The organism is Eubacterium sp. AB3007, assembly GCF_000688015.1.
Taxonomy (GTDB): Bacteria; Bacillota; Clostridia; order Peptostreptococcales; family Anaerovoracaceae; genus Aminicella.
Genome location: NZ_JIAD01000001.1, coordinates 2,129,759 through 2,245,101, shown reverse-complemented (window position 1 = coordinate 2,245,101; position 115,343 = coordinate 2,129,759). Strand labels below are relative to the sequence as shown.

Annotated in this window: 90 protein-coding genes (2 of these 90 running past the window's edge); 16 read left to right on the top strand and 74 right to left on the bottom strand. The window is 53.6% G+C overall.

The features are described from left to right. The 8 genes from P156_RS0110540 to P156_RS0110505 form a co-directional block, all read right to left on the bottom strand. Positions 1 to 1,102: the 5' end (the start) of a sulfatase-like hydrolase/transferase gene (locus P156_RS0110540; protein ID WP_027870077.1), read on the bottom strand. The gene continues 1,583 nt to the left of window position 1, outside the view; the window shows 1,102 of its 2,685 coding nt (coding positions 1-1,102); its start codon is at positions 1,100 to 1,102; its stop codon lies off the left edge, out of view. A gap of 14 nt (positions 1,103 to 1,116) precedes the next feature. After that, positions 1,117 to 3,813, bottom strand: a complete 2,697-nt coding sequence (locus P156_RS0110535; RefSeq protein WP_027870076.1) for an LTA synthase family protein — start codon at positions 3,811 to 3,813, stop codon at positions 1,117 to 1,119. A 27-nt stretch (positions 3,814 to 3,840) separates the two neighbouring features. Beyond that, complete coding sequence (cysK, locus tag P156_RS0110530) at positions 3,841 to 4,767, bottom strand: cysteine synthase A (protein WP_027870075.1); 927 nt, start codon at positions 4,765 to 4,767, stop codon at positions 3,841 to 3,843. A gap of 165 nt (positions 4,768 to 4,932) precedes the next feature. Beyond that, entirely contained in the window at positions 4,933 to 6,366 is a 1,434-nt protein-coding gene (locus tag P156_RS12995; RefSeq protein ID WP_051600909.1) for a hypothetical protein, read from the bottom strand. Between the two features lie 96 nt (positions 6,367 to 6,462). Beyond that, positions 6,463 to 7,386 carry a DMT family transporter gene (locus P156_RS0110520; protein WP_185752206.1) on the bottom strand — a complete coding sequence of 308 codons (924 nt, stop codon included), beginning with the start codon at positions 7,384 to 7,386 and terminating at the stop codon, positions 6,463 to 6,465. A 69-nt stretch (positions 7,387 to 7,455) separates the two neighbouring features. After that, positions 7,456 to 8,949 carry a hypothetical protein gene (locus tag P156_RS0110515; RefSeq protein ID WP_027870073.1) on the bottom strand — a complete coding sequence of 498 codons (1,494 nt, stop codon included), beginning with the start codon at positions 8,947 to 8,949 and terminating at the stop codon, positions 7,456 to 7,458. A 92-nt stretch (positions 8,950 to 9,041) separates the two neighbouring features. Beyond that, positions 9,042 to 10,184, bottom strand: a complete 1,143-nt coding sequence (locus tag P156_RS0110510; protein ID WP_027870072.1) for an aldo/keto reductase — start codon at positions 10,182 to 10,184, stop codon at positions 9,042 to 9,044. 85 nt (positions 10,185 to 10,269) lie between these two features. Beyond that, entirely contained in the window at positions 10,270 to 10,497 is a 228-nt protein-coding gene (locus P156_RS0110505; RefSeq protein ID WP_027870071.1) for a hypothetical protein, read from the bottom strand. A gap of 201 nt (positions 10,498 to 10,698) precedes the next feature. Between P156_RS0110505 and P156_RS0110500 the strand changes: the two genes are divergently transcribed. Continuing rightward, positions 10,699 to 10,929, top strand: coding sequence for a helix-turn-helix domain-containing protein (locus tag P156_RS0110500; RefSeq protein WP_027870070.1), 231 nt, complete (start codon positions 10,699 to 10,701; stop codon positions 10,927 to 10,929). Positions 10,930 to 10,991: 62 nt separating this feature from the next. On the opposite strand, the gene P156_RS0110495 is transcribed toward P156_RS0110500, so the two are convergent. The 4 genes from P156_RS0110495 to P156_RS0110480 form a co-directional block, all read right to left on the bottom strand. Next, positions 10,992 to 12,131, bottom strand: coding sequence for a hypothetical protein (locus tag P156_RS0110495; protein ID WP_027870069.1), 1,140 nt, complete (start codon positions 12,129 to 12,131; stop codon positions 10,992 to 10,994). Between the two features lie 204 nt (positions 12,132 to 12,335). Next, positions 12,336 to 13,880 (bottom strand): NAD(P)/FAD-dependent oxidoreductase, encoded by a 1,545-nt coding sequence (locus tag P156_RS0110490; protein ID WP_027870068.1) that lies wholly within the window; start codon positions 13,878 to 13,880, stop codon positions 12,336 to 12,338. Further along, positions 13,877 to 15,025: an aminoacetone oxidase family FAD-binding enzyme gene (locus P156_RS0110485; protein ID WP_027870067.1), complete on the bottom strand. Its 1,149-nt coding sequence runs from the start codon at positions 15,023 to 15,025 to the stop codon at positions 13,877 to 13,879. Before P156_RS0110485 ends, P156_RS0110490 begins: the two co-directional genes overlap by 4 nt. A 7-nt stretch (positions 15,026 to 15,032) precedes the next feature. Then, entirely contained in the window at positions 15,033 to 16,415 is a 1,383-nt protein-coding gene (locus P156_RS0110480) for an aldehyde dehydrogenase (RefSeq protein ID WP_369770545.1), read from the bottom strand. 106 nt (positions 16,416 to 16,521) lie between these two features. On the opposite strand from P156_RS0110480, the gene P156_RS0110475 reads away from it, so the two are divergent. After that, positions 16,522 to 17,034, top strand: coding sequence for an NUDIX domain-containing protein (locus P156_RS0110475; protein ID WP_027870065.1), 513 nt, complete (start codon positions 16,522 to 16,524; stop codon positions 17,032 to 17,034). 1,309 nt (positions 17,035 to 18,343) lie between these two features. Here P156_RS0110475 and P156_RS12990 read toward each other — a convergent pair. The 12 genes from P156_RS12990 to P156_RS0110410 all read right to left on the bottom strand — a co-directional run bounded on the left by P156_RS12990 (position 18,344) and on the right by P156_RS0110410 (position 34,749). After that, on the bottom strand, positions 18,344 to 18,943 hold the full coding sequence (locus P156_RS12990; protein ID WP_051600908.1) for a flavodoxin domain-containing protein: 600 nt from the start codon (positions 18,941 to 18,943) through the stop codon (positions 18,344 to 18,346). Further along, positions 18,940 to 19,902 carry a 6-phosphofructokinase gene (pfkA, locus tag P156_RS0110460; protein ID WP_027870063.1) on the bottom strand — a complete coding sequence of 321 codons (963 nt, stop codon included), beginning with the start codon at positions 19,900 to 19,902 and terminating at the stop codon, positions 18,940 to 18,942. Before pfkA ends, P156_RS12990 begins: the two co-directional genes overlap by 4 nt. Continuing rightward, positions 19,899 to 23,522, bottom strand: a complete 3,624-nt coding sequence (locus tag P156_RS0110455; RefSeq protein WP_027870062.1) for a DNA polymerase III subunit alpha — start codon at positions 23,520 to 23,522, stop codon at positions 19,899 to 19,901. Before P156_RS0110455 ends, pfkA begins: the two co-directional genes overlap by 4 nt. A 140-nt stretch (positions 23,523 to 23,662) precedes the next feature. Further along, positions 23,663 to 24,649, bottom strand: coding sequence for an ABC transporter permease (locus P156_RS0110450; RefSeq protein WP_027870061.1), 987 nt, complete (start codon positions 24,647 to 24,649; stop codon positions 23,663 to 23,665). Continuing rightward, positions 24,649 to 26,154 (bottom strand): sugar ABC transporter ATP-binding protein, encoded by a 1,506-nt coding sequence (locus P156_RS0110445; protein WP_027870060.1) that lies wholly within the window; start codon positions 26,152 to 26,154, stop codon positions 24,649 to 24,651. The genes P156_RS0110450 and P156_RS0110445 overlap by 1 nt, the downstream gene beginning before the upstream one ends. Continuing rightward, positions 26,154 to 27,110, bottom strand: coding sequence for an ABC transporter permease (locus tag P156_RS0110440; protein WP_027870059.1), 957 nt, complete (start codon positions 27,108 to 27,110; stop codon positions 26,154 to 26,156). The genes P156_RS0110445 and P156_RS0110440 overlap by 1 nt, the downstream gene beginning before the upstream one ends. Positions 27,111 to 27,188: 78 nt before the next feature. Next, positions 27,189 to 28,334, bottom strand: a complete 1,146-nt coding sequence (locus tag P156_RS0110435) for a substrate-binding domain-containing protein (protein WP_027870058.1) — start codon at positions 28,332 to 28,334, stop codon at positions 27,189 to 27,191. Between the two features lie 189 nt (positions 28,335 to 28,523). Beyond that, a complete protein-coding gene (locus P156_RS0110430; RefSeq protein WP_027870057.1) occupies positions 28,524 to 30,491 on the bottom strand; it encodes an FAD-dependent oxidoreductase in 1,968 nt (655 codons plus the stop codon). Between the two features lie 15 nt (positions 30,492 to 30,506). Further along, on the bottom strand, positions 30,507 to 31,559 hold the full coding sequence (locus tag P156_RS0110425; protein ID WP_369770543.1) for a 2-hydroxyacid dehydrogenase: 1,053 nt from the start codon (positions 31,557 to 31,559) through the stop codon (positions 30,507 to 30,509). A gap of 156 nt (positions 31,560 to 31,715) precedes the next feature. Next, positions 31,716 to 32,879: an MFS transporter gene (locus P156_RS0110420; protein ID WP_027870055.1), complete on the bottom strand. Its 1,164-nt coding sequence runs from the start codon at positions 32,877 to 32,879 to the stop codon at positions 31,716 to 31,718. 3 nt (positions 32,880 to 32,882) lie between these two features. Further along, positions 32,883 to 34,049, bottom strand: coding sequence for an iron-containing alcohol dehydrogenase family protein (locus P156_RS0110415; protein WP_369770542.1), 1,167 nt, complete (start codon positions 34,047 to 34,049; stop codon positions 32,883 to 32,885). A 52-nt stretch (positions 34,050 to 34,101) separates the two neighbouring features. Next, positions 34,102 to 34,749: a class II aldolase/adducin family protein gene (locus P156_RS0110410; RefSeq protein WP_027870053.1), complete on the bottom strand. Its 648-nt coding sequence runs from the start codon at positions 34,747 to 34,749 to the stop codon at positions 34,102 to 34,104. Between the two features lie 164 nt (positions 34,750 to 34,913). Here P156_RS0110410 and P156_RS0110405 point away from each other — a divergent pair, with 164 nt between their 5' ends. Further along, the gene (locus P156_RS0110405; protein WP_027870052.1) at positions 34,914 to 36,875 is read left to right on the top strand and encodes an HTH domain-containing protein; all 1,962 of its coding nucleotides are present in this window, start codon (positions 34,914 to 34,916) and stop codon (positions 36,873 to 36,875) included. Here the strand turns inward: P156_RS0110405 and P156_RS0110400 are convergent. Further along, positions 36,872 to 38,428 (bottom strand): FGGY-family carbohydrate kinase, encoded by a 1,557-nt coding sequence (locus P156_RS0110400; protein WP_027870051.1) that lies wholly within the window; start codon positions 38,426 to 38,428, stop codon positions 36,872 to 36,874. The genes P156_RS0110405 and P156_RS0110400 overlap by 4 nt on opposite strands. Before the next feature lie 302 nt (positions 38,429 to 38,730). Here P156_RS0110400 and P156_RS0110395 point away from each other — a divergent pair, with 302 nt between their 5' ends. Then, positions 38,731 to 39,780 (top strand): zinc-binding dehydrogenase, encoded by a 1,050-nt coding sequence (locus tag P156_RS0110395; RefSeq protein WP_242838715.1) that lies wholly within the window; start codon positions 38,731 to 38,733, stop codon positions 39,778 to 39,780. A gap of 133 nt (positions 39,781 to 39,913) precedes the next feature. Here P156_RS0110395 and P156_RS12475 read toward each other — a convergent pair whose 3' ends face one another. From P156_RS12475 to P156_RS0110340, 8 genes are all read right to left on the bottom strand, one after another. Further along, positions 39,914 to 40,456: a TlpA disulfide reductase family protein gene (locus P156_RS12475; protein WP_081818549.1), complete on the bottom strand. Its 543-nt coding sequence runs from the start codon at positions 40,454 to 40,456 to the stop codon at positions 39,914 to 39,916. Next, positions 40,453 to 41,337, bottom strand: coding sequence for a 4Fe-4S binding protein (locus tag P156_RS0110380; RefSeq protein ID WP_027870049.1), 885 nt, complete (start codon positions 41,335 to 41,337; stop codon positions 40,453 to 40,455). The genes P156_RS12475 and P156_RS0110380 overlap by 4 nt, the downstream gene beginning before the upstream one ends. After that, positions 41,330 to 41,476, bottom strand: coding sequence for a CD1871A family CXXC motif-containing protein (locus P156_RS0110375; RefSeq protein ID WP_027870048.1), 147 nt, complete (start codon positions 41,474 to 41,476; stop codon positions 41,330 to 41,332). The genes P156_RS0110380 and P156_RS0110375 overlap by 8 nt, the downstream gene beginning before the upstream one ends. Positions 41,477 to 41,700: 224 nt before the next feature. After that, positions 41,701 to 42,555, bottom strand: coding sequence for a class C sortase (locus P156_RS0110365; protein ID WP_051600906.1), 855 nt, complete (start codon positions 42,553 to 42,555; stop codon positions 41,701 to 41,703). Then, on the bottom strand, positions 42,534 to 43,367 hold the full coding sequence (locus P156_RS0110360; protein ID WP_027870046.1) for a class C sortase: 834 nt from the start codon (positions 43,365 to 43,367) through the stop codon (positions 42,534 to 42,536). The genes P156_RS0110365 and P156_RS0110360 overlap by 22 nt, the downstream gene beginning before the upstream one ends. A gap of 14 nt (positions 43,368 to 43,381) precedes the next feature. Then, on the bottom strand, positions 43,382 to 44,956 hold the full coding sequence (locus P156_RS0110355) for a SpaA isopeptide-forming pilin-related protein (protein ID WP_027870045.1): 1,575 nt from the start codon (positions 44,954 to 44,956) through the stop codon (positions 43,382 to 43,384). A gap of 59 nt (positions 44,957 to 45,015) precedes the next feature. Beyond that, positions 45,016 to 48,723, bottom strand: a complete 3,708-nt coding sequence (locus P156_RS12470) for a Cna B-type domain-containing protein (protein ID WP_185752205.1) — start codon at positions 48,721 to 48,723, stop codon at positions 45,016 to 45,018. 802 nt (positions 48,724 to 49,525) lie between these two features. Beyond that, positions 49,526 to 50,323 (bottom strand): response regulator, encoded by a 798-nt coding sequence (locus tag P156_RS0110340; protein WP_027870043.1) that lies wholly within the window; start codon positions 50,321 to 50,323, stop codon positions 49,526 to 49,528. A 214-nt stretch (positions 50,324 to 50,537) separates the two neighbouring features. On the opposite strand from P156_RS0110340, the gene bsh reads away from it, so the two are divergent. Next, a complete protein-coding gene (gene bsh, locus P156_RS0110335; protein ID WP_027870042.1) occupies positions 50,538 to 51,512 on the top strand; it encodes a choloylglycine hydrolase in 975 nt (324 codons plus the stop codon). A gap of 54 nt (positions 51,513 to 51,566) precedes the next feature. Here the strand turns inward: bsh and P156_RS0110330 are convergent, their stop codons facing one another. Further along, positions 51,567 to 52,763 carry a L,D-transpeptidase gene (locus tag P156_RS0110330; RefSeq protein WP_027870041.1) on the bottom strand — a complete coding sequence of 399 codons (1,197 nt, stop codon included), beginning with the start codon at positions 52,761 to 52,763 and terminating at the stop codon, positions 51,567 to 51,569. Between the two features lie 105 nt (positions 52,764 to 52,868). Next, positions 52,869 to 54,998: a Na+/H+ antiporter gene (locus P156_RS0110325; protein WP_027870040.1), complete on the bottom strand. Its 2,130-nt coding sequence runs from the start codon at positions 54,996 to 54,998 to the stop codon at positions 52,869 to 52,871. 451 nt (positions 54,999 to 55,449) lie between these two features. Here P156_RS0110325 and P156_RS0110320 point away from each other — a divergent pair, with 451 nt between their 5' ends. Continuing rightward, the gene (locus P156_RS0110320) at positions 55,450 to 56,739 is read left to right on the top strand and encodes an IS30 family transposase (RefSeq protein ID WP_027869448.1); all 1,290 of its coding nucleotides are present in this window, start codon (positions 55,450 to 55,452) and stop codon (positions 56,737 to 56,739) included. Between the two features lie 588 nt (positions 56,740 to 57,327). On the opposite strand, the gene P156_RS0110310 is transcribed toward P156_RS0110320, so the two are convergent. From P156_RS0110310 to P156_RS0110270, 9 genes are all read right to left on the bottom strand, one after another. Further along, positions 57,328 to 58,422 carry a BTAD domain-containing putative transcriptional regulator gene (locus tag P156_RS0110310; protein WP_081818548.1) on the bottom strand — a complete coding sequence of 365 codons (1,095 nt, stop codon included), beginning with the start codon at positions 58,420 to 58,422 and terminating at the stop codon, positions 57,328 to 57,330. Continuing rightward, complete coding sequence (locus P156_RS0110305; RefSeq protein WP_027870037.1) at positions 58,419 to 59,960, bottom strand: amidohydrolase; 1,542 nt, start codon at positions 59,958 to 59,960, stop codon at positions 58,419 to 58,421. The genes P156_RS0110310 and P156_RS0110305 overlap by 4 nt, the downstream gene beginning before the upstream one ends. 103 nt (positions 59,961 to 60,063) lie before the next feature. Continuing rightward, complete coding sequence (locus P156_RS0110300; protein ID WP_027870036.1) at positions 60,064 to 61,683, bottom strand: amidohydrolase; 1,620 nt, start codon at positions 61,681 to 61,683, stop codon at positions 60,064 to 60,066. After that, complete coding sequence (locus tag P156_RS0110295) at positions 61,676 to 63,070, bottom strand: APC family permease (protein WP_027870035.1); 1,395 nt, start codon at positions 63,068 to 63,070, stop codon at positions 61,676 to 61,678. The genes P156_RS0110300 and P156_RS0110295 overlap by 8 nt, the downstream gene beginning before the upstream one ends. Positions 63,071 to 63,208: 138 nt before the next feature. Further along, complete coding sequence (locus P156_RS0110290; protein ID WP_027870034.1) at positions 63,209 to 65,350, bottom strand: YhgE/Pip domain-containing protein; 2,142 nt, start codon at positions 65,348 to 65,350, stop codon at positions 63,209 to 63,211. Further along, entirely contained in the window at positions 65,347 to 65,814 is a 468-nt protein-coding gene (locus tag P156_RS0110285; protein ID WP_027870033.1) for a hypothetical protein, read from the bottom strand. Before P156_RS0110285 ends, P156_RS0110290 begins: the two co-directional genes overlap by 4 nt. 1 nt (position 65,815) lies before the next feature. Beyond that, complete coding sequence (locus P156_RS0110280; RefSeq protein WP_027870032.1) at positions 65,816 to 67,900, bottom strand: YhgE/Pip domain-containing protein; 2,085 nt, start codon at positions 67,898 to 67,900, stop codon at positions 65,816 to 65,818. Between the two features lie 561 nt (positions 67,901 to 68,461). Next, positions 68,462 to 69,436, bottom strand: a complete 975-nt coding sequence (guaA, locus tag P156_RS12465; RefSeq protein WP_081818547.1) for a glutamine-hydrolyzing GMP synthase — start codon at positions 69,434 to 69,436, stop codon at positions 68,462 to 68,464. 85 nt (positions 69,437 to 69,521) lie between these two features. Continuing rightward, positions 69,522 to 69,998, bottom strand: coding sequence for a SprT-like domain-containing protein (locus P156_RS0110270; RefSeq protein ID WP_027870031.1), 477 nt, complete (start codon positions 69,996 to 69,998; stop codon positions 69,522 to 69,524). Positions 69,999 to 70,148: 150 nt separating this feature from the next. On the opposite strand from P156_RS0110270, the gene P156_RS0110265 reads away from it, so the two are divergent. Continuing rightward, positions 70,149 to 71,936 carry an ABC-ATPase domain-containing protein gene (locus P156_RS0110265; RefSeq protein ID WP_027870030.1) on the top strand — a complete coding sequence of 596 codons (1,788 nt, stop codon included), beginning with the start codon at positions 70,149 to 70,151 and terminating at the stop codon, positions 71,934 to 71,936. Positions 71,937 to 71,945: 9 nt separating this feature from the next. Continuing rightward, the gene (locus P156_RS0110260) at positions 71,946 to 72,782 is read left to right on the top strand and encodes a patatin family protein (RefSeq protein ID WP_034802534.1); all 837 of its coding nucleotides are present in this window, start codon (positions 71,946 to 71,948) and stop codon (positions 72,780 to 72,782) included. Here the strand turns inward: P156_RS0110260 and P156_RS0110255 are convergent. From P156_RS0110255 to lepA, 5 genes are read right to left on the bottom strand one after another with little or no spacing between them, the layout of a single operon-like run. Then, on the bottom strand, positions 72,779 to 74,149 hold the full coding sequence (locus P156_RS0110255; protein ID WP_027870028.1) for an MATE family efflux transporter: 1,371 nt from the start codon (positions 74,147 to 74,149) through the stop codon (positions 72,779 to 72,781). The two genes, P156_RS0110260 and P156_RS0110255, sit on opposite strands and share 4 nt — an antisense overlap. Before the next feature lie 22 nt (positions 74,150 to 74,171). Next, entirely contained in the window at positions 74,172 to 75,683 is a 1,512-nt protein-coding gene (gene glpK, locus P156_RS0110250) for a glycerol kinase GlpK (protein WP_027870027.1), read from the bottom strand. A gap of 11 nt (positions 75,684 to 75,694) precedes the next feature. Beyond that, the gene (locus tag P156_RS12460) at positions 75,695 to 76,030 is read right to left on the bottom strand and encodes a Dabb family protein (protein ID WP_051600903.1); all 336 of its coding nucleotides are present in this window, start codon (positions 76,028 to 76,030) and stop codon (positions 75,695 to 75,697) included. A gap of 16 nt (positions 76,031 to 76,046) precedes the next feature. After that, positions 76,047 to 77,162, bottom strand: a complete 1,116-nt coding sequence (gene hemW, locus P156_RS0110240) for a radical SAM family heme chaperone HemW (RefSeq protein WP_027870026.1) — start codon at positions 77,160 to 77,162, stop codon at positions 76,047 to 76,049. 1 nt (position 77,163) lies between these two features. Next, complete coding sequence (gene lepA / locus P156_RS0110235; protein WP_027870025.1) at positions 77,164 to 78,978, bottom strand: translation elongation factor 4; 1,815 nt, start codon at positions 78,976 to 78,978, stop codon at positions 77,164 to 77,166. A 145-nt stretch (positions 78,979 to 79,123) separates the two neighbouring features. On the opposite strand from lepA, the gene P156_RS0110230 reads away from it, so the two are divergent. From P156_RS0110230 to P156_RS0110220, 3 genes are read left to right on the top strand one after another with little or no spacing between them, the layout of a single operon-like run. Beyond that, entirely contained in the window at positions 79,124 to 80,296 is a 1,173-nt protein-coding gene (locus tag P156_RS0110230; protein ID WP_027870024.1) for a HAMP domain-containing sensor histidine kinase, read from the top strand. Continuing rightward, the gene (locus P156_RS12455; protein WP_051600901.1) at positions 80,293 to 81,015 is read left to right on the top strand and encodes a response regulator transcription factor; all 723 of its coding nucleotides are present in this window, start codon (positions 80,293 to 80,295) and stop codon (positions 81,013 to 81,015) included. Before P156_RS0110230 ends, P156_RS12455 begins: the two co-directional genes overlap by 4 nt. A 26-nt stretch (positions 81,016 to 81,041) precedes the next feature. Beyond that, positions 81,042 to 81,812 (top strand): ThiF family adenylyltransferase, encoded by a 771-nt coding sequence (locus P156_RS0110220; RefSeq protein WP_027870023.1) that lies wholly within the window; start codon positions 81,042 to 81,044, stop codon positions 81,810 to 81,812. Positions 81,813 to 82,042: 230 nt separating this feature from the next. Here the strand turns inward: P156_RS0110220 and P156_RS0110215 are convergent, their stop codons facing one another. After that, the gene (locus P156_RS0110215; protein WP_051600425.1) at positions 82,043 to 82,900 is read right to left on the bottom strand and encodes an IS3 family transposase; all 858 of its coding nucleotides are present in this window, start codon (positions 82,898 to 82,900) and stop codon (positions 82,043 to 82,045) included. Between the two features lie 11 nt (positions 82,901 to 82,911). Next, entirely contained in the window at positions 82,912 to 83,217 is a 306-nt protein-coding gene (locus P156_RS12450; protein WP_034802323.1) for a transposase, read from the bottom strand. A 254-nt stretch (positions 83,218 to 83,471) separates the two neighbouring features. On the opposite strand from P156_RS12450, the gene P156_RS0110205 reads away from it, so the two are divergent. Further along, positions 83,472 to 84,299 carry a hypothetical protein gene (locus tag P156_RS0110205; protein WP_027870022.1) on the top strand — a complete coding sequence of 276 codons (828 nt, stop codon included), beginning with the start codon at positions 83,472 to 83,474 and terminating at the stop codon, positions 84,297 to 84,299. Between the two features lie 105 nt (positions 84,300 to 84,404). Then, positions 84,405 to 85,715, top strand: coding sequence for a DUF1015 domain-containing protein (locus P156_RS0110200; protein WP_027870021.1), 1,311 nt, complete (start codon positions 84,405 to 84,407; stop codon positions 85,713 to 85,715). A gap of 160 nt (positions 85,716 to 85,875) precedes the next feature. Here the strand turns inward: P156_RS0110200 and P156_RS0110195 are convergent, their stop codons facing one another. Beyond that, entirely contained in the window at positions 85,876 to 87,282 is a 1,407-nt protein-coding gene (locus P156_RS0110195; protein ID WP_027870020.1) for a sodium-dependent transporter, read from the bottom strand. Positions 87,283 to 87,742: 460 nt separating this feature from the next. Between P156_RS0110195 and P156_RS12445 the strand changes: the two genes are divergently transcribed. Beyond that, positions 87,743 to 87,961 (top strand): YlcI/YnfO family protein, encoded by a 219-nt coding sequence (locus tag P156_RS12445; RefSeq protein ID WP_034802531.1) that lies wholly within the window; start codon positions 87,743 to 87,745, stop codon positions 87,959 to 87,961. Between the two features lie 93 nt (positions 87,962 to 88,054). Here P156_RS12445 and P156_RS0110185 read toward each other — a convergent pair whose 3' ends face one another. The 9 genes from P156_RS0110185 to P156_RS0110145 all read right to left on the bottom strand — a co-directional run bounded on the left by P156_RS0110185 (position 88,055) and on the right by P156_RS0110145 (position 97,734). Continuing rightward, the gene (locus tag P156_RS0110185) at positions 88,055 to 89,362 is read right to left on the bottom strand and encodes a hypothetical protein (RefSeq protein WP_027870019.1); all 1,308 of its coding nucleotides are present in this window, start codon (positions 89,360 to 89,362) and stop codon (positions 88,055 to 88,057) included. A gap of 20 nt (positions 89,363 to 89,382) precedes the next feature. After that, positions 89,383 to 89,931: a flavodoxin family protein gene (locus P156_RS0110180; protein WP_027870018.1), complete on the bottom strand. Its 549-nt coding sequence runs from the start codon at positions 89,929 to 89,931 to the stop codon at positions 89,383 to 89,385. Positions 89,932 to 89,989: 58 nt separating this feature from the next. Further along, entirely contained in the window at positions 89,990 to 91,327 is a 1,338-nt protein-coding gene (locus P156_RS0110175) for a penicillin-binding transpeptidase domain-containing protein (RefSeq protein ID WP_027870017.1), read from the bottom strand. Next, positions 91,324 to 93,120, bottom strand: coding sequence for an FtsW/RodA/SpoVE family cell cycle protein (locus tag P156_RS0110170; protein ID WP_027870016.1), 1,797 nt, complete (start codon positions 93,118 to 93,120; stop codon positions 91,324 to 91,326). The genes P156_RS0110175 and P156_RS0110170 overlap by 4 nt, the downstream gene beginning before the upstream one ends. A 7-nt stretch (positions 93,121 to 93,127) precedes the next feature. Continuing rightward, positions 93,128 to 93,832, bottom strand: a complete 705-nt coding sequence (locus P156_RS0110165; protein WP_027870015.1) for an SDR family oxidoreductase — start codon at positions 93,830 to 93,832, stop codon at positions 93,128 to 93,130. Positions 93,833 to 93,839: 7 nt separating this feature from the next. Then, complete coding sequence (gap, locus tag P156_RS0110160; protein WP_027870014.1) at positions 93,840 to 94,853, bottom strand: type I glyceraldehyde-3-phosphate dehydrogenase; 1,014 nt, start codon at positions 94,851 to 94,853, stop codon at positions 93,840 to 93,842. Positions 94,854 to 94,948: 95 nt separating this feature from the next. Continuing rightward, a complete protein-coding gene (locus tag P156_RS0110155; RefSeq protein ID WP_027870013.1) occupies positions 94,949 to 95,425 on the bottom strand; it encodes a hypothetical protein in 477 nt (158 codons plus the stop codon). A gap of 11 nt (positions 95,426 to 95,436) precedes the next feature. Beyond that, positions 95,437 to 96,816 (bottom strand): glycoside hydrolase family 10 protein, encoded by a 1,380-nt coding sequence (locus P156_RS0110150; RefSeq protein WP_027870012.1) that lies wholly within the window; start codon positions 96,814 to 96,816, stop codon positions 95,437 to 95,439. Positions 96,817 to 96,864: 48 nt separating this feature from the next. Beyond that, on the bottom strand, positions 96,865 to 97,734 hold the full coding sequence (locus P156_RS0110145) for a phosphoribosylaminoimidazolesuccinocarboxamide synthase (RefSeq protein WP_027870011.1): 870 nt from the start codon (positions 97,732 to 97,734) through the stop codon (positions 96,865 to 96,867). Between the two features lie 137 nt (positions 97,735 to 97,871). Between P156_RS0110145 and P156_RS0110140 the strand changes: the two genes are divergently transcribed. Next, positions 97,872 to 99,059 (top strand): metallophosphoesterase, encoded by a 1,188-nt coding sequence (locus P156_RS0110140; protein WP_081818546.1) that lies wholly within the window; start codon positions 97,872 to 97,874, stop codon positions 99,057 to 99,059. A 422-nt stretch (positions 99,060 to 99,481) separates the two neighbouring features. Here the strand turns inward: P156_RS0110140 and P156_RS0110135 are convergent, their stop codons facing one another. The 13 genes from P156_RS0110135 to P156_RS0110075 all read right to left on the bottom strand — a co-directional run bounded on the left by P156_RS0110135 (position 99,482) and on the right by P156_RS0110075 (position 114,004). Then, the gene (locus P156_RS0110135) at positions 99,482 to 99,994 is read right to left on the bottom strand and encodes a flavodoxin family protein (protein WP_027870009.1); all 513 of its coding nucleotides are present in this window, start codon (positions 99,992 to 99,994) and stop codon (positions 99,482 to 99,484) included. Between the two features lie 24 nt (positions 99,995 to 100,018). Further along, complete coding sequence (locus P156_RS0110130) at positions 100,019 to 100,741, bottom strand: B3/4 domain-containing protein (protein ID WP_027870008.1); 723 nt, start codon at positions 100,739 to 100,741, stop codon at positions 100,019 to 100,021. A gap of 31 nt (positions 100,742 to 100,772) precedes the next feature. Continuing rightward, a complete protein-coding gene (locus P156_RS0110125; protein WP_027870007.1) occupies positions 100,773 to 101,090 on the bottom strand; it encodes a multidrug efflux SMR transporter in 318 nt (105 codons plus the stop codon). Between the two features lie 159 nt (positions 101,091 to 101,249). Next, a complete protein-coding gene (locus tag P156_RS0110120; protein WP_027870006.1) occupies positions 101,250 to 102,572 on the bottom strand; it encodes a replication-associated recombination protein A in 1,323 nt (440 codons plus the stop codon). Between the two features lie 53 nt (positions 102,573 to 102,625). Continuing rightward, positions 102,626 to 103,243, bottom strand: a complete 618-nt coding sequence (locus tag P156_RS0110115; RefSeq protein WP_027870005.1) for a manganese efflux pump — start codon at positions 103,241 to 103,243, stop codon at positions 102,626 to 102,628. Then, positions 103,240 to 105,471, bottom strand: a complete 2,232-nt coding sequence (locus P156_RS0110110; protein WP_027870004.1) for a DEAD/DEAH box helicase — start codon at positions 105,469 to 105,471, stop codon at positions 103,240 to 103,242. Before P156_RS0110110 ends, P156_RS0110115 begins: the two co-directional genes overlap by 4 nt. A gap of 18 nt (positions 105,472 to 105,489) precedes the next feature. Further along, complete coding sequence (locus P156_RS0110105; protein ID WP_027870003.1) at positions 105,490 to 106,821, bottom strand: ATP-binding protein; 1,332 nt, start codon at positions 106,819 to 106,821, stop codon at positions 105,490 to 105,492. Further along, on the bottom strand, positions 106,818 to 108,335 hold the full coding sequence (locus P156_RS12440) for a TerB N-terminal domain-containing protein (protein WP_051600900.1): 1,518 nt from the start codon (positions 108,333 to 108,335) through the stop codon (positions 106,818 to 106,820). The genes P156_RS0110105 and P156_RS12440 overlap by 4 nt, the downstream gene beginning before the upstream one ends. Before the next feature lie 218 nt (positions 108,336 to 108,553). Beyond that, positions 108,554 to 109,642: an ABC transporter ATP-binding protein gene (locus tag P156_RS0110095; RefSeq protein ID WP_027870002.1), complete on the bottom strand. Its 1,089-nt coding sequence runs from the start codon at positions 109,640 to 109,642 to the stop codon at positions 108,554 to 108,556. 20 nt (positions 109,643 to 109,662) lie between these two features. After that, complete coding sequence (locus tag P156_RS0110090; protein ID WP_027870001.1) at positions 109,663 to 110,505, bottom strand: carbohydrate ABC transporter permease; 843 nt, start codon at positions 110,503 to 110,505, stop codon at positions 109,663 to 109,665. Next, a complete protein-coding gene (locus P156_RS0110085) occupies positions 110,505 to 111,470 on the bottom strand; it encodes a carbohydrate ABC transporter permease (protein WP_027870000.1) in 966 nt (321 codons plus the stop codon). Before P156_RS0110085 ends, P156_RS0110090 begins: the two co-directional genes overlap by 1 nt. Positions 111,471 to 111,560: 90 nt before the next feature. Beyond that, the gene (locus P156_RS0110080) at positions 111,561 to 112,946 is read right to left on the bottom strand and encodes an ABC transporter substrate-binding protein (protein WP_027869999.1); all 1,386 of its coding nucleotides are present in this window, start codon (positions 112,944 to 112,946) and stop codon (positions 111,561 to 111,563) included. A 44-nt stretch (positions 112,947 to 112,990) separates the two neighbouring features. Beyond that, positions 112,991 to 114,004: a LacI family DNA-binding transcriptional regulator gene (locus P156_RS0110075; RefSeq protein ID WP_027869998.1), complete on the bottom strand. Its 1,014-nt coding sequence runs from the start codon at positions 114,002 to 114,004 to the stop codon at positions 112,991 to 112,993. 188 nt (positions 114,005 to 114,192) lie between these two features. Between P156_RS0110075 and P156_RS0110070 the strand changes: the two genes are divergently transcribed. Further along, positions 114,193 to 115,343, top strand: the start of a protein-coding gene (locus tag P156_RS0110070; RefSeq protein ID WP_027869997.1) for a GH36-type glycosyl hydrolase domain-containing protein. 1,285 nt of this gene lie beyond the right edge of the window; 1,151 of the gene's 2,436 nt are visible here — the first part of the coding sequence; the start codon lies at positions 114,193 to 114,195; the stop codon falls past the right edge of the window.

The window sequence follows — 115,343 nt, the reverse complement described above, 5'->3', positions numbered from 1 at the left end:
GGAACATCACCAACAGGTAGTTGGCGGTGGCGAATATGAATCCGATCACGGTCAGAATGATCACCGAGTACTTGGTGCGGTTGCAGATCAGATAGACCAACAGCCACAGGCCGATGAGTACGGCGATGTTCCAGAGCCCGTAGACAGATCGAAGCAGCTGCAGTATGGACACGAGTCTGGAACCCATGGCTTTTCCGTTCATCCAGTAGAGCATGAACGGCATCACCACATACATGCAGCGCAGGATCCACTTGTTCAGGTCGATCTCTCGCTTCCACCGCCGGCTTAGTACCTCGCTGATGTGTTTCAGCGGCAGCAACACGAGCAGCAAGCCCAGCAGATATCCCAACACAAAGATCGCAACGATCAGCTTGGGCAGATGGATGTAGGCGATGGTGGCAAACAGTCGGGTCTGGCCCTGATCTTCCCCGTTCACCGTGAGCTTGAAGTCGTCATTATATTTCTCCCCGGTCAGGCAGATCCCAAAGGTGCCAGGGCTCTTCACGTTCTTTGCGCTGACACGCAGAGTGTATTCCTCTCCCTTGTTGATGGGACGGCCCTTCAGCTTCTCCATGTGGAATTTCCCCTGGAGAAGCTTCGCCTTGTTCACCTTACTGTTGTCTTCCACAAAGTCGAACAGCGTGGGTGTGTTATGTTTCACTGACCCCGCCGGCATAACGGAGGAGCACAGTGTCTTCCCATTCTTGTCGATGATCTCCACCAGTACTTCTCCGCTGGTCTGGGCACCGGCGCTGCTGATAAACACCAGATTGGCACTCTTGACCTGCTTCTCCTGGGCCTGGAAGGTCTGCTCGCAGACGCTGTTTCCTCGCATATCTGCCAGGTTTGTCGTTCCGATATTCAGTTTGTACCGAAGCTCATCATCCTTCACCTTCTGCATCTTTTCATCGTTCCGCTTGTAGGGAAGATATTCTCTGTGGGTGATCTGGCTGATGTGCTCGTTGTTAAAGTAGTTGCTGCTGTATTTCAGACCATCGTTCTGCGTCAGCAGGAACCCCATACTGGCCAAAAGGATGAGAATGGCGATGACTTTCTTCAGGCCAAACTCTTCCTTTAGGGCGCCAAACGCTTTTTTTATCATAACAGAAACCCTTTCTATTTCTCTCCGCCCTTATTCAGGAAGAAGAACTTGTCCACACGGTTCTTGTAGTCGATGATGTTGTTGTACTGTACCAGCTTATACTCCTCCAACCTCTTGCTGTACTTGGACTCTGCATCCGGCTCATAGAGCACGCCGTCGTCGCCCTTGTAGCAGATAGCGGAGTTCACTGGAACGGTTTTGTGCAGATCCAACAGGAACTTGTCATAGCCGGTCAGCCGGCCGCCGATGCTCTGGAGCAGATACGGCGCCATGTAGTTCGCCGAAAGCTCCACACCATCCTGCTCTGGAATGTCGTAGTTGGCCCACATCACGAAGGGCACTCTGTACTTACGTTCTTCGATCTGGAAGGAACTCTCCTTTCCTTTCAGCCGTTTGGCAAGGGCCCGGTAAAAGGCGTTCCCCACTCTGGGCTGGTGGTCACCGAACATCACCACGACAGTTGGCTCATCCACAGTCTTGAAGTACTCGATCAGGTCTCCAAAAGCGTCGTCTGAAATCTTGATCAGGTTCAGGTACTGGACCGCCTGTTCCTCGTTCACCTCACTGTCGGTGATGGCCACCTCCTGAGGCACGATCCCGCTGCTGATCTTGAAATCACTGTGGTTCTGGATCGTCACGTTGAACATGAACCAGGGAGCCACGTTTCCGGTTTTCTTGTATTTCTTGTATTCCTTGATGATCGTCTTGAAGTCACAATCATCGGAGACATAAGCCCGAAGCTTCTTCGGATTCTTCATATCTTCCAGGGATATAAACTTCTCAAAGCCCAGATTGGGGTATACCACATCCCGGTTATAAGAGTTACTCATCCCCGGATGGAACGCTGTCAATTCCTGATAGCCAGAATCCCGCAACGTTGTTGTCAGAGACGGCATCCCTTCCTTAACGTAGTTGTTATATGGCACCGTGTGGAACGGCATATATGCCGTGGTATCTCCGGTGAGGAACTCGAACTCCGTGTTGGCCGTGCTTCCTCCAAAGATAGACGGATGCAGGACTCCGCGGATGGTATTCTCTTTCAGGCTGTTGAAATACGGCATATATTCGCCCTTGGTCTCAAAGTCCCCGTTAGCCTTCAATTCCGAGAAAGCCTCGTTCATGACGACGATGATGTTGGGGGTCTTGGTAGACACAACGGCCTTGTCGCTGGCGGGGTCTGACTGGTACCTGGCCATGATTTTTTCCGCTTCCTCCACTGAGTAACCGTGGGGCTTATGCACCCTGGCAGTGGTGGCAGTGATCATGAAGGCCAACGCGTAGCCGTGGTTCTCATAGTCCCACTTGGGCTTGAATCCGGACACATAGATCTCGTTGTCCTTCAGGAAGGTGCTGATGAAGAGCAGGTAATACATGCTCCCCGCCCAGACAGCGGTGATCAGCAGGATCGCCAGTCTGCCCTTCAGCGGAAGGCCCTTGTAGGAACGCATGCCGAAAGCCACCAGAAACCAAATCGCTGCTACGGTGATGATCCACAGGGATCCCTTGCTGAAGGTCACCGTGTAGTTGGCTGCCACGTCCATCGCTGTCCCGAAGGATGAGAAGTCTGTCGCCATCAGCGGCTGGTCCCGGAATAGGATCAACAGGTAATTGGTGAACGCAAACACAAAGCCTATTGCCGTACTCAGTAAGGTGGTCAGTTTGGTGCGGTTGCAGATCAGGTAGATCGCCACCACCATGAGTCCGATGAGCAGAAGGTTCAGATGTCCCTCCATTTTATTAGCATGGTGAAGGATCTTGGCGAGCTTCAGCCCCGCTACCTTGTAGTTCATCCACAGCAGCAGGAAAGGCGTCAACACACACATAATCCGCAGGATCCACTTGTTCAGGTCGATATCGCGTCCGAACTTCCGCCCCAGGCACTCACTCAAGTACTGCCAGGGAAGCAGGATGAACAGGATCGCCATCAGGAAGCCAAACATGAACACAAAAAAGATCAGCCAGGTGGTATGGATGTAGGTGATTCCCATGAAGAACCGGTAGTCCTTGTAAGTCTTCCCGGCGACCTTCGTCTCCTCTGCATCATCATAGGCTTCATTTCCCAGGCACAGACCGAACTCGCTGGGCGTCTTGACCTTCTTGGTCTTGATGACCACTGTGTACTTCTGCCCCTTCTGGACGGCCTTCCCGGCCAGCTCCGAAGTAGAGGCCTTGGCTTTGTTGCCCACGATTTCGTCGGCGTTGAGCGCGTCGCTGCTCATCATAAAATCGAATACCGACTTGGCATCGTTGACCACCAGATTGGCTGCCAATGACGAGGAGGCAATAGTCTTTCCGTTCTTGTCACGGATGGAGACCTCAACTCGCCCCTCCGTCAACGTGGTGGACGGGTTGTGGAAGGTGAGACGCACCTGCCGCAGCAAAGAATCCTGCGCGGTAAAGGTCTGCGTCGCTGTCTTGCTGCCTTTCATGGAAACGATCCGCTCTGTTGGTACATCAAAAAGATACCGCAGATAATCGTCCTCCACGGCCTTTCTCTTCTCATAGTTGGCACTGCCCCGATAGGGTTTGTATTCCTTGGGGGTCAGCTTATGTACTTCCTCTCCATTAAAATATGACTGGAGATACCGAAGCCCCTCTCGCTGAGTATAGATGAAACACATGCATGCCAAAAGCAGGATGATAGCCACTACCTTGCGCAGGCTGAGTTCCTTCCGCACGTTCGCAATAAGTCCCTTTCCCTTGTTATCCATACGTTCTACTATTTTGATCCTCCTGTTCTACTCGAATAACGGTGTACTGAAATATCTCTCGGCAGTGTCCGGAAGTACCGTCACCACCGTCTTCCCCTTGCCCAGCGCCTTGGCCATACGAAGCGCTGCCGCTACGTTGGTCCCACTGGATATACCGCACATCAGACCCTCTTCAGAGGCCAGACGCCTTGCCGTACGCAAGGCCTCCTCATCAGAGATGACACAGATCCCCTCATAGATCCCCTGGTTCAGCACCGTAGGAATGAGCCCATCCCCGATGCCCATCTGCACATGGGCGGACACGGTGCCTCCCGCCAGGATCGCTGCGTTCTCAGGCTCAACGGCCCAGATGATGATGTCCGGGTTCTGCGCCTTCAGGGTCTCCCCTATCCCTGTGATGGTGCCGCCTGTACCGATACCGGAGCAGAATCCATCGATGGGACCGGCTACCTGCTCCAGGATCTCCAGAGCCGTATGGTGGCGATGGACCATAGGGTTCGCCTCGTTCTCAAACTGTTGCGGTACAAAGACGCGATCGTCTGATTCCTTGAATTTCATGGCGAGTTTGACGCAGTTGTCGATGCACTCTCCGATGTTTCCATCGTCGTGTACCAGTCTGACTTCCGCTCCGTAGTGCTTCACCAGAAGCCTTCTCTCCTTACTGACCGAATCCGGCATGATAATGACGGTATGATACCCTTTCACCGCCCCAACAAGCGCCAGGCCGATCCCCTGGTTTCCGCTGGTGGGCTCCACGATGACGGAATCCGGTTTCAGGATCCCCTCCCGCTCTGCCTCACAGATCATGTTGTAGGCAGTTCTGGTCTTGATAGAACCTCCAACGTTCAATCCTTCAAACTTAACCAGCACCTGTGCCCAATCTGGCTTCACCATTTTCTTGAGGCGAATCATCGGGGTGTGGCCGATTGCGTCCAAAACGTTGTCATATACCATATCGTCATAGTCTCCCTGATTTTATCATTAACTATATAAGTATACCATAGAACCGATGATTATTTAAGCAAAAAATCAATCTTTTGGATCAAAATCGAGAAATAGAAAACACGGGTTGCTTCTATACGCCTCCCGTGTTTTGGATCCATAAATGATTACTATATATCAGAAGCCCTTGTTGACCAGCATCACCTCATCTGGTTTATTTGTTAGAAAATAGCCATTTCCTGTATTATCAAAGGTAATTCCCTCAAACTCCTTTGAGAACGACCAACGTGTAGCCCTGACATCCGATGGAGTTAATGATGGTTTTGCTGCATTTCTGATTTTTGTTGCCGGAATGGATACGATCGATCTGTCACTAACCAGATACAACCTGTCCGACTTTGGGTTGTAGCCAAGGGACTGGGGTGTCGTCCCCGGTGTCCAACGCAATCCCTGCATGACCAACTGGAATCTCGGGTTAGTAAGAGACAATGTCCCCTTGTATATTTTGGCCACACTCTTCGGAACTTTCTTTTTCTTCTTGGTTGTCCTGGCGTAACAGTACGCATTACCATACTTGTCGAAAGCCAGTGTGCTAGGACACTGGATGTTGGATTTAAACTTGAAATCTACTCCTCCCTCCGGTTTCATAGTGTTTGGATTCACCATGATCGCACGGCACTTTTTCTGTTTCATATTCGGCATGTACCACAGCTTCCTGGTTTTTGGATTATAGGCCATCGCCTGTCCGTGCCCTGTGACTAGTTCGTTGCTGCGGGTAATATATTTGCGATAGATGTAGTCACTGTCATTCTCCGGGTCTTCTTTCACATCAAAACCGTTAGCCTTCAGCCATTTCTCATCGTTACTATCATGGTTGTAGACCTTGGAATCGTCATTGAAATCCAAATAATTATGCCAGCTTCCATCAGGATCGAAATAACCGTCCACGTATGAATCAAAATCATAATCCTGTTTTTCCTCATCCGGCAACGACTTTTCAACAGCCTCCTTAGCGGTCTTCCGATCCTTCTCCATCTCCGCTTCCTGAACTTCCTCAAGCGATTTCCCGGTCATTTTGTCGAACCAATCATAGACCGGTGGATCTGGTGCTCTGTAGGAGCAGTTAACATCACCAATATCCACATAGATGGCTTTTTTCTTTTTCAGCTGCTTCTTGACATAGGCATCAGCCTTGATCCCCTTAATATTAATTTTGAAAATATACCCTTTTCGTCCATACTCCGGGGTCCCTTTCTTCTGTTTCTTATGAGTGGTCATAATAAACATGGTGTTTCCATCTGGCGTGATCGCAACAGCCTGCGGGTTGTCCAAGTCGATTCTCAACCAGCGTTGAAACTTTGCATAATGTCCTTTGCTACTGATGTAGTAGCGATTGGTTGTAAACTCACCATTATACCATTGCTTATAGCCGGCTTTTTTGACGAAATTCCAACTCGGGTTCTTGACGATCTTGTATTTCTTCAACTTATATTTCGCAAGACAATACCCCTTGACCTGATGGAAACTCAACGCCATGACATCTCCACAGGTAAAGGTAAATATCAAGGCAAGTGCTGTCAGAATGACCAGGATCTTTCTTCTCTTTCTCATAACACGCCTCTCTACACTGTCACAAACAACTTACGGAGAAATTATATCACATCACCCATTAAAAGACAATGAAAACACCGCCCTGAGGCAGAAGGACTACGCTCCCAGGTCATCCTTCATTCGCATACCGGACAGCCACACACCGGCCAGCGTCACTGCCAGCCCAACCACCGTGTACCAGCCCCAGACATCGCCAGTGACCAGCACGCCAGCCACCACACCGATCACAGTGGAAAGACTCCCCACTACATTGGTGGCCAGCGCCGCCTCTATGTAACTGAGCAGGCGGTTGTAACACACATAGGAGGCGAAGGCACATCCAACAGACAGGAACAGAAACCCTCCGAACAACTTCCAGCTGCTAAAAGGAAGTAGAAACGTCCCCAGCCCATACCCCTGCGCCAGGCAGATGATATCAAACAGGAACGCTCCTTCAAACGCCATCATGGCCGTCACCGCTGTTGCATCAAAATCCTCCGATGCTCTGGCACTGGAAAGACTATACATACTGGCCGCTACCACCGCCAGTGTCATGAGTACCATGCCCGTCCGTGTACCGGACATGGAGAAGGTAGGGGAAAACACAGTCGCTATCGCCACCCCAAGGAAGGCCAGCACCAGACCGGCCACCAACTTCTTATCCGCCCGATGGCGGAAAAACAGAATCCCCAGAATCAGCGTCATGCTGGGAACCGTTGCCACAAAAATGGCGCTGACAGAGGCCGACGTCATCTTGATGCCGTAGGCCTCCAGAATGGAATAGGCGCACGGCTCCGAAAGCCCCGCCAGAAACAGGAACAACACGTTCCTGCTTCGCAAGTTGATGCGAATCCTGCCGAGCAACACCAGAACCAGGAAGATCAACGCCGTGATGGTCCATCGTGCCGCCAGAACCTGCATTGGCGCCAGTTCTTCCATTAACAGCGCCAGCGCCAGAAAGGACAGGCCCCATCCCAGGGATACCATGGTGATCAGGAAAATCGTTTCCAGTACTCTGTTGTTGCCACCCTGTTTCATCATGTCTCTCGTTCGTCTGCCGCGGCGCCTGAACATCCAGCGCAGTCTCCTCCTTATCGTTGCCGTTTATAATTATGCTGTGCCGCTGGCACTGTTGGTAGCCGCCTCCTTATTTGCAGAAGCGGTTGCGGTCTTTAGCTTCTTCAGGTATTTCTTGATTTTCTTCTCCGATACCGTTCCCGCCTTCTTGTCCGGTGCGATTATTCCGAAGTAGGTAAACCTCTGTGGAGGCATCGCGCTGCCGATCTTCACCGGCTTGTAGGCGATCCCTCTCTCCAGATCAAACACCTGAGCACGCATGGTGATCTTGTATCCCTTGGTTCCCTTGTCGTAGGTTCCAACGCGCACATAGGTCGGGTATACATAGATAAAGGTGCTGTAGTCATTCTTCAGAGATGGTGTGGCGATCTTTCCATCCAGATCGGTGCTCCAATACAGTTTTCCGGCACTGGCGTATTTCTTTTTCTTGCTCCAGCTATTCGTCCCCGGCATCCCCTGGTAGATCAGGGCTTTGCCATATACCACAGGTTTCCCCTCCTTGACCTTCAGCTTCTTTCCTTTGTCATAGCAGGACTTTGTCTGATCCTTCAGGAAAGGATCCAGCACACTGCGCCTTGTCGCGTCGGTCAGATTGGGGAGCGACACATCCTTCACCGCTACCAGCGACTTCTCATCCGCACCTTCTTCTCTGGTGATCTCCGTCTCCTTCTCAGGTACATTTACCAGCAGATCCGGCTTGAGGTTCTGCAGCATAAAGAAATATCCACTTCCATTCTCCTTGAGATTGTAGGCTTTGTAGCCCGGCGCCACCAGTAGTTTTTTCAGGCTGGTCGACTTGGTCACAGGTTCGAACTGGCTTCTGTCCAGAAAACTGGCTTCGAAACTATAGGTCGAATCCCGTTGTTCACTCTGCTCCTTTGCCTCGCCCGATGTGCTTCCGGACTTATCCTCGTCCGTTGCCGCCGCCGGGTCGATGTCACTGATACTCCGATTTCTAAGCGTCTCTGACTGGATGCCCAGTTCCTCCAACGCCGGGTAGGACGACACATACCTCAGCACAGGACTGCCGACCCAGATCCGCTTCACATTCTCCAGATGCTTCCGATTATCCGGACTGTAATTGCTTGCATCCGGAAGCTCATCCATCATCGTCAACTGTGCCTTCTCCCCCAACGCACTCCAGCTCCCGGTGTTCACAGTCTGAAACGCGCTACCCAGCGCCAGCACCTTCATGGACTTGCACTCCAGCCTGGAGATGTTCGCCTCATACTCGATCATGAGATTCCTCTCCGGGTTCAAAGATTTAGTCAGGAAAAAGATACTGCCGATGTCCTGGTCCTTCACATTCTCAGCCAACTGCGTGAACACGGGCTCCAGATCCTTTTCGGAGTTGATGCTGATGTACAGGGTATCCGTATCTTCGTTATACCCGTATTCATATGTATTATCGGCTTTCCCCTTTTCCAGTTCCTTTGCGGTCTTCCCCAGAGGAGTTCCTCCTGCGCATGCACAAAACAATGTTGTCAGGCAGATCAGTACGCACAGTAATAACAACTTTCTTTTCATAATACAGACCTCCGTTCTAACAATTGATTGTCTGCATTATACCATATCCAGCCAAAAAGGTGAACTAATTGTCCACCTTTTTGGACAGTCAACTATTTCAGCACCTCTTCAAAGTCTGCCAGTACCTCTGAGATCTTGATCTGCTGCGGACATACCTGCTCGCAGCTCCGGCATCCGATACAGGCAGCAGGCCTCTTCTCCTCCGGCATACCGGACAGTGCCATAGGGGCGATAAATCCGAACAGCCCGCCCGACGTGGTCAGTATATGCTCGTTGTACAGTTCCAGAAGCCGCGGAATATCCAACTCCTGTGGACAGTAAGTAGTGCAGTACCGGCAGGCGGTACAGGGGACGGCCTTGCTGTTTTGGATCGAAGCGGCGACCTTCTCAATTGCCTCTCTCTCCTGCTCGTCCAGCAGCCGATCCTCCGCGAAAGTCTCGATGTTCTCTGCCTGCTGCTCCTCGTTGGACGCGCCAGACAGGATCACGGTGACCTCCGGAACAGACTGCAGGAACCGGAACGCCCAGGTTGCCATGCTATCATCCGGATGTACTTCCCGCAGCATATTCTTCTGTTCCTCGTTCAGGTTACAAAGCCTTCCGCCCCGCAGGGGCTCCATGACCCATACCGGAATTCCGTACTCCTTCAGCAGTTCTACCTTCTCTCTGCCTCTCTGGAACTCCCAGTCCAGATAGTTCAGCTGCAACTGGCAGAACTCCAAATCCTCTCCATACGCTTCCAGGAACCGCTTCAGCACCGGCAGATCGCCGTGGGCAGAGAATCCCAGATGACGGATCTTCCCTTCCTTCTTCTTCTCCATCAACAGGTCGTAGATCCCAAACTTCGGGTCCAGATACGCATCGATATTAGACTCGTTTACATTGTGGAACAGATAGAAGTCGAAATAGTCATGCCCCGTCTTCTCCAGTTGTCTGTCAAAGATCTCCGCTGCCTTGGGAAAGTTGCTCAGGTCATACCCCGGGAACTTAGTTGCCAGGTAGTAACTGTCTCTCGGATACTGCCGTAGGATCTTCCCCATTACCACTTCCGATGCACCCTCATGATATCCCCAGGCTGTGTCATAGTAGTTGACCCCATGCTCCATAGCATAGGCCACCATCCTGGCGGTCTGTTCCTCGTCGATCTTCCCGTCATTTCCATCAATGACCGGAAGCCGCATAGCCCCAAACCCGTACTGTGATAACTTCAGATTCTGAAACTCTCTGTAAACCATTCATGCCTCCATTCTTTTTCTTCTGGTTATTCTGTTGAACACACTATGTATATCACTGAACATGCCTGCTTCATGGGCCCTTTCTTCAGTTCTCACAATCCTCCAGGTACACGGCCAGCACAGCATATTCTTCTTCTGTGAGTGGCATCTTCTCCCGGATCGTGTCCAGTGCCTCCCGGGAGAACACATAATTTCCGTCAATACAAAGCCTTGTAAAATCATCACGCCTGATCCCCGACCGACTGAAAGTGGTCTGCCCGCTGAGGATCTTTCGGTCATATATCTTCATGAACGTCTGCCCGAATGTTGCCATGGGTCCTCTGCCTCCGTTTCCAGTGTTTCTCCTGCACATATCTACACGAATATAGAATACCACAAGAGGCTGGCGATTGCCAGTCTCTATTGTTGGTGCCCCATGCCTTTCCCAAAGACATTAGCAACGTGTTAGCCTGAAAGTGGTATTCTCGTTTGCAGGAAAGACTTTGTGGACCATCGTGCCGAGAAAGGAAAAATCATGTCAACAGGTGAAAGATTGAGACTGCTCCGAAATAGAAAAGGCTACTCACAGGTAAAAGTCCAGATGCTCACAGGCATCGACCAATCGGACTACTCCAAGATCGAGCGGGGAATGCGCTATCCCACCATCGAGCAGGCGAAGATCCTGTCTCGGCTCTTTGAGACGAGCATGGATTATCTGTACGGTCTTACCGATGAGACACAGCCTTACCCGCGCACTCCTGCGTAATATAACAAAACACAGAAAGGGAGCACGCTCTTCCTGCGTGCTCCCGGAAATACCCTCGCCAATCATCGGCACATCTTCAGGACCTCCTCAAGGAACGAGTCCTCTCGGTAAAGCTGTATGATCTCCTCTGCGCGGCCATGCGCTGTCAGATACTCTGTGGCGCGCCGGATATCGTCAGACAACCGTTCTACATTACTTAACTTGGTCTCCGTCTCGCCGAGCTTGGTCTCCGTCTCGCCGAGCTTGGTTTCCGCCTCGCCGAGCTTGGTCTCCGTCTCGCCGAGCTTGGTCTCCGCCTCGCCGAGCTTGGTCTCCGCCTCGCCGAGCTTGGTCTCCGTCTCGCCGAGCTTTGCCTCTGCAGCACTAATTTCTCTTTCCTTGTCGGCAATTTTGCGGTCCATCTCATCCAGCTGATCTAGCAGTCTGGTGAAATCATCCTCGATTACTCTTCCCAGCATTGTATTCCCCACCTCTCTTACTTGATCGTAGTTCTCTGCAACACCGTCCAGAACATGACGCATCAACGTCATAAGCAGACTTCCTTCATTGGCCGACATTTCTCCTCGATCACTGCGTTCAGCCAGATGCCTCAGTATCTCTCCATATGTGAGTTTCAGCTGTTCGACCTTCTCCTGATCCTGATCGATCGCGGCCAGATCCTTCTCATATGCAAAGATATGGAACGGAAGAAGGAACAGAAGGTCTTTCTGGAAAATCTCCTTCAGCGAATAGTTGCCAACCTTCAGTACCTTGACCGGGTACCTGGCTTCCTCCCCTGGTGTGATGATCCGGACCCAGAACTGATCTGGTGTCATCCTGGTGTGCCGCAGGAGCAGCACAGCCGCATCCGGCATCTTCAGCACGTACTCCCCGTTCTCGTAATACCCATCCTGAAGTGCCTTGTGGAATCCGTACTCCACCATGCGGATCACGATGGTACCATCCGGCCTGCTCTCACATTCGATATGGAACAGCTTGGTCTCTGTGCCCTTGATACTGAAAAGCGAATCACTGTACCTTCTCTTGATCTCCCCTGAATCATCCTCGGCAGGAAGGTCATTGCTCTGTACCACTACCTCATCCTCGGGTCGGAAGTTCTCATGAAAGATCTCATTGACAAGAGGGATCAGATACTTCGGCATTCTCTGTACCATCGTGTGGAATACGTTGTCATAAGGGGTGTAGCTAGTTGACTTGTTCATGTTCTCTCCTTTCATTTTACCATAAACCAGATCTTACCGGTTAACAAAAAAAGCGTGAGGACTCAGAAAAATGAATCCTCACGCAATCATGCCAGCGAGTTTGGCCCGGCCGGATAAGACCTCTCAATTGTTAATAATATTATAACATAGAAATCACTTGCGCTACACCCAAACAAGGTATATATACAATATATTCAGGGCGGCCTATTCCATTGGCGCGTACCGCCGGATGATCTCCTCTGCAATCCGTATCCCATCCACGGCAGAACTCATGATCCCTCCGGCGTATCCGGCGCCTTCCCCTCCAGGGAAGAGCCCACGAACCTCGCTTTCGCAATGCTCGTCCCGCAGGATCCTCACCGGGGAGGAACTTCTGGTTTCCACCGCCGTCATCACCGCATCGTCCGCATCGAACCCCTTCAGTTTGCGACCCAACTTTGGCATCGCCTCCCGGATAGCGGTCACTGCGTACTCCGGCAAGCAGCCAATCACAGGTTGGGCAGCCTCTGTGTTATCCCGGAAATCCGCCCATGTGGTGGAAGGGGCTTTGTAGTTGCCACCACCGTTCACAAAAGCAAGTTTCTCGTACCTCTCCTGAAACTCTACACCGGCCAGCACATCGTCGCTTCCAAAGTCGGCAGGTTTCACATCTACCAGCAGACCGCTGTTGGCTGTGCCACTGTTCCGCTGCCGGTAGCTCATTCCATTGGTCACCACATGACCAGTCTCGGAGGACGCTACAATCACCTCACCACCTGGGCACATGCAGAAGGTGTACACCCCTCTACCGTTCTCGCAGTGATGGGCCAGTTTGTAACTTGCGTGAGGCAGATAGGGGTTCCCTGCTTCATTGCCGTATTGCGACTCATCCACCATCTGCTGGGGATGCTCGATCCGCACGCCAATGGAGAAGGGCTTCTGCTCCATTGGCACTCCTGTCTCCTTCAGGCTCCGCAGTGTATCTCTGGAACTATGCCCTATGGCCAGGATGATGTTGTCCGTCTCAATATGCTTCAGCTGATAGCCCTGCTGTACCACCACACCGGTCACATGGCCGTCTTCAACATGAATGCGATTCACTCTGGCATCGAACCAGATCTCACCGCCGTATTTCTCCACCTCATAGCGCAGGTTTCTTACGATGTAGCGGAGCATGTCTGTACCGATGTGCGGCTTGGCTACATAGAGAATCTGTTCCTCTGCGCCTGCCTTTACAAGCTCCTCCAACACGATCCTGATGCGGGGATCTTTGATCCCGGTGGTCAGCTTTCCGTCGGAAAATGTCCCTGCTCCACCCTCGCCGAACTGGACGTTGCACTCCGGGTTCAGGATGCCTTTCTTCCAGAACCGCTGGACTTCTTTGATGCGGGAATCCATGTCGTAGCCCCGCTCCAACACGATGGGCCTGTATCCGCGATAAGCCAGAGTCAGCGCCGCAAACATGCCGCAGGGGCCGAATCCCACAACTATCGGGCGCTTCGCAAGTTTCTCCGTTCCGGAAGGAACCTCCTGATACTTCTCCTGCTTCGGCTCCGGCAGATCCAGTACCTTGTCTGTGGAGAAATCCACCGTAAACACCTGTTTGATGTTGCTCTTCCGCCTGGCATCGATTGACCTGCGTATGATCTCCACATCCGTCACGATCATGTCACCCTTTCCGAATTTCCTGGCGATGATCTTCGGGATATTGTTCGGTGATTCCTTCACATCCAACTTCAGCTGGCTCAATCTATATCTGTTGGTCCTCATCTGCTCATTCCCTTTCCTGCTCTGATTCCGGTCTCAAATGCGTGCTGCAGGTTGAACCCGCCGCACTGCCCGTCAAAATCCAACACTTCTCCGCCAAAGTACAGCCCAGGCACAAGCCTGGAGGCCATGGTCTCCGGTTCTATCTCGTCATAACAGACACCGCCCCTGGTTACCTGGGCATACTGCCATCCCCGCAGACTCTTCACGTGCAACGGAAACGCTTTCAGCAACGAACCGCAGCGTTCTACGCTGGCGCCTGCCATGCTCCAGATCTTCTCAGCGACAGGCCGGCGTACCATAGAGCGCATCAGCTTCGCTCCCTGAAATCCCGGCTTCCCTGTCCGTTCCCACAAAATGCTCCCGAGATCACCGATCTCCGGAAGAAAATCAATATGTATCTCGTACTCCCGAAATCCATCCTTTAGTGTACATCCCTCCGGTATGGTGATATACCGGCTCATGTTGAACACGCAGATCCCGGAGAGCCCATAGTCAGTAAACTGGATCTCTCCCTGCTCCCGGAAGATGACCTCACCCCGAAAGCAAAGGCTGACCTCCCCACGCGCCCGGATCCCGGAAAACTCCGCAATATCCTCGGTAGTCACCACGCCGGTGAGCGCCGGTGCCAGCCGGCTGACGGTATGTCCCAGCCTCCCTGCCAGAATGGCCCCGTCACCGGTCGTACCGAATTTTGGCGCTGCCTTACCTCCCGCCGCGAGCATCACCTGTTCCGCGCACAAAGCCTTCTCTGTCTTGCCTTCTCTATACACCACTCGAAACACGCCCTGCTCCCGCTCGAGTCTCAACACCTCCGCACCGCAGAGGATTTGGATGCCGAGATGCTCCGCCCGATCAAGTATCGCGTTTACCACGTCCCCGGCATCTTCCGTCACCGGATAGATCCTCCCCTCGCTGTCCGCCCGGGTGATCACCCCCAGTTCGCCGAAAAACCCCAGGACGCTTTCCTTGTTCTTACAGGCGAGATTGGTCATATTGCACCGGCCATTCCCAGTGGCCTTGAGCTTCCGAAGAGGACGATCCATCTTCTCCAACACAAGCACCCCCTTCTCTGGTGCTCCCGCCTTGGCAGCGATGGCGGCTGTCATGCCGCAGGCGCCGCCACCTATGATCACGATATCGTACATACTCCTCCTATTTCAGCAGGCTGCGGAGCATTCTATTCTTCAGACTGGTATATGGCCGGTACCGCACAGGCAGATCCAGCCAGTTTCCCTTCCGCACGATGCTCCGTTCATGCGTGAAGGTGTCGTAACTTTTCTTCCCGTGATAGCTCCCCATCCCGGAATTCCCTACCCCGCCAAAAGGCATATAGGGTGTCGCCAGATGGATGATGGTGTCATTGACGCATCCACCTCCGAAGGAGCACGTATCCATGATCCGTTTCTCCACACCTCTATCTGTTGTGAAAAGATACAGCGCCAGCGGTTTCGCGTGCTCCCTGATGTAGCGGATGGGCTCTTCCAGATCCTCGTACTCCAGCATGGGCAGGATCGGTCCAAAAATCTCCTCCTGCATCACTGGTGCCTCCGTAGACACATGGTCCAGCAAGGTAGGTTCGATGAACCTTCTCCCGTCATCGAAGCCTCCACCAATCACTGCTTCCCCGCTAGCCAGCAGTCTCTTCACTCTGGCATAATGCTTCTCGTTGATGATCACGTTCATGTCGTCCATGTTTCCGTCCGGGAAAAACTCTGCCAGAGCCTCTCTATACGCCTCGATGAACGCCGGTTTGATTGCTTTGTGCACAAAGCAATAGTCCGGTGCCACGCAGGTCTGGCCGGCATTCAGCACCTTTCCGAAAGCGATCCGCCTTGCGGCCACCGGAATATTGGAAGACTCGGTCACGATCACCGGGCTCTTGCCGCCCAGCTCCAGCGTCACCGGGGTCAGGTGCTCCGCTGCTGCTCGCATTACATCGTGCCCCACCGCAGGGCTTCCGGTAAAGAAGATGTAGTCGAAGGGTTCCTCCAGAAGGGCCTTGTTTTCCTCCCGACCACCCTGAATCACGGTAATGTACTCCGGAGGAAAGCTCTCCTCCATCATATCTGCCAGTACCTGGCTGGTGGCTGGCGCGTAAGCGGAAGGTTTCAGTACAGCGGTACAGCCCGCTGAGATCGCACCCACCAGCGGCTCCAGACAAAGCTGTATAGGATAGTTCCAAGGTGACATAATCAGCACTGTGCCGTATGGCTCTGGGCTCACGTAGGACACAGAGGGGAACTGTGCCAAAGGCGTTCGCACCCAACGTTCCCGCGCCCATCGGTCCAAATGGCTGAGGTGGTAGCGGATCTCATCCAACACGATTCCTGTCTCGGTCATATAGACTTCTGTGGCGCTCTTGTTCATATCCGCCTGCAAGGCAGCGTTGATGCGTGTCTCATATCTTCGGATGCAGGCAGCCAGATCCAGCAGAGCCTGCTTGCGCCATCTGATCGGCCTGGTCTTGCCTGAAAGGAAAAACGCCCTCTGGCGTGTGATGATCTCCTGTGTAAACATGCGCGCCTCCTCTTTCATTTCTGTTACTATTTTAACATAGTCTGCAGCCATAGGCAAACAGATTGAAAAAACCGGGAGATTGATTTACAATGGAAATAGATATTTTGCAGAAAGGAGAGGCAAGATGGAATATCTGGACCTTTACGATATCACCCGGCAGAAGACTGGCCACACACTGGAACGCGGCACCCCTACTCCGGAGGGAGAGTACCGGCTGGTGGTGCACGTCTGCATCTTTCATCCGGATGGGCGCATGCTGATCCAGCGCAGGCAGTCCGACTCGATCCCCTGGCCCTGCCGATGGGACGTGAGTGTAGGTGGAAACGCTATCACAGGAGACACCAGCCAGACTGCCATCCGGAGGGAACTCAGGGAAGAACTGGGCATTGACCACGACTTTACCGGCGTGCGCCCGGTCATGACTGCCAACTTCCCAGAGGGCTTCGATGACTTCTACACCCTTACCATGGCCCTGGATCCCTCCGAACTGACACTACAGGCAGAAGAGGTCAGCGCAGTTCGCTGGGCCACCAGGGACGAGATCATGGAGATGGTGGATAACGGCCTCTTCATCCCCTATGACAAAGGCCTTCTCCAGTACCTGTTTTTCCTGAAAGATCACCGGGGCTGCTGGTAACTTTCCGTCTTACGTACATTTTTCTCTTGGTATGGCGAAGGCGAGTGGGTGATACCCCTGTTTCCCGTGGGTGTCGCCTACCAAATCCAGTTTTATCCCACAATACGGGAATCATGGCAAGGCTCCGGAGCGTTGCCTGCCACCCCTATGATCGGGAGGCTGCCGCTGTAAGCAGATATGGGGCAGCCCTACTCCTCAAAGGGAATTATCAGTCTTTTACTTCCATTCCATTTTTTTCTAGAAACCTATTGACTTCCCCATACAAAGGCGCTACCCTATGACTACCCTCTGACAGCACTCGACAGTATTGTCCTCAGCTTCCCCAATGGCAATAGCGTGGAATCAGGTGGCGCCGCCCACGAGACCGAACAAAACGCCCACCCTTTCAGCAACAAGAAAGAATAAACAATGGGCGAAGGCTTTGTTTCTCGTAGGCGGCACCCATGGAAAACGCCGAAACTCCACCCCGTCACGATCTTATCGCGACTCTATCGCATATAACCATAAGCAACTCAGACTTCTCCAGGCAGATATACAATCGCCTCTTGAAGGCTACTTGGAAAGACGACAAGGGAAGAAAGGGTACCTGTACTACTTGACAACTACCCGGGACGGAAAGCGGCACCGGAAGGCTTTAGGTGGATCAAATGCAAAGCCCGTCAGACAGATTGTCAAACAAAAATTCAAAGAACAAAAAATCGAGGTACTTCAGAGCAACAACCAGGTGTTGGAGGAAACACTGGAAAGACTCCAGGATGATTCCGCATGGTCGATCAACGCGGGGTTGCCCAAGCCTATTCGCATGTTTACAATAGAGGATTATGTGGATGACAGGCTCGAGGAATTGAAACAATGGGCGCGGGAATACAAAAGAAACACAGCCGACTTTGATGACAGGGCCACATATGCCTGCGATGGTACCCGTGTTCGCTCCAAGGGTGAGGCTTTGTGGTACAACATGCTGTATTACGCAGGCATTCCATTTCGCTATGATAGCCCGTTGACCGTCATCGATGAATGGGGAAATGAGAAGACCGTCTACCCGGATTTTCTGATCCAATGCTACAATGGAAGCTTTATCATCATTGAGCACTTTGGCGGATTGCTCAAGCCAAGTTATAGCAGTAAACAGATTACCAAAATCCGCGATTATCTGCGCAGCGGATATTTTTTGGTAGACAACTTATTTGTGACCAGCGATGACGCAGAGGGGCATCAACACGGAAATGATCGCAAGGACGATCTGCCAGATCGAAGAACTGTTTTATCGATCGGCTTAGGTGGCCGGATGCCCCACCGCTTTTCTTCATTATTCCATTGCCGCTTGCACCACCGGCGCGATGGCTGCCCGATCCACCAGATCACAGCCCTGCTGCATGTACTTTGCGATGGCGCCGTCTACGCTATCGCCATGGGCTCCGCTGCCGATCATCTTGCGGGTCACTGCCATGATGGCTTTGTCCATCCCTCGGATCTGGCCGGGATCAAAGGCTCCCGGCAGGAAAAAGCACCGGATGGGCATCCTCTTCTCCTTCAGAAGTTCGCCCAGCGCGAACTGACCGCTGTCGCGCCCCGCATCTTCCGCAGCATCGGTCACAAACCGTTTCTCAAAATTCACTTCCAGGCACTGCTCCCGGCAGGCTTCGCTCTCCACCGTGATCCCCACCGCAAATACGATGACGCGTTTCTCGGAAAGCCCCTTGTACCAGTTCTTTGTGATCAGTTCAATGCCCTTGATGCCCCCGGCATAGATCCCGCCGCCATAGACAATGGTATCGAAGCGGGACAGGTCTTTCTTCTTGAATTTCCGGGCATCAAACAACTCAGCCCCCAGCTCGGAGGCGATCCACTCCGCGTACCGGCGAGTGGTCCCGTATTTAGAATAATAGATAACCGCTGTCTTACTCACTTGGCAAGCACCTCGATCAGATTATACATATCCATGTCCGGTTCTCTCTTCATCTTACCGGCATCAAAAAGATCGATCGGCACGATCTTCCCATCCTGGGTGCCGATGGCTTTGCTTTCCGAGTCCTCCGCCAGGAGGTCGATGGCTTTGGCCGCCGTCAATGTCGCCAGTAACCGATCCCGCATGGTAGGAGAACCGCCTCGCTGCAGATAGGACAAAACCACCACTCTGGTTTCCCGGTCTGTCTTCGCCTCGATGGTCTTCGCCAGCTCCTGAGAATCGACATTGGCACCCTCCGCCTTGATGATGATGCTGTGGAGCTTGCCGGCATTTCGTCCCATGACGATCTTGCGGGAGATGTCGTTGATGTCATACTCGATCTCCGGGATCAGGATGCTCTCAGCTCCACCGGTGAGACCCGCGTACAAAGCAATGTCGCCGCAGTGACGTCCCATGACCTCAATGATCGTTGTCCTCTGGTGGGAGGAAGAGGTGTCCCGGATCTTGCTGATGGCATCCAGCACCGTCTCTACCGCCGTATCAAAACCGATGGTCTCATCCGTATAAGCCACATCGTTATCGATAGTACCGGGAAGATGCATGACCCGCACCCCGCGCCTGGCCAGATCAATGGCCCCTCGCAGGGTACCGTCTCCGCCGATGGTCACCAGGTCGTTGATACCGAAGGTGTCCAGCACCGTCATGGCCCGCTCCTGTCCTTCTTCTGTAGTGAATTTCTCGCTTCTGGCAGTTTTCAAAATGGTGCCGCCCCGCTGTAGGATGTCCCCCACGGACCGACGTTCCATCTGCCGGATCTCCCCTTCCAAAAGACCCGCATACCCTCGTTCTATCCCATAGACCTCCATGCCGGCTTCGATGCCGCACCTTACTACCGCTCTGACGGCTGCGTTCATGCCTGGGGCGTCTCCCCCGCTAGTCAATACTCCGATTTTCTTCATGCTTCTACTCCTGTCACCTTCACGTTATCTTCTCCTGCAAGCTCGGTCAACCGGCCCAGTAGCGACTCCGACACCTTCACTTGCGTGTTGCTTCTCACGATCTTTCCATCCTGTAGGTAGACCAATACCGGTGTATCCCCCAGGTTGACCCGGAACATCCCTTCCAGGGTATAGAGCGCCTCGGTCTCATCGATGCCTGCAGGGATCCTGATCTTCACCATGGGTCCGGTGGGTGCGTGGGCTTTCTGCCGCGGCGCAGATGGTTCTGGAGAAACATAATCCTGCGCCGGCCTCTTAGCACCATCCCGCCTGCCCTCATTACGGGTCACATCCTCGGCTTCCTCCAGAGGCACGATGTTATCCGCCAGCAGTTTAGGAACCTCGCCCTCCTTGAAATTCAACTTGCCGCGCACGGCGATGACGCTGTCCTCGAACAGTACATCCCGGCAGCGGTCATACACGTTAGGGAATACGATCACCTCGGTGACCCCCTCCAGATCTTCCAGATCGATGAACGCCATCATCTTGTTATTCTTTGTGATGAGGTTCTTCTTACCTTCGATCATGCCACCCATGGTGACCACCTTGCCATCCCAAAGCCTCTTGCCCGTTCGGTCACCGCCTTCGAAACCGCCCTCCGCGATGCTCCCGTCCTCCTCTGTCTCAGGACGGACGGTCGCCGCCAGATCCCGGCTGGAGACCGTAGCATAGCGACGGATCTTATCCGCGTATTCGTCCAGAGGATGTCCGCTGATGTAGATGCCAAGCATCTCCTTTTCCAGCCCCAGCAGGATTCGGCTGTCAAAATTCTTCACATCCGGCAGCTTGCCGGTGGTATCTGCCTCATTCATCTCCGCACTGCTGATCTGGAAAAGGGAGATCTGTCCGGCTATGTTCTTACGTGCATCATTCTGGCGTGCCGTCATCAACTGCTCATAGACGGCCAGGTGGGCCGCCCGATTGGGGTTCAGAGAATCCAGAGCTCCTGCCTTGATCAGGCTCTCCATGGCCTTTTTGTTTACCAGACTCACATCCAGGTTATCAATAAACCGGAAAATATCTCCGGGAGCACCGTGTTCCTGCCGCGCGCGGATGATCTCCTCGATGGCCCCATCGCCCACGTTCTTCACCCCCCGCAGGCCGAACCGTATGTTGCCATCCACCACGGTGTACTTCCGGGTGCTGACGTTGATATCTGGCGGGAGAACATGGATTCCCATGGACTCGCAGTTGCGGATGTACCGGGAAGTCTGGGCGGTATCTCCCATGACGCTGGAAAGCAGTGCCGCCATAAACTCCGCCGGGTAGTATTTCTTCAGCCATCCGGTCTCAAAGGCTACCACTGCGTAAGCCGCCGCGTGGGACTTGTTGAAGGCGTACTGGGCGAACGTCTCCATGTCCGCAAAGATCGCCTCTGCCGCCTCCCGGCTGATACCGTTTCGAATGCAGCCCGGAATCTCCACGGTGCCGTCCTCCGCCACCTTGCCATTGATAAAGTACTCCTTCTCCCGCATCATTTCTTCGAATTTCTTCTTACTCATGGCACGGCGCACCAGATCGGAACGACCATAACTGTACCCCGCCAGATCACGTACGATCTGCATGACCTGCTCCTGGTAGACCAGGCAACCGTAGGTCACGTCCAGGATATCTGCAAGTTCTGGGGTCACATACTGGATCTTCTCCGGATGCTTTTTGTTTTCGATATACTTCGGAATGGAATCCATGGGGCCAGGCCGGTACAGGGAGATCCCTGCCACCACGTCCTCAAAACAGCTGGGCTTCAGATTCTGCATGAAACTGGTCATGCCTCCACTTTCCAGCTGGAAGATACCGTCGGTATTGCCGGCGCTGATCATCTCGTAGATTGCGGGGTCATCATATCCCATTTGCGAAAAATCCACTGTGACATTGTGATTCTCCCGGATCATGGCCAGGGCATCCCGAATCACCGTCAGGTTACGAAGACCGAGAAAGTCCATCTTCAGCAGCCCCAGTTCCTCCACAGTGGTCATGTTGAACTGGGTAGCCACCCCCTTATCACTCATGTAAAGCGGGACGTACTCATCCAAAGGCAACCGGGAGATCACCACGCCTGCCGCGTGAGTAGAGGCATGCCGGGGCATGCCCTCCAGTTTTCGAGACATGTCGATGACCTTGTGGACGTTTTCATCCTCCCGGTACATTGCCGCAAGATCCGGACTCATTTCCAGAGCTTTGTCGATGGTCATCTTCAGATCGAAGGGGATGGCCTTGGCGATCCTGTCCCCATCGGCGTAACTGAGATCCAGCGCCCGAGCCACGTCACGCACCACCGCCTTGGCTTTCATGGTGCCGAAGGTGATGATCTGTGAGACGTTATCCTCCCCGTACTTTCTCTTGACATAGTCAATAACCTCGCCTCGCCGTTCGATACAGAAGTCCACATCGATATCCGGCATGCTCACCCTCTCCGGGTTCAGAAAACGCTCAAAGATCAGGCCATACCGGATGGGATCGATATCGGTGATGTGAAGGCAGTAGGCCACCAGGCTTCCGGCTGCAGACCCTCTCCCCGGCCCCACCACGATGCCATGGCTCTTGGCGTAGTTGATGAAATCCCAGACGATGAGGAAATACTCTACATAACCCATGGATTCGATCACGGTAAGCTCGTAGTCCAGTCGTTCCCGAAGCTCATCGGTAACCTCCTGGTAGCGGCCCTCCAGCCCCTCTGCACAAAGCCTTCTCAGGTAACTCTGGGTGGTCTCCCCTTCCGGCGGAGCAAACTCCGGGATGTGATATTCCCCGAACTTGAACTCCACCTGGCACCGGTGGGCGATCTCGTAGGTGTTTTCCAGGATCCCCGGGATGTCCCCGAAGATCTCCCTCATCTCCTCCTCGCTCTTTAGATAAAACTGGTCAGTCGCGAACCGCATGCGCCGTTCGTCATGGATGTTGGTAGCGGTCTGGATACAAAGCAGGATCTCATGGGCTTCCGCATCCTCCTGGTTCACGTAGTGAACGTCATTGGTGCAGACCATGCGGATCCCTGTCTCCTCCGACAGACGGATCAGCTCCGGATTGATACGTTTCTCTTCCGGAAGGCCCTGATCCTGCAGTTCCAGGAAAAAGTTATCCTCACCGAAAATATCCTGCATCTCCAAGGCTTCCCGTTTGGCTCCCTCGTAGTCTCCATTCAGTAGACGATACTGCACCCTGCCCGCCAGGCAGGCAGAAAGGGCGATGATCCCCTTACTGTGTGACCGAAGTACGTCCTTGTCGATACGGGGCTTGTAGTAAAGCCCTTTGGTGTACCCCTGGGAAACGATCTTGATTAGATTCCGGTAGCCCTCGTTGGACTCTGCCAGAAGTACCAGATGCCCCTGATACTTATCCTTATCCGGATCCTTGTCCAGCATCCCCCGGGCAGCGGTATAGACCTCGCAGCCAATCACCGGATGGATGCCCTGCTTGCGGCATTCCTTGTAGAACTCGATGACACCGAACATGGCCCCGTGGTCGGTGATGGCCAGAGAATCCATCCCCAGCTCCTTCGCCCGGGCCACGATGTCCTTGATCCTTGCCGCCCCATCCAACAGGCTGTATTCCGTATGTACATGCAAATGTGTAAATGCCATGTATTCCCTCCAACATGTGTACGCTCTGGCGCGCCTCTATCCTATATTAACGCGATTCTCGTTGGAAAACAAGCCAAAAAGCAACGCAGCCACCTCACTGGTGACTGCGCCATAAATAAGTATTGTTGGCTTTGTGGCAGCTAGGCAGCTGCTTCTGCTTCTTCTTCGTCCTTCTTTTTGAACTTGAACAGGTTGCTGTGGCCCGCCAGCTGGATGGTCAGATACAGGATCACCATCAGGATGATTCCCTCGGCCAGTTCTGTCATAGCGGAGCTGGCACCGCTGAGGGTCAGTCCATTGACGATGACGGTGATGGACAGCGCACCAAAGATCAGCTTGTAGATCTTGGAACGCATACCGCCGCTGACCAGAACACCTCCCAGGAAGACGCCCATCTGAACCTTCATTTCCATGAAGTTCCCCAGTGTGGAGGAAGATCCACCTGTGGCAGCGATCAGGAGAAGACCCATGATAGCGGCCATGACGCCAGATATGATGAACGCGAAGTGGCGAACCTTAGCGGTGTTGACGCCGATGCTCTTCATGGTGTTCTCGTTCTCGCCCATACCCTTGCAGTAATACCCGAAACTCGTCTTTTCAAAGACGAACGCGATGATCGCGATCAGGATAATGGTAATGGCCAGTGCCGGACCGAACCCGTTGATGAACAGCAGGCTGTCTGGCAGATAGACCTGCTCCCAGGTCACGTTACAGACGTTCAGGAATCCACGCAGCCCCATCAGAAGAGCCAGAGATGCCATGAAAGAACTAACGTGACATCTGGATACGATGAATCCCAGGAAAGTTCCGGAAACCAGTCCGATCAGGAGGGCAATGACGATGGTCAGCCCTGCACCATACTGAGAGCCGTAGTAGGCACCTACGGTGGCTGCTACCGCTGCGACAGCACCGATTGACAGATCGCATCCGCCGGTGGCGATGACAAAAATGACACCCAGACCACCCAGGATGACCGGAATGGAATCGCGGATCACAGACTGGATATTGAAGGAGGAGAACAGCATGCCTCCTGAAGTGATACCGAACACGACCAGCAGTACAACAAGTGCAACGACTGGAAGCACGTCGATCAATTGGATTTTTCCACTGCTAAACATGTTTTTCATTATATCATCACCTGCACGATCGCTTCCTCGCTCAGCCCGTCGCTTCGCGATACTTCACCAGTAATTTTTCCGTTCTTCATGACCAGGATCCGGTCGGACATACCGATCGCCTCGGGCAGCTCGTCCGTGATCAGCAGGATCGCAAGTCCTGCCGCCTTCGCATCCTTCAGGCACTGGTACAGGTAGGCTTTGACGCCTACGTCTACGCCTCGGGTCGGACAGTCTACCACGAACAGCTGCAGGTCTTTCAGGAGCCAGCGGCCCATGTTGACCTTCTGCTTGTTTCCTCCGGACAGTGCGTCGATCTCCTGACGGATGCCTACAGACTTGACCATGAACTGTTCTCTGGCATCCGTGGATACCTGATCCAGTTTCTTGTTGCTGAGGAATCCCAGGCTGCCTCTCATCTCCGGAACAGAACTCATGGAGAAGTTCTCCCGGATGGATGCGTGCAGCATCAGCGCCTCGTTATCTCTATCTTTCGGTACGTACCCTACTCTGTGGGTCCATGCCTGGTTCGCCTGCTTGATCTCAAAGTTGTCCTGTACCAGAGTGACCTTACCGGATGTCAGATGATCCAGTCCGTATACAGCCTTTCCTACCTCGTGGATACCGGCATCGGACAGACCTGCCAGACCTACGATCTCACCGGCGTACACATCGAAGGACACATCCTGCAGTCCACTGGCCGTGGAGATCCCTTCCACAGACAGGATCTTCTTGTCGCCTCTAGTGGCTTCCTTGTCACTTCTGTAGTATTCACCCTCCAGGCTTCTTCCGACCATCTTGCTCTTCAGGCTGTCCTCATCCAGTGTCTTGCTTTCGACCGTTTCGATGAGCTCACCATCTCTCAGGATTGAGATGGTATCGCAGATCTCCATCATCTCCTCCAGATCGTGGGTAATCAGGATGACGGACCGTCCCATGGACTTGAAGTTCTCGATCAGTGCGTGGAGTTTCTTACGATTGTCCTGTGCCAGGGCCTGTGTGACCTCATCCAGGATCAGGATGTCAGGATCAGTGGAAAGAGCTCTCGCGATCTCCACGATCTTACGAACCTCCACGTTCATGTGCTTGGCATTTTTGCCCAGAGGTACCTGGGGCATGCCCCATTTCTCCAGGATCGCATTGGCTTCCTGGAAGATCTTCCTCATGTTGATGATACCGAACTTGGCAAAATTGCTCGTTCTGCCAAGGAAGACGTTGACACCTGCCGGAAGATCGCCGATGCAGCCCAGCTCCTGTACGACGATGGAAACGCCATGCTGCTGTGCATAAAGCGGGCTGATGGGTTCGTAGGTTTCTCCGTTCTTTTTCATGGTACCGGTGTCACTGCTGTAGATACCTGCGATCTGTGACAGCAGTGTGGATTTTCCGGAGCCGTTCTCGCCTGCCAGGCCTCTGACTTCTCCTGGTTTCAGAAAGAAATCAATGTCCTTGTTGGCGTGCGTCGGTCCGAAGTGCTTGTTCAGGCCTCTTGCCTCGAAAATATATTCGCTGCTCATTACTTCACGACCTCCTTTGTGTTCCGGTTAGCCAGGACACCGAAGATGATGACGGAAATACCCAGAACGGTCTCCTGCCAGGTTCCTGACGGAACGTTCATCAGCGTCAGGAAGTTGAAGATAGCCATAACGAACAGTGTACTTGCGATGACTGCGACGATGATGTTGATGTGCTTCGCAAGTGCCTGAGACAGGAGTGCGGCAGCCAGCGGCTGGAATGTCTGCGACAGACTTGCCAGACCGGTAACAGCGTTCACGGTACCCGCAAAACTCTCCTTCATGAAAGCGGCGGAGCCGACGAACACGCCTGCTACGACACCAGAGAGGATGACGGTCCTGCCCAGTTTGATACCCATATTCCGAGCGACCGCCTGATTGTCACCCATGGCGCGGATGTCCAGGCCGATGGTCGTACGGTTGTACAGGATGTATGCTACGATAAGTCCAATGATGACCACTACGAAGGCCAGCGGTGCGCGGCCCAGAGAGCGGTACGCAGACTCCAGTTCAACGACACGGAGTCCCATATTTAATCTTTGTTCGGAGTAGAATGAGGAAATTGCCTCGTATACCATCGTCAGTCCAAGACCTGCGATCCAGGAAGGGATCTTGGTGACCTGGAAGACGGTAAAGTTCAGTGTCATGAGGAGCACGCCTGCCACCATTCCACTGATCACGAGACCGGGATACCCAAGGGAATTTCCCACTGTGCCCGCCACGTTGGCAGCCAGTACGATGACAGCTCCGAGAGAAAGATCGATGAAGCCACTGGCAAAGATGAAGACAAAGGCCCATGCCGTGAAGGTCGGTACCGATGCGTTCACCGCGATGGTCTTCAGATTGGATGGCTGGAGGAATTTCCCATCTGTCAGCATGTTCATCGCGAACAGAACAGCGATGCACGCGACGATAACGATGAGCTTAACAGTCCAGCTGACCTTTTTTTCGCCTATCACAATTTACCTTCTTTCTTGTAGTGGGCTGGGATTCCCCAGCCCACTATGGTGTTTGCAAATAACGTTTCTGTCTGGATACTACTTGGAGGCTTTCTTGGCTTCCATTCTCTTCTCGAAGGTGTAGTCCTCGATCATCTTCTCGTAATCAGCCCAGGTAACTTTCGGGTTATATCTGTAGAGCAGGCTCTGCAGCTCTTCCTCGGAGAAGATCTCATTATTGATCCAGTTCTCTTCGAAGTCGTTTACGTTGTCCTTGGTGATCATGATGGTGTTCACGCCCTTGGTTGCAGGAGCCTTACCATTCTCGTCCTTGATCGGATGTCCATCCAGGTAGTTGATCAGGAGCAGGGAGGCGAAGGTTCCGCAGTAAGTTCCGGCACCACCGTTGGCAGCGGAGATTCTTCCGTCCTTGATCGCCTTGATGACGTTCGGGTCTACGTCAGTTCCGTAAACCGGCATCTTCAGTCCAGCGGACTCCATAGCGCTCAGAGCACCGTTGGAGTAGTCGCCGCCAGTACCGTATACGCAGTCAGCATCCTTGTGTGCAGCCAGCAGGTCACCGGACTTCTGAACAGCCTCGGAAGGATCGGCACATCTTACGGTACCCAGAACCTTACCACCCAGCTCCTCATAGTGCTTGGTGAATCCCTTGACTCTTGCATCGTGGTTGGTGTCACCAACAGCAGCAGCTACGATCAGCGCGGTCTTGTGTCCATCTTCCCATGCTCTGTCAGCGATGGCAGCACCAGTCTTGGTGTCGTCTGTGGAAACGGCACCTGCGAAGTACTCGTTCTCCTGGAACTTCTTGATAGTGTCCTCACTGGTAGGATACTTGTCGCCCAGAGCGAAAGGCTCCTTGGAGGAGGTCATCAGATCATTCAGGGAGTTGTACAGAGTGTCAGCAGCGCACCATACAACTACGCCATCAACGCCTGCAGAGATCAGGTTCTTAACGTCAGTGATCACGTTGTCAACTGTGAAGTTATCATTGGCAACCTTGACCTTGGAACCAGCGGTCTCAATGGCATAAGTGGTTTCCTTCTCGTTCAGGTCCAACGGATAAGCGCCAACACCGAAGTTGTTGTAACCGATGGTATAAGCCTTGTTTTCGTCTCCACCAGACTGCTCTTCTCCACCACCGGAGCTGCTGTTTCCGCCGCATCCGACCATGAAGACCATTGCAACTGCGATACACAGAGCAACACTCAGAAATTTCTTCATCATTTGTTAGCCTCCTAAAACAATACTTTCTCATTACCTTGTATAACTTGCCGGAAGCGATCCGCCCGGGCCGGCATCCGTTTGGATGCACCCCCGACTTGTTAACTTTATTATAGTTATCTGACAATTCCACCTCAACTCTCATTTTTCCGTTTTGTAGCGGCAAAAGGCCGAAAGAATGTGAAAGAATTATCAAATTTGCAGGGCGATGTAATATCCGCCGCTGATGGCCTGATAGATCTTCGCTACGTTGTTGCAGTCACCTGCGATGTAACTCTCGTCGACTGTCTCGCACAGGGCATCCACCGCATCATAGGGAGCGCGGAACCCAAGGGCGCAGACAACTGTGTCCGCCTGGATCAGGATCTCTTCGCCATCCCTCACACAAAGCACTCCTTCCGGGGTAATCTGTTTCACCATGGTACCTGTGTAGATCTCTGCGGAGCGCTCCACCTGAGGCATCAACCCTCCGCGGTAGAAGGAGTTGACCTCCTCGGCAACTTTCTCCTTCATCTCTATGATGGCCACCTCATGACCCTCGTCATGGAAGGCGATGGCCGCTTCGCTGCCCACCAGGCCGCCACCCATGATGGCGATCCTGTGTCCCAGCTTCTCCGGATGAAGTTCTGCCTCGATGGCCATGACCACGTTGCCCCCGTCCATACCGGGAATCGGCGGCCGCAGTTCATTGGAGCCGATGGCGACGATCAGCGCATCCGGGTCCATCTCTTTTACGTATGCCGGTGTAACCTCCTGATTCAGTATGACGTTGACATCGGAGGCTTCCACCCTGGCAGTCAACACGTTACACAGCCTCTGGATGTCCTGCTTGAACCAGGCTGCCCCTGCAGGATGCAGGTTCCCACCCAGACGATCCGCCTTCTCCACCAGCGTTACCTGATGACCACGGGCCGCACAGGTAAGGGCTGCCTCCATGCCGGCAGGCCCGCCGCCTGCCACCAGCACCTTCTTCTGTTCCCTGACCGGCTGGATCTCCTTCTGATAGAGTTCCTGTCCGGTGATAGGATTGACGGTACACTTCAACGTCTCGCTCTGCCCAGTCTCCGCAAAACACTCATAGCAGCGGATACAGGGGGTGATGTCCTCCGCGTGTCCACACAGGGCTTTGTGCGCGATATAGGGGTCCGCCAACTCGCCCCGGGCGATCTCTACGCAATCCGCCTGACCGCTGGCGATGATCTCTTCCATCTGTGCCGGATCGATCAGCGCGCCCACGCAGGAGACCGGACTCTTCACGTGTTTCTTCACCTCGGCGGCGAACTTCACGTTGACGCCTCTCTCGTAGAAGGAGGAAGGGTGTGTCCGGCAGAACAGCTGCGGATCCTCATGGTTGCCCACCGATACATTGATCAGGTCCACCTTGTCGTCTATGAGTTTCGCCACCTCGATGCACTGAGCGGTGTCCAGTCCTGCCGCGGACATATCATTCCCGGAAAGACGGATCTCAATGGGGAATCTTGGTCCAACCGCGTCCCGAACCGCCTGCAGGGCTTCCAGCATGAACCTTGCCCTGTTCTCCAAGGGACCTCCGTACTCATCGGTCCGGCGGTTCATCACAGGCGAAAGGAACTGGGAGAACAGCCATCCGTGGGCAGCATGAAACATGATCATATCGAACCCGCAGTCTTTCACCAGTTTGGCTCCCTTTCCATAGGCTTCTACGATCTCGGCGATGAGTGTCTTCGGCATCTCCTCCACATGCCCCTCCGGAAGATCCTCCTCGCTGGGCCCGTAGGCGGTCACATCCTTGCCGTAGTCACCACCTACGCTGGCCAGACCTCCATACTTGCCGCCGTGGGAAAGCTGGATGTTAGCGTAAGCCCCTGCATTGTGGATCGCACGGGTAGCCTCTGTCAGACTCTGCTTGACTCCAAAAGAATCCAACTGAAGCTGCTTGTTGTGAGATTTCCCGGTAGCCGAATGGACGATAGCTTCTCCATAGGTAACCACTGCCGCCCCGCCCTTGGCCTTCTCCGCCAGATAGGCGATCATCGCCGGGGTCATGTGCCCCTCAGCGTTGATCATGGCCGGGCTGGTGGGAGCCGCGATAATCCTGTTTTTTAATCGGATGTTCCCGATTCTAAGGGGGCTCATCAGATGTGGATAGAGTTCTTTTCCTGGATATTTACTGGCGCCCATTCCGTGCTCCTTTCGTTACTTTCTGACCTTCCACAGGTACTTTCTGTCTGTGCCATCTAGATAAGCGACCACTTCCTCGCCCATCATCTTGCCGGACCAGCTGTCCACATCGGTGGTGAGACCGGCCATGTGCGGTGTCAGGGTGACGTTTCTCATGGAGAGCAGCGGGTGGTTCGCCGGGATCGGCTCTACCCAGTACACATCCAGCGCAGCGCCGCCGATGGTGCCGTTCTGCAGAGCTTCCACAAAATCCTTCTGATCGATGACAGCGGCTCTTGCGGTGTTGACCACGATGGCGGTCGGCTTCATCTTGTTGAACCAGTCCTTGTTTACGATGCCTCTGGTGGAGGGCAGTACCGGCAGGTGGATGGAAACCACATCACTCTCTGCCAGCATGGTGTCCAGATCGACCGGCTTGGCGCCGTCTGCCTCGATGCGATCAGCGGGCATGTACGGATCGTAGGCCAGGATCTCCATGCCGAAAGCCTTGGCGCGGACCGCTACCTCGCGGCCGATGGCGCCGTATCCGGCGATACCCAGCTTCTTTCCATACAGCTCGAAACCGATACCGTAGTCAGTGAAGGGGTGCTTCTCGTCCAGCGGTCCCCAGGTGACGTTCTTCACATCCGGAACCTGGTAAACATCGTCCATGGGCTCGCCCAGATGCTCGCCCTTACGCAGTCCGGTAGCAGAGAGAGCCAGCTTGCGGGATTCTGCGATCATCAGACCCATGCAGAACTCTGCCACTGCGACTCTGTTTCTGCCCGGAGTATAGGACAGTTCCAGACCGGCTGCCTGGATCGCGTCGAAATCTACGGTGACCGGTGTTCCCTTGGCGACACCGATGAACTTCATGCCGGCCTCTACCCAGGCATTGATGGTGTCTGCACCTGCGACCTCGTCTCCCAGGACGATCATCTCGCACCCCATGCACTCTTCCTTCGTCTGCTCCTCTGTGACGTTGCCTTTGCCGTGCTTCAGTTCTCCACAGATAACGACTTCACAATCCTTCTCCAGTCTCTCGATCACATCGCCCGGAAGCGGTGTGCAAACAGCTACTTTTCTCATTCTCATTTTCCTTTCTTTATCACTAGCGAGGGCAAATATGAGCTTCGAAGGGGATTCCCCCAACGCCTTCTCTGTTCTGCCCCTACTTGTCAAACGTGTTTCTTGTAATAATAGGTATATAATCTCGATCCTGTCACCACTGTGCACAAAGCTTTGTCACTGTGCCTTCCGTTTCCAGAGGACCGCCAGCAGTCCTACGCAGAATATGCCGATGCTCCCGAGCAGATACGCCCCTGTGGTGGTCACCTCCCCGAAGAAGATGCGGCTCACTCCGCCGATCACCACCGGCGAAACGAACTGCGAGAGGCACAAAGCACATGTCATCAATGATGACGCCATTGGTGTCGAATCCTGATCCACCACCGTAGTCACCTCCGCCATGGCCTTGGCACAGTACACACTCTGGGAGTATCCACAGAATACTGCGCCCACCAGCAGGATGGGCAGATTGCCGGGGAAAAACACCAACAGCAGATAGCCGGCCGCCAGAGCGAACATGGCCACCGGAAGGGTGTACCGCCCGGTAATACGAGAGATTCGTCCCAGCAGCACCCCCATGAGGATCTGCGCCGCTGAGAACACACCGGTGATCATACCGGCCACCGCCGTGTCTCCCTTCAGTGCTCCTGCAAGATGCATGGACAGGTTGGTGGTGTACACAATGATGAAGAACCCTTCCGCAAACAGGAAAGCCGCCATCCGCCAGACCTCGGCATTCAATCGGATCCGCTTCTTCTCTCCCCCTTCTGCACGCTTCACCGGTACTTCCGGAAGAAGCAACAGGATGGCAAAGAAAGCCACAAACCCCAGGATACTCAAGTAATATGTGTTGTGGAAATCCGTCCTTCCGACGATTCCCGCCAACGTAGTGACCAGTACCATACCGGCCCCTACCGAGGCCCCTTGGACCCCCATCACCTGGACTCTCTCTTCCCCGTCGAAGAAGTCCGCTACCAAAGCTGTCACCAGGGACACCACGATCCCAAGCGCGACACCGTACAGAGCGCGAAAGAGAAACAGCGTCCAGAAACTGTCCGACAGCAACGGTACAAGCCCGGTCACCCCCGCGACCAGCGCCGCAAACAGAAAGATTTTTTTCTTGCTGATATACAGTGCCAGCCATCCGGTAAGCAATGCGACCACCACCGCCATCAGCGTCGGCACGGTGACCAACATCTGGATCAGGCTCACATCTACGCCCGGGTAATACGCATGTACACTGGAAAGAACAGGGGAAAGACTGTGCTGCAGTCCGTTGATCAGTGCGATAGCGAACACAGTCGCCACCACACGAGCCTTGATATTTCCAGTACGGCTCATCGTTTAATAGGCCTGCTTCATGATGTCGATGACATCTTCCTTGGTGATTCCCTGGCGCGGGTTGAATCCCAGAACAGGCTCCTTCAGTACGTCATCTGCCAGCATATCCAGATCTGCCTCAGAGATTCCCTGCTCCGAGATGGTCTTGATTCCCAGTTCCTTGGTCAGTGCCAGAAGTGCGTCACCCAGCAGATACTTATCCTTCTCGATGTCGCCGGAGGTTTCCAGACCGATGGCCTTGGCCAGATCCACCATCTTCTCCGGGCAGCTCTCTGCGTTGTATTTCATGACGTAGGGCAGCACGCAGGCGTTGGCCATACCGTGGGCCAGTCCAAAGTGCGCGCTCAGAGTGTGGGCGATGCCGTGCACCAGTCCCAGGTTGGCATTGGAGAAACTGAACCCTGTGATAATGCAGCCCAGCATCATCTGCTCTCTGGCATCCATGTCGTCCCCGTCCTTGCAGACCAGCGGTAGATTCTTGTACAGGATCTTCAGACCTTCCAGCGCGTTATACTCCGTCAGCGGGGTGGCCATGTTGGAGATGTAGCTCTCCACTGCGTGGGTAATGGCATCCATACCGGTGGCTGCGGTCACACTCTGCGGAACGGTTCTGGTCAGCTCCGGATCAGCGATCACATCGGAAGCCACGATATTGTTGTCGATGACCACGTACTTGACCACCTTCTCGGTATCGATCAGGGCGCTGACATTGGTAATCTCACTGGATGTCCCGGCTGTTGTGGGGATGGCGATGAGAGGCAGGCAAGCGTTCTTCACCATGTTCATACCACCATACTCCCCAATCTTGCCCGGGTTGGTCATCAGCACGTTGACTGCTTTCGCCAGATCGATGCTGGAGCCGCCGCCTACTGCCACAAAACCGTCCACCGACGCTTCCTTCGCCTTGGCAGCTGCTTCCTCAACAACCTCGTTGGTGGGATTGGGGATGACACCGTCAAAGATCACATACGGGATCTCCGCCTTCTCCACCTGTGCCACAACCTTGTCGGCGATTCCGGCAGCCTTCACGCCACCATCGTAGACGATCATCGCTGACTTCATGCCGTATCCCTTGATGATGTCCGCCAGATCCTCCAGCGCCCCTCTTCCAAAATCAATGTTGCTCTTAATAAAGAAATTGTAGCCCATTGCTCTATACCTCCGTCTCATTATACAAATCTCCCGGCGCAGGCCGGGAGATCTTCGGTTCTAGTAGATTCGATTAAACAGCCTGGTCAGCAGCGATCAGTGCCTGCATTGCTGCCACAGCCTCCTCCGGCATTGGCTCAAAGCATCCCAGCAGCTTTGCATAGAAGTTGGTTGTAGCCATCTCCTCGACGTATGTGGTAGCTGCCATAGCTGCCTTCATGTTCTTGCCGCAGCACATCATGCCGTGGTTCTTGATGACACAGGCCTTACCGTTCTCGCCCAGTGCCTCAACGACCTTCTCAGCAACCTCATCGGAGCCCGGCATGGTGAAAGGAACGATGCCAACAGGTACGAACTCAGCCTGCGGCGGAGTCACAGCCTGGATGCCACCGAACTTCTCCATCGCGGCGATGGTAGCAAACATGCCGTGAGTGTGCACGGTAGCGGTGACGTCCGGTCTGGCGTTCATCACGGCCAGATGCATCGGAACCTCAGAAGATGGTTTGAAGGGGCCGTCCAGCCACTCACCGGTCTTCAGATCAACGATAGCAATCTGATCAGCAGTCATATGGGTGTAAGGAACACCACTGGGAGTGATGGCCACAACAGGATCTGTGTCATCTTTCATGGCGATGTTGCCGGATGTCCCGTGGATCAGTCCCTGATCAACTGCCTCCAGAATAGCTTCCAGAACGATTTTTCTGATCTTTTCGTATTTCATTTGCTTCTTCCTCCTGATTTCACAAAACTTTGTCTCATTTGATGGTTCTATAGTAAACCATCTGTCTTTTTCCAGCAACCTGACTTTTTCCTCTATGAAGCGGAAAGAAAATCTGATATAATGATAAACAAACATATGGATAACAACAGAAAGGCGGCGATACCATGAAATCTCTGGATCTTTCTCTCAGACAGAAGAAACTGCTCCACACCTTGCAGCACAGCAGTGTCCCCAGGACCAGCTTTGAACTGGCCGATGAACTGGGGGTCTCTTCGCGGACCATCCGCAGTGACGTGGGGAAGATCAACAGCGAACTGGCTCCTTACGGCGCCTGTATCCAATCTCTGAAGAGCAAGGGCTATCTTTTCCAGGCCCAGGATCCCAAGCTGATCGAGTCGTTGAACCAGGTGAAGAATGCCTTCTTCTCCAAGGAGAACCGGGTGCGGTATCTGGCATTTCGGCTTTGTCAGGCGGAGGAACCGCTGAACCTCTACGACCTGGAGGATGAGATGTTCATCAGCCACACCACCCTGGAGCACGCCATCCGGGACTTCCTTGCTTTGTACTCGGAGGAAGCGCCCTACATCAGATTGATCAGGAAGAAGGATTTTGTTGAGTTGGAGAAGGACGAACTGAAGCGTCGTGCCATCCTGAACCAGTTGCTGCGGGAAAGCTGGAATTACCATGCCCGCCACAACGCCTATTATAAGGATGACTTCATCGACGATGATGTTCTGGATTTCATCATCGACACGCTTTCGTTCACGCTGGACAAGTACGACATCAAGATGGAAGACCCCTGTATCGTATCTCTGAACCTGATCCTGGCCATCATGTACTACCGCATCATCTCAGGTCACTTTCTGGCTTACGCACCACAGATCCCCAAGACGGATCCGGTCATTGCCGGTGCCACTAACGAGATTCTGGATGCAATGGAGAAACATCTGGAGGTGTTTATCGGTTCGGAAGAACGGGATGCCATCTACCTGCAGATCGCCAGCCACCGGGTGGTATCCACGGCGTATGTCGACCGGGACAACATCCCTGCTTACTTTGGCCCCGTCACCATCGAACTGACCGATACCTACATCACCAAAATCAAAGAAGAACTTCAGGTGGATCTCACTGACGACACAGATTTCCGTCTCACCCTTCTCCAGTTCTTCCAGACGCTCCTGCAGGGACACAACACCTTCTACGAGCAGTTTAGTGCGGACATGATCAAGCGCATCCACCGTATCGACATGGTGATCGCCTATCTGTTCCAGCCTCTGGCTGTGAAATATCTGGGCAAGGAACTGTCCGAGGTGAAACTGATCTATCTTTCCTTTATTATCGCTGGCGGGCTGGACCACTTCATCAAGCACCATCCGGAGAACAAGATCCGGACGGTCATCGCCTGTCACATGAACATGCCGGTGAGCTGGGCTCTGAAACGGAAAGCCCGCTATCACTTCGGTGATTATCTGGATATCGTGGATCTGCTCCCCGTATATAAGAAGAACTCCTATGACTTCACAGATATCGATCTGGTACTGACCACTGTACAGAAGAAGATCACAGACAACCCGGGCACCACCACCCTGTACATCAGCCAGTTCTTTGACAGCACCGACCATGAGGAAGTCTCCCACTACATCATGACCAAGACACTGACGCCCATGTACTCCAAGAAGGTCTCTTTGGATCTGCTGCTACAGAACGCCTGGTGGAACGAGGAAGAGGACTTCACCAGTGTGGACGTTCTTCTGCATCACGTCACCCAGCAGTTCATCGATGAGGGTGTCGCGGAGCCTTCCTTCCAGGAGGATATCCTGAAACATGAGAGGATCAGCACCTTTGCCGCCTTTCCGGGGATTGTCCTTCTGTATTCCCTGTTGCCCGCTCGCAGATCACAGATCTCCATTACCACACTGGATCACCGGATCACCTGGAACGCAAGCAAGATCCGGATCGTTGTGACCGCCGCGCTTACCGCAGAGGATATGCCCGCCATTCTGCGGCTGACCAACTTCCTCTACGAGGACGCCTATGATCAGGAGGGGATCAAGAACCTGAAAACAAAAGAGGAGATCCTGACATACGTCAGAAACTCCCCTCAACTTCTCTTGCAGCGAGACTAGAGTGTCGCCACTGTCTGCTTCAGTTCCTTCAGATCCTGATCCAGGTGCTGGTACATTTTCACGTAGTATGGGTAGAGCTTGTCGTAGACCTCTACCCATTCGTCTACCGGCTGGATGATTTCCTTGACACGGATCGCCCGGCTGGAAGCCTCCTCAAAGGACTTGAATACACCCACCTTCTTGCCGACGATCATGCAGTCTCCTACCGGCACATCCCCGGAATCATCCGCCAGGATGTAGACCGGCATCTTCAGCATGGAGGCCTTGATCATGTTCCATGTCCGACTCTTGGCACCGCCGCCACAGACCCGTATGGTCCTCGCGGTTCCCCCGGATTCCCGAATGGTCTCCATCACGTGACGCAGTGCGAAGGCTGTTCCTTCGAAGATGCTCCTGGTAAGCTCCGCCCGGCTGGTATCCATGCCCATCCCGATGAACATCCCCTTGGCATGGTCATTCCACAGGGGAGCACGCTCTCCCAAAAGATAGGGGAAGAAGTACAGCCCACGGCAGCCCGCCGGCGCCTCCAGCGCCAATTCATTCAGATAGGCAAAGATATTCTCTCCGTGCTCCTCGGCATAAGCCCTCTCCTCGGCGGCCATGGTCTCAATGAACCACTTGAGGGATGCTCCACTGGCCTGAATGGGAGCATCAAAGATCCATGGAACCCCATCGATGCCACAGGGTCTGGTGACTACCGGCACATCCGGCGCGCTGGCCTCGGTGCTCCCCACGAACACTAGCGAGGTGGTTCCGGAGGCCTCACCGGCCTCTCCCAGCCGGCTCATGCCGGTGGCGTACATGGAGGCCATAGCATCGGAGCATCCGGCGATCACCGGTATCCCTGCCAGAAGCCCCGTCTGCTCCGCGGCCTCATTGGTTACGAACCCGATGATATCATCCACTGGGCGCGGCGGTGGCAGAATGCTGTCCAGATCGATTCCCATGGCATCGCCGATCTCCCTGGACCACTTGTTGGTGGTTCTGTCCATGCACTGGGTGCGGGAAGCCTGATCGATGTCCGAGGTCTTCTCCCCGGTGAGCTTGTAGTTGATGTAGGAACTGCACTGCAGCAGGCAGTCCGTCCTGGCGAAGAGCTCTGGCTCGTGCTTCTTGTACCAGTAAAGCTTGGCAGGCAGGAACGCGATGGAGGGCTGACCTCCGATGATCTCTACGAATCGATCCCGCCCGATGGTATCCACCAGTTCCTCCAACTCAACGGAAGAACGTCCATCCTGATAGGTCATGGCGTTACGCAGCGGCTCACCCTGCTCATCCAATGGGAGCAGAGAGACGGTATGAGAGCTGACAGAGATTCCCCGGATTCTCTTCACGATTGCCTCCCCGGCCTTCTCCGTGATCTCGCGTATAATAGAGGAAGCGTTCTTCCACCACATATGTGCGTCCTGCTCCTGCATGCCGGGCCCCGGATTGATGAACTTGTTGGGACGGCTGGCCTCACAGACTACCACGCCATCCTCGCCCAGGATCACCGCCTTGATGTTCGTTGTGCCACAATCCATTCCCAGCAGGTAATTCTCGATCTTTTTCATTCTCTCTACCTCACTTATCTACTGCACCATTGGCAAAAGAGTTCCGACTGTCTGGAGAGTACGCCGGAACTCCTTACGTTGTTTTCACTGTCTCTACTATAGCACAGGCCCCTCATCGGCTCAACGCATGATTTTCCGCTTTCAAGCGGAAATCATCGACCTCCTCCCGCATTTCCTACGAGAACTTGCCGCAAACAAGCGGCAATACTCTGTTTGCACAAAGCCGGGCGTCGATCTATACTGAAAACACGATCACGTAACCGATACAACCATTTTGTATATACTATTAGGAGGTAATAACCATGAGCACCATGAAAGCTGCAATGATGTATGGACCTAACGATATTCGTGTAGAGGAGACCGCCAAGCCGGCATGCCCTCAGGACGGACTGATCCTGAAGATCATGGCTGTCGGGCTTTGTGGCTCGGACATCCGGAACCTGACCACCGACTCCAGAAAGGGCGATTATCCCTTTATTTACGGACATGAGATCGTCGGCGTTGTAGATGAGGTTGGTCCGGAGTGCACCAAGTACCAGGTAGGACAGAGACTGTTCCTGCACCCAGGCACTTACTGCATGGAGTGCGATTCCTGCGTCAGCGGCCACAGCGAGAACTGCGAGAACGAGCATGTAGCCAAACTGGCCGGAACCGGTGGATTCGCTCAGTACATCGCTGTCGGTGGCGAGAAGATCCACTACGGCAACATTTACGAGATTCCGGAAGGCGTTTCCTACGAGGCAGCCAGCCTGGCAGAGCCTCTGACCTCTGTCTACGCCAACCTGGACAACGTAGATGTGAAATTCCCGGACACCGTAGTCATCATTGGCGCTGGCCCCATCGGTGATTTCATGGCACAGCTGGCCAAGCTCCGCGGCGCTCAGAAGGTCATCATGATCGATCTGAACGACACACGTCTTGAGATGTCCAAGCAGTTTGGCGTTGACCACATCATCAATAACAGCAAGGTGGACGCGATCGAAGAAGTGATGAAGCTGACAAACGGCAAGGGTGCGGACAAGGTCATCTCCGCGACACCTGCTAACGCATCTCAGGCAGATGCCATCCATATGGTCAGAAAGGGCGGCATCGTCGTATTCCACGGCGGCGTTCCCAAGGGCTCTCTCACAGAGCTTGACACCAACCTGGTCCACTACAATAACATCTGGATCAAGGGACAGTTTGGCGCATCCTACGCTCAGTCCAAGGCAGCCTTCAACCTGGCGATCTCTCCGATCTTCCCGACGGAGAAGTTCATCACCCACATCCTGCCGCTGGACGAGATCACCCACGGAATCGAGCTGACCAGATCCGGAGAGGCCATTAAGGTCGTCCTCCATCCCTGGGACTAATTGCGATACACCCATATAAATCTAAAGAGGAGCCTGCTGAAGCAGACTCCTCTTTAGATTTCTTATCGGAATGATCATCTCTACTGACTCTCTACCGCTGTCGCGCTGTCGATCTGCTTCTGCAGTTCCTCCTTCAATGCCTCGTTATCGATGCCCCAAGGATGGGCTCTCCGACGATAGTGCCGTTTCTGTCCACCACATAGGTGGTTGGATAGCCGACGATCTCCTTTGTCAGCTTTGCGAGGTCGCTATCCTTGCTGACCCACAGATTCCTGTAGGACGCTTTCTTCTGATTCAGGATCCCTGCGGCTTCCTTGATCGCCTTTTCATCGCCACCAAAGGTATAAGTATTGACCCCGATCACCTCACCACCGTATTTTTTCAGTTCCTCATTCACCTCATTCAGTTCCCCCAGTTCGGCGAGGCAAGGCGGACAATCGCTGAACCAGAAGTTCACAACGGTGACGGAGTTTTGGGCAAACACACCACTGTTAATGTCACTGCCCTCAAGGGTCTTTCCTTCAAAAGAAGGAAACCTCTCCCGGGATGGCTCGCTGTCCGTTCCAGTCTCTTGATCATTGGAATTCTCTCCACTTTCGCACGCCGCCAGCGCAACTGCCATCACTGCGATCGCCATGGCGACCACGGCTATTTTCTTCATTGTTCTCATTTTCATCCCATCTCCTTTTCTCGTTCTCTAACGCCAAAACAATAACTGATCGCGTCTGTTGGACACTCCCTGATGCACTTGCCGCATCGTATGCACTCTCCATGATCCGGTGTTCTCGTGACATCTACATCCATCTGGCACACCTCACTGCACCGTCCGCAGGAGACACAGGCACTGCTGTCCACCCTTATTCTCAAAAGCGAGGCTTTGTTGCACAAAGCATAGCACGCCCCCAGTGGACAAAGCCACTTGCAGAAAGGCCGGAACACAAACACGCTCAGCAGGCAGATAGCCACCAGAAGCGCAAGCTTCCAGGAGAAAAGCAGACCCAATGTACTGCGAATCCCACTGTTTGCAGCCGCCAGTGGCAGTGCCCCCTCCAGGATCCCCTGGGGACAGAGGTATTTACAGAAAAAAGGAGATCCCACGCCGAATTCGTTCCTGATGATCGCCGGAACCACAAGCACCAAGACGACCAGGACGATATACTTGACGAATCTAAGTCCCTTGATCCTTTCTGTCCGCAGTTTTCGCCCAGGGATCCTATGCAGCAGTTCCTGAAACCAGCCAAAGGGACAGAGAAACCCGCAGACAAACCTCCCCATTAGCGCGCCTATGAGCAACAGTGTTCCCATGACGTAATAGGAAATGCTGAATCTCGAAGATCCGGCAACGGACTGCAAGGCGCCGATCGGACAGGCTCCGGTGGCCGCCGGGCAGGAGTAACAGTTGAGTCCAGGCACGCACAATGCCTTCGTCTGCCCCTGATAAATCTGACCTTTCAGAAGGTTCGGAAGATGGATATTGCAGAGGATGGTGGCGGCCGCCTGTATGAGAGACCGGTGCTTCACGATGCGATGTGCCTGTCTATTTTTCCTCTTATCCAATACCAACACACTCCAAACATATATTCACCGCCTTGTTCAGCACCGTCTCTGCTTCTCCCCGAAGGGCACCAATGGTGACAAAGGCTACGCCCACGAGCAGAAGCGTTATCTGCACAAATATACGATTCCTCTTCTTCATCCGATCAACCATGCCTTTCCTTAATCAATATCATACACGATGGAGATAAAAACGAAGTTAAAGAGAATGATTAACGCAGGCTTTTGGAATACTACTAGACGGGCGTGGTTCCTGCGCACATTCTCCTTATTGCGGAAAAAAATGGATTTGGTGGGCGACACCCACGGAAAACATGGGGAGTCCCCATCTTTTTCCTCCTTTTCAGCACAGACAGATCATGTCTCTCACACGTTCTTACGTTTTCGTCTCAAAAGGATCAGTGTTAATACAAATAAGATAATCGTGACAACAACAGCGATCAACATGTATCTGATCATATCCACATAGGGTTGCTCATCTTCTACGTAAGGAACTCTGTGGCCGCTGACAAGCAGACGGTGGGAGTTGACTCCGTAAGGCGTACAGGTGAGTAGTGTGACTCTGTCGTCCTTCACGTCATTCTGAACAGCATCGAGTTCATCTGGTTTCACTACCCGAATGCTATCCACCTGATAAGCCAAGATCTTTCCCACAACATTGATCAGAAACTGATCGCCCGCCTCCATCCTGTCCAGATCTGTGAAGAGCTTGGCTGTCGGAAGCCCTCGGTGCGCAGCAAGAACGCTATGAGTCCCTCTGCCACCTACTGGCAGACTCGTCCCATGCACATGACCGACCCCCTGCTGTAACACTCCCTCCGAGGTTCCATGATAGATCACTAGTCTGACGTTGATCTTAGGAATCTGTAGAAAACCCATTGCTCCATCTCCTATCGGGTTGAGAAGACTGTCATACACAATGTCTTTACGCACTTTGGCAGCCCCCTGGTTTTTCCCAAAGGAGTCTGTGATCACTGTGACCATGTGCTCCCGGTTATAAGCCCTTGCTTCCTTTAGCATGTGATCTCTGTCCTTTTCCGAAAGGGTTTCCATCATTGTCTCATATTGGTCAATCGACCTGTCGTTCTTGTATTGATTCCATGTGTTACAAAGGAAGGGATATAATAGAATACTGACGCCTCCCAACAGAAGAAGCCCGATGATCAGTTTGCTGATCAGCAGGCTTTTTCCTTTCCTTTTTACGGTGTTCTTCTTGCCCATCTTCGCTTCCCCACACGTATCAGAATGATCAAGAGGATAGCAGATAAGATACCTGCCAGTCCAAAGAGAATATGCTGGAGCGGGAATCTGTGATGACCCGGTGTGCTCTGTCCCGGATACTTAGTACGCTGGCCTCTTACGAGCAATCTCTCTGTGTTTTTACCATATGGCGTACAAGTAACCAGTGTAACCTGATCCTTCCCTTCTTCGATGCCCAGATCGGAACAATCCTCTGGATCCACAGTCTTAATCTGGTCAACCGCATAGGCGAGGTTTTTGCCCTCCACATACAGGTAGATGAGGTCTCCTTTCTTCACCAGATCCAGATCGGTGAACATCTTGGCACTGGGGAGACCTCGGTGAGCCGTAATGACAGCATGCGTACTGTCTCCTCCAACCGGAAGACTACTGCCGAAGAGGTGCCCTGCCCCCTTCTCCAACACCGTTTTATCAGTATAATGATAGATGGGCAACTTTATGCGGATGGAAGGTACTTCGATACAGCCCATCATGCCATCCTGCATCCGATTTAGAAGTCCATCGTATTCACTATCATGGAGAATGCCCTCTCTTGCAGAGAATGTTTCAGGAGGGACCTGGCCAACCAATCCCTTGTTATACAACTGCGCCTTTGCGATTTCTTCCTCGCTGTCTGTTGCCTTGGCATTCTTCGTTTCCTTCATATACTTTTCTATTGCCTTGTCAGCTTTGTACTGATAGAAGCGATTGCTGATAAAAGGATAGAAAAGAACAGACAGCCCTGCGATGAGCAGGGCTGCCACTGCCAGGTTTCGTTTCCAAGCTGTTTTCATGTTCTCATTTTCTATTAGTTATCTCTGGCTTCTCTTCTTCTGTTGTAGACATACACTACAATGGCAAGTCCGATCAGGATCAGACCGGCTGCGATGTAGAAGTAGATACCGCTGCCGCCTGTGCTAGGCAGAGCTCCCGCCTTGTAGTTGTTGAACAGGGAGGTGTCACCTGTCATGTCTACGGTAGTCTCCGGTCCGGAATTGTTCGCTGTATAGGTCGTTGTGTTCTGACCATTGATGGTGATGGAATAGGACTTCAGCGTTCCGTCTGTATTCAGTTCCGCCTTGATGCTGACTGGAACCTGAGTGGAATCCGTCTTGTATCCGGCAGGCGCCTGCAGCTCCTTCAGGTAATACTCACCAGCATCCAGTCTCGTGAAGGTCATGAGACCATTTTCATCAGTTTCCACTTCGGCAATCTTTTCGTCATCGCTACTCCTGAACAGGCCGAACTTTGCTCCCTGCAGAGGAGTGGTGGTTGTAGTGGAGGAAGACTCCGCTGTGATCAGCTCTCCTGTGGTGGCGTCTACACCTACCTTGACGATTTCTTTACCGGTCATGCTTCCAAATACATTTCCGTCGATATCAAAGGTGTAGTGATAGGTTGTCTTATCCTTGTCTTCTGTCGTTGTCGGAGTGTTGGAGTACTCGATCGTCGCCTTATTGGTGTTGGCATCAAATCCGCTGGTAGCCTGCGCATTCAACTTGGACTTATAAGTAACTGTGATCGACTTTGCGGAACCGCTGAGAAGGTAAGCCTTGCTGAAAGCGATCTTGAAGGTCTTTCCAGTCTGTTCCAGCGTGTACTCATTTCCTTCTGTCAAAGGACCGTTAGCATCACTCACAACGATATTCGTAGGATCATCCAAGCCAGCACTTACGGTATCGGAGATCTCAAACATAAGATGCTCATTGTCATAGGCAGCCGAGTAAGCAGGGATGGTAGTTGTGATCTCAAAGGAGACCTCGTCACCTTCCTTCAGGGTGTCCCCCTGTGTGGTGCTATCCCCAGTAACATTATCGTTTTCCACCTTTCCGGTGATCTTCTTGTCGACGGACGGCTTGGTTCTCTTGGCGTAAGCGGTTTCATCGCCAACCGTGAACTGGCTGTCCGCATTCACACTGCCGCCATCTAACTTTCCATCGTTATCGTAGTTCACACTGATGATCATCGGGTTGTAGACAAAATCGCTGTCCGCCTTTTCTACCAATACCAGGTACATACCTGCCTCCAGGCCAGCCTTGGTATAGTCAACGACAGCCACTCCATCACTGGTCGTCTCAACCGTTCCTTCCTCCATGTCGATGGCAGTCAAACCGGATGTGTTGCTTGCAAGCGCGGTGATCTCTGCCGCAGTCGGTTTTGTGGGATCTGCGATAGAATTTTCAACAACAGCTTCCCAGTCTCCATCGGCCTTCTGCTTGACGATCTGATAAGCCTTGACTGTCGCGCCCTTTTCGATGCCGCTGGCAGTGATCGTTCCATTGTTATCTGCGAACGCAGAAACAGGGAGCATGCAGACCATCACCAAGAGGGACAAAACCAGTACGAGCAGTTTGTTCATTTCTCTGTTTGTACGTGTTTCCATTTCCTTTTCCTTTCTTTGTTATTGTAATAACTGACACATTTTTATCTATTACATCATTTCTACGATCCCCTCCTCCGTCTATAAAATATGATCAGCAGACTCAAGGCTGCCGCCGATAGAATCAGCAGAACTCCATAAAAACGTAGATTGGAGGGGTCTCCGGTCTTTATATTGTTCGGCGTATCCTTTTTAGGAGTATCTGGCTTTTTCGGTTTTTCCGAATTCTTTACACCAGCTGCCTTGGGACTGACAGTTACTACATATCGCCACTCGGTCTGCCCTGTCGCTTCGTTTGTTACCGGCTGTGGCACAGACGCCAGGAAAGGATCCGAGGAATATCTCTTTCCGGATAGATTCTTCTCTGCTGTCTGCGCAATCAGATACATACCAGGGGACAGATCACTGAATACCAGCCTGCCACTGCTGTCTGTCTTTCCACTGATGGTCTGCGCAGTTCCGGAAAGCACCATACTATACAATCTTTTCGCCAGGCTACCTGACTCTCTAGCGCTCAAGTCGTTTGGAAACCCTCCTTCGGAGGAAAAGTCCCCAGTAAACGTGTATTTTGCGCTACGGTCCTTCACACTCAAATCAGCAATCTTGCATAGAAGGAACTCGGTGTCTCTGATCGGCGTGCCGCCATAGGTGTATTCCACAGTCAGAGAGTGAGGTATAGAGGCGTCGATATCCGGCACATCATTGACAGGGGATGCCGCAAAGACCCCTTGTGGCATCAAACTGACTGAAAGAGCCAACACAGCCAGAGTCTTCAGCGCCATACGCCCTCGTCCACGTCGGGACTTCCGTCCTTTGCCGATCAACGCAAGTGCCAGTACAATCATGAAACTCCCGAGGAAGACGAACAGATAAGTTCCACTCCCACCAGCATCAGGAAGCCTGTAAAGGATTTTCTTGTTGGTGATCGTGATCGTCCCTTCCGATATCCCATCGTTGTTGGTATATACCGGTGCTTCGTAGCCCTCCAGGCTATCAAGCTCTTTAACCCTGTATTCGTATACATGGTCTTTCTGTTCTCCCAACGCACTGTCATCACTGCGCCAACGCTTGGTCCACTGATTACCTTGGTTCAGGGTAAAGGCGATCTCCTTGCTCTGGTTCGTTGTCTTGTCGGACTGAATCAACGCTGCCTGTATGGAATCAGGCATTCCCTCTGTCATATCGGATCCAGCGGCATTCTTCCAGAGTTTCTTGACGATGATCTCACGTAACCGTACATTGGTGACGGTAACCGTGCCTCCTACTGTTCCATTCCCGGTATAGGAGGTGGAATAGCCTTCTACAGGTAATTCTTCGACGTAGTAATAATAGGTTTTGCCATCGGGACTTGTCACATCAAGGTTGTCCCATGTATATTGCCATTGATTCCCTTCGGTTAGTTCAATCTCGCCGTTTACTTTCTCAGCATCCTCTGGCCTGACACTGGGAATCTCGGGTTCTACTCCTGGTTCAGGCTGCTCCGGCGCGGTGACCACTGTTCCCACGGACAGTGTCGCGGCCACAGACGGTACAGAAGAATTCTGTGGGTAATTCAGATACCCGATTAATGTGATCCGAATATCCGTTTCACTCGTTATATTTTCAATATCATACGTGGTATGAAGCGGAGGATACTGCCCCCAGCGTCCTCCGATGAAGCACTCCTGAGTTGCCCGTCCAGACACTGAAGTAGGCGAGATCTCGTGTCCATTAACCATGACGGAATAGATTCCCGCTTGCCTGCTGTTGGTGATGTCCAGATCAAGATGCAGTTTTCCTCCAGACACAACGATCAGACTCTTGGAGAGATCCCCCTTTGTAAGGGCGGCTGTATCGGTATTACTTCCATTACCTCCTCCAAAATACTGCGTTGTAATGTTGACCGGGATACTGGCACCCGTAGTTCCGCCTCCTGATGGAACTGTCTCAATTTCACTTCGGTAAAGCTGCACTTTGATGACATCTGGCATGTTCTCGGTAAGGGGCGTGCCGTCCTCGTTGTACCATTTCTTTTCAACATGTACTGAGGTCTTCTCCGGCTTCTTGTTGCTAACCTTCAGGTCGATTCTTGTTGCTCCCTGTTGAGTTACCGACGCAAACGCATCATCAGTATCTACCAGGGTAGCATTTCCTGTCGAGTCTAGTTTTAGCGTGATTGTCTTGTCAGAAACAGATGGATACGCCGCCGGCGAACTCGTCTCTTTCAGATAATAGGTCTGGTTCGCCGTAAGTCCATAGCATTCGATGATTCCCTCACTGTTTGTCTTGAACACACTCTTTGGTGTGCCTTCACATTCCTTGTTATCATAAAGCATGGCAGGAACTGTGCATGCTTTGTCCCGGTAGATTGAGAACTCTGCATCCGGCAGAAGTGTGCTCGGCTGATCCGCATCGGATTTGACAAGTTTGAGCTCATATCTCGGAGCAAGATTAAAGTAGATCGAGCAGTTAGACCAAGAGGAACCACGCTCCAGATAATAGATTGTGAGTTTGTGGTTGCCTGATGCTATGCTCTTAAGGGTTGTGGTATCTGTTTTCAGCAGTGTTTCAGTTCCATTGTCCCGCACATTGTAGTACTTGATCTCACCTGTAGAGAAGTTGATGTCACCGGCACTTCTCTGATGAATACCCCCAAGATCGAGCACCAACTGATCATCTACAAAGACCCATACATCATCGTCACCGCTGAAGTAGAATCGCATATCTTTCTTCTCAGCGGACTTGTTACAGTCGCCTCCGTTGCTTCCAACGTCATCCGGAAGGAAGAAATCGATGGATGTCTTCATTCCGAACCAATAGTCGGTCTGGCCTGTTTTCTCCTTCACCTCACCCTGTTCGAAGGGCATGAATCCCGGCCTTTTGTTTCCGTTCATCCAAGTGTTGAACCCTCTGTTCTGCCCCTGAATGTTCTGTACATCGTTGTACACATAGAACCGACCGGCAGTCTGGTTGTAGTCGGCCCCATTGTAATCACTGTCGTAGTAGAAGTAGCCTTTTCCAAACCCCCGACTCTCGGTGCTTCCTGTTTCATCGTGGAGAAACAGATTGTCTCCTGTTCCCAGATACTTCTTGCCAAGCCCATCCTCTGTGTCGAAAAGATCCTTGATCAGTTTATCATTTTGAGAGGATATGATCCCACTCGTGACCATGTGCCCACTGCTATCGTTATAGGCATTCCGTCCTAAAGTCAGATTACTGGGAGCACCAAGGGAACCGTATCCTGCAAGATTCTGGTTGTACCAGTTCATGAAAAGGAAACTGTCCCCACCCTGATCTCTCCAGTTTTCGTTATGGGTATTGCCAATCTGAATACTATTCAGCGATGCCCCATGGGCGGTGTTGAACAACTCATTGTAGTCAAATACATCGGTATGGACAAAACTCGTCGTGTCCGCCTGCCCATTTGCCAGAGTACCATTTTGCTGCAGATCATAGCTTTTCAGGATCCAGTCTGCATAAAAGACCGTATCCTGGCTCACTGTCACACTGGTTCCCGGAGCATACCATTTTTTCGATCTGACGTCATACCAGCCGTTCAGCTTATACTTATTATTATTTCCTGCGTTGGTCGGCAAGGTAATGGTTCCATTGTTATTTGTATATGATCGTACGTTCGTGGCACCAGCGACCAGGGAATTTGTCGTCCCCAGCCCCAATGTCCCGTCAAACCAGACACTATACTGTTGTGCAGGCGCGCGCAAGGGTGCACGCAAAACATTCCCCTTGTCTTCCTCTGCAGGGGCTTCTGATTCTTGCTCAGTCTCTTCCACTTGTTCCTGTGGCTCGTTTTCTGACGTCCCTTCTGTATTCTGTGTATCCTGTTTATCCTGGTCTTGCACATCTTCCTCTGAACTATCTGTTGTAGCCTCCAGGGCGGGACTATCGGAAGGTTCCGTCTCCGCAAATGAAAAAACAGGGAGTGCCATGTTCCCTACCACAAGTGTTATTGTGACGAACAGTAGCACAACAAGTTTTATCACATATGAAATAAAGTGGGTATTCTTCATATCACCGCTCCTTAACGATTCAATACTCCCTCATATATAATCCTTATTTATGTTTTCTATAGGATACCCTCCCCACGCTAACGCCCTGCTAACGTTTTTAAGCCTTTTTACATATTTTTAAAAATTTTTTTCATTTGTCACAATTCCTTTGTGCAGAAGCACACCCTTGCTACGATCCGTTTCCCACAACTTATTTCGGGTCGGAATTGTTCCCAATAATTTTCCTGATGGTCGCCTGGAAACCAAAATCGTAATAATCACGGTTTTCTGTATCCCAAAAGGCCATTTGGATTATTTCTATTCCAAAAGACTCCAAGATTCTGAACCGGGATACCAAAACCCCGGATTTTGGAGAAATCTGTATCCCAATGGTCATGGATCGTGTTCTTGGGATATAGAAATAGCTCCATTTACCCCTCTGGCAACCGGACCATCTGACGACCGCATCCCCGGCAACCGCTCCCCTTTGTGAGCTGCCCCTTCGCACAACCGGTAGCCGACACACAAAAAACAGCAAGATCTCCATCTTGCTGCCTGGTGTTCCGATCCCTTTCCAAACAGGTATTCAATCCAACCCGTATTCCTTCCTCACGATACTCGCAAGATACTTTTCACCCCAACTGTACTCTGTCAGAAATTCTCCGTGAAACGCCTCGTGATTTCGAACATTGTCATCCAACCACCGGTAGTAATCGCAATCCACCATGTCCGCATTGATCATCTGTCCTCTGTCTGTGGTGATCAGAAGATCTGCGATGCCTTCCTTGGCCAGCGCCCTTCTCAGTCTTCTCAGCGCGTTATAGTAGACCCCCATCTGCTCATGTGTACAGGTTCTGGTTTCCCAGAGCGTGCGATAGATCTGCTCATTACTGATCTCTCTCCCTCGCCTTGTGATAAGCAACGCCAGGATCTCCTTGGCTCTTCCCACCAGCTTGACAGGCCTGTCATTTTTCTTGACCACGAACCTGCCAAAGGTCTGCACATATATCACTTTTCTCTGCCGAAATTCCAGTATCCTCAGATTCTCCATCATCAGATCGAGAAGTTCTCTCGTATATGGTTTCAGCAGATAATAATCTACTTTGATCCTGTTCGACTCAGCAATGTACTCCTCATGCGCCGTCACAAAAACGATCAGGATCCCGGCGTTGATCGCGCGCAACTCTTTTGCAAGATCTACTCCGTTAATTCCGGGCATCTCAATGTCCAGAAACGCAGCTTCCACCGGGTTATTTTTCACATAGGTAATCGCATCCTTTGCGTTGTCAAAACACGCTTTGATAGAAAGGTCCTCGATCCCATTGCTCAGACGTTCAAACTTTTGGATCATCAACAGCTCATCATCGACAACAATCGCTCGCATTCACTTCTCCTTGTAGTCAGATTATCTCCATCAGAAATTTCCAGATACTGGATATTTCTGTATTTCTAACGCATTATCAATCATTTAGCTATATGATACACTTCTCTTACTAACGTCCTACTAACGTTTTGCCTTTTTTAGCCAAAAAGATTGAAAAGAAACTGCGGCAGCGATATAATAATAGTAATATCTTTGTAATAAAGAGGCGATCAATATGTGTACAGCAGCAACCTATAAAACCCATGATTTCTATTTTGGAAGAACATTTGATTACGAATTCTCGTACGGAGAAGAGGTCGTAGTCACACCGAGGAACTACGTATTCCCCTTCAGAAGAAAGGGCGTGATGGAATCCCACCACGCAATGATCGGCACTGCCTTTGTTGCCGGGGACTATCCCCTTTACTACGAGGCAGTGAATGAGAAGGGCCTGGGAATGGCAGGGTTGAATTTTGAAGGGAACGCCTTTTATCCTGAGGAAGCAATGGGCAAAGACAACGTGACTCCGTTTGAGTTCATCCCCTGGATCCTCGGCCAATGCGAAAGCGTCCGAGATGCGCGCATTCTCCTGGACCGGATCAATCTGGTGAATATCCCCTTCAGCGAACAATTGCCTCTGTCGCCGCTGCATTGGATTATTGCAGACAAGGAGGAAGTGATCACAGTAGAGTCTGTCCGGGAAGGTCTGAAAGTCTATGACAATCCCGTAGGCGTGATGACCAACAACCCGCCCTTTGATAAGCAGCTTTTCAGCCTGAACAATTACAGGCACCTGCAGACGGCAACACCGGCAAACACCTTCGGCAGCATGCTCGATCTCGATGCCTACAGCCGGGGCATGGGCGGAATGGGATTGCCTGGCGATCTCTCTTCACAATCTCGATTTGCCAGAGTCGCCTTCACAAAGCTGAATTCCCTTTCACCGGAGGACGAAATGTCCAGTGTCAGCCAGTTCTTCCATATCCTCGAGTCCGTCGCACAGCAGCGCGGCCTCTGTGATCTTGGTGAGGACAAATACGAGATCACCATCTATACCTCCTGTTATAACACCCGGACAGGAGTGCAGTACTACAACTGCTACGACAATCATCAGATCTCCAAGGTCGATATGCACAAGGAAGATCTGGATGGAAGCACACTGGCCCGCTACCCGCTCATCACCAGGGAGCAGTTCAACGAGCAGAATTAATCAAAAGTAAAACGGTTGCACCCGGCGTCCCCGACGCCTGTGCAACCGTCTTGTTTATTTCCTGATCACGACGATGGTTCCCACACGGACCTTGCCGTATAATTTCTTGGCGGCCCAACGCGGCATGTTGACACATCCGTGGGAGCCATTGCCCTTGTAGATCGATCCTCCAAAGCTGCTACGCCAGGACGCGTCATGCATGCCATAGGAGTTGCCGATAAAAGGCATCCAGTACTCAACATAAGAGGAATATCCGGGCCCCTTCAGTGTGACTCCCCTGGCCTTTCTCCTGACGCGGAACTTCCCTCTGGGGGTACTGTGGCCCGCTGATACATTTCCGGTAACGACCCTGCATTTCAGTTTCTTCTTCCCGTGCTTGTAATACGATAATTTTTGACTGGAAATATCGATCAGCACGTAGCTATCGTAGGGATAGGGACTCTTCTTGTATTTCCCGATCGCGATCATGTATGCTGTTTTTGAGATTGCCCCAGTCTTCTTGTTCGGATGGACCTTTCTCTTCTTGTATTTGAATGTGTGTTTCAGAATCGCTCCATTCGATCCGGCGTAGTAGTATTTCTTATTCCATTTTACGAAGGTTCCTGTGGCTATCCCTCCGTTCTTCCTGTTGAAATACTTATATCCATTCGCATTCACAAAACCGGCGGTCTTCTTCAGCGTGAAATCTTTATAGAAAAAGTAGTATTTCCTGTTCCACCGAAGGAGCCCGGAACGCAGCGCTCCATTCCCGGAAGCGAGATATGTTTTCCCATTGACCGCAAACAGACGGTTGGTCACGATATAGCCACCTGACTGGACATAGTATCTCTTCCCTTTGGCACTGAGGAATCCGGCTGTTGTCCGGATCGTGCCTGCCGAATCGGAAATATAGTAGCTATCTCCTTCAAAGCGTATTAGTCCGGGAGATGTCACAATCGTTCCATTCTTCAGAATGTACTTGTGCTTGTTGACACCAAGGATCCGGTTCCCCTTCAGCACATTCCCGTTTTCGTCCGCGAAGTACAGCTCACCGTCCACCTGGAAAAAACCGGTCACCGGCTGTCCGGATACGTAATACTGCCCCTTGTCCTCGCTCCAACCATCCGGTATGACATCGGGTTCTTCCTCGTTCTCGTATGTTCCTTCCGCAGGGATGTTTGCGCCCTCCTCAGGCGAAGTCTCTGCCCAGACAGCTATCGTCATGGATGCAGCCATGATCATCACTGCCAGTAAGATCAATACTCTCTTCACTAAACCATTCTCCTCTTTCTCAATTAACTATCAATTTCGTACGGGTGACACCCGTTTAAATGATAATACAGCATCCTTTTGATGTCAATTCCCAGTTCGCGCGCCCTACTCCAACAGTGCGGTCTGCATCAGGTAGACCTCCTCCCGCAGTCTCCAAGACTGCTCCTCCGTGATGCTTCCATCTCTGCGGCATTCCCGGATCTTCTCCATCTCGATCTGCATAGCGTTGGCATCCGCCTCGTTGTTGAAGGCGAACGCCTTACGGAACTGTTCCATGGTCCGGTTCAGCATCCCCTCCGGAAGGCTTTGTCCCATCGTGTGGACAAACACATCCACCTCTTCCAGTTTCACTTCCTGGCCATAGTTGATGCGGCCCCACAGGGACTGAAGCGCGGCTTTGTGCTCCTCCAGAAGAACGCCTGCCAATCTCGCTCTCTCCGGATCCTCCTCCCGGCAGATCCCTTGCAGATAGCGGATCGCCGTATACTCCAGGTCGAGCGCAAACACCACCGTATCGAAGTAAACCCGCGCCTTCTTCTCATCATCATAGTCCATCACCCGCCGCTTCCAGCCCAGCAGTTTCAGCATGAGCCTTCCCTTGCTGGTCTCAAAACGCGCGCCCACGTTCTCCGCCCCGGCAAAATAGCCGATGGACCGGCGGATCGCAGGCAGGATGGAATAGTAGTCCAGACGCTGACTCTCGGGGATGTGCGTGGCCTCCCTCTGAATCTCGTCTGCTCTGGCCTGCTGTACATCCAGGACCTTCATGATCATGTCACCAAGCTGCCGGCCACAAGACTCCATGGACAGCCGCTCCCGCATCAATCTCACGCGATACCTCATGAGCGTCAGCCGGAAGGCCGGTGTGAAGTCCTCGTCCGCATAGGTGTCAAGCAAGTCTCGCATTTCCTTCACCGTCTTCTCCAACACCAGAATGCGCGCCTGCGAGAGGGCAACCTCATCCTCTTTTCTTTCTTCTTTTGGAGAGATCATCGGGAGCAGGAAATTCGCCAGTAGCAATGTGCAAAGGATCACACCGGAGGTAATAAAGATGATCTGGCTCCTCATGGGCAGCGGGGACCCGTCGTTCATGGTCACCGGCAGGGTCAGGATGATAGACAGTGTCACTGCGCCCTTTGGCCCGGCCAGTGTCGTGACCAACGCCTGCCTGAGCGTGCTCCCCACATGGGCGATCCCTCGTTCGCCGGTGATGCGATCTCTGGTCATCAGTTCCGTTGCGCCGACCCAAAGGAATCGGACAGCGATGATGACGCTCGTCACCGCAATCACTGTTCCGATCACAGTCTGCGCTGAGAGGTTCTCGATCAGTCTCGTCTCCATCACCTTCGGCAGTTGCATGCCCAGCATCACGAACAGGAAGCCGTTGATCAGGTAGATGATCACCTCCCAGAAGCTGTTGGATACCATCTGCTGCCGAGCTCTCTCCGGTGACTTGATATTCCCTTCTATCTCCTGCATCATCAGTCCCGTTGCCACCACCGCCAGAATACCACTGACGTGCAGTTCCTCCGCAAACAGGAAGAGCAGGAAAGGTGTGAGCACCTCATAGAGCACATGGGTGGTCGTGTTGACGAGACCGATGCCGCGCAGGCGATTCATTCCGTGCTTTAGCACATAGCCCACCGCCATGCCCAGGGCGATCCCACCGAAGAACAGCACCCCAAAAGAAGCCGTCGCCTCCTTCGCCGAAAACGCGCCCGTCAGTGCCGCTGCAATGGCGAACTGGAAGGACACCACGCCAGAGGCGTCGTTGATCAGCGCCTCTCCGGACAGTAGGATGGACTGGCGCTCACTCAGGTGGATAGTGGATCCCATGGCCGAAACTGCCGCCGCGTCCGTTGGCCCCAACGCTGCCGCACAGGCAAACGCCGCCGCCAATTGAATAGACGGGATGATCTGGTGCAGCACAAAGCCCGTCGCCACCACGGTGGCGATCACCAGGGGAATGGCTATAGAAAGGATGGACCACTTGTTGTTCCACAGCGTGACCCGGCTCACCTCTCTGGAGTCCCTGTAGAGGAGCGGCGCGATGAACAGCACCAGAAACAGTTCCGAGTCGATATTCACTCCTCCTAGCGACGGGTAGATCAACGCGACGATCAGCCCCGCCGCGATCTGGATCAGCGGAAGGGATAGATGCGGGATCAACTGATCAAGCACCGAGGTGAACATGACGCAAGCCAGTATGATCAATATAAGTGCAAACAATTCCATAGGGCTTCTCCTTCGTTTGTATCTTCTCCTATTCTACCTTGATTGGGGTGTAAAGTTAAGATTGCAGCCAGTGCAGTGTGGAAGATAACCAGCCGACTGGCAAGTTCAGCATCTGTCTCCCCCTAAAGTCCTCCGGATAATAAGGGGACAGGGAAGCCGCCGCCTATAGCGGGGGACATCTGGCGCTCGTAATAAATACTCACCTCTTGCATACTGTGTTTCCTCTTCAGATTGTTCAAGTGGATATTTCAAACTGTTCAGAGCCAAAATATCCACACGATATCCACTCGATCAATTCAGGTCAATTGATTTCTTTACTGCACGGGATTTCGTGCAGTTACAACTTCGACTCTATCTAAACCGCGAAGGTGCACTTACAACCTCTCGCGGTTTTTTCTATGTGCTATGATATATATGGTCCTGTCTTCTTCCCGAAAAGGAGGTTAATACAATGAAGAAGACATCCAAACACCTGACACTGGAAGACCGTATCGTCATAGAGCGACTCCTGGCTCACGGATTTAGATTCAGTGAGATAGCCACCCGACTCAGCAAAAGCCGAACGACCATTAGCCGTGAAGTCAAAAAGAATCGTACGTTCAAGGCACGAAACGGTAACCACTGCATCCACAGGAAGTCCTGCGATCTGCCCACAACCTGCTCTCAGGAATGCCACAAACGTACGCGTTCCTGCCGTGTTCGATGCGGAGACTGTAACATCCATTGCGAACGATTCCAGGAAGATATCTGCCCTGGCATTACGAAAGCCCCCTATGTTTGCAATGCCTGCGAATCCATGTCGCGCTGTTGGCTCCACGGATACATCTACAATGCCCGCAAAGCACAGGATGCGTATGAGACGACGCTGAAAGAATCAAGAACTGGCATCTCTTTGTCGGAAGAGCAGCTACAGGCCATGGATGAGCTCGTCACACCGCTGATCCAGCAGGGACAATCGGTCAATGTCGTGTTTCAAAACCATCGCGATGAACTCCCCATCACGGCACGGACAGCCTATGATTACATTGAAAACGGCCTTCTTGGTGCAAAGAATCTGGATCTCGCCCGTAAGGTACGTAGATCATACCGCCGGAAAAGCGGTCCGGTGCTCCGCGTGGACAAAGCCTGCCATCAGGGGCGCTCTTATGATGACTATCTTTCATTTATGGCGCAGCATCCGGATATGAATGTGGTTGAAGGCGATTCTGTCATCGGCAGAAAGGGCGGCAAGGTTCTTCTCACCCTCATGTTTACCAACTGCGATCTGCAGATGGCCTTCCTGCGGGAACAGAACAATGCGGCCACTGTTTCCTCTGTGTTTGCTTCACTCAGAGAGATTCTGGGAAAAGAACTCTTCAAGGAACTGTTTCAGGTTATTCTGGTCGATCGAGGCAGCGAATTCACCGATCCCACGAAAATCGAACTTGATCCTGAAACCGGAGAACAACTCTGCCATGTGTTTTATTGTGATCCGCAAAACAGCAATCAGAAGGCGCACTGTGAACGGAATCACCAGTTTATTCGGTATATCATCCCAAAGGGCAAGTCGATGGATGATTTATCGCAGGAAAAGGTCATCCTGATGATGAACCATATCAACTCATATCCGCGCAAAAAATGGAACGGGCGGTCACCGCTTGAGGTATTCACCTCAATCTATGGAAAGAGTGTTCCCAGCATTCTATCCATGAAGCAGATCGCCGCCGATTCCATAAACCTTAAGCCCGAACTCATTAAGTAGTCCGGAAAATGAAGACAGGACCACACCTTTTCGCAAGGTGCAATTTCAACTTCTGAAAACGGGCATTCTTCATACCCGGGTTTTAGTGTGCCTTCATACTTGAATTTTACATGATTTCCAGCGCGATTACAACTTCATACGTCAACTTACTTCTTCAATCTGCCACAATTCGTTGGAGAAGTGCATTCACAACTTCCTGATTTATACTAGTGAGAAATTAGTTGCGTTTACAATCGTCAAACGTGCACTTACTGTATCAAACAACCCTCGATCAATTCATAGTCAACTTATGGTTGCTCATCATTCACTCCATTATACATAATATTACAAGAATGTCTGAAAATCTCTGGTGTATACATCTATTCTTACTACACTTTCTCAGAGACATGCGCGCCAAACGCATGAGTAAAAACACATTTCTGTGTATGATCGAAAAAAGTGGATATTTCACCTCCAAATGATGCGAAATATCCACAAACATATCCACAAACCATATCCGATAGGACAGACCTTCGGAAAACACCTGTTCCCACGAGGTCCAGGCGGCCATCACCATGGGCAATCTGTTCCTGGAATAATCACTAAAACTTATCGTATCCGAATCCTGTCTCCGCAGCGTTCCTTCAACAGCATCAGAACCGCACGGCAACTTTCTGACATGTATTCTGGAACTTCGTTGATCAGGCTGACCGTAACACCAGTCTTGCTGAGATTGATGATCAGCGTGACAAAGATATCCACCACTCGTTCCATCGGCGGCATCTCCTTCGCTTCGCCTTCCATTCGGTACTGCATCACCGACAGGTCCCTCTGTTCCTCTTCCTTCAGGAAATGATCGATCGCCACCTCCCGGCTGATCATTGCTTGGAGGATACTGGTAACCCAGTAGAATTCCAGATGTGGGATACACCGAAAGGGCAGCTCCAGCGCCTTCTGCTGCTCTATCGGGGTCCGAAATCCCTTCAGGATCGCTCTCGTCTCCGGCAAAGGCTCTTCCCCTAAATCCGCCACCATGCGAGTATGAAACATCTGATACTGGTTCCATGCTTCCCTCTTCTCATCCAGACGCATCAAAACCCGAAGAAGCTGCGCAAGCTTCTCCTCGTCGTAAGGATCCAGTCTCATGTACGCTAACAGGGCATCCCGGCATTCGCAGTACCGTTTTTGTGCAAAACACAGATCCGTATACCTCTTATAAATATTGCGCTGACAGTGATCGAGGCTGTACCGACGCATGATCATATCTTCATTCAGCTCCACACATCCGTGGAAATACCGATCCGAAAGGTACTCCTGCTGAAACAGCGAAAGCAGATACTTCAGCCGCTCCAGATCAGAAGACGCCTCTACGTCCTCCTGCAAGATCTCACAGATATCGCAGGTGTACTCATATGCTGGATTGATGAAACAGGAATCCCTGTCTGTCCCGATCAGCGAAGCCCCCTCTTCCTCCCCCAATGCCTTCCGCAGCTGCCACAGATTGAATCGTAGATTGTTCTTTCCGGCAGAGTCGCTGCTCTCCGGCCACAGAATATCGATCAGAGCCCTTCGGGACATCCGTTGATCTTCTCGCAGGACTAGAATCGCAATCAACGCGATGGCCTTGTCGCTGACTTTTTCATCGATGACGGTCCCATCAAGCGTCAACACATTCTTACTTAGCAATGAGATCCGTAGCATCATAACCCCCTATCATACAGTATCGTTCCATCCTTCACAGTCATGACAGGCTTGCTCTGCGCCAGAGTCTCCATAGGGCAGGTCTCAATGTCCCGGTCCAATATCACCACATCCGCACGTTTCCCCGGCGTCAGACTTCCGCGGTCCTCTTCCAGAAACAAAGCATATGCGCCCTTGATCGTATATAACTCCAGCGCTTCCTCGAGTTTGATGCGGTTCGCCTCCACCGGGTGCAGGACAGCCGCCTGGACACCTGCCATCGGATTCAGCGACGTCGTTGGATGATCCGAACCTCCGCAGAGCAGGATCCCGCTGTCTAGCATTTTCCGAAGCTGCAGGGTCTGCCCATACCGATGCCCCAATCTGCGTTCCTTCATCCCGCCCGGATAACCCCAGTGAGCCTCGTAAGATGGCTGCACCGAGAAAACTACGCCTAGGTCCGCTGCCTTTCGCATTTGATCTGTCCTCAGAAGATCCCCGTGTTCGATGCGGTGTCGCATACTCCTGACATCAAACTTATCCGAGGCAGATTCTATGGCCGTCAGCGCAGCGTCGATCGCCACGTCCCCGATCGCATCAAAACCAATCTGAAGCCCTTGCTCACAGCAGTGCAGAACAAAATCATTCAGGAACTCCTGTGTATAGAATACCCTTCCCCGTTTCCCGGGACGATCAGCATAATCCTCCGTAAGCGCCGCGCTCCAGCTGCCGAGTGTGCCGTCCAGATAGAGAGCGCCCCCGATTCTCCTGAGCCCATGGCTCAGAACCAGATCAATATCGGTTGTTTGATAGAAAAGTTCCATCGATAGAGGATACTCAGCCTCACGGCGAACCAGAAACTCGCACTGAGACTCCCTGCCGTTTCCGTTCCCACAGTTTCGGCCTTCCATGGCTGCCGTTGTCGTGATACCACTAGCAAACACGTCAGGAAGAAACTTCTCGATTGCTTCTTGATAATCTCCATCTGTGAAATGCTCACAGATATAGTAATCCAATTGCCCGCCAGCCCGTTCGCGGAAGATGCCGGTCGGCATACCCTTGTGATCCAGTTCCACACCCGGAAGAGCAAACGGGACTTTGTAGTAAAGAATAGCGTATGTGTTCAGGATCAGCGTATGATAATCCAAAGAGTAGATCACCACTGGATGATCGTCACAGCACCTGTCCAGTTCCACCCGGGTTGGATATCGTCGCTCCTCCATCCTGTCTTCAGACAGCCCATACCCGATGATCGCCTCACGGTCACCGGCAGACTGCCGAATGGTCTCGCAGACTTCCTCAACACTTCTGCAAGACGACAGGTCCACTTCTTCCTTGGCCAAAGCCCCGGTCAACAAATGGAAATGGTTGTCGATAAACCCGGGCAATACGGTATTACCTCTGGCATCGAGGACTGTGTCTTCCGCACTCGCCAGGGCTTTATACGCATCTCCGTTTCCGATCGCCTCGATCCGGTCTCCCCGGATACTGATCCACTCTGCCCTACTTCCATGATCCATGGTCATACAATGTGCATTCTTGATAATCGTTCTTTCTGCCATTCTCCTCTTCTCCTTTGCCCTTAAGTATAACACCAAACCGCCCTCACCGGTTCCATATGGTCCAGCTCGAGCGGTTTTGGCGTCACTATTTTGAAAAGTAGAATCATGCTCTTCTGTAGACAATTCTTCCGCCGACCATGGTCAGAACCGGTAGGATGCTACTGATCTCCTCTGGGTCAACGGTAAAGATGTCTTTGTCGAGAACCACCAGATCCGCATAGAAACCGGCTCTGAGTCTTCCCTTCTCTTCTTCCATGAATTCGTTGTATGCGCTGCCTGTCGTATATGCGTCGATCGCCGTTTCCACATCCACGCACTCCTGGGGGTTGAATCCGCCCTCTGGGCTCCCGGCTTTGTTCTTCCGGGTCACCGCGCAATAGATGTTCGGGAATGGATTGCAGTCCTCGACCGGACAGTCTGTCCCGTAGGAGACATGCACGCCCGCCTCGCTGAGAGACTTCCACGCATAGGAGGTTGCCCCCAGCTCCTCGCCCAGCAGGTCGTTCAGGATCCTCATGTCATAGTCCAGGAAGATGGGCTGCACGGAGGTCAGAATGTCCAGATCCGCAATCCTCTTAATCAGCGCCGGATCTGTGATCTGCACGTGGTTTAGTACATGGCGAAGTTTGTTTTTCCCATCCACGAAGGCCTTCTCATAACTGTCGATGGTACGGCTCAGTGCTTCGTCTCCGATGGCGTGTGTCACGACCTGCAGACCGTGTTTTGCGGCAAGGGCGCAGTACCGGTCCATATCCTCGTTCGACATCCATTCCAACCCGTGATTGTCGCGGTCATCGACATACCCACCGGAAACCAGAGCCGTCCGCGCCCCCAGGCTTCCGTCCTTGAAGAGCTTCAGGGGCCCCAGCGTCAGCCAGGAACCTTCCGGGTAGAGCTCTTCTTTGTGCGCAAACTCACCGTTCTCGATATAGTCCTGAAAAGCCTCGAAATCGTTGAAGCATACCTGATGGCGGTATCTGACCTTGGCCTTCCCGCTGTCGTAGATACGGTGCAGCAGATCGAAAGCCGCCGGTCCGTCCATGAAGGTGGTGCCGATGTCGTTGCTCTGCACACTGGTCAGTCCGTGGGCCGCGGCATAATCCATGGCCTCAAGCATGATGCGGTAGCGTTCTTCCATGGAGAAATCCGGAACGATCTTCTTGGCCAAATTGGTACCGTTCCCCTTGAAGATCCCATTCGGCTCTCCATCTTCACCGACCATATAATCCTCTTCCTTGAATACGCTCATATCCAGCATGCTGATCAGCTTAGAGTTGGTGGATACAATATGACCGCAGACGCGCTCCAACACGATGGGGATATCCGTACTAATCTTGTCCAGGTCATGACGATCCGGTAGTCTGTCGGAATCCCTGAAGTTGTCCTGGTTCCAGCCGATGGCATGGATCCCGTCTTTCACGCTTTGCGGATGCTCATTCGCAAACCTCTTGCAGACCTCAATCATCTCATCGATGGAGGTCACGTCCTCGATCATGGCCTGGTTTCTGGTCTCTCCGAACTGCATGAAGTGCATATGGGAATCGTTGAGCCCCGGGATCACTGTACGGCCTTCACAGTCGATGAACTCTGTATCTGAACTGGCCAGCGCGCGGATCTCCTCGTTGCTGCCGACGGCCTGGATCCGGTCCCCCTCGATCAGGAGTGCCTCACGGAACTCCCCACGGTCTAAATATACCTTTCCATTGAACAAAATCTTACTCATTACTAGCTTCTTTCTTGTTTTTCTTATCAAAGATAAAGTATACGATGGCACCGACTATCGGTACTATGAATCCGACGAATCCATTGATCGGATCTTCGACGGCGCCCTGGACGAAAAGCCCAATGAAGATCGCCGCTACCAGGATGACGGATACAGGATAGAACCAGACCTTGTATGGCCTCTCAATATCCGGGTACTTCCGGCGCAGAATAGGCACGGCCATGATCACCAGCACGTTGAACAGCATGACGGAAAGGACCACCAGATTGGTCAGTTGATCCAGGTTCCGCAGGCAGACCAGAATGACGGACAGTACACACTGCACGATGATTGGAACCGTCGGGACTTTGTGCACCGGGTGCAGCTTGGCGAAAGACTTAAAGAAATGACCCTCTTCTGCCATCGCATAGTACATCCTCGGCTGCGCCAGGATCATGCCGTTCATGGAACCGAACATGGACAGAGCCATGCCAACGGATACCAGGATCGCGCCCGCAGGGCCGATGACTTTCTTCGCAACGGCAGTTCCCAGGTATAGATCTCCGCTCTCGATCATGTTTACGATCTCAGAATGATCCAATCCTCTGAAGATGGCGAAATTGAAGAGCACGTATACCAGTGTCAGTCCGCCGATTCCAATGATCAGCGCCAGTGGCAGGTTTCTCTTCGGGTTCTTGATCTCCTCGGCTACGGTATTCAGGTTGGACCAGCCTTCGTAGGCCCACAGGGAGGCGACGATGGCGATGGCGATCATGCCGACCACGCTCGTGTTGTTATCTACCGCATAGGCAGAGACACCGGCAAAAGACAACTCCGGCGTTGCTTTTCCGGCAAATACCGCCGCCAGGATGATCAGCACGATAGGGATGATTTTGGCGACAAAGAATACATCCTGGATCCTGGATGCCACCTTGACACCGATCAGGTTGTAGATGGTCGCCCCGACGATCAGTACGATCGCCGCAACCTTGATCCCGGTATCGCTGATATCAACAAAAGACTTGATCACGGTCATCAACGCGATCGATACAGCCGCGATCGATCCCGGACCACCTATCAGCCAATCGGTAAACCCGGCCATAAACCCGAATACCGGATGGTATGCCTCGTTCAGATAGACAACACGCCCACCAGCTCTGGGGATGGAAGCGCCAAGTTCCGCATAACATAGTCCTGCGAACAGCGAGATGAGACCTGCGATCAGCCAGCACAGGAGGGACAGACCCTCATTCATTCCGGTTCTTTCCATAACGTAGGATCCCAGATAGAAGATACCGGATCCGATCGTGATACCCACGATGATGCTGACTCCTCCGAATACACCGATCTCACGTTTGAAATCGGTTTTTTCAGTAGTTAGATTTTGTACTTTGTTTTTCTCACTCATAAACAAAACCTCCTTATAAACTATCTCTGTCTTTATCATACTGACCAGAGGTTGAAGGAGGTGTTGATTGAAGTGTTGAACGCAAGACTTTCCTGAAGATCCATCGATCTCGCGTTCAACACCGAATCTATATATCGATCACATGATCCCGCTTTCTTCCATGCTGGACTCCATCTTCTCCATGAGCTTATGGAGCGGCCGGTACAGCAGAAATGCCATCCCAAAGCATCCGGCCGCGAACAGAAGCAGTGTTCCCAGGCAACGGATATAATATGTGCCGTACATTCCAGCTATGCACTCCCTCATGGCATCCATGGCATAGTGAAACGGCATGAACGGATATAGAATCTGGAAGGGCCTGGGCACCACTTCTACCGGGAAGGTGCCTCCGCCCCCTGCCACCTGGACCACCATGATCACAACGCAGAGCGCCAGCCCCATCTTCCCCAGCACATAGTGTATAGAGTAGATGATGGCGCAGAACACTACGCTGATCACCGCTGCCGCCAGAACATACAGCCACGGATGGACACAGTCGATCCCCACGTATAATAACTCTCCCACGGTGACCAGCAGCGCCTGGCAGATCCCGATCATCATGAACAACCTGAATCTTCCAAAGAACCGTTGATACAACCTCGGTTCCTCCTCTTCCTCACGCCGATTGACCTTGGAGCTGATCAGCAGTGTCGCCAGCAGCGCTCCGATCCACAGGGCCACGGTCGTATAGAAAGATGCCATGACTGAGCCGAAATGCTCCACTGGATAGATGATCTTTGTTTCCATCCGGATGGGTCTGGCCAGGTTCTTCGCGATCGCCTCAGCGTCGTCCACCAGAAGATTGTTCATATCCTTCAACTTGCCGCTGTTTGCCAGCCGGTCGAACATTCTGCCCAGTGTCAGACATCCGTTTTGCAGAGAGGACAGTGTCTCTACGGTCTGCCCCAATCCGTCTTCCAGCGTCCTGAGCGATTTTTCCGATCCACTCAAAACCTCTTCCAGACTGCCCAGATCTCCATAGACTCCGGACAAAGACTTACGCACGCCGGCAATGGCGGCGCGGGCATCCGCCAGAGATCTATTCAGTTTCCCATCCAGATCCCGCCCCATATCACCGGAGATCTTGTTCACCCGGCCTCTGGTCTCTTCGAGATCTGCCAGAAGATCGTCGATCTTCTTCTGTGTGGCGGCCCAGGAGGCCTCATCGGCCTTTGTCAGGTTTCCCAAACTGTCTGAGGCAGACTCAAGTTTGTCCGCCACTCTGGCGAACCGATCCGCCAGCCCCGTAAGGTTCAGGTCTCTCAGCTGCCTCTCCATCTTGTCCACCGAGGAGCTCATGCTATCGACCAGCGTCTTCCTTCTGGCGAGATCCGTCTCCACAAACTGATTGTAACTGTTCAGATCGGTACGTGCCTTTTTCAGATCAGCAGACAGCCTGTCCATATCCTCTGTCAGAAGATCCGCCTCCTTCTGTATGGCGTCGGTCACTGGCTTTGTGTCTGCGGATTTCGGAACTTTCTTCTCTGATGACTTCAGTACCCCCTCGCTCTCTGCCAGCGTGTCCTCTGTACTGTCCAGCAATGTATCCGAGGCCTTCAGCAGTTCCTCTGCGGCATCCGACAGACCGGCCGCTCCCTTCACCAGAACGACCGTGGTCGCCAGATCCGCACTGAGCGTCTCCATCTCTTTCCCCATATCAGAGAACATCTTCTGTGGGTCAAACCCGGCCGCATCCGCCACTGCCAGTCCTTCCGCAGCAAATTTTCCAAGGGTCTCCACGAACGCCGCGTCGATCTCCTCCTGCATGGTGGCGCGGACGCTGTCTGTGATCCGCGGAGCGATGGCATTCATCTTCTCGTTGACAATATAGTGGATCCTGGGGTGATGCAGCGTTCCGGTGGAAAAACTCATGACATCCGCACTGAAGCCTTTCGGTACTACGATAGCCGCATAGTAATCCCCGGCGCGAACCCCCTTTCTGGCTTCCTTCTCGCCGGACACCTGCACCCACTTGATCTGATTATTTCCGGCGATGGCATCCAGGAATTTATCTCCCACGTTGATCTTAAGGCCCAACATGGTCACGCCTTCATCCTCACTGGCCACGGCAACCGGGACACGCCCCGTTGCGCTCTCTGCAAAGGGCGCCCAGTTGGAGAAGATGTTGAACCATGCAAACAGACAAGGCACGACGATAAGCCCCACCAGGATCACAATACCTACCACGCTTCCTGTAAGTCCGCGGAAGTCCTGCCTGACGATGTTCCATATGCTCCTCATTCGCAGCCCCCTTCCTCTGACAGGTTCTCTCCCTCGAGGTCCTGCGAGACAGCTGCTGCGTTCTGGGACTCCCCAACTGGAGCCCCCTTGGCCCGCGCCTCGATCCGCTCTCTCAACTTCTCCTTCATCTCAGCTTTCACCTCATCCGGGTCTGCCAGCAGGCTGTCGAATGACTCCTCCTCACCGGTCATTTCCCCCAGGATCTTCTGGAGCCAATCATCCAGATAGCCCACGCCGATCAGGTAACAACAGATGATGAACAGCAAGAGGATCCAGATCAACATGAACACGATCTTGTCGCTTTCCGTGACCCAGCGAACAAAACATAGGACAAACGGAAGCACGAGCAGGCTTATGATTCCCGCCTTGATCCGCTGTTTGTTTCTGTGATGAAGCTGCCACGCATTGCTCTCCAGCTCATGACGCAGCGCCTGGTAACGGTCGTTATGTACTCTGTTCTCCATCCTACATCACCCCCGTCTCTTTCTGCTTCTCTTCCAGGAACTCTCTCACACCAGCGAATGGCCTCTTCATATACATCCCAAACAGGAGGGCCACACCAAAGAACAGAAGCACCTCCACCAGATAGATCCAGAGATCGTTCTCATACATGCCCATGACCGTCTCCCTCACCGCATTGACCGCATAAGGGAAGGGCAGGAACCGGAAAAATTTGCTGAATATCTCCGGCAGCACCTCGATGGGATACGTGCCTCCGGAGCCGGCAATCTGAATAAACAATACGACAAAGACGATGGCCTTGCCGATGTCCCCCAGGGATGATGCCAGGGCATAGATCCCTGTCACAAAGGTCAAGCTGATCACCGCTGCTGCCAGCCACATCAGCCATGGATGAGCGGGATGGCAATGGAGCAGAAGGATATCCCCCGCTATGATGATTGCCGCCTGGACCTGTCCGATCAGAAGAAACACCAGTAACCTGCCAAAGAAACACTGTTTCTCTGTGGCATCCGGGAACTTACGCCGCCTGACCTCTGTCTTCAGTACAGAGATGAGCATGACACCCCCGACCCACAGGGCAATGACCGTGTAGAAGGGCGTCATGGCCGTGCCGTAGGTTTCGACCGCATAGATTTCCTCTGTCTCTGCCCCTACCAGATCAGCAAAAAACTCGCCGTAACGGTCTGGGTCTCCCCCCAGAAGGTCAATAAGTTTCTGTTTCCGTTCATCCTGGTCCGCTGCCTTCACTTCTCTAATTACATCATTAAGTTTACTTTCCAGCGCGGTGAGTACTGCCTGCAGCTGAATAAGTGAGCCATCCAGACTGCTCACGGTATCCCCTGCTGCATCGATCACAGGATAGATATCGTCCAGCATACCGCTTGCGGAAGTGAGAAGGGGCTGCAGGTTCTTCACCGCAGTCTGGATATCCGACACCATCTGCGCGAGCCCCGGCTTCAGGTGATCCTTGTACAAAGCCGTCAGCACCGCAATTTCCTCCGCTGCGTTCGTGAGGTTCTCTTCCTGAACAGGGCTTTGTGTGAGTTCTTTCTGGATCTTCTCTGAGGACGCGATCATCTGGTCCAGAGAATCCCCGGCCCGTTGAGCTCCGATGGTCTTCGCGTTTTCCGGGATGAGTTTCCGTAGATCCTGCAGTATCGTCAGGATCTTGCCGTTTTTCTCCGCCGCCTCTGCCGCTAGTTTCTGTCGCTCTGGTGCTGTGGCGCCCTCTATGGAATCCAGCGCCTTTTTCAGATCATCGATGGCCGCCTTCAGTCTGATGTTTTCTTTGTCGATCTCCTGATCGATCGTATGGAGCGCAGCCTTGGTCTCTTCGTAACGTTTCTTTGCCTTGGCCACATCGGACTTCCCCTGGCTGCGGGCGCTTCGCAGATCTGTCTTCGCATCCTCCAAGGATCGTCCGAGCGTCCCACTGGCGTCCGTAAACTGGCTGATTGCCAAAGAGAAGTCTCCCAGAGCGTCCCTGGTGTCCGACAGTTGGTTCAGCATCTTGTCCACAGCCTTGCTGTCCTCCAGTTTCCCCGCCAGATCTCCTGTATCCTGAAAGAGCATGCCAAATACGGTCCGCAGGTATTCCGTGTTGATCTGCTCCAGCACATTGTTTGCTGCCGAGGCTGTGATCTTGGAGGCTACACCGTTTTTCTTGGCATTGCTGTAGAAGGTGATGGGCGCTTCTTCTGCGGCCAGAGTCTCCTCCAGGTGATACATACTGGACGTGAAGTCCTCCTCAAACACGATCGCACCATAATACTCCCCTGCTTTGACTCCTTCTATGGCCTTCTCCGCATCGCCGGGGAACTGCCAACCGATCTTATGGTTATCTCGGAGGCTGTCCATTACGTTACTGGCCTTGTTGACATATTCGCCGTCCTGCTCATAGCCTTTGTCTCTGGACGCCACCGCGATCTTGATGCCGCTGGTGTTGACGTAGGGATCGCTGTTGGCATAGATGTTCACCCAGGCATAGAGGGACGGCAACAGCGCAATACCAAAAGCCACCACCAGCACGAACGGGCGTGTGGCGATGGACCGCAGATCGTCTCTTAAAATACCAAATACTGTTCTCAACTTGATCTCTCCTGCTATCTAATCAATATGTCTACATTCTAACACATATCTAATGCTTTTGAACAAAAAAATGACACCCTTCCAAAAGGGGTGCCATTTTTCTGAGAGCATGGCCGGGGGTAGTGGTGACTTCCTGATATGATAGCGGCGTCACCACTACCATTGACTGAACCCGCCACTATCTTTCCCCGAAAACCCGCTCCTTGGTAGTGGTGACTTTGCGTATTTAATGATGGCGTCACCACTACTTTTTGATGTATCCAGACATGATCCTGTTTTCAGGATAAGTGTACCCGCCATAGGACAGGTAGATTTCATCACTGTTCGCAGTAACCAAAAAGACTCCAGGAAAGAAGTCTCTCTTGAAGTCTTTGGTTTATTAACTATGAATCTCAGGCTGCTAAACGGTCGTTCCCTTTGACAGCAGCTGTCCCAATGTAATGACCTCTGTCCTGTAACAATCCGCAACTATTCCCTGCGATCCTCGCCTACGGCCCATCAATCGCGGGCTTCTGTAATGTTACCCGATTGCCTGCGCACTTCGTGCCTGCCTCTCGGACATCACTCCCACTCAATCGTGCTGATCGGCTTGTCACTCACATCCCACAGCACTCTGTTCACGCCGTCCACCTCAGCGATGATACGGTCACGGATACGTGTGAGCATGCTCCAGGGGATCTCCACCGACTGCGCGGTGACAGCGTCCACTGTATTGATGGCACGGATCACGGCCGCCCATCCCATGTAACGCTTGCCGTCCTTGATACCGGTGGACTTCACATCCGGAATCGCCACAAAATACTGCCAGGGTACCGGATCCATCTTGCCGATCTCCTCACGGACGATGGCATCTGCCTCACGAACCGCCTCCAGACGATCGCGGGTGATGGCGCCTACACAGCGGACACCCAGACCTGGGCCCGGGAAAGGCTGACGATAGACCATGTTATCCGGCAGTCCCAGTTCCTTGCCGACCACTCTGACCTCGTCCTTGTACAGAAGCTTCACCGGCTCCACCAACTCAAACTGCAGGTCCTCCGGGAGGCCGCCTACGTTGTGGTGAGCCTTGACACCGTCGCTCTCCAGAATGTCCGGATAGATGGTGCCCTGCCCCAGGAACTCGATACCATCCAGCTTGCTTGCCTCTTCAGCGAACACCTCGATGAACTCCGCGCCGATGATCTTCCGCTTGGTCTCAGGATCCTCAACTCCCGCCAGCTTATCCAGGAATCTGTCTACGGCGTCTACATATACAAGTTCGGCGCCAAGCTCGTCCCTGAAGACCTTGACGACCTGCTCTGGCTCGCCCTTCCGCAGCAGTCCGTGGTTCACGTGCACGCACACCAGCTGCTTGCCGATGGCCTTGATCAGCAGAGCCGCCACTACAGACGAATCCACACCGCCAGACAAAGCCAGCAATACCTTCTTGTCTCCTACCTGTGCGCGAACCTCCGCGATCTGTTCGTCAATAAATGCCTTCGCCAGTTCCGGCGTCGTGATACGTTCCATCGTTTCCGGACGAATGTTACCTGCCATAGACTCTCCTCCTTCATATATCTCAAGTATAACAATAAGTTATTATACACCTTTTCTACAGTAGAACACAAGGGGAACTTGTCCTCTATCGAATTCTCTTCAGCGTGCCGCCGCACCGGCAGCGGTAATCCTCCGGATGCCGCACCAGCTTCGACACGCGATCCCTCCCAAAGGTCTGCCCGCACCGCGTGCACCGGATCACGTACCGGGAAGGCTCCTCCTCGATCAGTCCGTCGAAATTGGTTCTGGTCCGGATATGCGTCCCCAGCTCAGCATTGCACTTTGCTGCCAGCCTGGCCCATTTCCCTGTGTGACCCCGGCACCCTTCCACGCAATGCAGAAGCTCGTGGAACATGGTATCCCGCAGCGGCCAGTCCGGTAGATCATCCGCCAGCAGCCTGTCCGAGATGCTGATCTCCCAGCTGCCCCCCTGTCGCTTCGCTTGTCCCCAACGCTTCTTTGCCCGTGTGTTGATGGTCACAGCGCTGATCTTCCCCGGGTGAATACCGATAGATGCCAGCTCTTTTACACACCGATGATATATTTCCTGCAGATCTTTCATCTCATCCTCGTTTTTGTAGTATTGTACCACACAAAATCATAGCAAGACAACAGATCAATGGAAACAAATATCCTATCCATTATACACAACCCTGTGTCCGGAATATGTCGATTTCTTGCATGCACTTGACATATTTGATAGAATAGTTTCATGAACACTTCCAGAGACTTACAAGAAATCCTGCGGCGCATCGACCGCCGCGGTTACCCCGCCTACAAGGACACGCGGGGGAGTTATCAATTTCACACTCCGGGCGGCGAGGCCTACATCCTCCGCATAGAGCATGTGCAGGGCGACCCTTTCGCTGCCCCTTCTTCGTTGAGCGTTACTCTGCGCGGAGACATCGCCGGCTTTCCTCCAGACTACTTCGATGCCAGGCACAAAGCAAACGCCCTCTGCGATTTTCTCCTACGGGCGTTTTCCCGGGAGATCTCCGCTGCCTCCAAGCGGCTGGGCAGCGGCAAGAGCGGCACCTTCGGTGCGACCAGACCGGGCCAGGAGATCCTGCCTCGCACAGGTTGCTGCATCGACTGGCGCGGTACCGGCGACCTGATCGTCCGGTTTGACGCGGGCTTTCCTGCCCATGGCCGGACCATCGACGCTCGTCAACTGGAGCGGATGCTGTTCACCGACCTTCCAGAGGTGATCGAACGCACTCTGCTCTATCGCACCTGCCGCAAACAAGCACTGGAAAGGCAGATCCAGCTCATTGAGGACAGGCAGTATATTGAACAGCAGCTGGCGGAGCAGGGGTTGATCGGTTTTGTGGCAGATGGCGCCGTGCTCCCGCGGGAATCCGGCGTCTCTCAGCGCCCCATGCAGGGCGCCGTCCCCTTCCGCGCACCGAAGAGCATGTCCGTTACCATGGACCTGCCCCACTTCGGGCCCTTACGCGGCATGGGGATCCACCGGGGCATCACCCTTATTGTAGGCGGTGGCTACCACGGCAAGTCCACCTTGCTGAAGGCACTGGAAACAGGCATCTACCCCCACATACCGGGAGATGGCAGAGAGTATATCGTGACGGATCCGGCGGCAGTGAAGATCCGCGCCGAGGACGGCAGACGCATCGATGGGACAGACATCTCCCTATTCATCAGTGACCTGCCCAATGGCAAGGACACCCACAGTTTTCGCACGGATGACGCCAGCGGGAGCACCTCCCAGGCAGCCAACACGGTGGAAGCCATGGAAGCCGGGTGCTCCGCCCTTCTCATCGACGAGGACACCAGCGCCACCAACTTCATGGTGCGGGATGACCTGATGCAGGAGGTGATCCATCCGGAGCACGAGCCTATCACGCCTTTCCTGGAGCGCATTCGGGATCTGTATGAGCAATGCGGCATCTCCACCATCATCGTGGCCGGAAGCTCCGGCGCCTTCTTCCGGGATGCGGACCGGATCATCCAGATGGACCACTACCGGCCGATAGACATCACCGAACGGGCCAAGGCAGCAGCAGCCGCTCATCCTGTGGGCGATGCAGGAGATCCCCCTCCTTTCCGGGAGCCTTCCTACGACCGAATCCCGCAGCGCGGCGGTGATCTTCGCTACAAGGGACGCATCAAGATCCGCACCAACGGAACAGACGGGGTGGAGATCAGCAAGGAACTCATTGACCTGCGTTACCTGGAGCAACTGGTCACTTCCCAGCAGCTCACCTGCCTGGGCAAGATGACCGCGCAACTTCTGGAGAGCCGGTTCGACGGACACAGAACACTGCAGGATATCGTGGAAGAGTACTGGAGCCAGATAGAAGCAGACGGATTCGCTGCGCTTCGCGAGAGCGGGAGTGGCGGGAGCACCGGGACTGGCGGGCAGAACCGAAGACGCCTCCTCTCTGATGCGCAGCCGGGCCTTCCGGGCAACCTGACCATGCCCCGCAAGCAGGAGCTGTACGCCTGCATCAACCGTTACAGGAAACTGAAGATCAGATAGGAGAATACAATGAATGGAATCATAGACGTGGGCGGCGGCATGCGCGGCATCTACGGGGCCGCTGTGGCCGATTACTGCCTGGATAACAACATACACTTCGACTGCTGCATCGGCATTTCAGCAGGCAGCGCCAACATGGTCACCTACATTGCCGGGCAGCGGGGACGTACCCTGAAATTCTACTCGGATTACGCCTTCCGCAAGGAATACATGAGCTTTGGAAACATGCTGCGGAAGGGATACTTTGTCAATCTGGAATATATCTACGGAACTCTCAGCAACTCGGATGGAGAGTATCCGCTGGACTACCCGGCCATCGCGGCCAGCGACCAGAAGTTCATCGTCGTCGCCACTGACGCGGAGACCGGCCTTCCCATCTACTACACCAAGGACGACATCGCCCAGGATGATTACGGTGCCATCATGGGCTCCAGCTGCGTGCCAGCTATCGACCGGCCATATCCCTTCCGGGGACGCAAGCTCTACGACGGCGGCATCGCAGACCCCATCCCAATCGAGAAGGCTTTCCAAGAAGGCTGCGACAAGGTGGTCCTGATCCTCACCAGGCCCCGTGACTACCGACGGGGCAGCAAGAAAGACGAACGGTTCGCCAAGACGTTTGCCCCCTTCTATCCCCGGGCGGCCAAGGCACTGACCATGCGGGCACGGCTCTACAACTACGAGCTGGATCTCTGCGAAAAGTACGCAGCAGAGGGCCGCGTACTGATCGTCGCCCCTGACGACATCGGCGGCATGGACACCCTCACCAAGGACAAAGCCACCATGCTGAAAATGTATGACAAAGGCTACAAAGACGCAGAAAAGATCAAAGAGTTCCTGGGCTAATCCCGGGAACTCTTTTCACAATAAGGCTGCCGCAGCAGCAGATAGAACAATGCCACATAGGTCGCCGCTGCCGTGGCCCAGGTGATGGGGTAGACGGTCGCCAGGGAGCGGACTGTATGGAAGATCCCGGTGAACAAAGCAAGCAGCACGATCCTCAGGATGCACTGGTTGACCACGATCGCCGCGAGAGAATGAAATGCGTACCCCATTGCGCGTACCGCAGCACTGTACACTTCCTGGAAAGGATAGATGAAATAGAACGGGAAGGACAAGGCCGCCAGTTCCACCGCGACTGCGATCACCTCCGGATCTTTCATGAACCATCGAAATACTGTCTGGGAAAACACCAGTATGGACATTGCACCGATCTCCGATACGACAGCCCCCAGGACTGCGATGAAGAGGATCCCTTTCCGCAGTCTGCGGATATTACCGGCACCGACGTTCTGGCCCGCAAAACTGATCGCTGCCTGTCCGAACGCCAGGATCGCCAGATAGACCAAGTTCTCTACCTTATAATAGGTAGCAAAAGCTGCCACCGCTGTCTCTCCGTAACCGTTGATAAAGTATTGAAAGATGATATTTGAGATCGTGATGACGGTGGTCTGCACCCCTGTGGGCAGACCGATGAAGAGAATACGGTGCAATACCTCTCTGTGGATACGCAGTTTCTGGAGTTGGAGACGCATCGCTCGGGTCTTTCCACAGGCCATGAGCCCCACCAATACAGCAGAAGCCCCCTGGGCAAGCACCGTTGCCGCAGCGGTCCCTTCTACACCCCATCTCAATCCCACCACGAACAGCGCATCCAGCGCCACATTTAGGAGACCGCAGCTGGCCAGTACCAGGAAAGGTGAGCGAGAATCCCCTTCCGCGCGCATGCAGCCGGACACCATGTTGTAGAACACCGCCATGGGCAGACTCAGCAGATAGATCCGAAGATATCGGACGGCCTGAGGTATGGCGGATTCTGGTGTGTGCAGAACAGCCAGGATCGGCGGTGCCAGAAGGATCCCCAGTAGCATAACGATCACTCCCGCGATCACACCAAACGACACCGATGTATGCAGGACCTCCTCCGCACGTCGATGATCCTTCTCCCCGATGGCCTGTGCGGCCACCACATTGCAGCCTGCAGAGATCCCCAGAAACATCCCTACTGTGATATATGTCAGCGTAGCGCTGGCTCCGACCGCTGCTGCTGCGGTTTTGTCCATGAAATTACCCACAAAAACAAAATCCACCGTGTTGTACAGCTGCTGGAACAGGCTGCCTCCAATCACCGGAAGAATGAACCTGACCAGGGGCCACATCAAAGGGCCCCTGGTCATATCGATGGAACTTGTTTTCTTATCAGTTTTCAACATAGGATGCCTGAAAAAGGGGCGGCTATTTCGCCCACCCCATGGTTCTACTGACTGCTTCCTTCCAGCCTGCCAGCAGCGCGGATCTCTTCTCCTCTGACATGGCCGGTGCAAACACACGATCTACCTGCCAGTTGGTTTTCACATCCTCCAGATCCCGGAAAAATCCGGTGGCCAGCCCCGCCAGATAAGCCGCTCCCAACGAGGTGGTCTCGATACATGCCGGTCGCAGCACCTCGCAGCCCAGCACATCTGACTGGAACTGCATCAGGTAGTTGTTGGCACAGGCACCACCGTCCACCTTCAGGGCGGTGAGACCCGCCAGCCCCGCAGAGGAGGCTGCTGCATCCCGGTTCATGGCGGTCAGCAGATCGTAACACTGATACGCCAGGGAGTCCAGTGTAGCGCGAACCAGATGGTTCTTGTTGGCGCCCCGGGTGATGCCAAAGATCGCACCCCGTGCATAGGGATCCCAGTATGGTGCCCCCAGTCCTACAAAAGCCGGAACGATGTAAAGCCCCGCTGTATCCTCCACGGACAGCGCCATCGCCTCCGATTCCGGCGAGTTCTCCAGAATGTGCAGCTCGTCCCGCAGCCATTGGATGGCGGCACCGCACACGAACACGGAGCCCTCAAGAGCGTAATTCACCTTCCCGTTCAGACCCCAGGCGATGGTTGTCAGGAGACCATTCTCGGAGAGTACCGGTGTTTCCCCGGTATTCATCAACAGAAAGTTCCCTGTACCGTAGGTGCTCTTGGCTTCTCCTGCCGAGAAACAGGTCTGGCCAAACAGCGCCGCCTGCTGGTCACCGGCCGCGCCTGCAATGGGAAGGGCGCCGCCGAATAGTTCCGGCATGGTCTCTCCATAGACTTCACTGCAGGAGACCGGCGTGGGCAGCATACAGGAAGGAATGCCTAGCAGATCCAGAATCTCCTGATCCCAACATAGATCATGAATGTTGAACAGCATGGTCCGGCTGGCGTTGGAAAGGTCCGTCACATGGACTTTGCCGCCGGTCATCTTCCAGATCAGCCAGGTCTCCACTGTGCCGAACAGCAGATCCCCCGCCTCCGCCTTCTCTCGTGCTCCCTGCACATTCTCCAGGATCCAGCGCAGCTTTGTGCCGCTGAAATAGGGATCCAGGATCAGACCGGTCTTTTGGCGGATCCGCTCCACCAGCGCCGCGTCCTTTCCCAGCTCCTCGCAGTAGTCCGCCGTCCGGCGGCACTGCCACACGATGGCGTGATAGACCGGCACCCCCGTGTGCTTATCCCACACGATGGTGGTCTCTCTCTGGTTGGTGATTCCGATGGAATCGATGTCACGATAGGTCAGGCCACCTTTCAGGAGGGCCTCGTTGGCCACCGTCATCTGGCTGGTCCAGATCTCCTCTGCATCATGCTCCACCCATCCCTCCTGAGGAAAGTACTGGGTGAACTCCATCTGTCCCACGCTGATCGTCTGCCCCTGCTTGTCGTAAATGATGCACCTAGAGCTGGTGGTACCCTGGTCCAGTGCCATGATATACTTGCTCATTGTTCACTCCCCTAGTGCAGTGCCTGCTGGCTGCCGCCAGTTTCCCATTCCTCCACCTCGTAATCCAGGCAGACCCGGTTCTTGTAGTAAGGGCGGATCATGGTGCTGGCCACGGCAACATGCTCCGGATGCCCAGAATATCCCTTCAGCGCCTCTTCATCCACAAAGGTGGAATCCAACATGGCATCCGCGTTGGAAGAAGCCAGAGCGCCGGTATTCACGTGGATGTCCACCAGCCCCGGAATCTTGCCCGCCAGACTCTCCAGACCTTCCTTGATGCCTTTCACGATCTCATCCTTGTTCTCGATCTCATCCTTCAGCTGCCACAGAATAATGTGCTTTACCATATCGATTCCTCCTTACTCACACGAACAGTGACATGATTTGGTTGGAGATGTCGATGCCGTGCTCCGACAGGCGGAGCACGTCTCCCTCCTCGATCAACGCACCACTCCCAAAAAACTCTTCCAGCCTTGCTCGCCGGGTCCCATAGACTTCCCAGAAGGGACGTCCGAACCGTGCCTGAAACTCCGACTTTCGGATGCCTTCTGTCAGCCTAAGTCCGGTGAACACGAACTCCGCCGTGTTGTCCTCCATGTCGTTCTCGTGATACTCCTCCCGTGGCTTCTCGGTAGTCCTCACCCCGTTCATAAACGAACTTGCGCTGTCTCCGATCCCCAGATACTCCTGGAACGTCCAGTACTTAAGATTATGCCGGCATTCCATGCCCTCTCTGGCCGCATTGGAGATCTCGTAGTGCTTATATCCCTTCTCACCAAGCAGGTGGATGGCCTCGTGGTACATGGCCCGATCCTCCTCCTCCGGCACCAGCGGCAGCGTCCCTTCCAGGTACGCATCATAGAACGGTGTATCCTCCTCGATCTGTACCGCATAGAAAGAGATGTGCTCCGGTTCCAGCCTCAGGGCTGTCTCCAGGGTCTGGCGCCACTGCTCCTTGGTTTGTCCCGGAATAGCGAACATCAGATCCAGGTTGATGTTCCGAAAGCCTACCCGCCGTGCCAGCCGGAATTTCGTCTCCGCTTCCGCCGCATCGTGCACCCTCCCAAGGGTCTGCAGCAGCCCGTCATCAAAGGACTGCACCCCCATGGACAGCCGATTGATCCCGGCTCCCAGATAGCGCTTCAGTTTCCCGGCGTCCAGGCTGTCCGGATTGGCCTCGATGGTGATCTCCGCTTCGCTCTCCAGCACAAAACTTTCCCGCACGGCGCCCAGGATCGCTTCTACTGCCGCCGCCGACAGCATAGACGGCGTCCCGCCGCCGATGAACACCGTATCTACGGTGTATTGTTTCCTGTATTGTTTTCCCTTCTCCATGATCTGGCCGATGAGCCACTGCACATAGGCGGCCATGGCCTGCCGGCCGCCGGCGCCCTCACCTGTGGCGTTGGAATGAAATCCGCAGTAGAGACAGCGCTGCCTGCAGAAGGGGATGTGGATGTAGATTCCCAGTTTCTTCATATCACTTGTTGTCATCATACTTCAGCACAGCCGTGAAGGCCTCCTGGGGCACCTCCACCTTACCAAACTGGCGCATGCGCTTCTTTCCTTCCTTCTGTTTCTCCAGGAGTTTCTTCTTACGGGAGATGTCGCCACCGTAGCACTTGGCGATGACATCCTTCCGGTACGCTTTCACTGTCTCCCGGGCGATGACCTTCTGGCCGATGGCTGCCTGGATGGGCACCTCGAACTGGTGCATCGGGATGATCTCCTTCAGTTTCTCACAGACAAACCGCCCTCTCGCATAAGCGTTGGACTCGTGGACGATCATGGAGAAGGCATCTACCATCTCCTTGTTCAGAAGCACATCCAGCTTCACCAGATTGGACTTCTCGTAGCGGACGAACTCGTAATCCAGGGAACCGTAGCCCTTGGTCTTGGATTTCAGTGCGTCAAAGAAGTCATAGATAACCTCGTTCAGAGGCATCTCATAGTGGATATCCACACGTTCGGTGGTGATGTAGTCCATGGAAAGCATCTTGCCGCGCCGCTGCTGGCAGAGCTCCATGATGGCTCCAACGTAGTCCTTGGGGATCATGATGTTGGCCTTCACCACCGGTTCCTCAATATGGTCGATTTCGGTGGGGTCTGGCAGGTTGGTGGGGTTCTCGATCATCTTCTCTGTGCCATCGTTCAGGATGACTTTGTAGACGACGCTGGGGGAAGTGGTGACCACCGACAGGTCGAACTCCCGCTCAAGACGCTCCACGATGATCTCCATGTGCAGCAGGCCCAGGAACCCGCAACGGAATCCGTATCCCAGAGCCTGAGAGGTCTCCGGCTCGAACAGGAAGGCCGCATCGTTCACCTGGAGCTTCTCCAGCGCATCTTTCACCGGCTCGTATTTCTCTCCCTCGGCCGGATAAATGCCACAGTAGACCATGGACTGGATCTTCTTGTAGCCTGGCAGCGCCTCCTCCGTTGGATCTGCTGCCAGCGTTACGGTGTCACCCACACGTGCATCCGCCACCTGCTTGATGCTGGCACAGATATAACCTACATCACCGGCCCGCAGGTACTTGGTGGGCACATGGCCAGGGGCCATAACGCCTACCTCAGTGACCTCGTACTTCTTGTCGGTGGCCATCAGACGGATCATATCCCCTACCTTGACACTGCCATCAAAGATCCGGGTATAGATCACTACGCCTTTGTAATTATCGTAGACGGAGTCGAAGATCAGTGCCTTCAGCTTCCCCTCTGGGTCACCGGAAGGCGCCGGGATGTGAGCAACGATTTGTTCCAGAAGCTCGTCGATGCCTGTACCCGCCTTGGCGGAGATCAACGGTGCATCCTCGCAATCGATGCCGATCATGTCCTCGATTTCCTGCTTGGTCTCCTCCGGTCTGGCGCTGGCCAGATCCATCTTGTTCAGACAGGGCAGGATCTCCAGATCCTCGTCCAGAGCCAGGTACACGTTTCCCATGGTCTGCGCCTCTACGCCCTGGGTGGCATCCACCACCAGCACAGCCCCTTCGCAGGCAGCCAGACTCCGGGAGACCTCGTAGTTGAAGTCCACATGTCCCGGGGTATCGATGAGGTTGAACACGTACTCGTTCCCATCCTGAGCCTTGTAAACCAGACGGGTGGTCTGCAGTTTGATGGTGATGCCTCTCTCTCGCTCCAGATCCATGTTGTCCAGGAACTGTTCCTTCATGTCCCGGTGGGCCACCAGTCCGGTGTTCTCGATGATCCGGTCTGCCAGGGTGGACTTGCCGTGGTCGATATGGGCAATGATGCTAAAGTTGCGTATATATTTCTGATAATCCTTCTCCATAGGTCCTCCAGTTGGTGTGTTTCTTATCATATTGTAAAGTCCAGAATCCGTTCCGTCAAGGTTCAGCCAACACAAACTTTTCATATCCTCCACAAACAGTATTCAAGAAAGTGAGTTAGTATAATCTCAAGAAAGGAGTCTCTCCATGACCATCAAGCAACGCCTACGCATCTCAAACATTCTCATGATCCTTGTGCCGGTAGGAGCCACCGCCCTGGTGGGGATCGTCAGTGTCCGCTTGCTCTGGGGACTGATGTACGCTTCCGCCGAGGAGATCCGGCATTATGGTCCCCGGCCCCACACGCATCCTCAGATGGCCCTGCAGTTGTTCGACGGTCACGGCGTTTTCTTTGGCCCCGGGGAGGCCATGGGGACGATCCTCCTGATCCTCATCCTCACCAGTGCTGCTACTATCCTGCTAACCAACCGGTTCCTGACAAAGTTCGTATTTCGCCATATCCGAGAACCTCTGGATATTCTTTCGGACGGCGTCATACAGATCGGACAGGGGAATCTGGAGCACAGGATCTGCTATGAGGCACAGGATGAGTTTGCCCCGGTCTGCCAGGCCTTCAACGAGATGGCCTCCCGTCTGAAGGTCTCTGTAGAGCAGACCCAGCAAAACGAGGAGAACCGAAAGCTGCTTCTGGCCGGTCTTTCCCATGATCTGCGCTCCCCGTTGACCTCCCTCCGAGCCTATACGGAAGGACTCATGGATGGCGTGGCCGAAACGGAGGCAGATCGCCTCAACTACCTGAAGACGATCCACCGAAAGACGGAAGAGATCGATCACCTGGTCTCTCAGGTATTTACTTACTCCAAGCTGGATCTGGCTGCGGCTCCCCCCAGGCAGCGCTTCCGTCTTGATCGCACCATCGTTGCCTTTCTGCAGGAGCATGGGGACGACTACGAACGCCGCGGATTGGTGCTCCTCACCAGGATTTGTCCTGCTACTATTCAGGGAGACAGAACGATGCTCTTACGCATTCTCGCCAACCTTTGCGAAAACAGCCTGAAGTACCGATCGCACACCCCGGCCCATATGACACTGACCTTGGAAAACCGCGGTGATCGATGCCTGTTCACTGCCAGTGACGATGGCCCCGGTGTCCCAGAGGAAGCCCTGCTCAGCCTCTTCGACGTGTTCTACCGTGGCGACAAAGCCCGGCAGCATCCGGCTTCCGGTAGTGGCCTGGGGCTCTCCATCGTCCGGCGCTGCGCCGCGCAGATGGGCGGGATCGTTTGGGCGGAGAACGCGGAGAGTGGAGGGCTTTGTATAAGGATCGAACTGCCACTGGCAGAGGAGGAACGGCCATGAAGAGAATACTGATCATCGAAGACGATAAGGACATCGCAGCCATCGAGAGGGATTATCTGGCAGCGTTCTCCTACGAAGTAGAGATTGCCGCCGACGGAACGGAGGGGCTCCGGATGGGGCTCGAAAACCGGTTCGACCTGATCCTTCTGGATCTGATGCTCCCCGGCATGGATGGGTTCACTGTTTGCCGGAAACTACGGGAGCACCTGGATATCCCCATCCTGATGGTGACGGCCAGGCGAGAGGACATTGACAAGATCCGCGGCCTCGGCCTGGGGGCAGACGACTATATAGATAAACCTTTTTCTCCGGGCGTGCTCATGGCTCGGATCCGAGCCAACCTGGATCAGTATGACCGTCTTCGGGGCAAGCGCCGGCCTACTTCGGAGATCCGGCTAGGGGAGATCCGGCTGAATACAGACACGCACCGGGTCTATGTGCAGGATCGGGAGGTGTCCCTGAAGAACCGGGAGTACGAGCTCCTTTTGTTCATGATGCTCCATGCAGATACAGTCTTCAGCCGGGAAGCGCTCTATGAGAATATATGGGGGATGGACGCTCTGGGAGACAGTGCTACTGTCGCAGTGCATATCAACCGTCTCCGCGAAAAACTGGAGCCCGATGCCGCCCGCCCGCGCTACATCGAAACGGTTTGGGGGGCGGGGTACAGATTTTGCGGCCAGCATTGCAATTCTGACGGTTTCCTATATAATAGTTAGAGAACAATCAGTAATGGAGGCAAACTATGGACCAAAGATTTCAGAGAACGGCCCGCCTGCTGGGGCCGGAAGCGATCACACGCCTGTCCGGCTGCCGTGTACTCCTGTTTGGTGTTGGCGGTGTTGGCGGTTACGCTCTGGAGGCACTGGCTCGCAGCGGCGTCGGCACCCTGGACATCGTGGACAATGACGAGGTCAATCTCACCAACATCAACCGTCAGATCCTGGCTACGGAGGACACGATCGGAAGGCCCAAGGTGGAAGTCGCTCGGGAGAGGGTGCTGTCCATCAATCCCGCTATCCGGGTCAACACTTATCCAGTGTTCTACCTGCCCTGCCTGGGGGATCATGTGGATTTCGGCGCCTACGACTACGTGATCGATGCCATTGATACGGTCTCTGCCAAACTGGACATCATCTCCCGCTGCCATGCTGCCGGCACCCCGGTGATCTCGGCCATGGGATGCGGCAACCGACTGGATCCAAGCAAGCTCATGGTCTCTGATATCAGTAAGACCCATACGGATCCTCTCTCCAAGGTGGTTCGCAGAGAACTGCGCAAGCGGGGCATCCCCCATCTGAAGGTGGTCTGGTCTACCGAGGCGCCCATCCGTCCGATGGAACTCCCTGACACCCCCGCACAAAGCCCTGCAGACGGCGCGCCTGTCAGACGAAGTGTCCCCGGGTCGACCGCCTTTGTCCCCCCCGCCGCAGGCCTGTTGCTGGCATCAGAGGTGGTGCGGGACCTTACGCAGTTCGACCCTGCCCTACGCACCAAAGGGGGAAAACAAGACTGATTTTACGACCCAAGAGGGAAATCACGCGGTGAAAACCGCGTTTTTTATTGGAATCCAGCCCCCGAGCATATATGACGCTGGTTGTAAGGGAATAGTACGAATGTTTCACTGGCTATTGACAGGATATGGTAAAGTTGTTACGCTGAATAGACTCCGGAGCAGATAACAACGCAATGAGCGGATGGCAAACCAGAGCGATATGAAGTGTACCCATAAAAGTAGAGTCACTCCTATATGATTTCTCCCCTATGATAATAATCATACGGGGTTGAGTAATTGATGGATTCGTGTGGCCTTTTACGAGGATAAAAGTGCCACACGTATTCATATATATCACCTTTTGCCTCGTTGATTGTTCTGTATTTTTTCTTTAGCCATTCTGACTTCATTTTACCCCAGAAACTTTCCATTGGTGCATTGTCCCAGCAATCTCCCTTACGGCTCATGCTGCATATGAATCCCTGCCTGCTCAGCATTCTCCTGTATTCCTTCGAACAGTAGGTCGAACCCCTGTCCGAATGTATGATGCATCCCGGACTTCCACAGCCTCTGAGAAGCATATCTTTTAATGCATCCATTACCAGAAATCTATCGTTATGCACGCTCATTGCCAACCCTACGGGAAGCCTTCCATACAGATCCAGTATTCCGGCCACATACAGATCTCCCTGCTCCGTAGCAATGACTGTTGTATCACTTACCATCTTTTTATCCGGGGCATCAACGCTGAAGTCTCTGTCGATAAGATTGTCGGCGATTGGCTCGTCATGGTCTGAATCCGTCGTGCAGACAAACCTTCTGCATGTCCTGGAAAAGAGAGCGCACTCCTGCATGATCCTCTCGACACGTTTATGGTTGACACGTTTTTTGCGACCTTTATTCAGGATAACGGTTACTTTTCTTGATCCGTATGATCCTCTGGAAGCTCTGTATATGTCGTATATCTCTTTTGTGATCTTAAGGTCTTCTTTCTCTTTCTCCGTAAGTGGCCCATCGACTCGTCTGCGCCATTTGTAGTATCCGCTCTCTGACACCTTTAGTACTCTGGCCATCCTCGCAATGCTGTGCTCGTGTTTATGCTCACGCATGAAAAGATATTTCAATCGCGCTTTACATTTGCAAGGAAGGCCGCTGCTTTTTTTAGTATTTCGACCTCCTCACGAAGCTCTGCGTTCTCTTTTTCAAGCTCTTTTTCCCGATCGGTCCTCTTATCTGATTTGGTAAACCCTTTTCGAAAGGCTTTATCTTCACCAACTTCAGCAAGATGATTACGCCATCGTATGACAGTCCACGGCATGATTCCGTACTTGTCGGCTATGACATGTTCCAGATTCTTGTTTTCAGGCAGCAATGCTTCTTTTGCCACCATCAATTTGAACTGTTTGCTGTAATTTGTTCTTGACATGGTGTACCTCCAATCTACATGCATTATACCATGCTTTGCAGACTCTACTTTTTGGGGTACACCTCAATACCGGCGAATGCTTTGTGCAGTAGTGGCGCCGCCATTACCAATACGAAAAACCGCCAGCATCGATCCGGCGAATCTTTCTTTTGATGATGGTCATTCTTTAGATTTCGCCGTGGCGCCGCCACTGTCATTATTGCAAATCACCAGTACTACTCCATACAGTTGCTCAGAAGGAGGGATCCTACGCAATGATACAGATTATCAAAAGGTCCATTTTACACGAACTGAAGCGCATTCAGCGCCTCATCAATTTTCTCCAGTCCGATAACCTCCAACAATCCGGCTACATCGAGAAGCTGAAAAGAAGAAAACACACTTACTATTATCTTTGTATCACCAAAAACAAGAAGAAAAAGCGACTATACCTGGGCAAGGCCAACTCTCCGGAACTGAAGAGAGCAGTCTCGCTCTTCTTCAAGAAGGCCCACCTGGAGATCCTGAAGCACAACAAGGAGGTTCTGGAAGAAGCAATTAATAATCTTTGGGACGACTCCGTGTCAGGTATCATTGGGCACCTGCCGCGAGTCTGCCGCGAGGTATGCAGGGAAGGCTTTAGGGATCCGCGATTGGAGGAACTGAAGGCATGGGCGTCCGCGGATTATCCCAAAAACACCTATCCGCTTTCTGAGTCGGCGAATTATGCCAAGGATGGTACCCGTGTGCGATCCAAGGGAGAGGCCCTCTGGTACAACCTTCTGCTGGAAGCAGGTATTCCCTTCCGGTACGAATGCAAGATCACTGTGGTGGATGAAAACGGATGGGAGGTAGAGCTTTGCCCGGACTTCATGATCCAGTGCTACGACGGCACCATGATCATCATTGAACATCTCGGAGGGCTGAAGAGTGCGAAATACAGATCCGATCTGACGGCCAAGTTGTATTACTACCAGAAGGAAGGTTATGTGATCGGTGACAACCTCTTCCTCACCAGCGATGACGCAGATCACAACACGAGTTCCGAGATGATCGCACGCAAAGTACAGGAGATCGAGAAGATGTTTTATCGCGCCGCCTGATACGCACAAAGAACGTGCGGAGACCCTCATATTACAGTTGCAATTTCTGACGCTGTACATTATAATTTAAGTGAGAATTGTTGTTTAACATTAGGAGGTTTAATTATGGCTGTTTATGATTGGGGGACATTCGGTCTCCACATTCCTAAGATGATGCTTCCGAAGGAAGGCACCGATTACAGCAAGTGGGCGGTCGTCGCCTGTGACCAGTATACTTCTGAGCCGGAATACTGGAATGACGTAGAAAGCATCGTTGGAGATGCTCCATCCACCCTGCGTCTGATGCTTCCTGAGATCTATCTGGAGAAGGAAGGCGAGGCAGAGAAGATCGCCAACATCAGAAAGACCATGGACGAGTACTTGTCCAACGGTCAGCTGAGGGAGATGCCTGCTGGCGGTATGCTGGTCAAGCGTACAGCCGAGGGCCGCACCCACCTGGGTCTGGTCATCGCCACCGACCTGGAGAGCTACGACTTCAACAAGGGGTCCCAGTCTTTGACCCGTGCTACTGAGGGCACTGTGGTGGAGCGTATCCCACCAAGACTTCGGATCCGCGAGGGGGCTCCCATCGAGATGCCCCACATCATCATCCTCATCGATGATCCTGAGAAGTCCGTCATCGAACCTCTGGTGAATGCTCCACAGGAGCAGATGTACGACACCGATCTGATGAAGGACGGCGGTCACGTCACCGGCTCCTTTATCAAGGAAGAAGATCTGGGCGGTATGCAGGAGGCACTGTCCAAGCTGTTCGACAAGGCAGTCGAGAAATACGGCGACGGACACGTGATCTTCCAGGCCATGGGCGACGGCAACCACTCCCTTGCTACAGCCAAGACCATGTGGGAGAACCTGAAGAAGACCCTGACACCAGAAGAGGCAAAGAACCATCCTGCCAGATATGCTCTCTGCGAGATCGAGAACATCCACGACGCAGGCATCGTGTTCGAGCCCATCCATCGTGTACTGTTCGCCAAGGGCGGCAAGACCGGCGAGGACATCGTCAAGGAGACCATCGAGCTTCTGAACGAGCAGAACGGCAAGGCATACATGGCCGAGGCCGGCACTGAGGCCCCGGAGGGCGCTTTCGCGATCCCGTGCCTCTGCGGTGGCAAGCGCTGCACCGTCATCATCGAGGAGCCTTCCAACAAGCTGGAGGTAGGTGTCCTGCAGAATGCTCTGGACGTGATCGTCAAGGAGCGCGGTGATGCGGACATCGACTACATCCACGGCACCAAGGCCCTGGAGACCCTGTCCGACAAGGACGGCAACTGTGGATTTGCACTCCCTGCAATGGATAAGTCGCTGCTCTTCCCAGCTGTAGCCGCTGACGGCGCCCTGCCCCGGAAGACCTTCTCCATGGGCGAAGCCAACGAGAAGCGTTACTACATCGAGAGCCGGTTTATCGGGAAATAGACCCGTCACATCTTCAACAAATAAAACCCCGTACAATTCTATTTGGTATCCAAATAGAATGTACGGGGTTTTCTTTGTTAATTCACTATTTCAAAAGACAAGGCATATCGAAAGAACGTCATTTTCCTCAGATCTGCCGTGCCCATCGGTAGCGATCCTATTATGCGAACCAACCCAAGCCAAAGAAGTTACTGATCTGTCCCAGCAGCACCAGGAACATCATGACCGGAGCGATGAACTTCATGCAGAAGCTCCAGAATGGTTTCATGGTGAACTTGTGGCCGGCCTGCTCTACCTCGTCGTCCAGGTAATCCGGCATGATCCATCCAAAGATGATGGCGGTAAGGAAGGCACCCAGAGGCATCATCAGACCTTCCGATACCAGATCGAAGGAGTCAAGCCATGTGCTCTGTCCCAGGATCTGCGGGAAACCGTTGGCGCCCAGACCGTCGCAGGCAACGATGGTAGCCTCCGCGAGGGACAGGATGCCCAGAATCACGTAGACACGCAGTCTGCTCGGGTGCTTGCCCCTGTCAATCTGCCAGTCGATGAGTGTGGAACCACAGGCCTCGTACACGGAAATACAGGAGGTCCATGCCGCGATGAACACGAGCAGATAGAACAGCATACCGAAGAGTGGTCCGATGCCTCCCATGGCCTGGAACACGGTCTGCAAGGTGATGAAGATCAATCCAGGGCCGCCGCTTGGGTCAAGGCCAGAGGCGAAGACTGCCGGCATGATGGCCATACCTGCCATAACCGCCACGATGGTATCCGCAAGCGGTACGATGATAGAGTTCTGCTGGATATTCTCATCCTTCTTCAGGTAGGATCCATAGGTGATCATGATACCCATGGCCAGGGACAGGGAGAAGAACAACTGCCCACCGGCAGAAGCGAGTACGCTGATCCATCCCCAACCTTCGAATACGGAGAAATCAGGCTTGAACATGAATGCGAGTCCTGCACCCGCCCCAGGCATGGTGCAGGCGCGGATGATGACGATCACCAGCATGACAAACAGTGCAGGCATCACGATAGTGGATACCTTCTCGATACCAGAACTGACACCCTTGATGACCACGATCAGGCAGAGCAATGCAAAGATGATCGTATAGATCCAGCTCTGTCCCATGCTGGCGGTGAATGTGCCAAAATATACATCGCTGGCCGCATCCCCGATGCCAAAACCGGCGCCGATCAGGTCACCAAAGTTGGCCACGATGTACTTGATGCAGTAGCCTCCGAGCACAGTGTAGAAGGCCAGAATGAAGAACGGCGACAACCAGCCAAGCCAGCCGATGAACCGGTACTTCTTGCCCAGTGCCCCCCAGGCTTCGATGACGCCCTTTCCGGTCTTACGTCCCAACGAAAGCTCTGTCAACGTCATCGCAACACCAACGGTGATAAACAGTAACAAATAGATCAACAGAAAAGCGAACCCTCCGTGGCTTCCCATCTTATACGGGAACCCCCACAGATTGCCCAGCCCTACTGCCGACCCGATGGTTGCCATCAGGAATCCAAATTGCGATTCCCACTGGCCTTTTTCGTTAACTTTTTCCATAATAAAACCTCTCCATAATATATTTTATAAACACAGAATAAAACTATTATAAGAGGTTATGACTGCTTTGTCAATCATCTATATTCTTATTCAAATTTCTTGTAAGTCTACACAAAAACACTGCTCGCCAGAAACTGTTTTCCTCGTAGTTCCTGACATTCTGCAGCCTGGTATATCCGACCCTATGCCGGGGCACAAAGCCCTTTGCCTCGCTTCGACTGACATCCGTACGGGTCGGACAGTACCTGCGCCCACATCGCTGATGCGGGCGCAGGTCGTAGTCCTCAGTATAAAACCGCAACGTTCTTTCCCCTTTCTATACCGCAACCACACTATCATCATACCACTTTATAACGCAGGTTGCAATATATTTAGCAATACATATAGCAATACAAACATCTCGCTGTATTATTTTTCAAAATGCAGTATAATATGAATGATGGAAGGGAGTTAATTTGTCATGCCATTCATTCTCAAAAAGAAAAACGAGACCGAAAACAAGACAATCCGATTTCCTAAACCACTGATCGAACAGATCAATGCGGTGGCGGGTTCTGATACGTCATTCTCCAGTTTTGTGCTGCAGGCCTGCGAATATGCGCTGGCGCACATGGACGATGACGCAGTGACAACGCCTTTGCCTGATCTGACGATCCCCACCGACAAGAAGACCAGATGATGAGCAACCCTAACAAGTACAAGGAGCCGCATATGGAATTGCATGCTATCTGGCATACATTTCCATATGCGGCTCCTCGCTCATTCTCTTATTTTATTTGTCAAACCCTTTCGGTTCCATCCCCTCTTCGAACAGCTCCGGCGCTTCCGGGGCTGCCTCGGCCGGTGATTCCTTCGGCATCTCTATCGTCTTGGTCTCCGCAGCCTTTTCGCGCAGCGACAGTTCCTTCGCAAGTTCATCTACCAAAGGCATCGGTTTCGACTGTGCCTTCTTGGGGGCGGTATGTTTGGAAGGTGCCTGTTTTGCAAACACAGAAGGTTTAGCGTGTTTGCCGCCTTGCTTCAAGGGTGTTGGTACGACCGGATCTTCAGGTGCTTTGGACTCTGCAGAGTCCACTGTCTCTGCCGGTTCCGCTGCTTCTGTCGAAGCTTCTTTTGCTGGGGCCGATGGTTCTTCCTCCGCTACAGGCGATTTCACTTCTTCCGTTGTCTTCGGTGCTGCCGGAGGCTCTGGTACTTCCTGCGTTTTTGGCGGTTCCGGCACCTCTGGTGCTAATTGCTTTGTGCCTGCATCGGCTGAAGCGGATTCTGTCTTCTCTACCGGCGGCATAGGAACTTCCTCCTCGTCCTCTAATACCCCCAGAGGAATCTCTACCTTGTGGTAGCGCATCAGCGTTCCGTTCACCTTGCCCATCACCAGAAGATAACTGATCAGGAGCAGGATACAAGAGATTGCCAGCCCGCCAGCCACATAGAAGAAATATTCAAATCCACCTGCCATATCCTCGATGGAATTGATCTGTCCACCGGTGGTATCAGCTGTCGTCAGCAGTGAACGAATTGCGACTACTACCAGGATCGCCAGGAGAACAACGGTCACCACCGCAAAGAACATGTAGTAGATCCAGGCTCTGGTACAGCGGCCCGCATAGCGCTTTTCGTCATTCTGCCGTGCGATCTGCGCACAGCCGTTCATCATCTGTTTGATTTTCAGGATATCCAGCCATCCTGCCAGAAGGATCAATACCATCGCACCGACGATCATGCCCACTGTACCCAGCATGGTGCGGGAGGAATCCTGATCGGTATCGATAAACCATACGGCCACCACTGCAAGGCCCACGGCCACCACCGCAAGCAGGAGACTCCACAGATAGTAGTTTCTGGAGCGGCGGAAGTGAGCCGAGTACTTCCCGACCTGCGAAAGCCCTATAATCACCATCAAGAAAGCCAGGATACTCACCGCACTAAACCCGATGCCGATGTAGTTCAGCATCTCTCCGGAGAACTTTGTGCGGACCGCTCCCATCCCGCTGGCACCTACATTGGAGACGATCTCAAGCAGCATGCCCCAGAACACGGCCCTTAGGCCATTCAGATTGTAACTGTTTTGATCTTTCATTTCCCTATACCCCTTTCACACTAAAACTTATCCGCAAGCGCAGCCGCCCGGGCTACACCGTCCGTGTGCTGGATGGCCCCTAGCTCAAAGCAATCGGTCACCAACACTTCTCCGACATTCTTCCACTTCAGGTACTGGAGCGAGCGCTCGTAAGGGTACACCACCCCGTCGAACACCCTCTGGTGCGGCTCTTCACATGCACTGATCAGGGCCGCCTCCTTCCCCTCTATCTTCACTTCACCAATGATGAAGGACCAGAACTTGTCGATCACCAGCTTGATGGACGCCGGCACACTGTACCAATAGACAGGAAGAACGAACACCACCGCATCCGCGTGGAGGATCGCCTTGGCGATCTTGTTGAAGGTGTCATCACAACAGCAAGCCTCCATGGGGGTTTTGAAGCACCCCTTGCAGTCGTAACATGGCTTGACCGCCTCGAAGGCCGTGTCGATCTTGGTGAGGATGTGCCCCTTGTCTGCAGCCGCATCAATGAACGCCTCCGCCATGGCCTCTGTATTGCCGTGCTTACGTCCGCTGGCCGTCAATACCAGGATTCGTTTTCCCATATCATATCTCCTTTCCGGCCACATGCGCAGCCTGCCTAAACGCGCCAAGGCAAAAACCTTATTCTGTCTTGGCGGAATCTGTCTCGATCACCTTCTGCATCACGGAGTTGGCCACTGGACCTGCTACCACTGAGCCGGTGCCGCCATTTTCCACACAGACGATAAACGCGTAAGGATATCCCTCATTATCGATGAATCCAGTGAACCAGGCGTTGGGTTCCTTCCCCTTGCCTACCTCTGCCGTTCCGGTCTTGGCATAGATGTCCAGTCCCGGATAATTCCACTCTCCGTATTCCTTTTTGACGTTGTTGCGCATCATTTTCTTCAGACGGGCAGCTGTGCTCTCCTCGATCATCTGATCGGTACGCTCCCCCGGTTCCCCGTCGTGGAGGATCTTCGGAACGGTCCCCCTGCCGTCTGTGGCGATGGCACTCATGTACACCAGCATAGAAGCGGGATTCAGCTGATCCTTCCACTGACCGATGCCGGCCCATCCCAGACTCAGCTTGTCCATGGCGGGGAACTCAAAACTCCCCTTGGCGTTGTGGATGCCGTTGATGTCGTAGGAGGTGGTCAACCCCAGCTTATCCACGTAGTCCTCCATGGTGCCTGCTCCGACCTTGTTGGCCAGTTCCGCAAACCCCACGTTGCAGGAGTGGGCCAATGCTGACTTGAAGTTCACATGCCCGTGGGCATAGGTACAGGTGATCCGCTGCCCGCCGTATTTCTTGGAGCCGCTGCAGTCGGTGGACCAGTCATCCAGCCCGCTGTAGTTCTCGATAGCCGCCGCCGAGGTCACCAGTTTGAAGATGGATCCTGGGATCATGGTGGCCGACAGGAACTTGTTCACATACGTCCCTTCCTTGGGGTCCTTGGGCATGTGCTTGGGGTCGAAACTAGGGGCACTCACCATACAGATGATCTCCCCGGTCTTGTAGTTGTAAACACCCACACATCCCTTTCGGCCATCCAGGGCCTCGTAGGCCGTCTCACAGATATCCTTGTCGATGGTCAGTGTCAGCGCCTTCTGCTTGCCGCTCACCCGATAGGTGCCGGTAATCAGGTTGTAGCCCGCCAGGTCGTCCTTGTAGGCATTGATGGCACCGGTAGCTACGTTGCCCGCCGGATCTCCCACCGCATGGGCGGTGGCTTTCCGAACAGTGCTGCCCTTGGCAAAGGAGACCTTGTTCCCCTCGCCGGAGATCAGCATCTCTCCGTTGACATCGTAGATCGTTCCAGCCACCTGTGTGCCGTTGCTGTACAGATGAGTGTTATAGGGCTGCGTCACCCAGTCGTCCCCTTGCGTGATGTAGCGATACATGAATAGACAAAGCCCTGCTACCAGCGCTGCCGCCAGGAGCAGAAAGAGAATGGCCCGTCGTTCTAATTTCTTCACAGGCCCTCACCTCCTCCTGCAACGGCCTTGTCCTTCAGGGACACGGCGATGCTCGCATTCTGCCTGGTATCCGCCGCCTTCAGAAAGGCCAGAAGCCCCCAGGACGCAATCATGGAGGTCCCTCCTGCCGATGTGAAGGGAAATGCCACCCCGGTGAAGGGGAGGATGTCCGTGCTGCCGAACACGTTCAGGATGGTCTGCAGCAGGAACAGAGTCATAGCGGAACAAGCCGCGATGGTATAGTAGGTGGACCGGCCGCTCATGATGGAACGGTAGGCGAAGATAGACAGCGTCACGATGGCCAGTACCGCCATCACGGCCACGATCAGCCCCCACTCCTCTGCCAGAAAGCAGAAGACCATGTCGGTCTCCGAGGCATTGATGAAACGCAGATTGCCCCGCCCGGCGCCCAGACCGATCAATCCGCCGCTGGCGGCATCCGTCAGAGACCTGGTCTGCTGGAACCCGGAATTGTTTATGAAGTCCGGTTCCCAGATATGTCCCCAGGTGTTCAGCCTGTCCACTGCGTAGGAGCGGAACTTCAGCACCAGCAGGGCTGCCACAAAGGCCACGCCGCCGATAGACAGCAGCCTGGCAAAATCCCCGCTGCGCAGGAAGGAGATCACCAGATAGGTGGCAAAGAAGATCGCCGCCGCTCCCAGGTCTCCGATCTTGGCCAGACACAGGAAGCAGAACACCGCAAACGCGCTGAAACGCAGCGAACTCTTGCGGTCGAACAGCTCGTCCATGGTAGCCGCGCCCACCCAGATGAACGCCAGCTTGACGAGCTCCGATGGCTGGAAGGTCATTCCTGCGATACGGACCCAGTTGGTGGATCCGTTGATGGTGGTGCCGAAAATCATATTGATAAGCAGCAGCAGGACCGCTGCAATGTAGACGTATTTCTTGATGGCCCGTGTCCGTTCCAGATCCCGCAGGAAGGTGCACATGAAGAAGAACAGTCCCACGCCGATCACCACGGAGATGAACTGCTTCAGTACTTCCCCCGGAATGCTGGCAGCCATCACCGCAAGACTCAGGGTGGACAGGAAGAACGCGATGATCTCCATCTCAAACGCCCGCCTGTGCATCCCCCACAGTAAGATCACATAGACCCACATGAGCACCGCCATCCCAATGAAAGAGATGGGGATCTGCGCGTTGAAATCCTCCCCAAGCGCATAGTAGAGTTCCCCCAGTGTCAGCATCTGGAAGATGGTCAGCGCCAGCAAGGATGGCCAGGGAGAGGGCAGCACCGTGTCCTCCTGGCGGTAGCGGATGTTATTCTGCCGCTCCTGCAGACTGATGGGAAACAGCGTGCACCGTACCGCGCCAAGCTGAATGGTATCCCCGATCTTGACTCCCATCTCATGACCGGAGGGGACCTTCCGTCCATTGATGTAGGCGCCGTTCTTGGCGCCCAGGTCCATGTAACGCCAGTCTCCGTCATCGTCCCGGGTAAGGATCCCATGATTCCTGGAGACGGAGAGGTCGTTGATCTGGATGTCGCAGCTCTTGGCTCTGCCGATGTTGTTCTCCCAGTGCGTCAGAGGCAGGTTCTCGTACTCGCCAACGTGCAGGTACGCCCACACCTCGGAGGGATTCCGGCTCTTCAGAAGCGACATGATCATCTTCAGAAGAATAAACAGGGCAAGGAAAATAAAGATCCACCGGGCGAACGCCGTGTAGATGTGTCCCGCATCACTGGTTGCCTCGAACACGTTGCCAACGCTCTCCGGGATCACCGAAAAGAAATTCCCTATCCCCTCTATGATTCCGTTAATAATATCCATAATCTGATTATACCACAAAACCACCGTCTATGCCAATCACCTGTCCGGTGACAAAGGACGCGCGGTCAGAGCCCAGAAATTCGATGAGTTCGGCCACCTCCTCTGGTCTGCCGATTCGGCCCAGCGGCGTCTCCTCAGCCAGTACAGACAGGTCCTCCGCAGACAAAGCTTTGTTCATATCGGTGTCGATGACTCCCGGCGCAACACAATTGACCCGGATCCCGGAAGGCCCCAACTCCCTGGCCATGCTCTTCCCCAGACCGATGACCGCATGCTTGGTAGCCGCGTAGAGGGCCTCGCAGGATGCCCCTGCCACGCCCCACATAGAACTGACGATCACGATGCTGCCGGATTTCCGAGAGATCATCCCGGGCACAAAGACAGTCAGCGTGTTGACCACGCCGTCCAGATTCACTCCCCGCAGCCGGTCCCACTCCGCCTCGGTAGCGTCCTGCAGGAGTCCCGTGAGACTGATCCCGGCATTGGCCACCAGGATATCCACCGGCCCCGTAATTGCAAGAACCCCCGAGACCGAGGTTCTGTCCGAAACATCACAGCGAATCGCTGTGGCGCCGGTCTGCTTACTGGTCTCGAGGGCTTCACGTTCACTGTCTTTGTAAAGGAAGTAGACCCGGTGTCCTTCAGCCGCAAAACGTCTGACCGCTGCGGCGCCGATCCCTCTGGATCCTCCTGTTACAAGAACTGTTTTCATGGTCTTCTTACAGAGTAGCCATGTAGTTCAGAGTTCTTACCAGCTGGCTGACATAACTCATCTCGTTGTCATACCAGGAGTTGACTCTTACCAGGTACTCGTGCTCGCCGGCCTTGATCATGGATGTCTGGGTCGCGTCGAACAGAGAACCATAGCTCATGCCAATCACATCGCTGGAAACGATCTCGTCCTCGGTGTATCCGAAGGAATCGTTGGCTGCGGCTTTCATGACCTCGTTGATGGCCTCCACAGAGATGGTGTCGGTCTCGTCGATGATGGTCGCGTCCAGAATGGTGATGGAACCGGTGGTCACAGGTACTCTCTGCGCGGAACCGGTCATCTTGCCATCCAGCTCTGGAACCACCAGACCGATGGCCTTGGCTGCGCCGGAGCTTGTGGGCACGATGTTGGCCGCACCTGCTCTGGATCTTCTCAGGTTGCCCTTCTTCTGGGGACCGTCCAGGATCATCTGGTCGCCTGTGTAAGCGTGGATAGTGCACATGAATCCGGAAGTGATCGCCTTGTAATCGTTCAGCGCCTTCGCCATCGGAGCCAGGCAGTTGGTGGTGCAGGAAGCACCGGATACGATGGTATCCTCCGGCTTCAGGGTCTCATGATTGGTGCCGAATACGATGGTCGGAACGTCGCTGCCTGCCGGTGCGGAGATCAGGACCTTCTTGGCGCCAGCGTCCAGGTGAGCCTGTGCCTTCGCCTTGGATGTGTAGAAGCCTGTGCACTCCAGCACGATATCGATGTCCAGGTCGCCCCAGGGCAGCTTGGAAGCGTCTGCTTCCTTGTAGATGGTGATGGTCTTGCCGTCTACGGTGATGGAATCCTCACCGCATTCTACGCTATGTCCCTTATATCCGCCCTGTGCGGTATCGTACTTCAGCAGGTATGCCAGCATCTCCGGCGCGGTCAGGTCGTTGATTGCGACGACTTCAAAATCCTCATCCTCAAACACCTGTCTGAACGCCAGTCTTCCGATTCTTCCGAACCCGTTAATTGCTAATCTGATCATTGGTCTATACCTCCTAATTTATACTCATAAAATTTTTACAATATATATCGATAATACCACCCACGGCGTTCATGGTCAAGGTTTTCCGAAAAAACTCACTTAACCGCCCAGGAGAACATGTACGGATCCAGCCCCCAGTATTCCTCCATCTTATACTTGATGTAATCTGCCGACTGAAACTCCGGCATCCCCATGAAATAATGCTTCTTGTCATCGTTCTCTGAAAGGATGTTGGTGGCTGCGTAGACGCAGAAGGCGAAAAACAGTTTGGTCTTCCGGTCCATCTTCCCCGCGGAAGCCGGCAGCTCCTCCAGCATGGCGAACATTTTCTTCATCTTATCCCGGGAAGTGCGGATCTCTGGATCCTTCATCACCGGCGCCAGCGCCGCAAAGCATCCCACCATCGCCTCCGTATCCAGTTGTCCCTGGATCAGCTCGCTGATCACATCGAACATCTGCAGATAGTCTGCCAGTTCGTCGTCCCGGCAGGGAAGGTCGTTCTCCTCAAGCAGCCTTTTCATCTCTCCGAAACGATCGAACACCTCCACATTGCTCCTGTTCTTCTCATCCATATCGCTCTCCGTTATTTCGTTACTTTTACCTTGATCTTCACCTTGGCACCGCCCTTGGCCTTCACAGTGATCTTCGCCTTGCCTGGCCTCTTCGCGGTGATGGTGCCCTTCTTGCTGACCTTCGCTACCTTCTTCTTGGAAGACTTGAACTTCAGTTTCTTCTCCGTGGTGTTGGCCGGAACAAAGCTTACTGGGATCTTGTACTTCTGCCCCACCTTCAGAGTGATCTTCTTGGCGGGTACCTTCAGTTTCTTTGCCTTGATCGTAGGTTTCTGCCCCATGAGCAGCGACCGCAGATTCCCCAGCTCCTTCGCTGCGCTTCCACGGAAGAGGTCGTTCGCCCGGAAAAGGATGAACCCTTCACAGCCAGCTGCCCGAAGCTTCTGCACCTGTTCTCTCAGGTTGGTGCTCTTCCGGCCCCATCCCCTGTCACCTGAAACGCTCTTCCCGGCCTGGTACAGCGCCAGTCCGATGTACATGTCCACGTTCGCCTTGTTGTTTCCCTTCCACAAAGCCAGACGTTGGCTGTACATGGCGGTGTTCCCCTTGGAACCCCACTGGTCGGTCCAGTAGATCTGGGGCGCGATGTAGTCCACATAGCCCTTGTTCGCCATCCAGGTCTTAACGTCGCAGCCGCTTGCCATGCAATTGTCCATGTTCCCCTGAGGGCTGACGCCAAACCTGAGTCCGGCTTTCCTGTGGGTGTTCTGATACACAGATCGGATCATCTTGTTGACATTGGCTAGCATGGTGGCCTTAGACGGTTTCTTGCTGAAATCCTTCTTGGCTTTCGTAACGCTGATGGAGTACTGGGAAGCATTGGTAGGTGTCCGGTACTTTCCTGTGGAATGATAGAAGTAATCATCAAAGTGGATTCCGTCCAGATCGTAGGCCTTCAGTTCATTCACCGCCCGGTTGATTCGGTTGGTGGAATAGCTGCAGGCCGGATCCAGATAAAGGCTCTGCTTGATCCTGTACGGATTCAGCCATGCCTCGATCCGCATTCCGTTCTTCCGGCATTCCTCGATGACGATCCCCAGTGGATCGTAAGCATAGGTGGCCGCCGCCGTTCTGGAGGCAGAGGCCTTGGATGTCAGCGAGTCCGAAGCCTTGAAGGTCCTGGACTTCCAGCTGGCGTCATCAAAAGCCCGCGCATGGAAATACACGGTGTTGATCCCGTATTTCTTCGACTCCTGCAGCAGCCTGCTGATCTTGCTCCGGTAGGTCGCCGCTGAGGCGTCTCGCAGTCCCATGTCTTCAAAATCCACAAAGGACAGCCACAGTCCCCTTACGTCTGTCGCACCATAACTCCTCTCCCCCTGAGGCATGATGGGCAGCATGCAGATAGCCAACAGAATGGCCATCAGTGATATACTGATTCTCTTACACATATCTCTCCCTGTTCCCTTTCTTCTTTCCGAGCGATCCGGAAAGCTTTGTCAGAAATCCTCGCCGGTGAGAAGCTTGTAGGCTTCCTTATATTTGGCGACAGTCTTCTCGATGATCTCCTCCGGCAGGTCATAGTCGCTGTCCGGATTGGCCTTCAGCCAGTCGCGGACGAACTGCTTGTCGTAGGAGGGTTGTCCGTGTCCCGGCTCGTACCCCTCGAGGGGCCAGAACCTGGAACTATCCGGTGTCAGCATCTCATCTCCCAGCACGATGTTTCCATCCTCATCCAGACCAAACTCGAACTTGGTGTCAGCGATGATGATCCCACGCTCTCTGGCGTATTCTGCGCACTTCTTGTAGAGTGCGATGGTGCAGTCCCGGAGCTTGGCCGCATACTCCTCACCCTTTCCGGGGAATTCCTTCTCCAGTACCTCGATGCTCCTCTCATAGGAAATGTTCTCATCATGGTCACCGATCTCTGCCTTGGTGCTAGGCGTGTAGATGGGCTCAGGCAGCTGATCTGACTCCTTCAGCCCTTCCGGCAGCTGAATGCCGCATACGGTACCATCCTTGCAGTAGCTGGCCCAGCCGCTTCCGGTGATGTAACCGCGTACGATGCACTCGATCGGAAGCATGGTGAGTTTGCGGCACATCATGCTCCTGCCGGCAAATTCCTCTGTCTGGAAAAACTCTGGCATATCCGCGGTATCCACTGAGATCATATGGTTAGGCACGATGTCTCTAGTGAAGTCAAACCAGAATCTGGACATCTGTGTCAGGATCGCCCCCTTCTCGGTGACCTTGTTCTTCAGGATCACATCAAAAGCGGAGATCCGGTCGGTTGCCACCATGATCAGGCTGTCTCCGTTATCGTATATCTCTCTGACCTTACCTTCCTTGACCGGTGAAAATGTTTTCATCTGTCGGTACCTCTCTTTCGCTTTCTGCTTTAATTAATGCTTCAGAACATTATATCACAAATGCATTAATAAATATTGAATTTTGCCCTGTTTTTTTGTAAAATATTTCAGAGAGTATTTGGGAGGGAGTATTAACTATGTCATTACAATTGTTTCTCGCGATCTATGTGATCGTCAATCTATATGCTATCAGCCAGGTCAACCACTGGGTCAAGCGGATCACCCGCCGTCTCCCGGTGCGCGTGGTCCTGGATCTGATCTTTGTCGTGTTGGCTTTGATTCCGGCCATTGCGGCCTGGTCTCCGGATGACCCGCTGCAGCCGACGCTGGAGTCCATAGGGGACAAGTGGATAGGGTTCCTGCTCTATCTGACACTGGCATTCCTGATCTTCCACCTGTTCCGCATCGTGGTTTTCCTGTTCGGCGGACGAGGGGAATCCAAGGATCCCACGACACACAAGCCCCATGCGCCCTGGTCGAGCACCCTGGTGATCGGGCTTTGTGTCCTGATCTCGCTGACGCTGAACGTGTACGGGAATGTCCATGCCCACGACGTCCATGTGAAGGAATACAACATCGCGCTTGAGAAGAAGACAGTCACCTCCGGAGAACTGAAGATCGCCCTGATCGGCGACCTGCACTTCGGAAGCAACAGTCATCTGGATCAGATCGACTCCATGGTATCGAAGATCAACGATGCGGATCCTGATGTGGTCCTGATAGCCGGCGACATCTTCAACGGCTCTTACGACAGTCTGAAGGAACCACAGAAATATATTCGCACGCTGAACAAGCTGAAGAGCAGGCAGGGCGTCTATGCTGTCTACGGTGATTATGATGTGAAGGAACGGCTTATGGCCGGCTTCCCTGTCACCCCGGATTCCGCCGCCGTGCGTGATCCCAGGATGACCTCGTTTATGGAGGATGCAGGATTCACCATCCTGGAAGATCAGACGGTCTATGTTAACGGCGTGCAGATCGTAGGCCGGCTGGACAGCAAGCACCCCGGCGGCACCAAGTCCCAGGGAGTCGGCCGCCTGATCCAGCCGCTGGACACCAAGATGCCCGTCGTCGTTCTGCAACACGAGCCTAAGGGGCTGGAGTCTCTGGCCAACGGCGGCGCGGACCTGACGCTCTGCGCCGGCACCCACAACGGGCAGATCATGCCACTGAACTGGATCTGGCATTTTGTCACAGAGAATTCCTACGGACTGAAGCGTCTCCACGGCGCCTACTCACTGACCACCTGCGGCATCGGATACACCGGACCGCCCATTCGAGTGGGAACCCACAGCGAGGTCTCCATCATCAATCTGAGTTATTGAGCACAAAGCCTTAACCGCTGCAATTCCTGCAGCGGTTTTTTTAGGCGGAAGACACTTATGCGGTTCATGTGGGATGTCCTACTGCGGTGGCCTAAAACCCGAATGGCGTCTTTTACATCCCCAATGCATACCGAAGAGGAACAATGGAAACGGTTTTCATGTTAAACCCGGTTTTTTGGTATCCCGGCCCAGAATCTGTAGCTCATTGGGAATAGAACTTCTGCGAGAAACCTTTCTGGATACGAAAAACAGGGATTATGGAGTTTCTGGTATCCATAGATCCGTAGGAAATCCAATGGGTAACAGAAACAGTAAAAAATCGGATTTCGGAAACTGATCAACACCGGCCAACAACTTACCGGCCTGGCATCACCGAAAAAGAGGCTGTCTCATTGAGACAGCCTCTCTTCCATATTCCGTGCTTACAGCGCCGCTGCGAAATCTCTGATCTCAGCCAGCTTGGCCTCGGATTTGTTCTCCTCGCCGTTGGCGGTGAAGACGCCCACGTTCTCGATCTCGGTATAGGCACAGTATCCATCCATCTGCGCCTTGGCGCTCTCGTATACACCCGGGGAACCGGAGCTGAGCAGCAGGGCAAGTTTGGTTGCCTTTGGCGGCTTGCCGATGCAGTACTGCCGCTGGAAGGCCGCCTCGATCTGGGCGGTCATGGTGAAATAGTAGATCGGGGAAGCAACCACCAGCATGTCGCAATCCGCCAGTGCCGGAAGAACTTTCTCCATGTCATCCTTCTGGATGCATTTGCCTTCGCCCTTGGTATGGCAGTACTCGCACCCCTTGCAGCCGCCGATGTTCATCCTGCCGACGTGCAGGACCTCCACCTCATGACCTGCCGACTGTGCACCTTCACAGAATGCATCAACCATGGCAGTAGTGTTCTCTTTCCTTGGACTTCCATTCAAAATCGTAATTTTCATCTTGATGCCTCCTTTTGGAATATGCTACTTGATCTCCATTTCCGGATGATCCTTCGTGATCACAGTGCTGGCATATACGGTAGCCCCCAGGTATTCCTGGCTCTTCTTCTCGATGATCTCCATGATCGCCAGCAGGTCGTCATGCCGGGAAGGATCAACGCTCTCGATGATCATAAACGCGTTGGTGGTCTCCTCCGTCAGCATGGTGCGCTGACCGTCACGCCAGTTCCAGCAACGGCACACAGCGCCCTGGTCGTCCAGATAGCAGAGCTCGCCCGGCAGCGTCGGGTTGTTCTCCTCATCTCCAAGCGCCAGGAACTCGTCACCGCCCTCTTCGCTGATGGTCAACCGCAGGTCTCCCACAAAGCTGTCCAGGTTCTCGCCGCCAACAGGAAGCGCATAGGTCAGGGACGCTGCATTGTAGATATCTACCAGCGGGTTGATACTTCCCACGTAATTCCCCTTGTCCACTCTGGCCAGAAGTGCCTCGATAGACGCACGGTTGCTCTTCTTTCTCTTGAACTTCTTGAACGCATCTCTCCAGACACCGACTACCGGGTTCTTGGACAGCGGGCTCTCCGGGATCCATTTGATTGCTGCTTCGTTGGCAGCTGCCAGCTCATCCTTGATGCTCTCGTGGGCCGCATAGACGGCCTCTGTGTTGTCGATTCCGTTCAGCACCACAACACCGATCTCCGCATCCGGAAACAGTTCCCAGAACGACTTGTCTGCAATAAATTTAGCCATTTGATACCTCCGTATTTCCTTATCGATTTATCTACTCCGTCACCAGCCTAAGCCCCACGACGCCCACTATGATCAGCGCCAGACAGATCGCCTGAGGGACGGTGATCATCTCCTTGAACAGGAAGATGCCCAGCACCGTAGTCCCCACGGTGCCCACGCCAGTCCAGATAGCGTAACTCATGCCCAGTGGCAGCTGTTTCACCGCTATGGACAGGAAGAACACACTGAGAACACTGCCGACCAACACCCAGATGGTGGGCAGGATCCTGGTGAATCCATCAGAATACTTCATCGCGATAGCCCAGCTGACCTCGAACGCACTGGCCACCGCCAGGATGATCCATTTCATATTGACTCCTCTCTTGACAGAAAACGCCGGCTTCCCATATCTTCTAAGGCCTAACGATATGGGATCCCGGCGTCCTTGAAACTCTACCCGGCGGCAGAGAATAAGTCCTTGACTTATTGACTTCGAGAGAAGTCTATCACGAGACGCCTGAATTGTCAATTATTTCTTCCTGTGCTTCTCCTTCCAGGCCTTGATATTCTCGTATCTTTCCTTGTATTTCGCCTCCAGCCCCTGGGTGGTGGGATGGTAATACTCTTTCCCCCGAAGCGAATCCGGCATACACTCCAGAGTGGTGACTTTGTCCTCATAGTCGTGGGCGTACATGTACCCCTTCCCGTAGTCCAATTCCTTCATGAGCCCGGTTGGAGCGTTGCGGATCTGGAGAGGTACCGGCTCCGCCAGACTCTTCAGGGCATCGGCCTGGGCTTCCAGATATGCCATCTCCATGGCGTTGGACTTGGGCGCCAGACTGCAGTAGACCACTGCGTGGGTCAGGTGCACCGAACACTCCGGCATGCCGATCAGGTGACAGGCCTGAAACGCCGCCACGCACACATCAAGGGCCCGGGAGTCTGCCATGCCCACATCCTCGCTGGCGAACCGGGTGACCCGCCGCATGATGTACATGGGGTCCTCTCCTGCCTCCAACATTCTGGCCAGCCAGTAGACTGCTGCGTCCGGATCTGAGTTGCGCATAGACTTGTGGAGGGCGGAGATCAGGTTGTAATGCTCTTCCCCGTTCTTATCGTATAACAGGGATTTCCGTGAGGTACACTGCTCCACCGTCTCCGCGGTGACGGTGGTCACCCCGTCCTTCTCCTCGCCGTTCAGCACAAGCATCTCCAGGGTAGACAAAGCACTGCGTGCATCACCGTTGGAGAACCCCGCCACCGCCTCCAGGTACTCCCGATCGATCCGGATCTTCTGGCCACCAAAGCCTCTTGGATCTGCCAGCGCCCTCTCCAGAAGCCCTACGATGTCCTCCCTGGTGAGCTGCTGCAGAACGAACACCTTGCAACGGGACAGGAGCGCCCCATTCACCTCAAAAGAAGGGTTCTCCGTGGTCGCCCCGATCAGGGTGATGCTTCCCTTCTCCACGAAGGGAAGGAATGCGTCCTGCTGCGCCTTGTTGAACCGGTGGATCTCATCCACGAACACGATGGTCTTCTCGCCGTAGAAGCGGTTGTCCTCCGCCTGTTTCATAATATTGCGGATGTCCTTGATGCCGGAAGTCACCGCACTGAACTCAATGAACGAGGACTCTGTCCGGTTCGCGATGATCTTGGCCAGCGTGGTCTTCCCCACCCCCGGCGGCCCCCAGAAGATCATGGAGCCAATCTGGTCGTTCTCAATGAGACGCCGCAGGATCTTCCCCTGCCCCAGAAGGTGCTTCTGCCCCACGAACTCATCCAGATCCGTCGGCCGGAGCCTGTCCGCCAGCGGCTGGTTTACATTGTTACTGAAAAATGTCTGCTGTTCCATATATCCTACTCCATGCTATGATTATAGCATATTTCGTACCTTCCCGAAAGGCGCTATCCTATCCCCAGCATCCCCCGTATCCAGATCTCGAGGCCAATGCCGATCAGCACGATGCCCCCCAGAAGGTTGGCTTTGTCCTGCAGGCGTTCACCGAACTGACGGCCAAACCGCAGTCCACCGGCACAGATAACATACGTCACGGCGGCGATGAGAAGTGCGCAGCACAGGGCACGAGCCGCGCTGTAGCCGACAATGGCAAACCCAACGGAAAGCGCGTCGATGGAGGTAGCGATCCCCTGCAGCAACAGAGTGTGCTTGCCAAGCCTGGGCACCGCTGCTTCCTCTTCCAGCGCCTCCCGCCTTTCCTCCGGGGTCAGCCGTGCAGCCCGGACCCCCTCCAGGAGCATCTTCCCTCCTATATACAGCAGGAGCAGCAGCGCGATCCAGGGCACCAGATGTTGGAACGCTCGAAACTCGTCGGTGATGGAACGCACACAAAACCAGCCGATCACAGGCATGAAAAACTGGAAGAATGCGAACGTGCCTGCGATCAGCACCTGCTTTCTTCTTCTCATGTGAGGCTCTCGCAGGCCGTTGACGATGGATACAGAGAAAGCATCCATGGCCAGCCCCACCCCCAGCAAAACAGACTGTATCAGAAATCGTATCATCTCTCACTCCAGCTTAGCACCCGTTTCTTCATGCCCTTGATATCCAATACGCCGTAGGCAAAGCCCTTCCGAACCAGCTCAGGTGGAACGTACTCGTCGTACTTCTCGAACACCGGCACCTCATCCTCGTACACCAGCTCCATGGGATCGAACTCTACTGCTGCCTCTTCCGCCAGAATTCGATAGAACTCCTCCTCGCTCACCTGCATGGTGAACTGCATGTAATACGGCCGGCAGGGACTCAGTCCCTTCAGTCGAAGCCGCGAACCACACCTCAGTTTCAGAAAGCGCTCCAGCGCCAGGAAAGCGTAGCTCCCCAGCCAAGGAAAGAGGGCCCACATCTTACCTCCCAGATGGATCAGCGGGCGGCCATCCATCCCCGCCTTGTGGAAGGTGTCCCTGGCTTCCGCCAGACGGCACACCGCGTGGCGCATCAGATAGGGATAGGAGGCCTTCTCATTCAGCACCTGGTACATCCTTTCCAGGATCCTTGTGTGGATATCGCCGGCCACATCCCCAAAGTAGGCCGGAATATTCCCCTTTACCAGTGTGCAGTAAACCTCGTGACGTTGATGGTCCACCTCTTCCACCACCCAGACACGCCCAGCGATGGCGATCTTATCTCCCGCCGGCGGTGGTTTCACGATGGTTCCCAGCTGCTCCGAGCCGGCGTGCACCGTATACTCCACGTTCTCCTGGAACACTGCGTAGAACTTGTAATTGTTCACGATCCTCTCCCCGGTGATACCGGTGATCAGACCGCCTCCTTCTGTGCGGTCGATGTGATCGATCGCAAGCAGATGCCGCAGTAGGATCCGGTAATCCTCTTGGGTGATCCGATGGAAGACAGCCAATGGGAGCACGCGGGAGGCCAGCTCTGCCGGGGTCATCTCCCCACAGGAAGCCAGGGTGCTCATGGTCTGGTGGTAGAGCAGTGAGAAGGGCAGTTTCTCCGTCCTTGGCGGCTCCACGAACCGTTCTTCTATATACAACTGTACCAGCGCGATCCCCTGGATCAGATACCAGGGGATCATATCTGGGAGCATAGCCCGAGCCTCCGGGTGATCCTCCCGCATAACGAACCACATCTCCGGTGGATCCCCCCTCCTGCCGGTGCGTCCCATGCGCTGCAGAAACCCTGATACCGTAAAGGGAGCATCGATTTGAAAAGCCCTCTCCAACCGACCGATGTCAATGCCAAGCTCCAATGTGGCGGTGGCACAGACACTCATCAGTGAATCATCGTCCTTCATTTCCTCCTCCGCACTCTCCCTATAAGAGGCAGACAGGTTCCCATGGTGGATCAGGAATCGGTCCGGCTCATGCATCGCCTCGCAGTACTGCCGCAGATGCTGGCATACTGACTCGCACTCCTCCCTGGAGTTGGTGAACACCAGGCACTTCTTCCCCCTTGTATGCTCGAAGATAAATCCCATGCCCGGGTCTGCCGCCGCGGGAGCATCGTCGGTAGCTTCCTCTACCTCCAGCGCCCCCTCCGGAGCATTCTTCCCCTCGTCCGCCTGAGGCCCTGTATTAAAGAAATGCTCCATGGACAGACGCCACACTTCCTTGCCTCCGTCAAACGCCGGGATCACCGTGCCTCTGCGACTGCCTGCCGCCAGAAACTCTCCTGCTTTCCGGGGATTTCCTATGGTCGCCGAGAGACCGATCCGGCGAGGATCACACTCCGCCAGCTTACAAAGCCTTTCGATCAGACAGAATGTCTGGCCACCCCTGTCCGCCCGCAGCAAGGAGTGGATCTCATCTACCACGATGAACCGCAGGTCGTGGAACAGGGAGGGAATCTCCATGTGCCTGGTGATCATCAGCGCCTCCAGGGATTCCGGTGTGATCTGCAGGATCCCTGCTGGGTGTTTCATGAGCTTTCGCTTCCGGGATCTGGGTGCGTCCCCGTGCCACCTGGTCACCGGGATTCCCTCCTCCTCGCATAGCTCATTCAGTCGGCCGAACTGGTCGTTGATCAGTGCCTTCAGTGGGGCGATATACAGTACGCCAACAGAAGAGGAGGGATCCTCCTCCAGAAGACTAAGGATGGGAAAGAACGCGGCCTCCGTCTTCCCGGAAGCTGTGGAGGCGGTCAGGAGCACGTTCTCGTCGGTGCCGAAAATCGCCTCTCCGGCGGCATTCTGCACAGCCCGCAGAGATTCCCATCCAGAACGATATATATAGTCCTGTATAAACGGCGCATATCGATCAAACACTTCCATACTCTCTCCTCACAGACCTCAGATGGTAAACTCCGCATAAGCAGCGTCGGCTTTGTCTGAGACAGCCTCTGATCTGGCATAGGTGAACTCGTCCCCCTCCATCAGGGCCTCCAGCGTCAGCGCCGGGTTCTGGTACTGCAGATCCAGAAGCTCAATAAAATCCCGGATCACCTCTCTCGGCGTGATATTCCGATCGGCGCCGATACGCTCGTACTCCAGCTTGATAAACGCCGCCAGCTCACCGGTGGTGATGCGCTGCTCATACTCGTAGAGCCCCGCATGCATCGCCGCCAGTTTCTCGCAGAGCACCAGCATCTCATCAGCATTCAGAGCTTCCAGCCTGATCACCGGAGCCAGAAGATCCCGTGCTCCCGGCCGGGAGAACCGTCCCTCCGACAGACGGGAACGCAGTGCCTCGTAGCTGTAGATCCCCCGGCGCTTATCCTCCAATGCCTGAGGGGTAGAACCCATGATGATCCCCAGATACCGCGCCTTCCCCTGCAGGGTGTCGTTGTACATTGTCAGGATCTTCTCGTAGTTGTACTGACGAGTGATTGAGTTGGGGATCTTGAATATATTCACCAACTCATCGATCATGATCATCATCCCGGCGTATCCAGCCATCCTAAAGAACACCGCAAACAGCTTGAGGTAGTCGTACCAGTCATCATCGGTGATGACGATGTTCACCCCCAGTTCCTCCTTCGCCTCCCTCTTCAGGTGGTACTCGCCGCGGAACCAGCGCCCCACCCTGGACTTGGTCTCCTCATCGCCTTCCACATAGGCGTGGTAATACGCTGTCAGGAGCCGGGCGAACTCATACCCGTGGACCATCTCGCTGACGGAGGTCGTGACCCGCAGGATCTTCTCGTCTACCAGGGGAGTAAGCGCCGGGTCTCCAGGTATCAGGCCGCTCTCACTGGCAGCCTCACTCTGCACACCACTGATCCACCGGTCCAGGATCAGGGACAACGCCCCTCCTTCTGGTTTGGTCTTGGTAGCCAGATTGCCGATCAGTTCCCGGTAGGTAGCCAGTCCCTGTCCTCTGGATCCCTGCAGCCGCCTCTCCGGCGACAGATCCGCATCCGCCACGATGAACCCCCGGTCCATCACATAACCTCGGATCGTTTGTAGCAGAAAACTCTTTCCAGACCCATATCTACCCACGATAAAGCGGAAGGAAGCCCCTCCCTCCGCAATGATGTCCACGTCATGGAGCAGTGCCTGGATCTCGTTCTTCCGACCTACGGTAATGTAGGGAAGCCCGATCCTGGGGACCACCCCTCCCTTCAGGGAGTTGATCACCGTCCGGGCAATTCGGCGCGGGACTCTTCTATTTGGTTCGCTCATTCCATACCTCCTACGAGCCGGGCCACATCCTCCCGGTAATCCTCAACGAGGCGGATGCTCCCGCCCTCACACTCCAGAGCCGTATCCCCGATCTCGTCGAACAAAGCCTCGTTCACGGCGTCCGTAATCACCTCGGGCATCCCATGTTCCGCCGCAATCATGTCCTCCACGGGCCTTCTGGCAAGCAAGGCCCGGAGCACCTGCAGGTGGAGGGGATTCAGGGAGATATCCGGTTCTGCCCCGATCGGGCGCACAAAGCCCTGAGGCAGAGCTGGCTGTGGCATCTCTTCCGGCAGCGCCGGGGTCTCGCTCTCCTCCAGTTCCTCTTCTGTCAGGAGACTGTCCCGTGTTACCGAGGCATCCTGACGGATCTTCTCCAGATCATCGAAATGAATGGTCACCTTGGGTCTTGCAGCCTCGATCTTCTCCTGTCTGTCTTCCTCGATGGCACCCTCGATATAAGGCCAGGTCCAGGCATAATCCAGCTTGGGCGTCAGTGGATGTCCAAACTGCAGGTACTTACGCAGGAGCCTGTCCACCTCTCGGAGGAAGCCCTTCAGTTTCTTTCTGTCATAATACATCAGGGGATATCCGGTCTGGTACCACACGCCGCGCCGGTTAAAGTACTTCCGGCAATCGTTCACGATGCACGGCCTGGGTTCCGGCGCCAGCCTGTCGTAGTACAAAGCATTTCCGAGAGGATACCATCGGTAGGTCTGCGGTTTTCCGAAGTAATAGGCAAACAGATCCTTCTCTTCCTGGGCCGATTGTTCAACAGCGTACCGCCACACTCTGGCGAACAGAGGACGGGCTTCCTCTCCCAGCTTCTTCAGCAAGGAGGACTGCGGCAACTTGGGATCCCCCAGGAAACAAAGTCCCCGAAACACCTCCTCGTCAGAGTGGTCCTCAGGATGCAGCAGTGCCAGCAGCGCCTCGTCATGCTTGCGGCTCTCCTCATCCAGGCATTCCCAGGCCTCCTGAGGGGGCAATCCGTTCACCACAACGACGCCCAGCATCCACTTGCGGAGATTGGCACGCAGCCCCTCGCTTCCTGATCCCATGTTGATGTAGTGCTCCTCGAACTCCCGCATCTTCTGCAGGCTCTCCTCCGGGGAAGCTGTGCCGATCCCATTCACAAGCTCGTACAGGTAAATCATCGCCATGGTGTTGCCTGCTACCCGGTAGTTCCCCTTCCGGATCTCCTTCCGCCAGGTGAAATACCCCCTCAGTTCACGCAACGTCAGATCGTGATAGGCAGGCAGATAGCGAGGCTTCGCCCCGTCAAAGACCACAATGTCCTCGTAGTTCTCCATGAACTTTCCCTGCAGATAAAAGTTCCTGCACTTGCGGGGAAGAGACGCATCCCCGGGCTCATAGAGCCGGCGCATCTGGCGGATCTCCTCCGGGAGGGGGAGCTCGGAGGAAGCCGTGACCCTTGCTCCGGGGGTCGACCTCTGGCTATTCAGTTGTTCCTCGCGCTCCGCGTCAAATGCGGAAAGATCGATCAGACGCATGCCAGCCTCCTGCTACAGCCGAAATAACTATTATTCATGATAGCATATTGAGGAAAAACTGTAAATACGAACGGCCCCAAAAAAGAACTTTTGTTCGCAAAAAAACAGCATCTCTGTATCCAGAAGTGCTGTTATCAGAAGATCTATTCCCAAGAGCCCTGTGTGGTGTGCTTGAGAGATAGAATATCTTTCATTTTCTATCTGGGGCAACCGCCCTTTTAAAGAATAGACAGTTCTGTCTCCTTGTCGAAAAGGTGGATCTCGTCTATCTCCAGAGCCAAGGTGATATCGGCCTCCCCCGGCGTAAGGGCCTTGGTGGCTACCTTGGCGATCATCTTGGCACCGGCGTAGTCGAAGTGCAGGAAGGTCTCCGAGCCCATCATCTCGCTGAGGTTGATGTGAACCTTCAACGTGTTACCGGATGTCTGATAAGAGGCCTCTGCGTGCAGATGTTCCGGACGCACGCCCAGAATCACGTCCTTGCCCACATAGGGCGCCAGCTCGGCTTTGTCCACAGGTACACTGACATCTCCGAACCGGAGAGCGTAGCCTTTCTCCGTCTTCAGGACCTGCGCATTCACAAAGTTCATCTGCGGAGAACCGATGAATCCCGCCACAAAGAGATTCGCCGGCTTATCGTACAGTGTCTGTGGGATATCATACTGCTGAATCAGACCGTCTTTCATGACGCAGATCCTGTCGCCCATGGTCATGGCCTCGGTCTGGTCATGGGTAACATAGACAAAGGTGGTACCCAGCCGCTTGTGCAGCAGAGAGATCTGGCTGCGCATCTCCGTTCTCAGTTTGGCATCCAGATTGGACAGCGGTTCGTCCAGAAGGAACACCTCCGGGTCACGGACCATGGCTCTCCCAAGCGCCACACGCTGACGCTGTCCACCGGACAGTTCCTTCGGTTTCCGATCCAGATAGTCCGTCAGCCCAAGGATATCCGCCGCCCAGCGGACCTTCTTCTCGATCTCCGCCTTGGGGGTCTTCTTCATGGCCAATGCAAAGGCCATGTTCTTATAGACGGTCATATGCGGGTACAGGGCATAACTCTGGAATACCATGGCGATGTCCCTGTTCTTGGGCGGAATCGCGTTCATACGCTTGTCTCCCAGGTAGAGATCGCCTTCAGTGATCGTTTCCAATCCGGCAATCATGCGAAGCGTGGTGGACTTGCCGCAGCCGGAAGGCCCCACCAATACCACGAACTCCTTGTCCTTGATCTCCAGATTCAGATCCGGAATGACCGTCACTCCGTTGTCATATGTTTTCACTACATTTTTAAATGTGATTCCAGCCATGTCACTTCTCCTTGTCTGTTTTATTCTTTGACACCACCCAGTGCTACACCTGCGACGATGTACCTGGACAGTGCGATGTAGACGATGATGATTGGCACGATGGCGATGGTGATCAGCATGTACACCTTCCCCATGTCGAACTTCAGGAAATCCGCACTGCGCAGCGAGGCGATGAGGATCGGCAATGTCCGCTTGCTGTTGTCCTGCAGGATCAGTGCCGGTAGGAAGTAGTTGTTCCAGTTGGTCACAAAGGTGAAGATCGCCTGCACGGCCAGTGCCGGTTTCATGATGGGGATGACGATCCTGTTAAACGTCCCGATCTCACTGCAGCCGTCCATCCTGGCTGCTTCCACCAGGTCCAGCGGAAGGCTGGATTGCATGTAACTGTACATGAAGTAGAAGACAGCCGGTGCCGCCACGGAGGGGATGATCAGCGGATACAGTGTGTTGATCATACCCATTTTGGTGATCAGGTTGATGAAGCCCATAGCCGATACCTGGGTCGGCATGACCAGAATCAGCATGATGAATACGAACGCAGGCCTCTTCAGTTTGAAATCATACGCATAAAGTCCGTAGGCGGTCAGTGCCGAGAAATAGGTGGACAGTGCCGCACAGCAGCCGGACACGATCAGGCTGTTCTTGATGCCGGAAAGTACCGGCAGCTTGGCGTCATTGAGCACATGGCTCAGATTGTCAGCGAAGGAGTGTCCTGGCAGGAAAGAGAATCCGGCCTGAATCTGGTTATGGCTCCTGGTGCAGTTGATCAACAGGATGAAAAAGAAGAACAGGCACAGGAAGGTCAGTACGATCAGAACGAAGTACGCGATTCCGGTTCTCACTCTGGATGTATCCCTGTCCATTATGCCACCTCCTTTCTGGCAGCTCTAGCACGTTTTTTCTTTTTTCTCCTGCTGCTGTCATCCGTGTTCAGCGTAAAATAGACCACCAGACAAAGGATGGCGCTGATGATGAACAGGATCACCGAGATCGCTCCTGCCATTCCGTAGTTCTTGCTGAACAGATGGTTGTTCAGGAACATGATCAGAGTGGTAGCGCTTCTGTTCGGTGTGCCTCTCCCGTTGGTCAAGATCTGCGGCACATCGAACATCTGCAGACCGCCGATCATGGAGGTAATCACCACATAGACCAGGATTGGTCGAATCATGGGCAATGTGATGCGGAAGAATATCTGTCTGGGCGAACATCCATCCAGTTCCGCAGCTTCAAACATCGTTGGACTGATGCCCATGACAGCCGCCATCAGCAATATGGTCGTATTACCAAACCACATCAGGAAATTCATGAGAGCTACCAGCCCTCTGGTTCCGCTGACGGAGGAAAGGAACCGGAATCCGTGATCCAGAATCCCCGCCGACACCAGAAAAGAGTTCACCGGTCCGTTGTCAGAGAACAGGGCGAAGAACAGCATGGAGAACGCCGAGGCCATGATAAGGTTCGGCATGTAGATGACTACCTTAAAGAACTGCGTCCCCCGCAGCCGCATACGCACGTCCGTAAACCAGGCCGCCAGCAACAGTGAGATGATGATCTGGGGTATGAACCCGGCAAGCCACATGATCACCGTGTTCCCCGCATAGCCCAGAAAATCACTGTTAAACAGCATCCGGTAGTTCTCTAGTCCCACCGGATTCGGCCCGATGATCGTCAGCCCGGAGCGGTAGTATTCGAAGAAACTGTAATAGATCGTCTGCACGAGCGGGATGAACTGAAATACAAAGAAAACAATGAAAAATGGCGCTATAAATATGTATCCCCACCGTGCGTAATTGACGTCTTTCTCTTTAGTTGTCTTTTTCTTGTCCATTGGAACCTCCTGCAAGGATGGGTCGCACAAAGCTTTGTTTTAGAAAAGAAGGGTGACCGGATGGCCACCCCTCTGTTGATCGTGCTCAGATTATTCCGGCCAGTTCACTTCCTTGATCTCAGGATAGATTTCCTTGATGGACTTCTCAAAATTAGACTTAGCCTTGTCCAGAGAAACGTTGCCATCGTAGTAATCCTTGAAGGCTGCCTGCATCTTCTCGATGATGCCCTGATCATACGGCGAAGCGATCTTCAGGCTCAGGTCAGCAGCGGCGTCGGAGAGCAGTGCGTAGTGGTTCTGTCCTCCCAGGAAGTCGTTCCCCTCGTAGTTCTTGGCCAGATCAGCGATGACCTTCTGCGAGTTGACAAAGTCACCCTTCTCAGTGGCGATCTTTTTCAGGATCTCCTCATCGGTGGTCATCTTGGTCATGATGTCTGCAACCAGCTTCGGGTTGTCTGTTCCGTTAGCGGCACAGATCCATGTTCCGCCCCAGCACCAGGATACCGGGCCCTGGCATACGGCATAGTCACCCCATGCACTCTTGGCAGGATCCTTGGTCCCATCCGGATCCGCATTACCGGTCAGAGTGAAATCGATCTCCCATGTGCAGGCCGGGATGCAGAATACCTTGGACTTTTTGCCCTGGTCAGCGTTCCACTCCGCGGACCACAGGGAAGTCTTGTTGTTGTATCCCTTGTCGGTATACTCCTTGGTCATGGCGACCCAATCCATGATGTTCTGGTCAACGTTCAGAGTCTTTCCATCCTCGACGAACGGAGCCTTGTCGTTGTTGTAGAACGGACGATAGGTATCATCGTAACCGGACAGCATCTTGTAGCCGGCGTCCTTCATCTTCTGGGCAGTCTCACCGAACTTGTCCCAGTCAGCCAGTGCTTCCTGAACCTTTTCCGGATCATCGGATCCCAGGACATCCTTTGCGATAGAACGTCTGTAGGCGATCAGCCCCGGGCAGGCCTGCCAGGAAACCCCCTTCAGAACGCCATCGCCATCGGTGACGACTTCCTTGGTGTAGTCGTACTGATCGGAAGTGGCCTCCTCCACACCCAGGTCAGCAACAGACATAGCAGCGTCAGAGTTGATGTACTTTCTGGCGTAGTCAGCCTCTACCAGGAAGATGTCGATCTTGCTGTCAGCATCTGCATTCTCCTGTTTCAGAAGAGCCTCATCCAGTTTATTCTGATAATTGTTACCATCGTTTGGTTCGATGATCCACTTCACGACAGTACCGTCGTTCAGCGTTGTGGTAGATCCATCCTTGGCAACTTCCTTGACTTCCGGATAGTAATCGTTGAATCTTGTCTGGAATTCGTCATTCCAGCACCAGACATTCAGAGTGGTACCCTCAGCCTCAGACGAGGCCTCCTCACTGGAGCCGCCACCGCCGCAAGCTGTCATGGTGAAAATCATGGCTATACTGAGAGCCAGACTTGCGAATAGTTTCAAATTCTTCTTCATGACAAATATCCTCCCTACTTTTCCGATGAAAAAGTCTCACTCTGTCAGAAATCGATCTTCCTGACACTGCATCCGTTCAGCATTTCGCCAGCAACGCTGATCTGCTCAGCTGCAGAGGCCTTCCGGTGTTCGATGGTCTCGATGAGCTTCCGCGCGGACTGCCGTCCGATCTCTTCCGCATTCTGATGCCATGTGATCAGAGTCGGATCGATCAGCGTCGACAGGTTGATCCCATCGTAGCCCACGGTACTGATGTCCTCCGGAATAGATAGGCCCCTGCTCCGAATCTCTGTCGCTCCACCGAGGTAAGCATAATCATCAGGATACATAATAGCAGTTGGCGGATCCGACAGGTCCAGAAGACTGCGGGTGACCTTTCTGGCGATTTCCGTACTGTGGTATTGTCCGGTGACGACATACTCGTCTCTGACCTCCACCCCGCGATGCTCCATCGCCTGATAAAACCCGTTCAGCCTCTTCCTGGTTACAGAGGAATCCTCACCGTGAATGAACGCGATTTTGCGGTGACCTGCGTCCAGCAAGTAACTCGTCAACGCATAAGCTCCCTCGAAGTTATCCGACAGGATACAACTGACGTTGTCGAAGGTGTAGTCGATGGTCACCACCGGCACCTCGCTCCTGACCAGTTCTACCACTGAGTCGTTCTCGAAGTCTACGCACGCGATCACGACACCGTCACATCTCCGGTAGCGGCAGTGTTCCAGAAACGATACTTCCGATCCGCCGATGTATCGACTGATGAAGGTGATATCGTATCCCCGCACCTCCGCTTCCTCCTTGACACTGTTGAGGATCAGCGAAAAATACTCGTGGGTCAGTCCGCTTCTGGTTCCGTCCATAAACAACACGCCAATGTTGTGTGTGGTCTTCGTCTTCAGCGATCTGGCCGCCGCGTCTGGCATATACCGCATCTCTCGGGCGGTACGCCGAACCAGTTCCACGGTCTCTGCACTGATCTCGGGATACCCGTTAAGCGCCTTGGAAACCGTTGCAGGAGAGACTCCGCATGCCTTTGAAATATCCTTGATCGTGGTCATCGGCCCCTCCTTTTAAACTTGAACTGCTAAACGAATACGTTTTCGTAGTTTTATTGTATACGCATTTTTCAGATTAGTCAACCATTTATTTCAAACGATTTCGTAAAAAATATTGCGTGTCAGGTACAATTTCGTATATAATAACGATAACTTTTACGAAATCGTATTCGCACAGAAAGGATAGGAATATGAGATACGGCTACTTTGACGATCAGAATCTGGAGTACGTGATCACCGATCCCAGAACGCCCTTACCATGGATCAACTACCTGGGCAATGAAGATTTCTTCCGATTGATCTCCAACACCGCCGGCGGCTACTGTTTTTACCGGGACGCCCGTCTGTTGCGCCTCACCCGCTATCGATACAACAATACCCCCCTCGACAGCAATGGCCACTACTACTATATCAAGGACGGAAACACCGTCTGGAACCCGGGATGGCAGCCTGTCCAAGCCTCACTGGACAGCTACACCTGCCGCCATGGGCTGGGGTACTCGGTATTCGAAAGCAGCAAGAACAGGATCTGCGCCCGTCAGGAGGTGTTTGTCCCTTTGGGCAGCCCTTGTGAGGTCACCCGCCTCACCCTCCGCAACGACTCCCATGAGGAAAAAGTGCTGGATGTGTTCAGTTACATAGAATTCTGCCTTTGGGATGCACAGGATGACTCCACCAATTTCCAACGCAACTTATCCATTGGGGAAGTGGAAGTACTGGGCAGTGAGATCTATCATAAGACCGAATACAGGGAACGCCGTCGTCACTACGCGGTATTCTCTGTCAACACTCCTGTGGACGGATTCGACACCGATCGGGACCAGTTCATGGGCCCCTATCAGGGACCTGCCTGCCCCGCTGCCGTAGCCGAAGGCATCAGCCGGAACAGTCTCGCCAGTGGTTGGGCACCGATAGGCAGTCATCACCTGAAGATCACCCTGGCACCAGGCGAGAGCGTCTCTCGGATCTTTGTTCTGGCGTTCTGCGAAAACCCGAAGGACCAGAAGTTTGAAGCCCCGGGAATCATCAACAAAGCCCCCGCCCGGGAGATCCTGTCCCATTTCCGCACCGACCAGCAGGTGGACGATTCCCTGGCTGCCCTAAAAGCCTATTGGACAGAACTGCTCAGCCGTTTCCACATCCAGAGCGGTGACGAAAAACTGGATCGCCTGGTGAACATCTGGAACCAGTACCAGTGCATGGTCACCTTCAATATGAGCCGCTCCGCCAGTTACTACGAGAGCGGGATGGGAAGAGGCATGGGCTTCCGTGACTCCTGCCAGGATCTACTGGGCTTTGTGCATCTGATACCGACACGTGCCCGACAACGGATCCTGGACAT

Coding starts and splice junctions, on each gene's coding strand:
- P156_RS0110285 (WP_027870033.1), bottom strand. CDS start 65,814: ATGGAGAACAGAGTACATAACGACCGTTACCAGGCGCTGCGTCATGAG.
- P156_RS0110320 (WP_027869448.1), top strand. CDS start 55,450: ATGAAGAAGACATCCAAACACCTGACACTGGAAGACCGTATCGTCATA.
- P156_RS0110155 (WP_027870013.1), bottom strand. CDS start 95,425: ATGGATGAGAAGAACAGGAGCAATGTGGAGGTGTTCGATCGTTTCGGA.
- P156_RS0110325 (WP_027870040.1), bottom strand. CDS start 54,998: ATGGAATTGTTTGCACTTATATTGATCATACTGGCTTGCGTCATGTTC.
- P156_RS0110485 (WP_027870067.1), bottom strand. CDS start 15,025: ATGTACGATATCGTGATCATAGGTGGCGGCGCCTGCGGCATGACAGCC.
- P156_RS0110115 (WP_027870005.1), bottom strand. CDS start 103,243: ATGATACGATTTCTGATACAGTCTGTTTTGCTGGGGGTGGGGCTGGCC.
- bsh (WP_027870042.1), top strand. CDS start 50,538: ATGTGTACAGCAGCAACCTATAAAACCCATGATTTCTATTTTGGAAGA.
- P156_RS0110520 (WP_185752206.1), bottom strand. CDS start 7,386: ATGATGAAACAGGGTGGCAACAACAGAGTACTGGAAACGATTTTCCTG.
- P156_RS0110205 (WP_027870022.1), top strand. CDS start 83,472: ATGATACAGATTATCAAAAGGTCCATTTTACACGAACTGAAGCGCATT.
- P156_RS0110150 (WP_027870012.1), bottom strand. CDS start 96,816: ATGTGTAAGAGAATCAGTATATCACTGATGGCCATTCTGTTGGCTATC.
- P156_RS0110500 (WP_027870070.1), top strand. CDS start 10,699: ATGTCAACAGGTGAAAGATTGAGACTGCTCCGAAATAGAAAAGGCTAC.
- P156_RS12440 (WP_051600900.1), bottom strand. CDS start 108,335: ATGCGTCTGATCGATCTTTCCGCATTTGACGCGGAGCGCGAGGAACAA.
- P156_RS0110255 (WP_027870028.1), bottom strand. CDS start 74,149: ATGTTGAAAACTGATAAGAAAACAAGTTCCATCGATATGACCAGGGGC.
- P156_RS0110515 (WP_027870073.1), bottom strand. CDS start 8,949: ATGAAAAGAAAGTTGTTATTACTGTGCGTACTGATCTGCCTGACAACA.
- P156_RS0110195 (WP_027870020.1), bottom strand. CDS start 87,282: ATGGAAAAAGTTAACGAAAAAGGCCAGTGGGAATCGCAATTTGGATTC.
- P156_RS0110135 (WP_027870009.1), bottom strand. CDS start 99,994: ATGAAAATTACGATTTTGAATGGAAGTCCAAGGAAAGAGAACACTACT.
- P156_RS0110090 (WP_027870001.1), bottom strand. CDS start 110,505: ATGGACAGGGATACATCCAGAGTGAGAACCGGAATCGCGTACTTCGTT.
- P156_RS0110075 (WP_027869998.1), bottom strand. CDS start 114,004: ATGACCACGATCAAGGATATTTCAAAGGCATGCGGAGTCTCTCCTGCA.
- P156_RS0110480 (WP_369770545.1), bottom strand. CDS start 16,415: ATGAAAGAGGAGGCGCGCATGTTTACACAGGAGATCATCACACGCCAG.
- P156_RS0110140 (WP_081818546.1), top strand. CDS start 97,872: ATGTCATTACAATTGTTTCTCGCGATCTATGTGATCGTCAATCTATAT.
- P156_RS0110120 (WP_027870006.1), bottom strand. CDS start 102,572: ATGGAACAGCAGACATTTTTCAGTAACAATGTAAACCAGCCGCTGGCG.
- P156_RS0110125 (WP_027870007.1), bottom strand. CDS start 101,090: ATGAAATGGATCATCCTGGCGGTGGCCAGTGCGTTCGAGGTCAGCTGG.
- P156_RS0110425 (WP_369770543.1), bottom strand. CDS start 31,559: ATGAGAAAAGTAGCTGTTTGCACACCGCTTCCGGGCGATGTGATCGAG.
- P156_RS0110230 (WP_027870024.1), top strand. CDS start 79,124: ATGACCATCAAGCAACGCCTACGCATCTCAAACATTCTCATGATCCTT.
- P156_RS0110080 (WP_027869999.1), bottom strand. CDS start 112,946: ATGAAGAAGAATTTGAAACTATTCGCAAGTCTGGCTCTCAGTATAGCC.
- P156_RS0110430 (WP_027870057.1), bottom strand. CDS start 30,491: ATGGGCGCCAGTAAATATCCAGGAAAAGAACTCTATCCACATCTGATG.
- P156_RS0110300 (WP_027870036.1), bottom strand. CDS start 61,683: ATGAGTAAGATTTTGTTCAATGGAAAGGTATATTTAGACCGTGGGGAG.
- glpK (WP_027870027.1), bottom strand. CDS start 75,683: ATGAGCAAGTATATCATGGCACTGGACCAGGGTACCACCAGCTCTAGG.
- P156_RS0110310 (WP_081818548.1), bottom strand. CDS start 58,422: ATGATGCTACGGATCTCATTGCTAAGTAAGAATGTGTTGACGCTTGAT.
- P156_RS0110305 (WP_027870037.1), bottom strand. CDS start 59,960: ATGGCAGAAAGAACGATTATCAAGAATGCACATTGTATGACCATGGAT.
- P156_RS12460 (WP_051600903.1), bottom strand. CDS start 76,030: ATGGTAAAGCACATTATTCTGTGGCAGCTGAAGGATGAGATCGAGAAC.
- P156_RS0110085 (WP_027870000.1), bottom strand. CDS start 111,470: ATGGACAAGAAAAAGACAACTAAAGAGAAAGACGTCAATTACGCACGG.
- P156_RS0110365 (WP_051600906.1), bottom strand. CDS start 42,555: ATGGGCAAGAAGAACACCGTAAAAAGGAAAGGAAAAAGCCTGCTGATC.
- P156_RS0110110 (WP_027870004.1), bottom strand. CDS start 105,471: ATGGAAGTGTTTGATCGATATGCGCCGTTTATACAGGACTATATATAT.
- P156_RS0110495 (WP_027870069.1), bottom strand. CDS start 12,131: ATGAACAAGTCAACTAGCTACACCCCTTATGACAACGTATTCCACACG.
- P156_RS0110400 (WP_027870051.1), bottom strand. CDS start 38,428: ATGAAAAAGATCGAGAATTACCTGCTGGGAATGGATTGTGGCACAACG.
- P156_RS0110185 (WP_027870019.1), bottom strand. CDS start 89,362: ATGAAAGATCAAAACAGTTACAATCTGAATGGCCTAAGGGCCGTGTTC.
- P156_RS0110220 (WP_027870023.1), top strand. CDS start 81,042: ATGGACCAAAGATTTCAGAGAACGGCCCGCCTGCTGGGGCCGGAAGCG.
- P156_RS0110270 (WP_027870031.1), bottom strand. CDS start 69,998: ATGAAAGATCTGCAGGAAATATATCATCGGTGTGTAAAAGAGCTGGCA.
- P156_RS0110360 (WP_027870046.1), bottom strand. CDS start 43,367: ATGAAAACAGCTTGGAAACGAAACCTGGCAGTGGCAGCCCTGCTCATC.
- P156_RS0110295 (WP_027870035.1), bottom strand. CDS start 63,070: ATGAGTGAGAAAAACAAAGTACAAAATCTAACTACTGAAAAAACCGAT.
- P156_RS0110290 (WP_027870034.1), bottom strand. CDS start 65,350: ATGAGGAGCATATGGAACATCGTCAGGCAGGACTTCCGCGGACTTACA.
- P156_RS0110180 (WP_027870018.1), bottom strand. CDS start 89,931: ATGGGAAAACGAATCCTGGTATTGACGGCCAGCGGACGTAAGCACGGC.
- P156_RS0110445 (WP_027870060.1), bottom strand. CDS start 26,154: ATGAGCAGCGAATATATTTTCGAGGCAAGAGGCCTGAACAAGCACTTC.
- P156_RS0110510 (WP_027870072.1), bottom strand. CDS start 10,184: ATGGTTTACAGAGAGTTTCAGAATCTGAAGTTATCACAGTACGGGTTT.
- P156_RS12445 (WP_034802531.1), top strand. CDS start 87,743: ATGCCATTCATTCTCAAAAAGAAAAACGAGACCGAAAACAAGACAATC.
- lepA (WP_027870025.1), bottom strand. CDS start 78,978: ATGGAGAAGGATTATCAGAAATATATACGCAACTTTAGCATCATTGCC.
- P156_RS0110490 (WP_027870068.1), bottom strand. CDS start 13,880: ATGAGGACCAACAGATATAGATTGAGCCAGCTGAAGTTGGATGTGAAG.
- P156_RS0110420 (WP_027870055.1), bottom strand. CDS start 32,879: ATGAGCCGTACTGGAAATATCAAGGCTCGTGTGGTGGCGACTGTGTTC.
- P156_RS0110455 (WP_027870062.1), bottom strand. CDS start 23,522: ATGGCATTTACACATTTGCATGTACATACGGAATACAGCCTGTTGGAT.
- pfkA (WP_027870063.1), bottom strand. CDS start 19,902: ATGAAGAAAATCGGAGTATTGACTAGCGGGGGAGACGCCCCAGGCATG.
- P156_RS0110265 (WP_027870030.1), top strand. CDS start 70,149: ATGAACACTTCCAGAGACTTACAAGAAATCCTGCGGCGCATCGACCGC.
- P156_RS0110215 (WP_051600425.1), bottom strand. CDS start 82,900: ATGCGTGAGCATAAACACGAGCACAGCATTGCGAGGATGGCCAGAGTA.
- P156_RS0110475 (WP_027870065.1), top strand. CDS start 16,522: ATGGAATATCTGGACCTTTACGATATCACCCGGCAGAAGACTGGCCAC.
- P156_RS0110395 (WP_242838715.1), top strand. CDS start 38,731: ATGAGCACCATGAAAGCTGCAATGATGTATGGACCTAACGATATTCGT.
- P156_RS12455 (WP_051600901.1), top strand. CDS start 80,293: ATGAAGAGAATACTGATCATCGAAGACGATAAGGACATCGCAGCCATC.
- P156_RS0110535 (WP_027870076.1), bottom strand. CDS start 3,813: ATGGATAACAAGGGAAAGGGACTTATTGCGAACGTGCGGAAGGAACTC.
- P156_RS0110415 (WP_369770542.1), bottom strand. CDS start 34,049: ATGAGACGGAGGTATAGAGCAATGGGCTACAATTTCTTTATTAAGAGC.
- gap (WP_027870014.1), bottom strand. CDS start 94,853: ATGATCAGATTAGCAATTAACGGGTTCGGAAGAATCGGAAGACTGGCG.
- P156_RS0110130 (WP_027870008.1), bottom strand. CDS start 100,741: ATGGCTAAATTTATTGCAGACAAGTCGTTCTGGGAACTGTTTCCGGAT.
- P156_RS0110105 (WP_027870003.1), bottom strand. CDS start 106,821: ATGAGCGAACCAAATAGAAGAGTCCCGCGCCGAATTGCCCGGACGGTG.
- cysK (WP_027870075.1), bottom strand. CDS start 4,767: ATGGTATATGACAACGTTTTGGACGCAATCGGCCACACCCCGATGATT.
- P156_RS12475 (WP_081818549.1), bottom strand. CDS start 40,456: ATGAAAATGAGAACAATGAAGAAAATAGCCGTGGTCGCCATGGCGATC.
- P156_RS12450 (WP_034802323.1), bottom strand. CDS start 83,217: ATGTCAAGAACAAATTACAGCAAACAGTTCAAATTGATGGTGGCAAAA.
- P156_RS0110405 (WP_027870052.1), top strand. CDS start 34,914: ATGAAATCTCTGGATCTTTCTCTCAGACAGAAGAAACTGCTCCACACC.
- P156_RS0110260 (WP_034802534.1), top strand. CDS start 71,946: ATGAATGGAATCATAGACGTGGGCGGCGGCATGCGCGGCATCTACGGG.
- P156_RS0110095 (WP_027870002.1), bottom strand. CDS start 109,642: ATGGCTGGAATCACATTTAAAAATGTAGTGAAAACATATGACAACGGA.
- guaA (WP_081818547.1), bottom strand. CDS start 69,436: ATGGCAGGTAACATTCGTCCGGAAACGATGGAACGTATCACGACGCCG.
- P156_RS0110165 (WP_027870015.1), bottom strand. CDS start 93,832: ATGAAAACAGTTCTTGTAACAGGAGGATCCAGAGGGATCGGCGCCGCA.
- hemW (WP_027870026.1), bottom strand. CDS start 77,162: ATGAAGAAACTGGGAATCTACATCCACATCCCCTTCTGCAGGCAGCGC.
- P156_RS12995 (WP_051600909.1), bottom strand. CDS start 6,366: ATGAGAAAGAGAAGAAAGATCCTGGTCATTCTGACAGCACTTGCCTTG.
- P156_RS0110375 (WP_027870048.1), bottom strand. CDS start 41,476: ATGAAGAAGAGGAATCGTATATTTGTGCAGATAACGCTTCTGCTCGTG.
- P156_RS0110410 (WP_027870053.1), bottom strand. CDS start 34,749: ATGAAATACGAAAAGATCAGAAAAATCGTTCTGGAAGCTATTCTGGAG.
- P156_RS0110435 (WP_027870058.1), bottom strand. CDS start 28,334: ATGATGAAGAAATTTCTGAGTGTTGCTCTGTGTATCGCAGTTGCAATG.
- P156_RS0110355 (WP_027870045.1), bottom strand. CDS start 44,956: ATGGAAACACGTACAAACAGAGAAATGAACAAACTGCTCGTACTGGTT.
- P156_RS0110505 (WP_027870071.1), bottom strand. CDS start 10,497: ATGGCAACATTCGGGCAGACGTTCATGAAGATATATGACCGAAAGATC.
- P156_RS0110340 (WP_027870043.1), bottom strand. CDS start 50,323: ATGCGAGCGATTGTTGTCGATGATGAGCTGTTGATGATCCAAAAGTTT.
- P156_RS0110200 (WP_027870021.1), top strand. CDS start 84,405: ATGGCTGTTTATGATTGGGGGACATTCGGTCTCCACATTCCTAAGATG.
- P156_RS0110145 (WP_027870011.1), bottom strand. CDS start 97,734: ATGAAAACATTTTCACCGGTCAAGGAAGGTAAGGTCAGAGAGATATAC.
- P156_RS0110450 (WP_027870061.1), bottom strand. CDS start 24,649: ATGAAAAACATGTTTAGCAGTGGAAAAATCCAATTGATCGACGTGCTT.
- P156_RS0110170 (WP_027870016.1), bottom strand. CDS start 93,120: ATGGATATTATTAACGGAATCATAGAGGGGATAGGGAATTTCTTTTCG.